Annotated in this window: 97 protein-coding genes and 2 pseudogenes (1 of these 99 running past the window's edge); 50 read left to right on the top strand and 49 right to left on the bottom strand. The window is 59.0% G+C overall.

What is annotated here, in order from left to right; genetic code table 11:
* The 3 genes from ACVWYZ_RS00495 to ACVWYZ_RS00485 all read right to left on the bottom strand — a co-directional run.
* Positions 1 to 359: the 5' portion of a metallophosphoesterase family protein gene (locus ACVWYZ_RS00495; RefSeq protein WP_414417917.1), read on the bottom strand. It extends 946 nt beyond the left edge of the window; only the first 359 of its 1305 coding nucleotides appear in the window; the start codon lies at positions 357 to 359; its stop codon lies off the left edge, out of view.
* Between the two features lie 123 nt (positions 360 to 482).
* Positions 483 to 734, bottom strand: a complete 252-nt coding sequence (locus tag ACVWYZ_RS00490; protein WP_011434316.1) for an RNA recognition motif domain-containing protein — start codon at positions 732 to 734, stop codon at positions 483 to 485.
* Between the two features lie 69 nt (positions 735 to 803).
* Entirely contained in the window at positions 804 to 992 is a 189-nt protein-coding gene (locus ACVWYZ_RS00485; RefSeq protein WP_414350215.1) for a hypothetical protein, read from the bottom strand.
* 119 nt (positions 993 to 1111) lie between these two features.
* Here ACVWYZ_RS00485 and ACVWYZ_RS00480 point away from each other — a divergent pair, with 119 nt between their 5' ends.
* The 4 genes from ACVWYZ_RS00480 (at position 1112) to def (ending at position 2665) form a co-directional block, all read left to right on the top strand.
* Positions 1112 to 1288 carry an NblA/ycf18 family protein gene (locus tag ACVWYZ_RS00480; protein WP_041437678.1) on the top strand — a complete coding sequence of 59 codons (177 nt, stop codon included), beginning with the start codon at positions 1112 to 1114 and terminating at the stop codon, positions 1286 to 1288.
* Positions 1288 to 1614 carry a DUF2499 domain-containing protein gene (locus tag ACVWYZ_RS00475; protein ID WP_457465452.1) on the top strand — a complete coding sequence of 109 codons (327 nt, stop codon included), beginning with the start codon at positions 1288 to 1290 and terminating at the stop codon, positions 1612 to 1614. Before ACVWYZ_RS00480 ends, ACVWYZ_RS00475 begins: the two co-directional genes overlap by 1 nt.
* Positions 1615 to 1617: 3 nt before the next feature.
* Positions 1618 to 1932: a DUF3593 domain-containing protein gene (locus ACVWYZ_RS00470; RefSeq protein WP_011434312.1), complete on the top strand. Its 315-nt coding sequence runs from the start codon at positions 1618 to 1620 to the stop codon at positions 1930 to 1932.
* A 142-nt stretch (positions 1933 to 2074) separates the two neighbouring features.
* Positions 2075 to 2665 (top strand): peptide deformylase, encoded by a 591-nt coding sequence (gene def, locus ACVWYZ_RS00465; protein WP_414350211.1) that lies wholly within the window; start codon positions 2075 to 2077, stop codon positions 2663 to 2665.
* Between the two features lie 38 nt (positions 2666 to 2703).
* Here the strand turns inward: def and ACVWYZ_RS00460 are convergent, their stop codons facing one another.
* Positions 2704 to 3057: a hypothetical protein gene (locus tag ACVWYZ_RS00460; RefSeq protein ID WP_414350209.1), complete on the bottom strand. Its 354-nt coding sequence runs from the start codon at positions 3055 to 3057 to the stop codon at positions 2704 to 2706.
* A 199-nt stretch (positions 3058 to 3256) separates the two neighbouring features.
* Here ACVWYZ_RS00460 and cbiD point away from each other — a divergent pair, with 199 nt between their 5' ends.
* Complete coding sequence (cbiD, locus tag ACVWYZ_RS00455) at positions 3257 to 4363, top strand: cobalt-precorrin-5B (C(1))-methyltransferase CbiD (RefSeq protein WP_457465451.1); 1107 nt, start codon at positions 3257 to 3259, stop codon at positions 4361 to 4363.
* 277 nt (positions 4364 to 4640) lie between these two features.
* Here the strand turns inward: cbiD and ACVWYZ_RS00450 are convergent, their stop codons facing one another.
* The 3 genes from ACVWYZ_RS00450 to ACVWYZ_RS00440 all read right to left on the bottom strand — a co-directional run bounded on the left by ACVWYZ_RS00450 (position 4641) and on the right by ACVWYZ_RS00440 (position 9258).
* Entirely contained in the window at positions 4641 to 7103 is a 2463-nt protein-coding gene (locus ACVWYZ_RS00450; RefSeq protein ID WP_457465449.1) for an ExeM/NucH family extracellular endonuclease, read from the bottom strand.
* 297 nt (positions 7104 to 7400) lie between these two features.
* A complete protein-coding gene (locus ACVWYZ_RS00445; RefSeq protein WP_011434306.1) occupies positions 7401 to 8867 on the bottom strand; it encodes a hypothetical protein in 1467 nt (488 codons plus the stop codon).
* A 241-nt stretch (positions 8868 to 9108) separates the two neighbouring features.
* Entirely contained in the window at positions 9109 to 9258 is a 150-nt protein-coding gene (locus ACVWYZ_RS00440) for a hypothetical protein (protein ID WP_414388664.1), read from the bottom strand.
* Between ACVWYZ_RS00440 and ACVWYZ_RS00435 the strand changes: the two genes are divergently transcribed.
* Entirely contained in the window at positions 9250 to 9552 is a 303-nt protein-coding gene (locus tag ACVWYZ_RS00435; RefSeq protein ID WP_457465448.1) for a hypothetical protein, read from the top strand. The genes ACVWYZ_RS00440 and ACVWYZ_RS00435 overlap by 9 nt on opposite strands.
* Positions 9553 to 9667: 115 nt before the next feature.
* On the opposite strand, the gene ACVWYZ_RS00430 is transcribed toward ACVWYZ_RS00435, so the two are convergent.
* A complete protein-coding gene (locus tag ACVWYZ_RS00430) occupies positions 9668 to 10738 on the bottom strand; it encodes a hypothetical protein (protein WP_457465447.1) in 1071 nt (356 codons plus the stop codon).
* 169 nt (positions 10739 to 10907) lie between these two features.
* Here ACVWYZ_RS00430 and ACVWYZ_RS00425 point away from each other — a divergent pair, with 169 nt between their 5' ends.
* Positions 10908 to 12359 carry a BCD family MFS transporter gene (locus ACVWYZ_RS00425; protein WP_457465446.1) on the top strand — a complete coding sequence of 484 codons (1452 nt, stop codon included), beginning with the start codon at positions 10908 to 10910 and terminating at the stop codon, positions 12357 to 12359.
* On the opposite strand, the gene ACVWYZ_RS00420 is transcribed toward ACVWYZ_RS00425, so the two are convergent.
* From ACVWYZ_RS00420 to ACVWYZ_RS00405, 4 genes are all read right to left on the bottom strand, one after another.
* Positions 12356 to 12709, bottom strand: coding sequence for a DUF6464 family protein (locus ACVWYZ_RS00420; protein ID WP_414349734.1), 354 nt, complete (start codon positions 12707 to 12709; stop codon positions 12356 to 12358). The genes ACVWYZ_RS00425 and ACVWYZ_RS00420 overlap by 4 nt on opposite strands.
* A gap of 296 nt (positions 12710 to 13005) precedes the next feature.
* Positions 13006 to 14508, bottom strand: a complete 1503-nt coding sequence (locus ACVWYZ_RS00415) for a DUF697 domain-containing protein (RefSeq protein WP_457465445.1) — start codon at positions 14506 to 14508, stop codon at positions 13006 to 13008.
* 190 nt (positions 14509 to 14698) lie between these two features.
* Entirely contained in the window at positions 14699 to 14896 is a 198-nt protein-coding gene (locus tag ACVWYZ_RS00410; protein ID WP_457465444.1) for a hypothetical protein, read from the bottom strand.
* Positions 14897 to 14963: 67 nt separating this feature from the next.
* Entirely contained in the window at positions 14964 to 15050 is an 87-nt protein-coding gene (locus ACVWYZ_RS00405) for a fasciclin domain-containing protein (protein ID WP_414400693.1), read from the bottom strand.
* A gap of 305 nt (positions 15051 to 15355) precedes the next feature.
* Here ACVWYZ_RS00405 and ACVWYZ_RS00400 point away from each other — a divergent pair, with 305 nt between their 5' ends.
* Entirely contained in the window at positions 15356 to 16387 is a 1032-nt protein-coding gene (locus tag ACVWYZ_RS00400; RefSeq protein ID WP_414341962.1) for an RRXRR domain-containing protein, read from the top strand.
* A 28-nt stretch (positions 16388 to 16415) separates the two neighbouring features.
* Here the strand turns inward: ACVWYZ_RS00400 and ACVWYZ_RS00395 are convergent.
* Positions 16416 to 16973: pseudogene (locus tag ACVWYZ_RS00395) on the bottom strand (transposase).
* Positions 16974 to 17074: 101 nt separating this feature from the next.
* Between ACVWYZ_RS00395 and ACVWYZ_RS00390 the strand changes: the two are divergent.
* Positions 17075 to 18850 carry a phospholipase D-like domain-containing protein gene (locus ACVWYZ_RS00390; RefSeq protein ID WP_457465443.1) on the top strand — a complete coding sequence of 592 codons (1776 nt, stop codon included), beginning with the start codon at positions 17075 to 17077 and terminating at the stop codon, positions 18848 to 18850.
* 295 nt (positions 18851 to 19145) lie between these two features.
* Here the strand turns inward: ACVWYZ_RS00390 and ACVWYZ_RS00385 are convergent, their stop codons facing one another.
* Positions 19146 to 20123: an acetyl-CoA carboxylase carboxyltransferase subunit alpha gene (locus tag ACVWYZ_RS00385; protein ID WP_414349729.1), complete on the bottom strand. Its 978-nt coding sequence runs from the start codon at positions 20121 to 20123 to the stop codon at positions 19146 to 19148.
* Positions 20124 to 20259: 136 nt separating this feature from the next.
* On the opposite strand from ACVWYZ_RS00385, the gene ACVWYZ_RS00380 reads away from it, so the two are divergent.
* Entirely contained in the window at positions 20260 to 20811 is a 552-nt protein-coding gene (locus ACVWYZ_RS00380) for a hypothetical protein (RefSeq protein WP_457465442.1), read from the top strand.
* Here ACVWYZ_RS00380 and ACVWYZ_RS00375 read toward each other — a convergent pair.
* The 13 genes from ACVWYZ_RS00375 to ACVWYZ_RS00315 form a co-directional block, all read right to left on the bottom strand.
* On the bottom strand, positions 20787 to 21269 hold the full coding sequence (locus ACVWYZ_RS00375) for a hypothetical protein (RefSeq protein ID WP_414329976.1): 483 nt from the start codon (positions 21267 to 21269) through the stop codon (positions 20787 to 20789). The genes ACVWYZ_RS00380 and ACVWYZ_RS00375 overlap by 25 nt on opposite strands.
* 3 nt (positions 21270 to 21272) lie before the next feature.
* Positions 21273 to 24044, bottom strand: coding sequence for a hybrid sensor histidine kinase/response regulator (locus ACVWYZ_RS00370; RefSeq protein WP_011434294.1), 2772 nt, complete (start codon positions 24042 to 24044; stop codon positions 21273 to 21275).
* A gap of 1 nt (position 24045) precedes the next feature.
* On the bottom strand, positions 24046 to 26283 hold the full coding sequence (locus tag ACVWYZ_RS00365; RefSeq protein ID WP_457465439.1) for a methyl-accepting chemotaxis protein: 2238 nt from the start codon (positions 26281 to 26283) through the stop codon (positions 24046 to 24048).
* Positions 26284 to 26331: 48 nt separating this feature from the next.
* The gene (locus tag ACVWYZ_RS00360; protein ID WP_011430974.1) at positions 26332 to 26880 is read right to left on the bottom strand and encodes a chemotaxis protein CheW; all 549 of its coding nucleotides are present in this window, start codon (positions 26878 to 26880) and stop codon (positions 26332 to 26334) included.
* A gap of 107 nt (positions 26881 to 26987) precedes the next feature.
* Positions 26988 to 27362, bottom strand: a complete 375-nt coding sequence (locus ACVWYZ_RS00355) for a response regulator (protein ID WP_011434291.1) — start codon at positions 27360 to 27362, stop codon at positions 26988 to 26990.
* 47 nt (positions 27363 to 27409) lie between these two features.
* Complete coding sequence (locus ACVWYZ_RS00350; RefSeq protein WP_011434290.1) at positions 27410 to 28654, bottom strand: response regulator; 1245 nt, start codon at positions 28652 to 28654, stop codon at positions 27410 to 27412.
* Positions 28655 to 29039: 385 nt separating this feature from the next.
* The gene (locus ACVWYZ_RS00345) at positions 29040 to 29537 is read right to left on the bottom strand and encodes a bis(5'-nucleosyl)-tetraphosphatase (protein ID WP_457465437.1); all 498 of its coding nucleotides are present in this window, start codon (positions 29535 to 29537) and stop codon (positions 29040 to 29042) included.
* A gap of 7 nt (positions 29538 to 29544) precedes the next feature.
* Complete coding sequence (locus ACVWYZ_RS00340; RefSeq protein WP_457465436.1) at positions 29545 to 30852, bottom strand: hypothetical protein; 1308 nt, start codon at positions 30850 to 30852, stop codon at positions 29545 to 29547.
* 57 nt (positions 30853 to 30909) lie between these two features.
* Positions 30910 to 31122, bottom strand: coding sequence for a hypothetical protein (locus tag ACVWYZ_RS00335; protein WP_238376814.1), 213 nt, complete (start codon positions 31120 to 31122; stop codon positions 30910 to 30912).
* A gap of 46 nt (positions 31123 to 31168) precedes the next feature.
* Positions 31169 to 33343, bottom strand: a complete 2175-nt coding sequence (locus ACVWYZ_RS00330; protein WP_457465434.1) for an argonaute PAZ domain-containing protein — start codon at positions 33341 to 33343, stop codon at positions 31169 to 31171.
* A gap of 64 nt (positions 33344 to 33407) precedes the next feature.
* Positions 33408 to 33884, bottom strand: coding sequence for a hypothetical protein (locus ACVWYZ_RS00325; RefSeq protein WP_457465433.1), 477 nt, complete (start codon positions 33882 to 33884; stop codon positions 33408 to 33410).
* Positions 33885 to 33948: 64 nt separating this feature from the next.
* On the bottom strand, positions 33949 to 34926 hold the full coding sequence (locus ACVWYZ_RS00320) for a hypothetical protein (protein WP_457465431.1): 978 nt from the start codon (positions 34924 to 34926) through the stop codon (positions 33949 to 33951).
* Between the two features lie 310 nt (positions 34927 to 35236).
* Complete coding sequence (locus ACVWYZ_RS00315; RefSeq protein ID WP_457465430.1) at positions 35237 to 35848, bottom strand: CpcT/CpeT family chromophore lyase; 612 nt, start codon at positions 35846 to 35848, stop codon at positions 35237 to 35239.
* A 294-nt stretch (positions 35849 to 36142) separates the two neighbouring features.
* Between ACVWYZ_RS00315 and ACVWYZ_RS00310 the strand changes: the two genes are divergently transcribed.
* The 7 genes from ACVWYZ_RS00310 to murJ all read left to right on the top strand — a co-directional run bounded on the left by ACVWYZ_RS00310 (position 36143) and on the right by murJ (position 43103).
* Entirely contained in the window at positions 36143 to 36304 is a 162-nt protein-coding gene (locus tag ACVWYZ_RS00310) for a hypothetical protein (protein WP_414349720.1), read from the top strand.
* Between the two features lie 236 nt (positions 36305 to 36540).
* Positions 36541 to 37059 (top strand): globin family protein, encoded by a 519-nt coding sequence (locus ACVWYZ_RS00305; RefSeq protein ID WP_011434282.1) that lies wholly within the window; start codon positions 36541 to 36543, stop codon positions 37057 to 37059.
* A gap of 193 nt (positions 37060 to 37252) precedes the next feature.
* A complete protein-coding gene (locus tag ACVWYZ_RS00300; protein WP_011434281.1) occupies positions 37253 to 37735 on the top strand; it encodes a globin family protein in 483 nt (160 codons plus the stop codon).
* A gap of 469 nt (positions 37736 to 38204) precedes the next feature.
* A complete protein-coding gene (locus ACVWYZ_RS00295) occupies positions 38205 to 39062 on the top strand; it encodes a phycobilisome rod-core linker polypeptide (protein ID WP_414332161.1) in 858 nt (285 codons plus the stop codon).
* Positions 39063 to 39095: 33 nt separating this feature from the next.
* On the top strand, positions 39096 to 39923 hold the full coding sequence (locus ACVWYZ_RS00290) for a HEAT repeat domain-containing protein (protein WP_457465429.1): 828 nt from the start codon (positions 39096 to 39098) through the stop codon (positions 39921 to 39923).
* A gap of 252 nt (positions 39924 to 40175) precedes the next feature.
* The gene (locus tag ACVWYZ_RS00285) at positions 40176 to 41393 is read left to right on the top strand and encodes an RNA-guided endonuclease InsQ/TnpB family protein (RefSeq protein ID WP_457465428.1); all 1218 of its coding nucleotides are present in this window, start codon (positions 40176 to 40178) and stop codon (positions 41391 to 41393) included.
* Positions 41394 to 41456: 63 nt separating this feature from the next.
* A complete protein-coding gene (gene murJ / locus ACVWYZ_RS00280) occupies positions 41457 to 43103 on the top strand; it encodes a murein biosynthesis integral membrane protein MurJ (protein ID WP_457465426.1) in 1647 nt (548 codons plus the stop codon).
* Here murJ and sigC read toward each other — a convergent pair.
* Positions 43100 to 44200, bottom strand: coding sequence for an RNA polymerase sigma factor SigC (sigC, locus tag ACVWYZ_RS00275; RefSeq protein ID WP_414408483.1), 1101 nt, complete (start codon positions 44198 to 44200; stop codon positions 43100 to 43102). The two genes, murJ and sigC, sit on opposite strands and share 4 nt — an antisense overlap.
* A gap of 613 nt (positions 44201 to 44813) precedes the next feature.
* Between sigC and ACVWYZ_RS00270 the strand changes: the two genes are divergently transcribed.
* Positions 44814 to 45353: a cofactor assembly of complex C subunit B gene (locus tag ACVWYZ_RS00270; protein WP_414417356.1), complete on the top strand. Its 540-nt coding sequence runs from the start codon at positions 44814 to 44816 to the stop codon at positions 45351 to 45353.
* Between the two features lie 12 nt (positions 45354 to 45365).
* Here ACVWYZ_RS00270 and mutS read toward each other — a convergent pair whose 3' ends face one another.
* Positions 45366 to 48065, bottom strand: coding sequence for a DNA mismatch repair protein MutS (gene mutS / locus ACVWYZ_RS00265; RefSeq protein WP_457465425.1), 2700 nt, complete (start codon positions 48063 to 48065; stop codon positions 45366 to 45368).
* A 466-nt stretch (positions 48066 to 48531) separates the two neighbouring features.
* Between mutS and ACVWYZ_RS00260 the strand changes: the two genes are divergently transcribed.
* From ACVWYZ_RS00260 to ACVWYZ_RS00240, 5 genes are all read left to right on the top strand, one after another.
* The gene (locus tag ACVWYZ_RS00260; RefSeq protein WP_414424714.1) at positions 48532 to 49575 is read left to right on the top strand and encodes a FecCD family ABC transporter permease; all 1044 of its coding nucleotides are present in this window, start codon (positions 48532 to 48534) and stop codon (positions 49573 to 49575) included.
* Positions 49572 to 50405 carry an ABC transporter ATP-binding protein gene (locus ACVWYZ_RS00255; protein ID WP_414408480.1) on the top strand — a complete coding sequence of 278 codons (834 nt, stop codon included), beginning with the start codon at positions 49572 to 49574 and terminating at the stop codon, positions 50403 to 50405. The genes ACVWYZ_RS00260 and ACVWYZ_RS00255 overlap by 4 nt, the downstream gene beginning before the upstream one ends.
* A 65-nt stretch (positions 50406 to 50470) precedes the next feature.
* Positions 50471 to 52900, top strand: coding sequence for a TonB-dependent hemoglobin/transferrin/lactoferrin family receptor (locus ACVWYZ_RS00250; protein WP_457465423.1), 2430 nt, complete (start codon positions 50471 to 50473; stop codon positions 52898 to 52900).
* A 46-nt stretch (positions 52901 to 52946) separates the two neighbouring features.
* A complete protein-coding gene (locus tag ACVWYZ_RS00245) occupies positions 52947 to 54212 on the top strand; it encodes an energy transducer TonB (protein ID WP_457465421.1) in 1266 nt (421 codons plus the stop codon).
* A gap of 335 nt (positions 54213 to 54547) precedes the next feature.
* Positions 54548 to 55435 carry an ABC transporter substrate-binding protein gene (locus ACVWYZ_RS00240; RefSeq protein ID WP_457465419.1) on the top strand — a complete coding sequence of 296 codons (888 nt, stop codon included), beginning with the start codon at positions 54548 to 54550 and terminating at the stop codon, positions 55433 to 55435.
* Between the two features lie 57 nt (positions 55436 to 55492).
* On the opposite strand, the pseudogene ACVWYZ_RS00235 reads toward ACVWYZ_RS00240, so the two are convergent.
* Together ACVWYZ_RS00235 and ACVWYZ_RS00230 are read right to left on the bottom strand one after the other, a co-directional pair.
* Positions 55493 to 55676, bottom strand: a pseudogene (locus tag ACVWYZ_RS00235) (hypothetical protein); the annotation flags it as partial.
* 55 nt (positions 55677 to 55731) lie between these two features.
* On the bottom strand, positions 55732 to 56115 hold the full coding sequence (locus ACVWYZ_RS00230) for a hypothetical protein (RefSeq protein WP_011434266.1): 384 nt from the start codon (positions 56113 to 56115) through the stop codon (positions 55732 to 55734).
* A gap of 92 nt (positions 56116 to 56207) precedes the next feature.
* On the opposite strand from ACVWYZ_RS00230, the gene rppA reads away from it, so the two are divergent.
* The 4 genes from rppA (at position 56208) to recF (ending at position 60463) form a co-directional block, all read left to right on the top strand.
* A complete protein-coding gene (gene rppA / locus ACVWYZ_RS00225; protein ID WP_414355523.1) occupies positions 56208 to 56897 on the top strand; it encodes a two-component system response regulator RppA in 690 nt (229 codons plus the stop codon).
* Between the two features lie 22 nt (positions 56898 to 56919).
* The gene (locus ACVWYZ_RS00220; RefSeq protein WP_414355524.1) at positions 56920 to 58386 is read left to right on the top strand and encodes a sensor histidine kinase; all 1467 of its coding nucleotides are present in this window, start codon (positions 56920 to 56922) and stop codon (positions 58384 to 58386) included.
* 49 nt (positions 58387 to 58435) lie between these two features.
* Complete coding sequence (locus tag ACVWYZ_RS00215) at positions 58436 to 59128, top strand: DNA-binding protein (RefSeq protein WP_457465417.1); 693 nt, start codon at positions 58436 to 58438, stop codon at positions 59126 to 59128.
* Positions 59129 to 59296: 168 nt separating this feature from the next.
* On the top strand, positions 59297 to 60463 hold the full coding sequence (recF, locus tag ACVWYZ_RS00210; RefSeq protein WP_457465574.1) for a DNA replication/repair protein RecF: 1167 nt from the start codon (positions 59297 to 59299) through the stop codon (positions 60461 to 60463).
* Positions 60464 to 60550: 87 nt separating this feature from the next.
* Here the strand turns inward: recF and ACVWYZ_RS00205 are convergent, their stop codons facing one another.
* On the bottom strand, positions 60551 to 62101 hold the full coding sequence (locus ACVWYZ_RS00205) for a YifB family Mg chelatase-like AAA ATPase (RefSeq protein ID WP_457465572.1): 1551 nt from the start codon (positions 62099 to 62101) through the stop codon (positions 60551 to 60553).
* Between the two features lie 370 nt (positions 62102 to 62471).
* Here ACVWYZ_RS00205 and ACVWYZ_RS00200 point away from each other — a divergent pair, with 370 nt between their 5' ends.
* Genes ACVWYZ_RS00200 through ACVWYZ_RS00185 form a run of 4 tightly spaced genes read left to right on the top strand, consistent with a single transcriptional unit; the run spans position 62472 to position 66261 of the window.
* Positions 62472 to 62921 (top strand): response regulator, encoded by a 450-nt coding sequence (locus ACVWYZ_RS00200; protein WP_414355528.1) that lies wholly within the window; start codon positions 62472 to 62474, stop codon positions 62919 to 62921.
* A complete protein-coding gene (locus ACVWYZ_RS00195) occupies positions 62902 to 64932 on the top strand; it encodes a peptidase M3 (RefSeq protein ID WP_457465416.1) in 2031 nt (676 codons plus the stop codon). Before ACVWYZ_RS00200 ends, ACVWYZ_RS00195 begins: the two co-directional genes overlap by 20 nt.
* 32 nt (positions 64933 to 64964) lie before the next feature.
* Positions 64965 to 65900 carry a DNA adenine methylase gene (locus ACVWYZ_RS00190; RefSeq protein ID WP_457465570.1) on the top strand — a complete coding sequence of 312 codons (936 nt, stop codon included), beginning with the start codon at positions 64965 to 64967 and terminating at the stop codon, positions 65898 to 65900.
* Positions 65901 to 65928: 28 nt separating this feature from the next.
* Positions 65929 to 66261, top strand: a complete 333-nt coding sequence (locus tag ACVWYZ_RS00185; RefSeq protein ID WP_414330062.1) for a BolA family protein — start codon at positions 65929 to 65931, stop codon at positions 66259 to 66261.
* A 171-nt stretch (positions 66262 to 66432) separates the two neighbouring features.
* On the opposite strand, the gene ACVWYZ_RS00180 is transcribed toward ACVWYZ_RS00185, so the two are convergent.
* A complete protein-coding gene (locus ACVWYZ_RS00180; RefSeq protein WP_457465414.1) occupies positions 66433 to 67554 on the bottom strand; it encodes a PP2C family protein-serine/threonine phosphatase in 1122 nt (373 codons plus the stop codon).
* Between the two features lie 493 nt (positions 67555 to 68047).
* Between ACVWYZ_RS00180 and ACVWYZ_RS00175 the strand changes: the two genes are divergently transcribed.
* The 11 genes from ACVWYZ_RS00175 (at position 68048) to rsgA (ending at position 82384) form a co-directional block, all read left to right on the top strand.
* Positions 68048 to 69751, top strand: coding sequence for a hypothetical protein (locus tag ACVWYZ_RS00175; RefSeq protein WP_457465412.1), 1704 nt, complete (start codon positions 68048 to 68050; stop codon positions 69749 to 69751).
* An 84-nt stretch (positions 69752 to 69835) separates the two neighbouring features.
* The gene (locus ACVWYZ_RS00170; RefSeq protein WP_414374974.1) at positions 69836 to 70876 is read left to right on the top strand and encodes an NADP(H)-dependent aldo-keto reductase; all 1041 of its coding nucleotides are present in this window, start codon (positions 69836 to 69838) and stop codon (positions 70874 to 70876) included.
* Between the two features lie 173 nt (positions 70877 to 71049).
* A complete protein-coding gene (locus tag ACVWYZ_RS00165) occupies positions 71050 to 72819 on the top strand; it encodes an S-layer homology domain-containing protein (protein ID WP_457465410.1) in 1770 nt (589 codons plus the stop codon).
* Positions 72820 to 72953: 134 nt separating this feature from the next.
* On the top strand, positions 72954 to 73886 hold the full coding sequence (locus tag ACVWYZ_RS00160; protein ID WP_457465408.1) for a hypothetical protein: 933 nt from the start codon (positions 72954 to 72956) through the stop codon (positions 73884 to 73886).
* Positions 73887 to 73973: 87 nt separating this feature from the next.
* On the top strand, positions 73974 to 75194 hold the full coding sequence (locus ACVWYZ_RS00155) for a DUF445 domain-containing protein (RefSeq protein WP_414355535.1): 1221 nt from the start codon (positions 73974 to 73976) through the stop codon (positions 75192 to 75194).
* Between the two features lie 40 nt (positions 75195 to 75234).
* Complete coding sequence (locus ACVWYZ_RS00150; RefSeq protein ID WP_457465406.1) at positions 75235 to 76896, top strand: bifunctional metallophosphatase/5'-nucleotidase; 1662 nt, start codon at positions 75235 to 75237, stop codon at positions 76894 to 76896.
* A gap of 156 nt (positions 76897 to 77052) precedes the next feature.
* The gene (gene grpE / locus ACVWYZ_RS00145; RefSeq protein ID WP_457403966.1) at positions 77053 to 77790 is read left to right on the top strand and encodes a nucleotide exchange factor GrpE; all 738 of its coding nucleotides are present in this window, start codon (positions 77053 to 77055) and stop codon (positions 77788 to 77790) included.
* A 179-nt stretch (positions 77791 to 77969) separates the two neighbouring features.
* Entirely contained in the window at positions 77970 to 79778 is a 1809-nt protein-coding gene (gene dnaK / locus ACVWYZ_RS00140; RefSeq protein WP_457465404.1) for a molecular chaperone DnaK, read from the top strand.
* Positions 79779 to 79908: 130 nt separating this feature from the next.
* Entirely contained in the window at positions 79909 to 81093 is a 1185-nt protein-coding gene (gene dnaJ, locus ACVWYZ_RS00135; RefSeq protein WP_011434470.1) for a molecular chaperone DnaJ, read from the top strand.
* Positions 81090 to 81359 (top strand): sulfurtransferase TusA family protein, encoded by a 270-nt coding sequence (locus ACVWYZ_RS00130; protein ID WP_414329168.1) that lies wholly within the window; start codon positions 81090 to 81092, stop codon positions 81357 to 81359. The genes dnaJ and ACVWYZ_RS00130 overlap by 4 nt, the downstream gene beginning before the upstream one ends.
* Complete coding sequence (gene rsgA, locus ACVWYZ_RS00125; RefSeq protein ID WP_457465402.1) at positions 81356 to 82384, top strand: ribosome small subunit-dependent GTPase A; 1029 nt, start codon at positions 81356 to 81358, stop codon at positions 82382 to 82384. The genes ACVWYZ_RS00130 and rsgA overlap by 4 nt, the downstream gene beginning before the upstream one ends.
* A gap of 170 nt (positions 82385 to 82554) precedes the next feature.
* On the opposite strand, the gene ACVWYZ_RS00120 is transcribed toward rsgA, so the two are convergent.
* From ACVWYZ_RS00120 to rpmH, 5 genes are all read right to left on the bottom strand, one after another.
* Entirely contained in the window at positions 82555 to 83136 is a 582-nt protein-coding gene (locus ACVWYZ_RS00120; protein ID WP_457465401.1) for a Uma2 family endonuclease, read from the bottom strand.
* 185 nt (positions 83137 to 83321) lie between these two features.
* Positions 83322 to 83903, bottom strand: coding sequence for a Uma2 family endonuclease (locus tag ACVWYZ_RS00115; RefSeq protein WP_011434474.1), 582 nt, complete (start codon positions 83901 to 83903; stop codon positions 83322 to 83324).
* 88 nt (positions 83904 to 83991) lie between these two features.
* A complete protein-coding gene (smc, locus tag ACVWYZ_RS00110) occupies positions 83992 to 87552 on the bottom strand; it encodes a chromosome segregation protein SMC (protein WP_457465400.1) in 3561 nt (1186 codons plus the stop codon).
* Positions 87553 to 87635: 83 nt separating this feature from the next.
* A complete protein-coding gene (rnpA, locus tag ACVWYZ_RS00105) occupies positions 87636 to 88037 on the bottom strand; it encodes a ribonuclease P protein component (RefSeq protein WP_414355543.1) in 402 nt (133 codons plus the stop codon).
* Positions 88038 to 88132: 95 nt separating this feature from the next.
* Entirely contained in the window at positions 88133 to 88273 is a 141-nt protein-coding gene (gene rpmH, locus ACVWYZ_RS00100) for a 50S ribosomal protein L34 (protein ID WP_011434477.1), read from the bottom strand.
* 226 nt (positions 88274 to 88499) lie between these two features.
* Here rpmH and dnaA point away from each other — a divergent pair, with 226 nt between their 5' ends.
* Both dnaA and ACVWYZ_RS00090 read left to right on the top strand, forming a co-directional pair.
* On the top strand, positions 88500 to 89903 hold the full coding sequence (dnaA, locus tag ACVWYZ_RS00095; protein ID WP_457465398.1) for a chromosomal replication initiator protein DnaA: 1404 nt from the start codon (positions 88500 to 88502) through the stop codon (positions 89901 to 89903).
* Positions 89904 to 90033: 130 nt separating this feature from the next.
* Positions 90034 to 90753, top strand: coding sequence for a hypothetical protein (locus ACVWYZ_RS00090; RefSeq protein ID WP_457465396.1), 720 nt, complete (start codon positions 90034 to 90036; stop codon positions 90751 to 90753).
* Positions 90754 to 90878: 125 nt separating this feature from the next.
* Here ACVWYZ_RS00090 and ACVWYZ_RS00085 read toward each other — a convergent pair whose 3' ends face one another.
* From ACVWYZ_RS00085 to ACVWYZ_RS00075, 3 genes are all read right to left on the bottom strand, one after another.
* Entirely contained in the window at positions 90879 to 91700 is an 822-nt protein-coding gene (locus tag ACVWYZ_RS00085) for a class I SAM-dependent methyltransferase (protein ID WP_457465394.1), read from the bottom strand.
* Between the two features lie 109 nt (positions 91701 to 91809).
* Positions 91810 to 93720: an ATP-dependent zinc metalloprotease FtsH gene (ftsH, locus tag ACVWYZ_RS00080; RefSeq protein WP_457465392.1), complete on the bottom strand. Its 1911-nt coding sequence runs from the start codon at positions 93718 to 93720 to the stop codon at positions 91810 to 91812.
* A 136-nt stretch (positions 93721 to 93856) separates the two neighbouring features.
* Positions 93857 to 94732, bottom strand: a complete 876-nt coding sequence (locus tag ACVWYZ_RS00075; protein WP_457465390.1) for an SDR family NAD(P)-dependent oxidoreductase — start codon at positions 94730 to 94732, stop codon at positions 93857 to 93859.
* A 252-nt stretch (positions 94733 to 94984) separates the two neighbouring features.
* Here ACVWYZ_RS00075 and ACVWYZ_RS00070 point away from each other — a divergent pair, with 252 nt between their 5' ends.
* The gene (locus ACVWYZ_RS00070; RefSeq protein WP_414374067.1) at positions 94985 to 95572 is read left to right on the top strand and encodes a hypothetical protein; all 588 of its coding nucleotides are present in this window, start codon (positions 94985 to 94987) and stop codon (positions 95570 to 95572) included.
* Between the two features lie 22 nt (positions 95573 to 95594).
* Here ACVWYZ_RS00070 and ACVWYZ_RS00065 read toward each other — a convergent pair whose 3' ends face one another.
* The gene (locus ACVWYZ_RS00065; RefSeq protein ID WP_457465388.1) at positions 95595 to 98120 is read right to left on the bottom strand and encodes a DNA gyrase/topoisomerase IV subunit A; all 2526 of its coding nucleotides are present in this window, start codon (positions 98118 to 98120) and stop codon (positions 95595 to 95597) included.
* Between the two features lie 205 nt (positions 98121 to 98325).
* Between ACVWYZ_RS00065 and ACVWYZ_RS00060 the strand changes: the two genes are divergently transcribed.
* Positions 98326 to 99729 (top strand): phosphoglucomutase/phosphomannomutase family protein, encoded by a 1404-nt coding sequence (locus ACVWYZ_RS00060; protein WP_457465387.1) that lies wholly within the window; start codon positions 98326 to 98328, stop codon positions 99727 to 99729.
* A 183-nt stretch (positions 99730 to 99912) separates the two neighbouring features.
* On the opposite strand, the gene ACVWYZ_RS00055 is transcribed toward ACVWYZ_RS00060, so the two are convergent.
* Complete coding sequence (locus ACVWYZ_RS00055; protein ID WP_457465386.1) at positions 99913 to 101010, bottom strand: DUF7933 domain-containing protein; 1098 nt, start codon at positions 101008 to 101010, stop codon at positions 99913 to 99915.
* 66 nt (positions 101011 to 101076) lie between these two features.
* Complete coding sequence (locus ACVWYZ_RS00050; protein WP_457465385.1) at positions 101077 to 101712, bottom strand: hypothetical protein; 636 nt, start codon at positions 101710 to 101712, stop codon at positions 101077 to 101079.
* Between the two features lie 320 nt (positions 101713 to 102032).
* On the opposite strand from ACVWYZ_RS00050, the gene ACVWYZ_RS00045 reads away from it, so the two are divergent.
* The gene (locus ACVWYZ_RS00045; protein WP_457465384.1) at positions 102033 to 103532 is read left to right on the top strand and encodes a hypothetical protein; all 1500 of its coding nucleotides are present in this window, start codon (positions 102033 to 102035) and stop codon (positions 103530 to 103532) included.
* A 59-nt stretch (positions 103533 to 103591) separates the two neighbouring features.
* Here ACVWYZ_RS00045 and ACVWYZ_RS00040 read toward each other — a convergent pair whose 3' ends face one another.
* The 5 genes from ACVWYZ_RS00040 to psaA form a co-directional block, all read right to left on the bottom strand.
* Positions 103592 to 105148: a phytoene desaturase family protein gene (locus ACVWYZ_RS00040; protein ID WP_099812798.1), complete on the bottom strand. Its 1557-nt coding sequence runs from the start codon at positions 105146 to 105148 to the stop codon at positions 103592 to 103594.
* 104 nt (positions 105149 to 105252) lie between these two features.
* Positions 105253 to 106446 carry an RNA-guided endonuclease InsQ/TnpB family protein gene (locus ACVWYZ_RS00035; protein WP_457465382.1) on the bottom strand — a complete coding sequence of 398 codons (1194 nt, stop codon included), beginning with the start codon at positions 106444 to 106446 and terminating at the stop codon, positions 105253 to 105255.
* A complete protein-coding gene (locus tag ACVWYZ_RS00030; protein WP_457465380.1) occupies positions 106443 to 107084 on the bottom strand; it encodes a Uma2 family endonuclease in 642 nt (213 codons plus the stop codon). The genes ACVWYZ_RS00035 and ACVWYZ_RS00030 overlap by 4 nt, the downstream gene beginning before the upstream one ends.
* 118 nt (positions 107085 to 107202) lie before the next feature.
* A complete protein-coding gene (gene psaB / locus ACVWYZ_RS00025; protein ID WP_457465379.1) occupies positions 107203 to 109437 on the bottom strand; it encodes a photosystem I core protein PsaB in 2235 nt (744 codons plus the stop codon).
* A 21-nt stretch (positions 109438 to 109458) separates the two neighbouring features.
* The gene (gene psaA, locus ACVWYZ_RS00020; protein WP_457465377.1) at positions 109459 to 111726 is read right to left on the bottom strand and encodes a photosystem I core protein PsaA; all 2268 of its coding nucleotides are present in this window, start codon (positions 111724 to 111726) and stop codon (positions 109459 to 109461) included.
* A gap of 327 nt (positions 111727 to 112053) precedes the next feature.
* Here psaA and ureC point away from each other — a divergent pair, with 327 nt between their 5' ends.
* From ureC to ACVWYZ_RS00005, 3 genes are all read left to right on the top strand, one after another.
* The gene (gene ureC, locus ACVWYZ_RS00015; RefSeq protein WP_457465375.1) at positions 112054 to 113772 is read left to right on the top strand and encodes an urease subunit alpha; all 1719 of its coding nucleotides are present in this window, start codon (positions 112054 to 112056) and stop codon (positions 113770 to 113772) included.
* A 50-nt stretch (positions 113773 to 113822) separates the two neighbouring features.
* On the top strand, positions 113823 to 114929 hold the full coding sequence (locus ACVWYZ_RS00010; RefSeq protein ID WP_457465372.1) for an ABC transporter ATP-binding protein: 1107 nt from the start codon (positions 113823 to 113825) through the stop codon (positions 114927 to 114929).
* 67 nt (positions 114930 to 114996) lie between these two features.
* On the top strand, positions 114997 to 115343 hold a 347-nt coding region (locus tag ACVWYZ_RS00005), incomplete at its 3' end, for an IS607 family transposase (RefSeq protein WP_457465370.1).

Raw genomic sequence — 115343 nt, 5'->3', positions numbered from 1 at the left:
CCCACAATAAAGCCTGAGACCCCCAAAGCGCGGTAGATAGCCAGGCTGTTGCCTCCCTGTCCCTGCCCGTACTGATCGTGGTTGCCCACCAACAGGACGGTTGGGATCCCTGCATCGGCCAGGCGGCGAAACTGTTGGGCAAAAAGCTCTTGATGGAGAGGGGGGGGTGTCGCATCGGGGAAAGCATCGCCCCCAAACAACACCAGATCCACCGCTTGGTTGAGAGCATGGTCAATGCACAAGCGCAAAGAAGCTACAAAATCTTCCAAACGGGTATTCAGGCCGGTAGCTGGGTTAATGTGGCCGTAGGCAAGACCACTGCCCAGATGAATGTCGGAAAGATGTAGCAACCTTACCATCTTGGGCGCTCTTGGAGACTTTGCAGCTCTCCCATCTGTTGGGATAAACCTTGCCGTTCGCGTTAGCGGGACGGAGTCCTTTGGTTGTCCAGAATGGCAAACCCAGGGTTGAACAATCTTTGCTTAGGCTTGGCGGCGGGGCCTGGCTCGATCCAAACGCAGAGGCCGGCCCATGAATTCCTGCCCGTTCGCGCTCTCGATGGCTTCGTCCTCCTCAGCTTCGGTTGCCAGATCCACAAACGCGAAGCCTCGTGTCTGACCTGTCTCTCGGTCTATCGGGATTGTAACCGACTTAACGTTCCACCTCTGCTGGAAGAAAGCTTTCAGTTCTTCTGTTGAGGCTTTATAGTTTAGGTTCCCCACAAAAATGGTCATGGCAATTCAAGCAAAGTAAGTCACCAATCAGCAAGGGTGGCAACAAAGCTCCAGAGTACTTCACTTCTATCATGGAGCCTTGCTAAGTCGCACAACGTGAAAGGATGTAAAGGGATCCCTGCCGGAAAATCTTCCCCCTTCCCCATCCAAAATGCACCTTTGTCCAACTTGACGGGCCTGTACTTTTTCTGCCACTGGGTTGAGGTTCTCTGCCCTCGCCTCGGCCAAGCTCCCTTCCGGCACGTCGAGATCCGGCATCTTGTCACGTTGTTGCGATTTGTTAAGATATGTATTATCCTGCTTGCACTACCTGGCCAGATCTGCGCTGTTGGAACTCTTTGCAGACCTCTCTACCTGAGCACCCTGAGGTGATAATGATGGATGAAACGCTAGAGCTCTCTTTGGAGCAGCAATTTCGCCAGCGGGCTTTCGAGACCTTGGTTTCTCGCATGAGCCCCGAGCAGGCCAAAGACATTTTGGTCAAACTGCACAAGCAAATGCTGTTGCAGGAGGCCACTTACCGCCAACTGCTGCGTCATTCCCTCAGCGCCTGATGCACGCCCTTTCGCTTCCCACCTGGTGGATTCACATTGCCAGCGTCTTGGAGTGGATCGCTGCTATTGTGCTCGTGTGGCAATTTGGGGAGCGGGTGGGCCAGCCCGAATGGCGAAGTTTGAGCTGGGCGATGCTGCCCGCTTTGTCGGGGGCGATGTGCGCGATCACCTGGCACTGGTTTGACAACGACCCCAAGTTAGATTGGGTGGTGACTGCACAGGCCAGCTTGACCTTGCTGGGCAACTGCACCTTGGCTTGGGCTGCTTACCGCATTTGGCGGGCTGAAAGGGTGGATGAGCCTGCACAGGAGGGGGATCCCGACTAGGCGATGAACAGTTTATTTGCCCTTTCTTTGTTCCCCTACCTGGTCTTTTTATTCTTTCTGTCGCGGCTGCGCCGGATCCCACGTTTGGCTTTGGTTGGATTTTGGCTGTTGTTGCTTTTTGTGGCCGTCAGCATCCCGGCAGGGCTGTACGCTCAGATGCACTACGGCACTTCCCTGGCCAACGTGGATCCCTTGCATGGAGGGGCAGAGGCTTTTCTCACCCTCTCCAATATTTTAGTGGCCTTGGGCTTTAAGCAGGGAATTGACCAACAGGCCCAACGACTTCCAGAGGCTGGCGACGGCAACCCTGAGCCATGATCATCCCAAACAAGCCTCTACCCCCTCTTCAAAATCAAAAAGGAGAAGAGAGTTAGGCAACAGTGGTTTCGGCGCAACTGGGACTGAATGTAGAATGGGGATCCAGGCCTGATACCTGCTGTTATTCTGTGAGATCTGCCGGATGGTGGCTACCCTTTCTGTTGCCGTTCCCAAAGTGAAGCTGAAGCATCCGCCCCTGCACATTTATCGCATGGGGGACAAGGTGCTGCGGCAGCCGGCCAAGCGCATCAGCCAGGTCAACGACGAGATCCGCCAGCTTGCCCGGGACATGCTGCAGACCATGTACAGCTTTGATGGGATTGGTCTGGCGGCTCCGCAGGTTGGCATTCCCAAGCGCATGATTGTGGTGGATCTTTATCCCGATAAGCCGGAGGTGCCACCGCTGGTGCTGATCAACCCGGAGATCCGGGAGTACATTGGCGAGGCCGTTGCCGGGCAGGAGGGTTGTCTAAGCATTCCGGGGGTGTTTTGCGAGGTCGTGCGCCCAGAAGGGATTGTGGTTTCGTTTAAGGATGAAACGGGGCGGCCCCGCACCCTTCGAGCGGACGATTTGCTGGCGCGGGTGATCCAGCACGAAATCGACCACCTCAACGGCGTGTTGTTTGTGGATCACGTGGAAAACGAGCTGGTGCTGGATCAAGAGCTGCGCAAACACGGCTTCCAGATGCAGGATGTGCAACGCAAAGGCAAGCCCTCTGCTGTTCCCCGTTGAAGCCTTTCCAGACCGGTCCGGACGACTGTCGGTTTGGTTTAGTGTTGCAAGCGCTGGGCCAAGAGCTGCTCTTCCAGAGCGGCAATGCGGTTGTAGGCAGCGGTTAACTGGGCACTCAGGCGCTGTATTTGGGCTTCGGGGGCCAGCTCATGCCCCATGCTGCGGTTGCTCACCACGGTGGGTTCATCATCCAGCAGGAAGTTGTGGCTGCCATCTTCCACCAAGTCTGAGATTAGAACGCTGTAACGGGAGGGGGCGGGGGTGTTTTTTTTGGCTTCCTGGGTAGCCAGGAGAACAGCCACCACCTGCTCGGGCATCCGCTCGATGGCAGCTTTTAGCTCCTGTATTTGCGACTCCAGACGCTCAAGGTAGTGCTGCACTGCTTCGCTCATAGCTGCCCCAGTTTTCGACTACCTTCATTGAAAAAGGCAAATTTCGGATCCCCTCTTCTTCCCCCAGATCATTTAACGATTGCTTCCGGGAGGTGTTCCCCGAAACTCCTGGGTTCTCTCACAAGCCACAATTGAGGTGTGCATTTTCCGGAGATTTTGGTTTTCCGGTCATCCATTTCCGAAGCAAAAAGCTGTGCAGATGCAGGATGCTGTTCAGGGATCCCGACCGCGGGGCTATACCTTGCCCGTTTTCGCCGTTGCCTCGGCCAGGGCTGCTCTTCACCACCTTCTGGGGATCCCTTTGGAGAAGGAAGGGGGGCGCTTGGTTGTTGCGGTGCAGGCTGAGCCCCGGTCCCTTGAGGCTCGGATCCACATCCCGGTGGAGCAGGTAGCTGCCTTGGAGAAGACAACAGCTCTGGCCATTACCCGCTCGGATCCCGGCCCCCACCTGGATCTCACCCGCGACACACCGGTCTGGGCTTGGGTGAGGTTGGAGGAGAGGGATCCCGAGGATCCCCCCTTGATCTTGGAAGCCGGGGAAGGGCTGGGGCGACGCACCGATGGCAGCCCGGCCATTTATGCCTATGCCCGCCGTTTGTTTGAGATCAATCTTTTGCCCGGGATCCTCCCCGATTGCCGGTTGCGGGTTCGCATTATCTTGCCTGAAGGAAAGCTGCTGGCGGAGCGCACCTCCAATGCCGCTTTTGGGGTGCTGGAAGGGCTGGCCCTGTTGGGAACGCGGGCGGAGGTGGAGCCTTCCTCAAGTGTTGAGAGCTTAGAGCAAGCCCGCCAAGAGCTGCAACAAAAGTTGGAGCGGCACAAGCATTTGATCTTTTGCGTGGGCAGCCATGGGCAGCAAGTGGCGCTGCGGCAAGGGATCCCGGAAGACCAGATCCTGCGAGTAGCCAATTGGATAGGGCCGTTGCTGGTGGAAGCGGCGCTGCGGGGGGCGGAGTCCATTCATTTGATCGGCTACCACGGCAAGCTGATCAAGCTGGCAGGGGGGATCTTCACCACTTCCAGCCACGTGGCCGATGCCCGCTTGGAAATTCTGGCGGCAGCCCTGATCCGGCGTGGGGGAACGGCAGAACAGGCACGGCAAGTGCTGGAGTTGCGGACAGTAGAGGCAGCGGTGCACCATCTGGATGGCCTTGGCTGGGCAGCACCCGTGATGCAGGAGTTGGCTCGCCAAATCCTGGAGCGAGCCACAGGCTATGTGCAAAAGTATGCCGGTCGATCCCTGCTGTTGGCGGTGACGTTGTTCGACCGACAGGGGCAAATCTGCGCCCAGGTGGGGATCCCATAATGAGGTCATTTCGATTGAGACGAGGACATTGCAATCCCCCCGGATCCTCAACCATTTTTCTCCCGAAGTGTCTTAAGCGCTCCGTGCCGCCAAAGGCAACCACCCCCGGCTCCTCTCCCTTTAGTCCGTGCTCCAAAAGTCAATCCCTCTGCTCGAAACCCGCTGAGCAACGGTGGATCCCGGCCAAGACCACATAGGAGAGCGTTACGGCTGAGGAAGCAGATCCACTTTCCCAGCCACTGCCAATCAGACTCAGGTTGGCACTAGGATCCCACACCTAGTTCCCGGAGATGTTGACACTATCCACCCGCCAGCGAGTGGCCGAGCCGGAAGCTGTACCAGAAGAGCGATAGCGGAAGGCAATGTAAACACGGTTGGAAGGCTGGATCCCAGCCAGAGAAATCGGGCCGGAGTCGACGAAGCTGCCCGTAGAGAGAGTGGGAATCGTCAGAGCAGTCCAAGTGGCTGCATTCACTGCCGCTGGAGTGCCTGCACCGCTGTAGTTGGTGGAGTAAAGAACGCTTAGTTGTTGCGAAGGAGGAAGGCCGTTATCGCTAAAAGAACTCTGATTGCGGAAGGTCAGAACTGGGTTGCTGACGGAAGCCAGGTTCAGAGGAGGAGTGATCAGCCAGTCATTACCCGGTTGCTGACCGTTGAAAGCGTTGGCCTCGGCAAGGGAGTTGACACAACGCCAGGAACGACTGGTGTCGCCGTCCACATCCACAATCTGCCAGCCGGCTGGAGCAGGGTTGCAGTTATCAAAGCCTTCGGTCAAAAGCAGGTTAACGGAAGGAGGAGTTGGTGTCGGTGTGGGCGTCGGTGTCGGTGTGGGCGTCGGCGTCGGTGTTGGGGCCGGAGTCAGGTTCAAGCCAACGAGCACCGGATCGTGGTCGGAAGAGCGGAAGGGATCGCTGGCGTAGAAGAGGCTCTGCTGAGAGGGACTCTTGAAGCTCAGGGTGTAGTCCAAGCTCACGGGCTCATCAGCGTTGATGTGCCACTTAGCTGAGCCTGTAACTTGGGGTCTCAGACTGCTGTTGGCCAGGGCATGATCCAGAGATCCCCACTGTCCTTGGAAGCTAAAGGAGTAGCTGTTGGAGCCATTGAGGTTGATGAACCCGCCCGCCTCCAGAGTTTTGATCGGATCCTCCATAGCGTAGGAGTTGAGATCCCCCATAATCAACACATCCGGATCGGTGGAGCCAGTTGGATTGGTGGCGAGCCAGCTCAAGAGTTGCTGAGCGGCCCGGGTGCGGTTGCCGTTGCAATTGCCTTGGAAGGGATCGTTGTCAATAGGATCGCAGGGAGAAACCTTGGACTTGAAGTGGTTGACCACAACAGTGAAGGTGGCGTTGTTGCTCCGCTGCCGGAAGGTTACAGCCAGAGGAGGACGATGGAAGCGTCCGGGGCCTTGGGTGAATTCCCCTGTGTCCAGGAAGGCCGGGTTAGTGCCGGGGGCAATTTCAACCGTAGCTGGCTTGTAGATAAAGCCGTTGGTGATGGCATCGCCGCCCAGGTTGGGCACTCCAACATTCACAAAGGCGTAGGTTCCTGCCCCCATGACCTGGTTGAGCCCGTTCACCAAATCCTGAATGGAACTATTCGAACCGTATCCATCGTTTTCTAACTCGTTGAGGCCTACGATATCGGCATCCATGCGGCGAATAGCCTCGATGAGCTTATCCCGCTGGCGGGTGAACTCGGTGGCGTTGCTGGCTCCCTGACAGGAGGAGTTATTGGGGAAGCAGGCGTTGCCGAAGGTGTTGAAGTAGTTGAACAGGTTAAAGCTAGCTACCCTCAGGGAGCCCCCTACTGAGGGTGGGTTTTGCGGGCGAGGGTTGGTGGCTGTAAACCTGGGCAAGTTGTTGGGATCATTGGGGTGGATACGGTAGTCGATGGTCGCATCCACATCGCCACTGACATTCCGGCCTCGCAACTGGGTCATGATCCCGGTAATGTTGCTGACGCGATCGCCGCCGCGCACAGTGTTAGCCGCGCTCAGGCCACCCGGAGTGGGGTAGATAACCGGATCTGGGTTTTGGGTGAGCAGCCGGTCATCAATGCGAATCCGCTTTCGGTCGTTTTCCGCTTGAATGGCAGCTGCCTGGCTGGGAGCCGCAATTTGCGTAGGAGTGAACAACCGCTCTGTGGCCACACTCAGCTCCCCGTGGCGTCCCAGCAAGAAGGAGTCGGTTACAAACAGGGGCTGATTTCCAAATGTGACCAGCATTCCTTCCAGAGCTTCCCTTTGCTCCGCAGTCAGCGGTAGAGAGATCTGCACTGGGGCCGGCAACGGATTGTCAGAGCTACAGACAGTAAAGCTGGTGACGTTGGAGAGCTGGGTTTGCTGGCGGAACTCAGCAACCGTTCCGGTCACCTGAACCCTATCCCCAAGCCTGACGTTATTAGCTGTGCCACTGAAAACGAAGATGCCATCTGATGTGGCGGGATTCCCGTCACCATCATCTTGTAGGTAGTAGCCCTGGAGATAGGTTTGGCCAGCCACCCCCTCATTTTCAAAGTCTCCTACTACGATTCCAGAAACCGTGACTGTTTGGTTCACCAGGGGGGAAGTGAAGCCAGTGCCCTGGACAGTGCCAACTGGGATCAGGTTGGCGTTGGGATCACAGCCTCCCGGCGTGGGCGTCGGTGTTGGCGTGGCTGTGGGTGTTGAAGTCGGGGTCGGCGTGGGCGTCGGTGTTGGCGTGGCTGTGGGTGTTGAAGTCGGGGTCGGTGTGGGCACAGGTGTAAGTATTGGCAAAAGAGTTCTTCTGGAGCCGAACCCTTGCAGAGAAACCAAAAGCACCAAACCAAAAACTAGCACCGCAATTGATTGGGCAACACGACGCGAAGTAACCCTAGACCACATCTGCTTCACTCCTCCCGAAACTTCAAAGGATCCCGTATTTTTACCGTCTGTATGGATACCATCTTCAGGAAGGAATCTGAGTAAAGGGGCAGCTAAGGTACGCTTAAGAAGACAAGAAGTTACCCCCGCCTGAGTCAAAACTCAGGGGAGAACATGGGCAGGCTTTTTCCCCTAATCCCCCAATTCGGGATCCGGTCGTACCCGCACCCCCATCTGGCGCAGCAGGCGTAAAGAGTTTTCTGGCCCATCGATCATCTGCTGCTCGTTGATCCAGTAGGTGGCAATGCCCAGGTCTTCTAGAAATCGCACATAGGGATCCGGCGGCGGTCCATCGAAAACGGCGGCCTTCTGGACGGAAAAGCCCTGCTCGATCCAGGGGCCGAGGGCAAAGCGCTCATAGTAGAGCAACTGTCCCACCACTTCCTGCAAAGCCTCTGCCGCATCCTTGTGGTGCAGGAGCTTTACTTCGGCCAAAAGCAGATGCCCGTCCGCCACGGCCAAAAAGTCAAAGGTATGCTGATCCTCCCGGACTTCCAATCCTGCCAGGCGGAACCAGCGGCGAAACTGGTGCAAGATCTCGTTGTGGCGCTCGCTGCGCTCCAACTGACGGCGACGGCGGCGTTCTGCCATCAGCGGGTCTGTCCCGGCGCTGTGAGGGATCCCACTGCTGCGGAACTGGGGCGGCTCATCGGGATCCAAAACCACCTTGCCCCCAGCAGGTTGATGCAGGAGGGGCGGCATCTGGGGCAAGAGTTCTGTGGATCCCCACTCCACCTCTGGCTGCTGAGCCCAGGTAAGCAGGTGTCGATTCAAGGGGTGCTCAGGGTGGGTGTCGAACAACAGGCGCAGTTGAGACTGGCTGAACTGAAAATCCAGACGAAATTGCTCGATGGAGAGGCTGCTCCGCCCCTTTTGCAAAGTTTCTTGGCCAAAGTAAAGCATCACCAAGAGCGGGTAAATCGGCAGCGGACGATGGGAGGGAATGAGCATCGCCCACATGTCATCCGTCCAGTGGGGGAGCAGGATCTCGGCCTGTTTGCCTTTGCCCACCACCTGCAACATTTTGGGGTGTCCCGGCTGCCAGCCACAGGGGTGATCGTCAAAGCCGCAAGTCTGTCGCCCTTGATCCACGCTCAAGGGGTAGCGCCCATCATAAAGGCGGAAAGGACAGAGATCCCGGTCTTCGGCCAAAAAGCGCTCGTCCTGCCACAGGTGGGCCGCCAAGGCATGACAGCCGATCCCTTCCTGGCTGTTGCAGGCTTTGAGCCAGCGCCGTTCCGCCAGTTTCCCGCCCACTTTGCTCGGGGCCAGGGGCCGGATCAAGCCGTTTTCCCCTTGGTTGAACAGAGGCCACACCAAAGGCTCGCCGGTTTCGGGCAAGGTCGGTAAAAGAGGGTGGGTTTTGCTGTAAAACGGGTCGCAAATGCGCTGGGCCACTTGCTGCAAGGGCAGTCCGCGGGGGGATCCCACCCAAGGCAGCAGGGATCCCGATCCGGCCTGAGCGCGGTGATACTGGATGGCCAGGGCCACCTCCAGCCCTATCGGACGGAGTTCCGGCGTGAGCTGCCGGTAGCGCTGCAGCAGCCGGGAAGCCTGCACAAACAGGTCGTAGCGCCGAACGGGAACTGCGTCAGCCATAGTGTTGCAGGAAAAACTCCCCACTGCCTTGGGCAAGAGCTGGTACAGGCAAGCACCTCCGCCTCAAAAGAGGATACTTTGGCAACCGCCTCTACAGACCCAGACCTTGCCGAGGATATCGGGCCGACACCCCCTCCTCTTGGCACCAGGTCAGTTGTCAGTGTAGTAGAGAAACTCTAGGGCGAGAAGATGCTGCCCCTCGCTTGCAGGTTGTGGGAAGAATGCGCAGTAGGCCCTGATACTAGGGCCACCCAGGAAAGGGAAAGGGGCGCTCTGTCTCTGCATCACGGTCGTACTCCGTAGGTCGGCCTGTGTCCCGCTGAAGCACCAAGCTGCCCACATAGTCGGCCTCTCGATAGACGCGGGCAATTTGATGGTGGATTTGGGCCATGTCCTCGGCGGAGACCACGCCATTGTCGGTGGCTTTGTAGAACTGGACCGTGACCCGAATGGGAAAGCGGGGATCCCGCTCGATGTCCAGGTTGTTGATCTCGGTGAAGGGGCCCTCTACCTCTCCATGTCCAATGACAGCGGCTTCTACATTGCTGAGGCCGGCCAGGTCGGCTGCGAGTCCGAAAAACTTGACAGAGATATCCTCAACTTCCCTTCGCGGCGGCTGCCGCTGCTGGAGAGCATGCCTCTAACCCCCAAAACCCTGAACTTTGCTGAATTTACTGAGCTTTAGGCGGTTTGGCAAAAGTCATTGAGAGGGATATAGTAGACCAAGTTTCCCCCTGATCCTTGAGTCCACCGCAACGGTTGCCGGGAAGTGAAGGGGGAAAGCGCTCGGGGGGTATTCCTCAGGGCTTTGCGGGATACCGCCTTCCTGTTTGGACTCCGTCCCGCTGACGCGAACAGAGATAGGCAGGATGCGATCGCTTCTTTCCTGAACTATGTTCAGGAGAGTTCAGCGTGAATGTATCAGGTACTTGGATCACCATCACCAGGTTCAGGGCTTCTTCTGCTACTTCCGCCGAATGGGGATCTCTGGGGGTTGGGTTGGCGGCTTGCTCGGCCCGAAAATCGCTGAGGCGCTGCCCGGTGAGGCTGGCCCGTTCACCGTTTTGATTGAAGAAAAGGCGCTGGCCCCAAATAGCCCCGCCCACCCTATCTTCGGTGCGGTTCTCGATCACCGTAATGCTGGTGCCCTCGCGGGTGGCCAAGATTGCCAGCACGGCTGGGTTACCGGGATAGGATTGGTAGTTGAACAACACCGGGTTGAATTGAGCGGATCCCCCGGCAGGGATAGGCAAAAAGGCAGCTTGGGCGCTCACCAACACATGGCTATCCCGTGGAGCCAGCAGGGAGTTCCGGTTGCCGGCCCAAGAGCCGGGATCATGTAAGTAGCGGCGCAGATTCCCCAGCAGCTCTCGCAGCGACACGGGTTGCAGGGGTTTTCCTTTTTCGTTGCCCACCAGCACCTGTAGGCTATCGAGGGGCAGGTCGGCAGACAGATCGGCAAAGTTGTGGTAGCGGATCACCGGCATCAAGCTCAGCTCGTAGTGACCCGTTCTGGGGTTGAGCTGTTGTACCTGGATGGTCATGTCGCTGATGTTGGGGCCAAGGGCAGATCCCTTGTGGCGTCCGGTATCTTCCCAGGTGATGTTGACGATATCCAGCCCATACTGCTTTGCCAAGGCTCGCGCTTGCGGATCCCAGGTCATGGAGATCGTCCGGTCGATGACCTGCCTGTAGGCCAAGTATTCCGCCCACTCTGAAGGAGTGGGGGAAGAAAGGGACTGGTGGAGCGGAAAATCCATAGGGGTTGCCTGCGAGGTGGACACCATCAGTGTAGGGACGAGGGCTGCTCCGGCCAGGGAAATGCCCACCCAGCTCAGTGAACTCAGCAGCCAGGGGATGGGGGCGCGCATAGCAATATTCCTGAGGATTGGAAATTGGGGGACTATACCCTGACAATAGCTCCCAAAAGGGGAGAGGACGTGGCGGTTTCACTTTTGGCAACCCCATGCTTTTGCCGGGATCCCAGGCTGCCTGGGCTACGATAAAAGGCTGTAGCACCCTTTCGAATCATTCCAGATCATGGCCAGTATTCGCCGGGATCCCGAGGTCAACGCTTCTGTAACTTCAACTTCTCCAGAGCCTCAGGCGCAGGTTCAGCCCTTGCCGCTGCATGTTATGTTCCGCCTGGGCCTGTTTCAGATGGGCTTGGGAATGATGTCGCTGCTCACTCTGGGAGTGCTGAACCGCGTCATGATCGACACGGATCTGCTGGCCATCCCGGCCACAGTGGTGGGGGGATCCCTGGCCATGCACCAGTTGGTCTCCCCGGCTCGGGTTTGGTTTGGGCAGCTCTCGGATGCCAAGCCCCTGTTTGGCCTGCATCGCACCGGCTATGTGCGTCTGGGATCGGTGCTGTTTGCGGTCTGCATCTTCCTGGGGGTGCAGGTGGTGTGGGGTTTGGGGGATAGCTTTGCGGCTACGGGCTGGTCTGGAGCCACCTATGGCTGGATAGGCTTGGCCTGTTTGATGTTTGCCCTTTATGGTCTCTGCCTCAGCGCCTGCTCCACGCCTTTTGCGGCTTTGCTGGTGGATGTGTCAGACGAGGACAACCGCTCTAAGTTGGTGGGGATCGTCTGGTCCATGTTGATGGTGGGGATTGCCGGCGGGGCGATTGGCTCGGCGGTGCTGCTGCGGGGCTTGGATCCGGACAACCTGCAGAGCACCATTAATCGCCTCTTCATCATCATTCCAGCCGTGGTGATCCTGCTGGGGGTGGTTGCCACCTGGGGGGTGGAAAAGCGCTATTCCCGCTACGGATCCCGTTCCACCCTGGCCGGACGAGAAGACCAAATCACCCTGGGTACGGCCATCAAGGTGCTGACCGCCAGCCGCCAAACCCTGATCTTTTTCGGCTTCTTGGTGTTGATGACCATGGGCCTGTTTATCCAACAGCCGATCCTAGAACCCTATGGCGGCGAGGTGTTTGGCATGACGGTGGCCCAGAGCACCCAACTCAATGCCTTTTGGAGCCTGGGTATTTTGGCAGGGATTGTGCTGACCGGATTTTTCATCGTGCCCAAGCTGGGCAAGCAGACAACGGCTCGTCTGGGCTGCCTGCTGGTGGCCATCTCTTTTGGGCTGACCATTGCCTCAGGGTTTACAGGCAATTCACGGCTGTTGCAACTGTGCATGATCCTGTTTGGTTTGGCTTCTGGGATCACCACCAATGGCGCCATTAGCCTCATGTTGGACTTGACGGCAGCGGAGACGGCAGGCACCTTTATCGGGGCTTGGGGTCTGGCCCAGGCCATGTCCCAGGCGGTTTCCACCTTGCTCGGCGGGGCTTTGCTCGATCTGGGGCGCATTCTCTTCCCCACTTCTTCAGTGCTTGCCTATGCCACCGTCTTTGGGGTGGAGGCAGCGGTGATGTTGCTGGCCGTGTATTTGCTGGGACGGGTGAGCGTGGCCGAGTTTCGCGAAAAGACCAACCGTGCGCTGACCCAGGTGTTGGCTCTGGAGCTGGAGGGCTAGCAACGCGGGGCCGACTCGTAGTGGGGGCAGCCCTGACAGGGCCCGCTGGGGTTGACGGCACAACGCAGCAAGGGCGAGTGAGCATTAAACCGACAGGAGGGATCCCCCAGGAACCTTCCCACTTCCTGAGGTGGGGTGACCGAACGCACCAGGGCGCGGATCCCACACAGGTGGTATTTGCCTTGCCGGAGCCGGTAGGAATGACGCTTTTCCAGAACCAGGTAGTGCTGCTCTGCCAGTTGGACGTAGGTGCCCGGATGGGGACTGCTCTCCCAAGGGCATTCTTCCACCACCTCTCCCGAATCCGCGTCGATCCACTGAATGGGCAAGGTCGGGTTGATGGAAGACATAAGGCGCAAACGGAGCCAGTTTAGGGCAGCAGACTACAGGATGATGGGCTTGGTTTGACCCATGATAAGACCTGGGCAGCTTTTTCCGGCAACACTGACTAATGTTCCTAATGTTCTCTCTTCTGTGACTTGGATCCCGCTGATTTACAGAACTTCTACAAAGTCAAGCCCAGAAAAAGCTGTATCAGAAAAATATTTAGAAAGCTGTATTCAGTGTAATGGAGTAATGGATTTTCCGCAGCGGGCGGAGAACGGGATAGGTTGGGCCTGTGGCGGCGAAAAGACGGATGCTTGGACTAGCTGCTGGAATGGGCTTGGCGGGCCAGTTGGGTGAGAAAGGCCAGAGGATGACGGTTTTGGAGCTGCTGCCTAATCCGCTCTTGCAGGATTTCCTCTTGCCAGGGATCCCCAGAGGACAGCCACTCTAGGTAACTGAGCCCCGCCACCCGTGTCAGATAGGCCCCTGTCACCGCCTGCAGGGGGATCCCCATCACCATCAAGGGGCTGGCCTTGAGCAGAGAGCCCAAAGCCTGAGTGGCCAGCTCCAGCCCCCCCAGTTGCACCACCATTTGCGCCAAACTCTGGGCGATTTGCTGGGCCCGGCGTAAGGTAATGCGTCGGTCAAACACCTGGTGCAGTTCCCCGATCATGCGTGCCTGAATGGCCACTCCTGCCAGCACATCCAAAGCAGGAAGAGGGGTTGCCGCCAGGGCAGCAGCGGTGGCCCACTGCATCCGTTCCACGATCTGGCGACCCTGCTGGCAGCGCTCCTCCTGTAGGGCCTGTTGGGCAGCTTCGGTCAAGGTTCGGGTTTGCAACAGAGCATTGGCCAAGCGCAGGTGGGATCCCTTCTGCTGCAGCAGTTGAGCCATCTGTTGGATGAGGGCCTCTGTCTCGGGGGGCTGCGGCTCCCAAGTTTCCCGCACAGAGCCATCTTCGGAGTAGTAGCGAACCTTCAGGGGTTCTGGATCGGCGGCGATGGCCACCACCTGTTCGGCGGGGATCACACCGGCAGTGCGCCGGCGCAAATGGGTCAAGATGGTCTCCACATCCTCCGGCAGCATCTGATCGGTTTTGTTGAGGGCCAGGATGGTGGATTTGCCCAGCCGGGCCAGCTCCAGCATTTCGGCATATTCCGAAGCCAGCAGATCCCCGGCCACCACCAAGATCAGCAGATCGGCTTTCTGGGCTAAGGCGCGGGCTTCCGCTTCCCCTGCCCCTCCAATCGTCAGCAGCCCAGGTGTGTCGGTAAGGGAAATGGGGCTGTTCAAGCCCTCCAATTGGTAGGTGTGAATGGATCCCTGACGGGTGGTGCCCAGGGTGGGGGCTGTTTCGCCCACCGGTCGGCCCATCAAGGCATTGATCAACGAGGTCTTGCCGGCAGAACTGGTGCCGAACACCACCAGATGCAATTCCTCCTGGCTGAGCCGCTGATCGATCTCTTGTAGCTTGGCGCGCAGGGCACGGCGACTGATGTCATTCTGCAACTTCTGGATCAGGCGATCGGCATCTTCCAGATCGGCTTGCACCTGATTCCGCGTTAACTTAACCCGCCGCAGCGGTTGTGTCCGCTGACTTGGAGCACTTTGCCGTCGGCGAGCCTGCTGCCACCAATGGCGCGCTGCCAGACCTGCTGCTGCTGTCCCCCCAAGGATGGCGCCCACCACCAGATCCGCAAGAGGCTCGGAGTGGGGAGCCACGAAGCTGTAGATCCCGCCAACCCACTGCAGATATTGGCTCAGGGCCGCCAAACCCAGCCCTGCCCATAACCACACCCAAGTGGAGCGCGACAACACCATCCCAACCCACAGCCTGCCCGAATCTTCAGATCAAGAAACCCAAAATTGCTGGGCCATCCAAGCTGCTTCTCCAGCATAGGGCTTGCTGTAGCTGAGCATACAATTTTGTCGAGAGCTTTTTTGTCAAGAACCTGGCTAGGGCGCAGTCGAGCAGGAGACCAAAGGAGAGAGCGGGGCGTCGAAAACGCCCTCAGCTCAACCCGCCAAATGAGGCAGGGATCCCCGACAAAAGCCTAAGTCCCTCTCCCAAAATCCCTGGCGGCTCCAGCGGTGCCGGCAAAAACTCGCCCCCGCGATAATCCAAGAGCTGCGCCAGCAGCAAATAGCCCACCCCCAAGGCAATGGCCAGGATCCCTGTAACAATTGCTACCCACTTAGGCCGCTCCACGCTGGGTCTCCTCAATAAAGCGCCAGATCTCGCTGCCTCTATGATGCTCGAGGTGGTGACCCAATGCCTAACGCGGTGGGATCAAGACGGCGTCGATGACGTGGATGATGCCGTTGGCAGCTCGAATATCGGCGGTCAAAAGCCTTTCTCTCACGGGTGGCCCTAGAGTAGAGCAGAGAGCACCTTGGCGCAGAAACAGCTGCCGTAAAGTTCGGTATCCTGGGGCTGTGATTGCTGGAGAGGAGAAAGGCCGTCAAGTACCCCCATTCTTAGCTGGGGGCTTGTGGGAGTAGGGCCTAGCCAGCCTGAAACCCCAAGGGCAAGGAAAGACTAGCCTGCCCAAGCAACCCAGTCATGGGGGGCGTTTGAAGGAGACTGAGCCGACTGGGCGTGGCAGCCCAAAGTACGTAGCGAATGCTTCCCTAGTTTGCTACCTCTACGTCGGCCAGGGGCGAAGGGATGTACATACTCCGCAAGGAGACTTACCGCATGTTCGTGCCCGTCGTAGACCACAACCAAAACCCCCTCATGCCGACCACTCCCAGCCGGGCGAGGCGGTGGGTTAAATCCGGCAAGGCTACTCCCTTTTGGAAGAGAGGGGTGTTTTGTGTTCGTCTCAACGGGGAACCTTCTGACCGGCAAACCCAACCCATAGCCGTCGGTATTGACCCAGGAAGCAAGAAAGAAGGGTGGTCGGTCAAATCAGCCGCACACACCTACCTCAACATCCAAGCGGACGCGGTTAATTGGGTGAAGGAGCATGTTGAGCAGCGTCGAAACATGCGTCGGTTGAGGCGGTATCGCCAAACGCCCTGTCGGCAACCGAGAGCGAACCGGGCTAGAGGCGGATTGCCCCCTTCCACCAAGGCTCGGTGGCAGTGGAAGCTCTGTCTTGCCAGGTGGCTGAGCAAGTTGTTTCCCATATCCGTATTTGTGGTGGAGGACATTAAGGCGAAGACCTCAGGCCAGCGTCGCTGGGACGTGTCTTTCTCCCCCCTAGAGGTGGGTAAGCAGTGGTTTTATCAACAACTAGCGGGCTTGGGGCAAGTGTTGATCCGCTCAGGGTGGGAAACCCAGCAGATGCGGGACGCCCTTGGGCTGAAGAAAACCAACAAAAAGACAGCCGAGGTCTTTGAGGCTCACTGCGTGGATGCGTGGGTGTTGGCTAACTCCGTAACCGGTGGGCACCTGCAACCTGACAACCGGCAGATGCTCATAGTAGTTCCTCTACGGTTTCATCGTCGTCAACTGCATCGTTTGCAACCGGCCAAAGGTGGGAAAAGACTGCCCTACGGGGGGACTATCAGTCTGGGTTTGAAGCGCGGCAGTTTGGTGCGTCATCCCAGGTGGGGGCTCACTTTTGTGGGTGGCAGTTCTGGGGGGAGGTTAAGTTTGCATTGCTTACGGAGCGGGAAGAGGTTGACGCAGAGCGCCAAAAGAGAGGATGTGCGGTACTTATGCTTTTGTTCCTGGAGGTTTTATGGAGAGTAAAGCCGCCCTCAAGAGCGGGGTTTCAGACCTAGGTTGTGTTGATCTTTAGCCAGAAGAGAGCACCTGCGAAGTAGAGAAAGCTCAAGAAGTTCCTGGCCAACTTGTCAAAACGAGAAAACAAATGCCGATACTGCTTTAGCTTCTGAAAAAAGCACTCTACTAGGTGCCTCTCTCTGTAAACATGCCGGTCGTAATCTCGCACCACCCTCCTCTTCTTCCTAGAAGGAATCACCACCCGACTCTCCCTTATCACTTTCGTGCGTTCTTTTTGCCAGCTGTATCCACCTCGACTCCTGCCCAAGGCTTGCTCCCCTCTGGCTGCACAGGGGTGAGCACGAACGATAGTTGAGTCCAGGATAAGATGCTCTCAATCGGGTTCTGTGATGAAGAACTGAAACATTCTTTCCCAGACTCCCAAGCGACTCCAGTGATGGAATCTTGGGTAAACGGTGTACCACTTTCCACATCTTTCCGGGAGGTAGCGCCAGGGGGAGCCAGAACGAGCCATCCACAGCACGCCCTCGATAAACCGCTTGCATCCTGCCTCTTTGCCAATGTGGGGTTCTGTTCGCAGAAAAGCCAGAATCTTTTGCTATTTATTGTCATCTATGACAAGGCAACTCATCAGACCTTGCCCAAAAACTATCCTCACCTCATACTAAAAGTAAACACAGCCTAGTTTTTTCGATGAACGGGATCCAGTCGTGGTTGCGGCAACTCCGCCGCTGGCTGCCCTGGGCTGCTCTGCTTCTCATTCTGGTCTTGATCGGCTACTGGGTGGGTCCTCGGGCCAGACCCTACCCCCAAGAGCCGGAGCTGCCCACCCTGGCCCCTCTGCCGCAGCACCCCCGCATCCGGGTGGTGTTCAACCAAAGCCGCGAGAGCACCTATCGGGATCCCTATCGCCAGATCCGCCGCTATGGCTACAACCTGGAAGAGTTGATCATTTCCCAGATTCGCTCCGCTCGGCAGTCGGTGGATATTGCCGTGCAGGAGCTGAACCTACCCCTGATTGCCCAGGCTCTGGTGGAGCGGCGGCAGGCGGGGATCCCGGTGCGCTTCATTACCGAAAACACCTACGTGCGGGCCTGGCACCAGCTCACCCCTGCCGAAGTGCGGGCGCTGGACGAGCGCAGCCGTCGCAAGTTCGAGGAGTACCGCAACCTGGTGGATGTGAACCGCGATGGACGGTTTTCTCCCGAGGAGATTGCCAGCCGAGATGTGTACGCCTTGCTGGATGGGGGGCGGGTGCCCTGGCTGGATGATACCGCCGATGGCTCCAAGGGCAGCGGCCTGATGCACCACAAATTTGTGGTGATCGACGGGCAGAAAGTCTTGACCGGCTCGGCCAATTTCACCCTCTCTGATATTCACGGGGACTTTGATGCGCCTGGCAGTGTCGGCAATGCCAACCATCTGCTGCTGCTGGACAGCCCGGAGCTGGCCCGCCTCTACACCGAGGAATTTGATCTCATGTGGGGCGATGGTCCTGGCGGCCTGCCCGATAGCCGCTTCGGCGTGCAAAAGCTCAAGCGTCCCCTGGAAACGGTGTACCTTGGCGATGCCATTGTGGGGGTTCACTTTTCTCCTGCCAGCCGCTCCCTGCCCTATGAAGCCACCTCCAACGGCATTATTGCCGCCGCCCTGGCCCAAGCCCGGCGACAGGTGGATCTGGCTCTGTTCGTCTTTACGGATCCGGGCATTGCCAACCAGCTCAGGCAACTGCGCCAGGAGCGTAACGTGGAGATCCGCGGGGTGTTCGATCCCGGCTTTGCCTTCCGCGACTACAGCCGCACCCTGGAGATGTGGGGGCTGTTGCTCCCCGACGAAAAGTGCCAGGTGGAGGCGGCGCGCCTGCCCTGGACGCTGCCGGCCCAGTCTGTAGGCATACCCAACCTCGCCCCCGGCGATAAGCTGCACCATAGGTTTGCCATCATCGATCCCGGCACTCCTCAGGCCACGGTGATCACCGGATCCCACAACTGGTCGGTCTCGGCCAACCACCTCAACGACGAAAACTTCCTGATCATCCGCAATGGCCGAGTGGTGGATCACTTTGTGCGGGAGTTCGACCGGCTGATGGCCGAGGCCCGTTTTGGCCCCAGCCGCCGCTTGCAACAGCAGGCAGAAGAGGCGTCCCGTCGCTGCCCCAACCCCGTCCCCGTTGCCGCTTCCTTGCCTGAACCGGAGCCGGAGCTGCTGGAAGTCGAGGTCGTTCTTCCTCCTGAGGCGGGATCCCCTTCCCCGTCGGTTGCTTTTCCGGTGGCGTCTCCTGGGGGATCCCCTCGCGTTAACCTGAATACGGCCACGGCGGCGGAGCTGGAACAGTTGCCCGGCATTGGCCCCGCCCTGGCGCAGCGCATTATCGAGGCCCGCCCCTTCTCCTCTTTGGAGGATCTGCAACGGGTCAATGGCATTGGCCCAGCCCGGATTGAGCAGCTGCGGGATCGGGTAACCTGGTAGGAGTTAGCCCCCTCTTGGTCAGGTTGAGGGCGCGGAGTGCTTTCGGAAGTTCATCCCAGAGCAGCTCCTAAAGGGCCTCTCCCCTCGAATAAACCCCAAATTAAACCCCAAATATAGTCGTTTCAGTTCAAACCAGGACACTGCACCCACGCCTAAAATGTTGGTCGCATCGGCGTTGCAGAGCAATAATGCAGGGGGCCAAAAGGCTTTTCAAGGACTCCGTCCCGCTGGCGCGATCAATGGCCCAGGTGTCTCACCCTAATCTGAAACGACTATAAATCAGGGATGCATAAGTCTATTCAGAAAGCTCCAGAAATGCTCCCATGCGGCGAAACTTTTGGTAGCGCTCCTCGCGCAATTCTCGCCCGCTCAGGCTAGAAAGTTCCTTGAGATGCCTGAGAAGAGCCTCTTTGAGGGTTTGAGCAGCTTCCAAGGGCGCGCGGTGGGCGCCGCCAACCGGCTCTGGCAGGATCTCGTCGATCACCTCCAGTTGCAGCAGGTCTTGGGCGGTAATGCGCAGGGCTGCCGCCGCTTGGGGAGCTTTTTTGGCGTCTTTCCAGAGAATAGCCGCGCAGCCTTCCGGCGAGATCACGGAGTAGACGGCGTGCTCGAACATCAGGATGCGGTTGCCCACCCCAATGGCCAAGGCTCCGCCCGATCCCCCTTCGCCGATGACGGTGCAGATGATGGGGATCTCCAGCCGAAAGAGGGTTTGTAAGTTGGTGGCAATGGCCTCTCCTTGGCCCTCAGCTTCCGCCTTGACGCCTGGGTAAGCCCCCGGCGTGTCGATGAAGGTGAGCAGGGGCAGGCCGAAGCGGTGGGCATGTTCCATCAGCCGCAGGGCTTTGCGGTAGCCGGCGGGATTGGGCATCCCAAAGTTGCGGTGGATGTTGTCTTTGGTGTCGCGACCCTTTTGGTGGCCGAGGATCATCACCGGCTGCTCCCCCAGCTTGGCCAACCCGCCCACAATGGCTGGATCGTCCTGGCCGTGGCGATCCCCGTGCAGCTCAAACCAGTCGTCACAGATGGTCTGTACGTAATCCAGGGTGGTGGGGCGGCGGGGGTGACGGGCCACCTGGAGCCGTTCTACTGGCGTGAGCTGGCTGAAGATCTCACGGCGCAGCTCTTCGGCTTTGGCTTCCAATTGGCGAATTTGCTCAGAGGCATCGATGTCGTTTTCTTCTGCCAAGGCCCGAATTTCCTGAATCCGTTGTTCTAGGGCGGCGACAGGCTGCTCAAACTCCAGCAGTAGGCGGTCGTTGGACTTGGTCATGACCGGTTGGCTAAATTTCGGGAGCGTGCTGTGACCGGCAGAGGCTGCACAGATTTCGGGGTCAGGCTTTGATCTTCTCACATGTAGATCCCGTAGGCTAGAGGGAGCAATCCCCCTACTGCCCAAGAGGGATCCCTTGTCTGCTTCTGTCTCTTCTCCCCCTTCACCCCTTCCCCCCTGGCTGCGCTGGGGGGTGGTGGGATCCGTCGTCTTGGCTATCGGGGTGGGAGCCTTTTGGCAATACGGGCGGCCTGAGCGGCAAATCCGGGCCCACACCCAGAGATTGCTGCGGGCGGTGGAGCAGCGCAACTGGGATCAGGTGGAGATGTTGGTCTCTGAGGCCTATAGCGATGGTTGGGGCCTGAACAAGCAGCGGGCGCTGGCCTACAGCCGCGAGATCTTCGGCCAATTTTTTCGCTTGCGCCTCCAACCCCAAGCGCTGCAGGTGCAGCTCGACCCAGGGGATCCCAGTCGCCAAGGACGGGCCACCCTCTGGTTTGTTATCGAGGGATCCGGCGGCCCCTTGGCCAACCTGACGCGGGATCAGGTGAATGCGCTGGAGCAACCCTTCCGATTGAATTGGCAGCGACGGGGTGGGGAGCCCTTTCGCTGGGAGCTAACCCGCGTGGAGAATCCAGAGCTGCAACTGCCCCTTCTCCCCGCTCAAGAACAGGCAGGCCAGAGATGAGGGTCGAACACCAACAGGGGGAGCTGGCCTTCGGCTGGCGGGATCCACTGCACAATACCCCGTTGGCGGGCCTGAGCTGCATAGCGGCTGGGGAGAGGCTGCAACTGGGAAGAGGGCAGACGGCGCAGGAGGGGCTGAGTGGGAATGGGCAGAGCCCCTGTTTCTGGGTTGTCGATCTGGTCGGACAATCCGTCCTCAGAACTGCCTGGCTGCAACAGAATAACCCCTTCCGGTTGAAAAGGGATCCCTCGGCCCAGCAACAAACGACCGGTATCCAAAAGCTGGGGGCCGCCCTCCTGAGCAAGCTGAAACTCTGCCCAGCTAAAAACTCGCCGCGCCCGATCAACAGGGAGGCCGAAGCAGTAGGAGCCCAGTTGGAAAGTAATCAAGGTCTGCCGGTTTCTCAGTTGTTCTTGCCGAGCCAGACGACGCAGGCGCAGAGGGGAAAGCAGGGGCATGGACTACCTCGCCATCAAAACGCCGGTGGAAGGTGCCGAAGAGGCTGGTTGCAGCAGTTGCCGCAGCTTTTGGATCAGCTCCTGTTCCTGGAAGGGCTTGGAGAGGTAGGCGCTGGCTCCCAGCCGCTGGGCCAGTTGGCGGTGTTTCTCGCCACTGCGGGAGGTGAGCATGACCACGGGAAGCTGGTCATACAGGGGGTGGGCACGAATCTGGGCCAGCAAGCCAAAGCCATCCAGCCGCGGCATTTCAATGTCGGTAATCACCGCTCGGATGGGAATTCCTCTCTGCAAGTGCTCGAGGGCCTCTTGTCCGTCGCGAGCCTGTTCAACCCGGAACCCTGCTCTTTCTAGGGTCATGGCCAAGAAGCGGCGCACGTTGACCGAATCTTCCACCACCAGCAGGGTGGGCTGGGCGGCAAACCTGGGCTGGGGAAGGGGATCCCTTGCCGACTGACAGGGCTGATCCCGCTGGGCGAGCAGCCAGCTCAAGAGGGCAGGCGGATCCACGAAAAGAGCGATTCGCCCATCGGCCAAAACCGTACAGCCGGAGAATCCCGACGGCAGAGGCAGACCTCCCTCCACCGGGCGCAGAGTTACCTCTTGCTCCCGCCAAAAGCGATCCACCAACAGGCCATAGGGCCGGTTGTCTTCTACCACCAGCAGCACCACAGGTCGGTCGAGAAGGGGGGTCTCGTCAATTTCCCGGCGAGGCTGCCAGCGCGCGAAGCGAAACCAGTGGCCCACAGGAATTAAAGGGATCTGCTCCCCTTCCCAGAGAAAGGAATCGGCAGGCAACTGCGGGGGGATAAGCAATTCTTCCACTGCGTTGGCCGGAAAAGCCAACATCAACCCCTGGCATTCTGTCAGCAGCACGCGGGTGACGCTCAAAGAAACGGGCAGAGTGAGGGTAAACAGCGTGCCCCGTCCCGGCCAAGATTCCACCTGCACCTGGCCGCCAATTCGTTGCAGGTTGGTGCGTACCACGTCTAGACCCACTCCCCGTCCAGATAGCTCGCTGACTCGCTCGGCGGTGCTGAAGCCCGGCTGGAAGATCAACTCCAGCAGCTCCTGGGAGCTGGCCTCAGCCAGGTCGGCAGCGGAAAACCCTATCTGCAAGGCGCGGGCCCGGATTTTATCCAGACAGATTCCTGCCCCATCGTCTCGCACCGTGATCAGAGTGCGGTTGCCCCGTTGGCTGGCGGCAATTTCGATGAGGCCCTTGGCCGGCTTGCCCTGGGCCAGGCGGGTGTCTGGAGCCTCGATGCCGTGGTCAAAGGCGTTGCGCACCAAGTGCAACAAGGGATCCGCCAAGGCCTCCAAAATCGAGCGCTCGATTAGGGTGGATCCCCCCAAGACCCGCAGCTCCACGGGCTTGCCATGGGCTAAGCTCAGCTCCCGCAGCGCTCTGGGGAAGCGATCCGTCAAATCCGATAGAGGCTGCATGCGCACCTGGTCGAGACGGGTTTGCATTTGCCTGGAGAGGCGGCTGAGCTGGCGGGCGCTGCCTTCGGTCTCCTGCAGGGTGGTGTCGATATCGTGGGTTACCTCATCAATTTGCACAACGGTTTCCATCACCTCTTGGGTCAGCAGGTGCATCTCTCCATAGCGATCCATCTCCAAGAGGTCAAAGGTATCGGCCAAGGTCAGGCCGGGATCCCCTTCTTTTTTCAAGAGCACAGAAGCAGGCACGGTGGCAGCGACGCGGTCGTAGCTGCTGCGCAGGCGGCTGTTGGTTTCTTCTAGAGTGCGAACCCGCCGTTTGAACAAGCTGACCAGCTCCCGCAGCCGTTGCAGGCGACTGTTTAAGCGGTTGCGCTCCCCTATGAGCTCTCCCAACAGCTCCCCCAACTGTTCCAGAGGGCGAGCCGGCACCCGTAGCATCTCGGCAGCGCTTTTGGCCCCGGCTGGAATCGAATCCGGCAGCTCGGTGGCTCCTGCCATTGCAGGGGGAGGGGCTTCTGGCGGGGGGGAAACTGGAGGCTCTGCCGGATCCCAGGAGCTGGGGAGAAGAGCGACCTGACCGACCAGCACCAGGGCCTGCGAGCGTCGCCAAGCTTGTAAAGCCGCCTGAGCAACGGGCAACACCTGCTCCTTGGCATTTGGCGGCAGCGTCTCCAGAGCTTGGACTACTGAGCCGCACAGGGTGGCAAAGGCAGGCAGATCCAACATTTCCCCCAGCGCCCCCAGCTCTTGGGCAGCAATGAGAAACTCCTCCCGCAAACAGGGCTGCTCGGGGTGGGCCAGCACACCTTCCAACCGCTGCAGACAGGCCTCCACCTCGGTTGCAAACAGCAGCACCCGCATATCGCCCCCGGCCTCTGCTGCCAGGACTTGGACGTTGTCCTCAGGCTGCAACTCTCCCAACTGCTCTCGCAATTGATCGAAAAGAGGCTGCACCCGCTCTGCCAGCCAAGATTCGTCCAAAAGCCGCTGCTGGCGGTGCTGCTGGGCTATTTGGCGCATGCAATCCAACGCCGCCAAGAGGTTGCGCTCCACTGCGGGGTCGGCTTTTTGGGGATCCACCTGCAAGATCTTGAAACCATCTTCCAGGCGATGGGCCAAGTCGCTAAGCACCGGAAAGCCCATCATGGCCGCCCCGCCCTTGATGGAATGAGCAGCCCGCAGCAAGCGATCCAAACGGGGGCGATCCAAACTCTGGGATCCCAGGCCCAACACCCCTGCCTCCAGGGTGTCGAGGTAAGCCTGGGCTTCGTCCAAAAACTGCAGCCTAACCTGCCACTCGCGTGGGTCGAGGGAAGTGGGATTCGGCCCCATGCTAAACCGCCTCCCCCACCTTGAAGGTGGACACAGAAGTCTGCAACTGACGGGCAACCGCCACCGTAGCCTGGAGAGAGTTGGCCACCTGCTGCGAGGCTGCCGCCGTCTGGGCGGCAATGTTGGCGATTTGCTGCATCAACTGGCGCACCGTTTGAGATGCATCTGCCTGGGCATCGGTGGAGCGGGCAATGGCCTGAAAGAGCTGGTTCACCTGCCGCGAGACTTCCACAATTTGTCCCAGGCTCTGCTTGGCTGCTTCCACCAAGCGGGTTCCCTCCACCACCTGGCCGGTGCTGGTTTCCATCGCCTGTACCACCTCGCCGGTTTCCCGTTGGATCCCTTCCACAATGCGCTCGATCTCGCGGGTGGCTTCTGCCGACTGGGCCGCCAGTGCCCCGACTTCCTCGGCGACCACCGCAAAACCTCGCCCTTCTTCGCCGGCACGGGCTGCCTCGATACTGGCGTTCACCGCCAAGAGGTTGGTTTTCAGCGCAATCTGGTTGATCAAGGACACCACCTTGGAAATCTGCTGGGAAGATTCCCCCAGCCGCTTCACCTTCTTGGCCGTTTCGGCCACCGTTTCCCGCAGTTGCAGGATGTTTTGCACTGTGCGATCCATAGTCAAGCTGCTGTTGATGGCCGTGGCGGCGGCAGATTCGGCAACGGTGGCGGCCTGTTGGGCTTTATCGGCTACCTCCTCGATTGAGAGCGTCATTTGCTCGACAGAGCGCAAGGTCTCTTCGATTTGGGTGGCCTGTCGGAGAGCGGCTTCGGCCAACTCGCGAATGGCTGCCTCGTCACGACCAATGGATTGGTTGACTTGACCGGCGGCCTGCTGCACTTGAATCACGATGTCGCGCAAGCTCTCGATAATGACGTTGAAAAAGTCCGCCATGATGCCAACTTGTCCGGCTGTTAGCTGCGCCCGCACCGTGAGATCCCCCCGCGAGGCTTCTGTGACCTCGCTGATAAGCTGCAGCAGCTCTCTTTGCAGCGCTTCCGACCGCTCCCGTTCCTGGGCGGCCACGGCTTTTTGCTCCAGCGCCCCCAGGTTACCCAAAGCTTGACCCAGGCGGTTGGCCAGCTCTGCCAAGGTTTTCTGTTCTTCGTCAGACCAGCTCTGGCTTTGGGCGCGGCCTATTGCCAAAAAACCGTAAAGCTCATCGCCACGCACCACCGGCGCTATCATCTCGGCTTTCAGTTGGGCTGTGGCCAGCCTCTGCAGGTAGTCGGCGCCCAGATCTGGCCTAGGCACCGGGCCAAAAGCGTAAACTTGCCCGCCGTGGAGAGCCTGCTGGATCGGAGCCGGGATCCTGCGGAGGAGGGTGCCCAAGGTGTCGGGCAGGCGGCTGTCGTGAGATTCAGCGATAACCTGCGCCTCTTCGGGAGCGGTCAAGCGATAGAAGGCCACTCGTTCGGCACCGAAGCGCTGGCGCATCTCGCCCAACAAGTCAGTTAGGGGATCGATCAGCTCTTGCTCTTGGCGAATCCGGGCAATATCGGCAAACCGCTGGGCCAGTCGGGTGTCGGAAACTTGTCGCTCGTAGGTGGCGTTGCGTTCCCGCACAAAGTTGCGCACCAGGATCAAAATGATCCCCCAGCTCAGCAGTAGAATCGGGAAGCTGATGCCGGAAAAGATCAAAGCCTGCAGCAGCTCTTGCTCGTAAAGCTGGACCCTGGCCTGAATGTTGCTGCGAATGGCCTCCAGGGTTTGGTTGATCCCTTCGGCGTAGATGCGCTTTTGCTCTTCGTACTCAGGGCTGTGCAGCAAGTTGAAAGCCCGTTCCTGCTCGCCGGCCCGAATCAGATCAAAAGCCTGCACTTCCCACTCCACCAGCTTGATGTTGGCTGCTGTGGTTTTGGCTGCATAGGCTTCGTAAGAGGCGGGATCCAATTGCTGAATCTCCGCCAGCACCTCATCCAACTGAGGGACATGGATGTTGTAGCGCTCTTCCCAGGACAGATCCCCGCTGGCAGCGGCCATGCGGGCAGACATGGTCAAGACTTCATCCAAATAGATCACCTGATCGCTCAGGTTTTGCAGGGTGAACTGCCGCGAGATCGCCGGCTCGAACTCGAAATAGGTGCGGGCTACGTTGCCGGCAGAGACGGCAAACAGCAGGGAGCTGATGCCCAGAGGAAAACTGATTGCCAGGGCCAGGCGGGATCCCGCGACTTTGCGTTGGGGCCGGGAAGATGGAGCAGGCCTGAGAAAGAGGGGACGGAAGGAAACCATAGAATTTTGCCTTTAAGTGAGGGTAAGTCGGGGAAAAGGTCGCCAAGATCAAGGGTTTGCCGAGGAATCAACTGAGTTGAGCTTTTGGACAATGGCAAGAGGGTCGAGCACCCAGAGAGGCTCATCCCCTTCCAACACCAGCCCTTTGCAAGAGTCGTAGAAGTTCTCCAGTCGAAAGTTGTTTTGTGCTGCCTGGGCTTTTGTTAAGGGTTGGATCTCCTCGGCGGGCACTCGAGCTACTCCTTTCACGTGTTGGGTTGCCAGGCCCAAGCCTGTTCGCACTGGCGATGCAGAGCCCCCAAATTCTGGGCGCATCACCACCAAGTGGTGTTCGGGCTGCCCAAAGTCCAAGGGCTCTAGGCCGAGAAATTGCGGCAGATCCAGTCCCCAGAGAATGCGATTGCGATAGTTGAACAAGCCCAGCACCCATGCGGGCTGGTTGGGGAGAAGGGTAAAGTGGTGCGGGCCAACAATTAGAGCTTCCTGGGCAAATGCCATGGGCAAAAGGGCCCGACAGTCTACCCCCAACTGTAGATGTAAGTACAGCTCGCCGGTACGGGTAGAAGTAGGGCTGTGTGGGGAGAAAGCTACCGCCATTGCCGTTCTCGCTCTGCCAATTCTAAGACATCTCCTAAGAACAATTCGTGATAATCACAGGGATCCTAACTGGAGGCGCAGCTCAGCAAGGACAGGAGTGGCAAAAATCATGAGCTCGGGCTGAGCACTACTGATTTCACGGCCCGCAAAATGTCTTCGCGGGTAAAAGGCTTGGTCAGATAAAGATCGATCCCTTGCTTCATGCCCCAGAGTTTGTCCAGCTCTTGATTTTTAGAAGTACAGGCCACAACGGGCAACTTTTGGGTTTCCGGGTTTTTCTTGATTTGGCGGCACAATTCCAGCCCGCTCATGCCTTCCATGACCAAGTCCGTCAGCACCACATCGGGTTTGTCGTTGCGGATCTGCTGCAATGCCTCTTGGGCGTTGGCCACCGCTACCACCTGATAGCCTTCTGAGCGGAGGTAATCGCTGATGAGCTGTCGCTCCGAGGCCACATCTTCCACCACAAGAACTTTCACCATGATCGACATCTCCTTATCTCTTTTTCGACGAACCTTTAGAGGGATCCCTAGCTGAGATAGCGAAACACCATCTGCAGCAATTCTTCCTGCCGAAAGGGCTTGGTCAGGTAATCGGTGGCACCGGCCAGGCGCGCCTTCACCCGATCGATCAGACCTTTGTGGCCTGTGACCATCACCACCGGCACATCCTTTAACACGGAGGATTTGCGGATGAGGCTGCACAATTGGTAGCCATCCACGTTGGGCATACCCACGTCCAGCAGGATCAAATCTGGCTTGAGGGTGGTCAGCTTCATCAGGGCTTTCAAAGAGTCGCTGATGGTGTGAATGACCAGGTTGTGCCCTTCCAACAACCGCTGCAACTCGCTGAGCATGGCTTCGCTGTCGTCAATACAGGCCACAATCCAGGTTTTCGAGGCTTGGGGAGATGGGCCTAGATCTGCAAGCCCGTTGGCCAGGTGAAGAGGGACGGTGGGAGTTTCTGAGGGCTGTGATTCTGTCTCAAGCTTGGCCGAGTAGGTTTTGGGCAGCCGATCAAAGGGGGGCTGGGGATCCCGCAGGACAAGGATACCGGCTTTGACCAGAGGATGTAGGCGGCGAGCGATCTGGAGGTCGTCTTGATCGAGAAGGGCGCTCAACTGGCGGAAGCTAAACCCCTTCAGTAACCGGCCTAGCCGTTCCTGTTGCTCGGCGGGAAGGCGTTCTGCCTGGGCCCGGCTGGCAAAGTAGGGCCGTTGGTAGGGGGAGGTGATCTCAGGCCCCAAAGATTGCCATGCCCGTAGCCGCTTTTGGATCAGGTCGAGCAGGGATCCCCCATCCCACTGGCCCAGGGTGGGCACGTTGTCCAGTGGGATGATCTCCTGCTGAAAGCCCCCTGGAACCAGCAACAGATTTTGCAGCACCTCCTCGCCGATCCAAGCATTCAACCTGCGCGCAGCTTCCCAAGGCAGCAGTTGCTCCGTTACCATCCAACTCAGCCCCAGAAGGTCTGCAGGTAGAGGCCCAGTCTCCTGAGCCAATAGCGCCTCCACCTGCCGATGGATGCGTAGGCAATTTTGGCGAGTCAGAGAAAAGACTTGATGGCTGAGCCGACGCAGGTGGCGATCCAAGCGCTCCAAGGGCTCCAAGCTGTGGTGAGCAAACCCCAGGCGACCTTGGTGAAACACCAATGACCAAGTGCCCAGCCCCTCCCCTTTGTCCAAGGCACTGAAATACCGAACAACTCCTGTGAAGCTGACCTCTGCGTTCAGCAGATGGGCCGAGACTTCTGTACAGACGGGGGGACGGTTCATGGGTCGAGAGGACGTGCTCGGACAATTTCCTGCGCTGAGGTTGATGACACGACTGAAGTCTTAGCTACCCCACAAGCCGGTGAAAAAATGCTTTCCAGAATACAGTTCAAGCCCAGCCCTGACCCAGACGAGATCTTTAGATGAGCCAAGCCCAACAAGACGGCCAAGGCTGCACGAACTCAAAGGCAGTTTCAGCGTTCAATTCGTATTCAGAAAAACTCTCCTCCTGGGGAGATCGATGACTATTGCTCATCAGCCAATCTCTAAAGGTGAAGGCTAGCCCTCAGATTGTCTGCTGGCTTTCTTACTCGGGAACTTCCCACGGAAAGCCTGCAAGACAAGATAAAGGTAACCCCGATAAACCTCTTCCGTAAAAATACGGAATTTAGGTCTTCTCCAATTTCCAAAGCTGCTCCAGGTGGGCTTGGCAGCGGCGCAGCAGTTGCCGACTTTCTTCAAAGCTGATCTGCTCCAAGGCTTCGGGGTAGGAGCACCAGCGGTAGGCGGCCACCTCCTCCGGTTGCACCTGCAGGGCCGGAGGAGGAAATTGGGGCGGCAACAAGGCCACGTAGTAGGTAACGGTTTTGGCCACTCGGTTCCCCTCGGGATCCGTAAAGGTGTAGGCTTCCTGCAGCGTCAGAGGGTCAGGCTGGCCGGGCAGGGTTAGGAGCTGGTAGTCGGTCAAGCCGGTTTCCTCACGCAATTCTCGCTGTGCCGCCTCCAGGTCGCTTTCGGAGCCATCCTTGTGCCCTTTTGGGAAAGCCCAATGCCCCTTCTGGTGCTGGATGAGCAGATACAAATGAGAAGAGCCCAGTCTGGGAGCTTCCTGGGCGGGTGGGTGGGGCAGGATGGGGATCACCCCATAGGCAGCATCTATCAGCATTGGGGAACTAATCTCCGAAGAGTCTGATGGCAGGCGGCCTGGGAGCGAAGACCTCATTGGGATCCACCCGCGGGCGCTCCACCCCTTGCAGGGGCGAGAGGGGACGGCCTGTGTCGAATTGGAAGAGATAGATGGGCAACTGGTCGCCGCCCAAAGGCAAGAAGGCCAAGGTATCGATCTGGGTTAATGCGTTGCGGCTGGCCGGTCGGGTTAGGTTAAAGGCAGCGATGCGGTCTGCCAAGGGGGTATCTGCAGCCGTGCGTCTGCCCAAGCCCAGTCTGAACTGTTGGTTACCTTGCTCGTCCACCCCCAAGGGTTGCACGTCCCCTAACTCAATCGGGGATGGACTCCCTGGCAGGCCGGCTACCACCGGCGGGGCATCTACAGGGGGCTGCGAAGGCAAAAAGCGCAACTCCCCACCTTCCGGTAGGATTTGGTAGTCCTGATAGTCGTGCTGGATGGAAAGAGATCCCCTGAACACGCGGCGGTTCAGGCCCTCCAGGGTCCAAAAGCCATAGCCCAAATTGATGCGGGTGCTCTCCGGCAGCCAGTAGCGCTCCCCTCCCTCTGGAGCTGGCACCGCCGTAAACCCCATCAGGACATAGGCCTGCCCCCACACCCCCGACAAAAACAACAACACCTGCCGCGGCAGCCCCGACTGCGGATCCAGCCACAGCTCCCGCAACTGGCCTTCCTGAATGGGCTCTAGGCGCAAGTGCTGGACAGGGGATCCAGCCAAATCCACCCGTTCTGAGGAGAGGACGCGGTAGCGGCTGGGATCCGCCTTCAAGTAAAAGCTCACCGAGGGCAAGAGGGCTTCCGGTCGGCTCACATACACCGAGTACAGCTGCAGCAGATCCGACTGGTTCACCACTTCCAATTGGCGCGAATCCAAGAGGCGGATGCGATCCCCTTCGGCGACCCAAGCCTGCCAACTGCCGTCGCGGCGGTAGAGCACATCCAACGTGGCTGTGAAGGTTTGGGATCTTTCTACCCGCACCTGCTGGCGATATTGCAAGTTGGGCAAAGGGGGCAATTGCTCTAGAGCGGCGTTGTAGCGCTCCAGCCAAGCTTGGGGATCCTGCTTAGGGCTGGCAAGAGAAGAGGGAGCCGATTGGGCCACGGCTGGATCCCCTGACGGCAGACCGACCAGTCCCGTTGCCAGGAACACCACCCCGCCGAGATAGCCCCAGCCTCGAAGGGATCCCTGCCGCTTCCTAAATTGGGAGGGTTCAGGGAACATCAGCTCACCTCGCAACACCGCTCTTGCTGCCCTTCTTGCCACTGCTTCTGCCGGGATCGGAGCGCTTCCCACGACCGTGAGTAACCCTTTGGAAGGGATCCCTACTCTCTGCCCGCCGATTGAGTACGCCTATTCAATGGAAATGGATTGGGGGCCGTCGGAGCGACCGGAAGGCGGGGGCTCCTCCACCCTCAGCCCCTGGGACTCCAGCCAACTGCGCAGCGGATCTTGCTTCACATCTAAACGCAGCAGGCCGCTGAGAAAACCGCCACAGAACGGAACAGGATTGCTCAGAAAGGTCTTCCAGACCTCATTCATCTCCATAGCCGCAACACCAACCACCCCCCCAATCCTAGCAAGGCCGGCAGGTGGGGATCCCCTCCCTTGGCTAGACGGCAATCAACTTCTCTCGGTTTATGTTCTGCAGCACACTAAAAATGCTGTTGCCAATGCGCTGGAACTCTTTACTGCTTTTGTCGGCAAAGTGCAACACCCAAGGGAGCCTGCAAGGCTGAAACCCACTAGCAGGATGAAGCTGGGAGAGATGGTAAGTTTGTATAGCCAGAACTTCCAAAGGAGTGTTGCCGTGTTCATGGACAACTCGCAGCGGTCTTGCGCTGCCAATTGGCACCGAGGACTTCTTAATGGGCTGGCTTGTTACGAGCATAAATGACCTTCGTTCATGGTCAAAAATGACAGTGCCCATTGCAGCATCTTTATATCTGCCTTCTTCTTGAATCCCCATTCTTCCCGCGCCACTTTTGCGCACCCCAACAATATCCACAGCAATCTTTTCTTTTCTTAGTTCCTCAATTGTTTTATCAAATTCGCCTCTTTGAACTAAGCCATCCCTCATCAAAAGAATCTTTCTAGGGTATCGATGAAATTTTTTGTAGAATCTATTGACGAGCTTGGACACGGTTTGATAAATTGCCTCGCCGGAAAAAGTTTCTCCTCTTTGTATATCGGGCAACTCCCAGCCTAAGCTTTGACCATTGGCCAGTACCGCGAAGGCAGAGGTTCCGTAGTAAAGCTCTCGATTCGTCCCCACATCAAAACCAATGGTAAGCTCGGAGCACTCAGGATGATCGAGGGGTTCAAGCAACACGGGTTGCCACGCAGCTTTACACAGAAGTCCTAGTACGACATTTAGAGCTTTGTAGGGGTCAGCTCCAGGAATCATAAACTGAGTTGCTATTCCTGCTCGAAGTGCTTGCAAGCGGATCTTTTGCTTGTGCTCATTAGGCGACAAGGGCATGACAACCAGAACGGTTTTGATCCCTTTGTCGGCCCAGCTTTGCCAAAACCTCTGTTGAGCAAGGTCGCCTTCAGGCAAATCTTGACGGGTTGCGTAAAAGTCTATTTTAACTCTTGCTCCGCTCTTTTTAGCTACTTCAAGTAGGCACTTGCGAACCTCAGTAGGATACTCACGTTTATTATCGTCAAGATTTAGAAGTCCAAACTTTGTCTCGCCAACTCTTGCACATCCTTGGTACCTAACTCTGGCTGGGTTCTCGATTGCTTGATTGTTGCGACCCAGTAGTCTTGGCCTTGGCAGGATATAGCCCTCTATTTTCAGAGGCTGAATTCTCTCTTGAGCAATGGGAGATTTGTAGATTCTTCTTATGATAGTCTCTGCAACTTTTTTAGACTCTTGAAGTCTATATTCTAAACTTTTTCTAAAATGCTCGATGACCGAAGCACTGACTTTTTTACCAGGATTTCTAGCATCTTCTATGCTGGCCAGCATCTCCAAAGTTAAGACAGGCGATAGCCTTCGAGACAGATGGGGAAAACACCCTCGACCTGAAGATACTTCGACTACCCAGGAGCTTTCCACTTCCTCTCTAGGTGCACTGTGCTTCTGCAAATGATACTCCGCTAGACTCATGTTCAGCTCTGGCAATTGAATCTCCCACGGCGACTGTTTGGAAAGGATACCCAGATATTCCCAAGTCTGGCGTTTATCGTATGTGTTCTGGACCCGATGGATCGGGACATCTGGATAGTTCTTAAGCCACTCATGCAAGGTCCATGGCGTGTAGAAATGGTACTGAACATCTATCTCTATGTACAGCTCACTGTCCTGGTTGACAACAACATCTATTCTTCTTCCTTCGTGGATTTTCCAACCCTCTCCACAATCAACTTCTTCCTTGTTCCACCAAAGTAAGCTGCCTCCTGATGTTTCAACTTCGGTTTTCCCAGAGTACAAAGATTTGAGACACAGCCGTAGCCTCCTACGCTCAAAGCTTTCGAGGGCATCTTTTTCTTGGACATTGGTGCAGTTTAGAACTCTCTGTCCAATTTCCTCTAGTTCCCCGTCCTTTGTCTTAAGTTTATCGGGGTCAACCTTTTCCCGAGCTATAATGCAGCCCTCTAGAGGAACAGCCACTACACCTAGCTGATTACAAATCTTGGAGAGAGCCCTCTGCTCCTCTCCTAGATCTGGAAGAGGGTTTGGCCTGCAACTATACTCATAGAAGGTGAGCTCTTCTTGAGTTAGCTCCTTGACGAAGAAGCGATTAAGAGTAACCTCAACTTTCTTCTGGAGTAAATTCATTGGCAGACTCTAGTTTCAAGTTTCTCTCTAGGATCTCTAGGATAAGCTCTAATTCTCCTGCTCTTCACGAGGGATCTCCAAACAACCCTGGCGGGGCCAAATCTTCGCTGATCGCCTCTGCCTGAAACCGACCGCTCATGCCCACCACCTGCCACTCAGCACTGCGATCCCCCTGACGGAAGCGCAGCCGTCGGGCTCGCAAGGGCACCACTTCTACGACTTCTACCGGAAAGTGTTGGTATTCGCCCAAGTACTCCCGGTAATCCGGGGGTAAGTTTGAATGACTGTGGATTTGAATCCAAAACACCCGTCCCGCTTCGTTGCCATAGGCGCGGATCTGCTCTTGACCTCGGTATTGCTCCACCCCGCGCAGCCGCTGTCGTCCCACCTGCACAGACTCAGCCCACTCCGGCAAGGGATCCCCTAAGCTGATCGACCAAGCCGGCCCGCTCAGCCCTAGCCAACAGAGCAGCAGTAGCCCCCAAACCCAAGGCCATCTGTGCGGCGTGCTGTTCCCGGTTTTCAAGGCTCGACCGAACATGGCAAGTTTTTCTCCGCAATTGAACCCAACGTTAACGTTTGGGATGGTTCAAAACAACTTTGTCTCAACGCACGCGAAAGCCGATCCGCCCGCCCTCAACATCGAAGGCAACGTCGATATTGAAAAACAGCGGCATGCCCAACAGTTGCACCCCCTGGTTGCCGTTGACGAAAATCCGATCCCGGCTGGGCGTAATGGGAAAGCCAACCCGAATGCGGTAGTCAAAAGCCCCCTCCAGCACAGCTCGCCATTCAGCGCCGGGGGGCAAGGTCGAGGTGGAGAAAGGAGCTGCCCCCAACAGCCTGACATTGAGAAAAATGTCGGAAGAACCACTGTCAAAAACGGTGGGGCTGAGGGCATTTTGAATGGAAGTGTTGCTAATGCTGTAGGCCACTTGCAAAGCCTCATCCCGCCAGATGGGTGTGCCATCGGGAAAGCTTCCCACCTGGGGAAACTGCCGGAAATTGAAGCCGACGGTGTTGGCAGCCGTTAGGCCAACCGTGAACAGGCCCTGGGTGGAGTTGAAGCCCCCCGTTTGAATAATGTACCCAGAGCGGAAATTGCCCGGAAGGCGGGTGAGCGGACTAAACAGCTCGCGGTCGGGGCTGCGCTCATCCAAGGACGTGCCTAGGATCCCGGCGAAGGGCCGCCCTTCTCCAAACAAGTTCTCTGAACAACTGGCCACCAGGGCGTCCACACAGGTGATCCGGTCGATCAACTGAATTGTTACCGGCTCTCGACTGGGGATCCCGCCTATGCTGAAGGGGGCGCGGGCCAACACGCCGATAAATTGCGTGCCATCTCCAAACGTCACAGTGGAAGGGATCCCCGTCCGCTCCAGGCCAAAGCGACCTGCTGCTGTCGCTATGATGCGCAAACCTGCCGAGCCGGTATCCAGTAACACCTCAGCTCCGCTCCCGGCCACCCCCACTGTCAGGCCCAGGAGCTTGAAGCGGCTGTTGCCCAGGGTACGCACCGGCATGGGAATCGACTCGGTTCCCGGTTGAGGTGGGAGAGGGATCAACGCAGGGGGGGAAGCCACAGATTCCCCCTGGCCAGAACATCCGGCACCGAGCAGCAGCAAGGCCAAGATCCCAACTAGGGCGATTGCCATTCCCCAAGGGCTGTGCCAAGCCCGCCCAGACCGTGGCTCATTCTTTGGGCTTGACCTCGCCTGCATTGAATACCCACACTGAATTAAAAGGAGCCTAGCCCGGTTGCAACCGGTAAACAGCACGCTCAAACCTGGGGGATTTGGATCCCGGCCAAGGACAGTGTACACAAAGCTGGCTGAGGGAGAGTGCGCAATAGCGCTGTCAACTGTGGGGTTGCAGGGCTGGCTGGGCCGAAGCCTACAGCAGCAGCTCTGCCTGCCAATCGACTACCTTTTGGAAGCGAAAAGCGCCCGCCAGGGCCCCCCAAACCTGTCGGTGGGTGATGGGATCCATCCCTCGGTCATGGCTGCAAAACTCGCTCTCGCTCAGGTGCAAGGTGGTCTGCAAATAGGTGGCTTGGCCGTTGCGCACCACGCAACACCGGCACCCCGGCTCCGTCGCGCCGATGAAGAGGGATCCCTGCCTCTTCACCTGCACATCACACCCCTCTAGATAGGCCAAATCGGCAGCCCTCAGTTGACTCAGTTGGTCTGCCCTCTCCCGAGCACAGCCCCGCCACCGCTGCGGCTCCAGAGGGCGGTAGTTGCGAATCAGGATCCCATCGCCCGCCTGAGTCAACTCCACCACCGCCTGCCGATAGGGATCCTCCAAATGGCCGCTGTAGGCTTGCTCCACATAAAAGCCGATCCCGCCCAAAACTTGGGCCGGCAAGGGGCGATAGGCCACTCGGATTTGGGCAAAAAACGGTGGATTCTCCCAGGCTTGCTCTTGGTTGCTGAAGTCTCCTGCCAGCCAACGCGCCATCTGCAGCAGCTCTGGGGAAGGAGTGCGATCCAACCCAATAGGCATAAGCGGGCATCCAGAACTTCTGTAGAAGGTGTGTACCGAAAATCTTAGGGAATCGAAGAGAACCTTCTCAGATTTTGCCCCAACCTCAGGCCCGACCGAGGATTGCAGCAAGTGTTAAATTATGTATCCTTTATGAGAATGTTCGCTCCGATACTGAAAATGGATCCCTTGCAAGCTGCAAAGCCGCGATCGGGGCTGACATCTTTGTTCATGTTGTAAAGCTAGGTCAAGAAACGTTCTCTTTTGTAAAAAACTGCCGCTACGAAAGATAGGGAGCATTGGCCGGGATCCCAGATGGGAAACAGATTGAAAACCGATCTAAGCCTTTTTGCGCGAGGTAAAGCCGATTTACATTTTTTGATTTCATCGCTTCTTGCCTTCGCGGTAGAAAAAGACTGGAAACAAGGCGAGCCAGCTTCTTCTCGTCTGCCAGTTGAGGTTGCCAGCAGCGGCTGAGGCTTCTTGTCCAAGTCCGATCCCGTAGATGGTGGCCTGGATCTGGGAGCGAGCTTCGCTTACTCATCTTGGTTCTATCGGCTTTGATCCCGTCGGCGGTTCTGTGAGTTAAACAGCACCTCTCGGCACTGGGGATCCAAGCGGTGTTGCATTCCTGGCCGGCAGGTGCTCTCTTGTCCGCTGCAGGGAATGTGGATTCATAACCTCTTTTACTTTCGCTAGGGAGATTCAAAACCATGAACGATGTATTTGGCAAAGTGGTTGCCCAAGCTGACTCCAAAGGCGCTTTTTTGGGAGAGAACGAGTTTGCCGCTCTCCAGCAGGTAATTGCTGAGGGGAACAAGCGTTTGGATGCTGTGAACCGCCTCACCAGCAATGCCTCCAAGATCGTGACCGATGCCATCCGTCAGTTGTTTGCCGAGGAGCCCAATTTGAACGCTCCCGGTGGGCCTGCCTACCCCAGCCGCAATGTGGCTGCCTGTATGCGGGACATGGACATTATTCTCCGCTACATCACCTACGCCGTGGCAGCCGGAGATGCCAGTGTGCTGAACGAGCGCTGCTTGAACGGCCTGCGGGAAACCTATCAAGCCTTGGGCACCCCCGGTAGCTCGGTGGCCAACGGCATCCAAAAGATGAAAAAGGCTGCGGTGGCTGTGGTAAACGACCCCAACGGCATCACCCGGGGGGACTGCAGCGCTCTGATTGCCGAAATCGAATCCTACTTCGATCGCGCTGCTGCCGCTGTGGTTTGATCCCTTGTGGACTGAAGTTTCTGTTGTGTCCGGATCCAGTTGTGAAGACCTCTCTGGGATCTAAGACAACTCGGGTTGGCAGGGGATCCCTAGAAAAGCAACTTTTTTTGCAGCGATTTTGCAGTTGAGACTTTGCAGCTTTGGCCTTGTTCTTTGCATTGAGCTTGAGTTAAGTAAAGGAGCGTTTTGAATCATGCAAACCCCAATTGTTGACGCCATCGCCACTGCCGACAGCCAAGGGCGCTACCTGAGCAACAGCGAATTGCAGGCCATCAATGGCCGTTTTCAGCGGGCTGCCGCCAGCATGGAAGCCGCCCGAGTTCTGAGCAGCCGTGCCGACGAGCTGGTGCGCGGTGCCACCGAAGCCGTTTACGCCAAGTTCCCCTACACCACCCAACCCGGTGGGCAGTGCCACACCCAAGCCGGCAAAGACAAGTGCGCCCGCGACGTGCGCCACTACCTGCGCTACATCACCTACTGCTTGGTAGCCGGTGGCACCGGTCCTCTGGACGAGTATCAGTTGGCCGGGATCCGCGAAATCAACGCCGCTTTTGAGCTCTCCCCCAGTTGGTTCATCGAAGCCCTGCGCTACATCAAAGCCAACCACGGCCTGACCGGGCAAGCGGCCACCGAGGCCAACACCTACATCGACTACGCCATCAACGCGCTCAGCTAAACCCTTGGCTTGGGATCCCTCTAAAAGGGTGACGCCGGCTAGCCAGTTGGCTCATCCCACAAGCCGAGGGGGATGGCGAGGGAAAGTTGTTGAGGGCAACGGTGGTGAGCCTGCTACGTTGCGGAGAGATACGTTTGACCACGTGGGTTTGCGGATCAGTCTCCCCAATAGGAAGGCGCCACTGTTGCTCTTCTGCAGCTTGGGGCTGCCGATTTTTGATTTCTAATTTTAGTTTTCGATTTCTACAGTCGTTTCAGGCTAGGGTGAGACGCCTGGGCTATTGATCGCGCCAGCGGGACGGAGTCCTTGAAAAGCCTTTTGGCCCCCTGCATTATTGCTCCGCAACGCCGACGCGACGACGCAACCAACACTTTAGGTGTGGGTGCAATGTCCTAGCTTGAATCGAAATGACCCTAAACGCAAGCTTGTTCTCAATCTGTGTCCATTCAGTTCAATCGGGGGAATTAGCATGAGTGCAATTACAGCGGCAAGCCGGATGGGGATCCGGGGCATTACGGAGACCACCCCACTGGAGTTGCGCCCCAACGCCAGCCAGGATCAGCTCAATGCGGTGCTGCGGGCCATCTACCGTCAGGTGCTGGGCAACGACCATTTGTTTGGGGCCGATAGGAAGGAGCTAGCCAGTGCGGAATCGCTGCTACGCCAGGGCAGCCTGACGGTGCGGGAGTTTGTGCGATGGATCGCCAAGTCCGAAGCCTACAAAAAGCGGTTTTTCTACCCCAACTCGCAAACCCGGGCCATCGAGCTCAATTTCAAGCATCTGCTGGGACGCGCTCCCACCAGCCCCAAAGACATCGCCCGCCATTTGGACATCTACCAATCCGGCGGCCACAGCGCGGAGATCGATTCCTACATCGACAGCCCAGAATACCTAGAAGCTTTTGGAGACAACATCGTCCCCTACCCGCGTGGGTTTGAATACCGCAAGGCCCATTCCACCCGCGACTTTACCAATCTCTTCGCCCTCTACGGGGGCTACGCCAACAACGACCGCTCCCAAGGGCCCAGACCCCGTTTGATGATGCCTTTGGCCACCGGGTTTACCCCGGCCATTCGCCGCATTGGGGTGCGGGGCCTGCTGCCGCCCAGCCCCATTTCCAAACACCTGGGGCCGCCAACGGGCCAGTCGGATCGCATGTTCTGTGTGGAAGTGACCCGACTGCTGAATCCGCCTTCGGCGCTGGCCACTTCCAGCCGAGTGCGCAAATCCAACCAGCAGATTTTCGTCTCTGCCGATCAACTGTCGGCAACAATGCAGCGGTTGCTCAAATCGGGCGCCAAGATCGTCAGTGTCCGCAGCGCTTGATCCCTTCTCGGTGTCTTCTCCGTTGTCGATTCCATGACCACTGCTGTTCCTCTGGATCCCAATCCGTCAGTGGATCTCACCCCGGCTGGACAAATCGCCAAGCTGCGCCACGGGGATCCAGGGGAACGCTACTATGCGGCTTGGTGGCTGGGGCGCATGCGCATTGCCGAAGGGATCCCTGCCCTGATCGAGGCCCTGGCCGATGAAACGGATCGCACCGCTCAAGGGGGATATCCGCTGCGGCGCAACGCTGCTCGTGCTTTGGGTAAACTGGGATCCCTCGCCGGGATCCCTCCCCTGAAGGCGGCTTTGTCTTGCTCTGATGGCCAAGTGGTGGCAGCGGCTGCCCAGGCGCTGGTTGAGATTGCCCTTGCCAACAACCTCCATAGGGATCCCGACGAAGTGGAAAAGCTGGGATCCGCTTTGCTAGAAGGGCTGCGCTTTGTGGAGCAAGGACTGCAGACGGAAGCCCAAGCCGCCCTAGAAGCCATTGTCGAGGCTCTTGGACAACTGCAAGTGACCGCTGCTCTGGAGCCAATCTGTCCCTACCTAGAGCACACTTCCATCCGTTTGCAATGTGCGGCGGCACGGGCCTGCTATCGTCTCACTGGGGATCCGACTTTTGCTCAGCGCCTGCTGTCGGTGTTGAATCACCACAACATCCATCTGCGGCGGGCTGCCCTTTTGGATTTGGGGGCCAGCGGCTATTTGCCGGCAGCACAGGCCATTGCGGCGGCGGCGGTGGAGGCCAACCTGAAGCTCCTCGCCCTCAAACAGTTGGTGGAGATCAACCTAGAACATCAAAAGATCCCCGGTGCTGAGCTGCAGCAGGTGCTGCGGCTGATCGACGAGCTGCTGTGAGCGGTGGTGCTTCTGGGCCCTTGCTGTTCACATTAGCGGGACGGAGTCCTTTGCAACTGACCTATCAAGGCATTGCCCATGAGTTTGTGCATCCCTCTGCAGCGATTCAAAGCCGTCAGAATCTGTCCGCTCGGCACCAGGGTTGGGCTCCGTGGCTGTAGCACTGCCTCAGCTAGAAATCGCAGGAGCCCCGCACTGTACCCGTAGGGTCAGTGTCGGGAGGAATGCGCTTTGATGAAGTACAATGAACTTATGAGCCAAGTCCTGACCATATCCTGCAAGCTCAAGGTGTCCCCGTCGCAAGCCGCCAAATTGGACGAGACATTGGATGCTTTCGGCCAAGCCTTGAATTGGGTCAACCAAAACACGCCAGAGAAAGTCGTCAACGCCGTTAAGCTCCAGTCTCTGTGCTACCGCGAAATCCGTGCCCGGTTCGGCTTATCCAGTAACTTGGCAAGGACTACGTCCCGCTTACGCGACCAGCAGGTCTGCAGACGGCTGGCCGGTGCCCGTAAAGTTGCCCAACAGAAAAACCGTCCGGTCAAAGCGTTCAAGAGAGGCTTTGCGACCTACGATGCCCGTGTCTTTTCGTTTCGCGAGAAAGACTGGACGGTGTCGCTGACCACGGTGGAGGGTCGGGAGCGCTTTGGGCTGGCGATTGGCCGCTACCAGAGAGAACGGCTGGCGGGCTCCAATCCCAAATCTGCCACTCTGGTCAAGCGTAAAGACGGCTCCTACTCCATTCAAATCTGTGTGGAAACGGAGCCATCCCCACCGCAACGCACGGGTAGAGTGCTGGGGGTGGACTTGGGAAGGACAGATATTGCCCATACGTCAGAAGGGGATAACTGGAATGGACAGCAGTTGAACAAAGTCCGAGACCACTACTCTCGATTGAGGGCGGCACTCCAACGCAAAGCCAGTAAGGGCACACGCAGTTCGCGGCGCAGATGCCGTCAACTGTTGCAACGGCTGTCTGGCAAGGAGAGACGCTTTCAAGCGTGGGTTAATCATCGCATCTCCAAAGCTATTGTCTCCAGGGCAAAAGCTACCAACAGTGCTATCGCTCTGGAAGACCTGACAGGGATCCGGGAAAGGGTTAATCAACAGCCGCGCAGCAAAGCCGAGCGACGAAGGGCCAACAGTTGGGCGTTCTACCAACTACGTCAGTTTCTGGAATACAAGGCGAGGGTTGCAGGGGTTTCTCTGGTTCTTGTGCCGCCTGCTTACACGTCGCAGACCTGCCACCGGTGCTTACACATCCATCCTGAGCAGGGCAAGTCCTACCGCAGTGGCAAGTCGTTCAAGTGTGGGCACTGTGGATGGGAAGGGGATGCGGATTTGAATGGTGCGAATGTGATTGCGCTCTTGGGGGCTGCCGTAAACCAGCCTGGAGGTCCGGGCTTGTTTTGTTCTCTGGTAGAGCAGAGCAGGCTCAGGGCTACTGAAAGCCCGCTCCGTACCGCTTAGCGGTCGGAGTCGGGTAGTTTACTTTGTTGTTGAGGCAGTGGTTGGGGTGCAGGACACAAGGTAATGGAGGAGTCTGCCACTCAGGAAGAGATCCCTGGGGGATCTCCTTCAGCAGGGCCATCCCGTTCGTTGATGTCGGTGGCGGGCTTGGTGGCCGGGGCGACCTTGCTCAGTAAGGGCATAGGCTTTATTCGCCAAGCTTTGATTGCAGCAGTGTATGGCTCGGGGCCGGAGTACAGCGCCTTCGGGGTAGCCTACATCCTGCCCGGTTTTCTGTTGATTCTGCTGGGAGGGATCAACGGCCCTTTTCACAGCGCCATCGTCAGTGTCCTCAAAAAGCAGCGGGATCGGGACAGGGAGGATGCGGCTGCCTGGCTGGAATCCATTTCCACCTTGGTAGGCTGCCTGCTCCTGCTGGTCAGCTTGGGCCTTTGGTGGGGAGCGGACTGGGTGGTGCGCCTGAATGCGCCGGGAGCCAGCCCCGAAGTCCATGCTCTGGCCGCTGCGCAACTGCGGATCATGGCCCCTTTGGCCTTGCTCTCCGGGTGGATTGGCATCGGCTTTGGAGCGCTGAATGCTGCCGAACACTACGCCTTGCCTGCCCTTAGCCCGCTGATCTCCAGCTTGGCGGTGATCGGGATCCTGGTCACGCTGGGATGGACGGGGATCCCAACTTTGCTGGCCTGGGGCGTGCTCATCGGGGCCATTGCCCAATGGTTGGCCCAAGTTCCGCTCCAGATGCGGTTAGGGCTGGGGCGACTGCGCCTGCGCTTTGAGTGGGGATCCCCGCAGGTACGGGCGGTGGGCTTGCTGATGTTGCCGGCGGTGATCTCCTCCGGGATGATCCACATCAATGTTTATGTGGATCTGTTTTTTGCCTCTTTCGTACCTGGGGATCGCACCATCGGCAACTTGGGATATGCCCAGCTTCTGGTACAAACGCCGCTGGGGATCCTCTCCAACATGGTGCTGGTGCCCTTGATGCCTCTCTATGCCCAGTTGGCAGGGGATGGATCCCGTTGGCCGGAGCTGCGCCAGCGTATCCGCCAAGGGCTGATGCTTACGGCAATTGTGACCCTGCCCCTGTCGATGCTGTTGGTGGCTTTGGCCGAGCCCATTGTCCAAGTGGCCTACCAGCGGGGGCGCTTTACGCCGGAGGTGACACAAGAGGTGGCAGCCCTGCTCATGGCCTATGGTCTGGGGATGACCGGTTACCTGCTGCGGGATGTGCTGGTGCGGATCTTCTATGCCCTGGAGGATGGGGCTACGCCTCTGCGCATCAGCAGCATGGCCATTGGCCTGAATGCCCTACTGGACTTTCTATTTTTGCAGGCTTTTGGAGCGCCGGGCATTGCCTTGGCCACGGCGGGGGTTAATCTGGTGGCGCTGATCGGTTTGGGAATCCGGCTGCACCGGCACCTGCCGGGGATCCCTTGGCAGGAGATGGGACAAGCCCTGCTGCCGTTGCTGGGGATCACCGTCTTGGCCGGGGGGCTCAGCCATTGGCTGTGGAGGCAAATGCGCCCGCTGGAGCTGTTGGGATCCCCGCTCCTCACCGCCGTCATTGGGGCCGGGTTGGCCGCAGGGTTGGGCGTGAGCCTGTTTGCCGCCGGAGCTCTCTACCTGCGGATCCCAGAAGTGGAGTGGGTAGCAGCCCGACTGCGGAAACGGGTAGGACGCTGGGGGAGCCAGTGGGCAAGCCGGAACTAGCTGATAGCTTCCAGGTAATCTCGCACGCGGTTGCGCCGCTTCGGCTGACGCAGCTTCTGCAGGGCTTTGGCCTCAATTTGCCGCACCCGCTCCCGCGACAGATCCAAGGCGCGACCGATTTCCGCCAGCGAATAGGTGCGCCCATCCCCCAAGCCGAAACGCATGCGGATCACATCCCGCTCGCGGCTGGTGAGATCCGAGAGCAACTGCTGTAGATCGCGATGCAGGGCTTCCCGCATCATGGTCTCTTCTGGAGAAATGTCGTCAGTTTCCAGCAAATCCCCCAGTTCGGTGTCCTTGTCTTTGCCCACCTTGGTTTCCAGAGAAACCGAGCGGGGCACCCGTACCAACAGCTCGCGTACTTGAGGCGGCGTCATCTCCAACTCGGAGGCGATGTCTTCGATGGTGGGGGTGCGGCCCTTTTCCTGGGAGAGCTTGCGCTGCGCTTTTTTGATCTTGTTCAGCTTCTCGGTGATGTGAACGGGCAGGCGGATGGTGCGGCTTTGGGTGGCAATGGCACGGGTAATGCCCTGCCGGATCCACCAGTAGGCGTAGGTGCTGAAGCGGTATCCCTTTTTCGGGTCAAACTTTTCCACCGCTCGCTCCAGGCCCAGCGTACCCTCTTGGATCAGATCCAGCAGCTCCAAGCCGCGGTTTTGGTATTTTTTCGCCACCGACACCACCAGGCGCAGGTTGGCCTTGATCATGTGCTCTTTGGCACGCTTGCCAATTCGCTGAACCTGCTGCAGCTTTTCAGGGGTCAGTTGCGCCCACTCGGGGTACTGGTTGGCCTTGGCCACCCATTCCGCAAGAGTGGGATCCCGTCCCAACTCTTTCTGCAAACGCAGACGCAAATCCAAGAGCTTCATGTAGTCTTGGACTTTTTGGGCCAGGGCCACCTCTTCATCGCGCCCCAACAGAGGAACACGACCAATCTCCTGTAAATAGAGGCGCACCAGATCGGTGGAGCGGCGGGTCGGCTCCTCTTCCAGTAGCTCGCCATCGGCCAGATCCACCTCTGCTTCTTCGGCGGCCTCGAGGAGATCGGCGGAGCTATCCAACAAAATGTCGTTGAGTTCAGGTTCGTAGTTAGACATGTAGGGTGTTGCTGATGTAGCGACAGAGGTAGCAGTTCAGTGGGCTGAGAGAGGAATGGTCAGTGATGTGGAGCAAGTTAAGCTTAAGTGTTCCCCAACGGTAACTTCGCGCCTGCTCAACGCCTTACAGCAGTCAGAGGAAATCATACATTGACCTCTTCCTCAACCGGACCTCCTGCCCATGCCCCATAGGGAAAGGCTGAAGTAGCAGCGGAGGGGTCACACGGAGAGCGTGAGCCCCTTATCATAACTTAATTATAGTTGCATTTCTCAGCCCAGAGACATGAGAGCCAGCGTAGGATCCCCCCAGTTCAACCGTCACCGCCACTGCGAAAAAGCGTATTGCCCTCAGGGTGAACCCAGCAGCTCGTCCTTGGGGGAAGTAACCCATCCATCCTAGAGGGTCTAAACTTCAAAGGTAGCGTGTAAATTGCTTTGCCTATTCCAATCTATTCGATTCTATTCGATGAACTGTTCCCATTCACCTATCCCACCCAGCTGTGGGGGAGCCAGACTCCCCGAACAGGTCAACCCCCTTCCTCTGGGCGGACTGGGCTCTGCTCAGGCACTTGGGTTGGCCATAGCGCCGCTGACGGGGGAAAAGGTTTCAACCTTGGCGTTGACGACTCTATTGGCCATCGGTCTATTCTTTTTTCTGCGAGCTGCGGGCAAGGATCGCGTGGAGAGTCGCCTCTACTTTAGCAGTCGCAGCCTGGAAGAAATGGGATCCGCTCTACGGGAGCACTTGGAAAGGCGTGGCTATCGTCTCCAGTCCGCCGATGCCGAGGGGATCGCCACCTTTGCAGGGCAGGGTCAGGCTAGCGTGGGGCTGGCCCTTTTTTTGACGGGGCTGGCGGGGACGGGACTGGCCTGTTTGGCCTTGGTGCTGCAGACCCTTGAGCCGGGGTGGGGAGCTTGGCCCTGGATGGTGGTGCTGGCTTCTCCTTGGGCGGGTTGGTACTACCGGCAGCGCAACCAACGCCCGGAGCAAATCCGCCTGAAACTGCAGGAAGCCGACGAGGACTCTGTCCCGCTCTCGTCCTGGGAACGAACGCCAACGGCTTCTGGATCCCATCTGTGGGTGGAGGGGCATCGGGATGAGCTGGATGGGCTGGCTGCAGCCCTGGGGTTGCAAGAACGGGATCTGGATTAGGGGTAGGGGAGTCTAAGGCCAATCGGGAGAGAGAGGTGCTGGGATCAAAGACAGTTGATCCCCAACGGCGGAATCGGGGCTGCGATTGGGAGCGGGCTCTTTTTTGCAGTTCTTCTGGGCAGGTTGGCTTTTTCCTTGGTTGCGCAGGCCCAGGCCGATGCGGCTGTGTTTTTCCACCAAGGCCAGCACCTGTTCGGCCCGCTGGATTACCGGCTGGGGCAGGCCAGCCATGCGCCCCACCTCAATGCCATAGGAGCGATCTGCCCCCCCAGGCTGTACCTGGTGCAAGAAGATGATGCGATCTTGCAATTCCTTGACCACCACCTGGAAGTTGGCCACGTTGGGCAGCAAGGTCTCCAGTTGGTTGAGCTCGTGGTAGTGGGTGGCAAAGACCGTACGGGCGCGCACCTGAGTGGCCAGGTATTCCGCCACCGCCCAGGCAATGGAAAGGCCATCAAAGGTAGCGGTGCCTCGGCCAATCTCGTCCAGCAGCACCAAGGAGCGCTCGCCGGCGTGGTTGAGGATGTTGGCGGTCTCGTTCATTTCCACCATGAAGGTGGACTGGCCGGTAGCCAGATCGTCCACAGCGCCAATGCGGGTAAATACGCGGTCGCAGAGGCCCAACTCTGCCCGCCGCGCGGGGACAAAGCTGCCCATCTGGGCCAGGATTTGGATGAGCCCAATTTGCCGCAGGTAAGTGGACTTGCCGGACATGTTGGGGCCAGTGAGGACAATCAGATCCGGGCCGTGGGGGGATCCCAGTTGCACCGAATTGGGCACGAAGAGGCCCTGGGGCAGGGATTTTTCCACCACCGGGTGGCGACCCTCCTCGATGATCAGCCGGCGGTCTGTTGTGAGGAGGGGACGGGTGTATCCCTGCTGCACTGCCACTTCCGCCAGGCCAAACAGAGCATCGACGGCAGCCAGGGTCTGGGCCACTTGGCGGATGGCTTCGGTCTGGGATCCTGCCTCTTGGCGCAACTGCACAAACAGCTCGTATTCCCGCTGGTTGATGTCGGTTTGGGCTGTGAGGATGCGGGCCTCTTTTTCTTTGAGCTCGGGGGTAATGAACCGCTCTTCGTTGGTCAGGGTTTGCTTGCGGATGTACTCTTTGGGGACTTGGTGGGCCTTGGCGCGGCTGATGCTGAGGTAGTAGCCGAAGGCCTTGTTGAAGCCCACCTTGAGAGTGGGGATCCCAGTGCGGTCGCGCTCGCTTTTTTCCAACTGGGCAACCCACTGGCGGTCTTGCTCCACCTGCTGCCGCAGCCTGTCCAGCTCGGGATCCACGCCGGCTCGGATGAGGCCCCCCTCGGTGAGCACAGGGGGAGGGGAGGGCAGGAGGGTGTGCTCGATGCGTTGGCCCAGCTCAACCAGGGCGGGATCCACCTGTTGCAGGCTTTGCAAGAGGGGAGTCTTGGCTTCCCCCACCAGCTCGGCCAACTGGGGCAGTTTGCCCAAGGAGGATCCCAAGGCCACCAGCTCGCGCGGGTTGGCGGTGCCCGATCCGACGCGGTTGGCCAGCCGCTCCAGGTCGTACAGAGAGTCCAGGAGGGATCCCAGGCGGGCCCGCAGAGAAGGGTTTTCCAAAAGCTCTTGGATGGTGTCTTGGCGAAGGCGGATTTGCTCCGAATCCCGCAAAGGCTGCATTAGCCAGCGCCGCAAAGTGCGCCCCCCCATGGCTGTACGGCTGTGATCCAGCACCCAGAGCAGGGATCCGACAAAGGATCCCTCGCGGATGGTCTGGGTGAGCTCCAAGTTACGCCGGGTTTGGGCATCCAAGATGAGGTAGTCCGTGAGCTGGTAGGTGCGCGGGGGAGGCAGGAGCGGGTGGCCTCCCTGGGGAGAAGGCTGCAGCAGGGTCTTTGGTGCTACGCACCGCTGAGGCGAATGGGTTTCTTCTAAGTAGTGCAAAAGCCCTCCCGCTGCTCGCACCGCCAGAGGCAATCCCTCACAGCCCAATCCTTCCAGAGAGCGCAGGCCGTAGGTCTGCATGAGGTTCTCCCGCGCCACCGCCAGTTCAAAAGGTTCGGCTGGGCGCAGGGTATAGGCGTATTGGTTGGGGAGACCCAGGGGCTTCTGGGGATCCCCTGGACGGATGAGGCCTAGTCCCAGCCCCTCCTCGGTGGGCAGCAAAACCTCTGCCGGCTGCAGCCGGGCCAGTTCCTGCTCCAGTTGCTCTTGCCCCTCGCTCTGACACACCCAGAACTCGCCGGTGGAGATATCCGCATAGGCTAGGCCCCAGCGGCAGGGAGCCTGCTTCGATCCTTTGAACCGCACGACGGCTGCCAGGTAGTTGTTTTGCCGCGCCTGCAGCAGCTCCTCTTCGAGGACGGTGCCAGGGGTGATCACCCGCGTCACTTCCCGCCGCACCAAGCCCTTGGCCTGATCTGCCGGCTCCATCTGGTCGCAGACGGCCAGGGCATAGCCTTTGGCCACCAACTGGGCAGCGTAGCGGTCGAAAGCATGGTAAGGGATCCCGCACATGGGCACCCGCCCTATGGCCCCTGCTTCCCGCCCGGTGAGCACCAGCTCCAGCTCCCGCGACACCCGCTGGGCGTCCTGGAAGAACATCTCGTAGAAATCCCCCAGGCGGTAGAGCAAGATGGCGTGGGGATACTGCCGCTTCAGCTCCACATAGTGCTGCATCATGGGGGTGAGCAGGGTGGGATCCACCTCCAGGGCATCCCAAGTAGGCTCGGCGGAAGAACTCATGGCATCAAAACGTGGGCAAGCAATGGGCTGAAGGTTCGGAGTCTAGCCAACTCGGGCCGACCAGCTTGGGCCATTCTAGATCCAGGTCTAGATGAAGTTTGAGACGTTTCCCCAGCCCTTCTCCCCTGATTCCCATTTCGCGGTTGGTTGCCATGACCTCGCTCAGGGTAGTTGGATCCCCCCTGAGGTAAGTCTGAATGGCTGGGCAGAGGCGCTGCCCGGTCTTGTCCAAAAGCCCTGAAGCGCAAGAGGGAGAAATTTAGGCACAAGCTATTGAAACTGACTTGCAACATCCAAGAAGCCTTGCTATTCTAGCGACTACGTTTTGTTGAGTTTGACTTTCAATAAAGCTCGGGAGGGAGGCCTGGCCAACTTGGCTGAGTTTTCCATCCCGACCTTGCGGGCGGAGGGGGTTTCTTGGCCTCAGAAGGCTCTCTTCCTGGGCAAAGCTCGAGAGGTTTTCCCGGTGCTGGTCGATCGCGAGTGTCCGTATACAGAGGTTGAGGGGGGCAGAGGCTGGGGGCAAAGAAAGCGGCTGCTCTCGCCAATCGGTTTGACCTGTTTGCTATTGAGTTTCATTTTCCTAGTACTTTTGGTCTCGATTGCTTTGGGATCCGTTCCCATGACTTTCCCAGAACTCTGGCAAGCCCTGTGGGGGCAGGGGGATCCCATTCGGCAGACGATTGTTTGGCAGTTGCGGCTGCCGCGGGCGCTCTTGGCCCAGTTGCTGGGGGCGGCTCTGGGGATGGCAGGGGCCCTGTTGCAGGGGATGCTGGGCAATGGGCTGGCGGATCCCTACCTGCTGGGCATTTCGGCGGGGGCGGGCCTGGCGGCGGTGGGGTTGCTCACCTTGGGAGAGTGGACGGCTTGGGTGCCCCTGGCCGCTTGGGTGGGCGGGGTGCTGACTACCGTGTTGGTGTACGGGTTGGCGCGTACTCCCTCGGGACTGGCGGTGGAGCGGCTGATCTTGGCGGGGGTGGCCGTCAGCGCCCTGTTTGGGGCCATTAGCTCCACCTTGTTGTTGATGGCAGATGACCGGGTGCAGGTGGCTCTCACCTGGTTGATCGGCAGCTTGAGCGGGCGGGGCTGGCCAGAGGTGCAGGTGGCCGGGGCGTATATCCTGGTCGGCTTGGGATTGGGATGGGGGCAGGCGCGGGCTTTAAACCTGCTGAGCTTGGGGGAAGAGATGGCGGTGAGCTTGGGGATCCCTCTGGCGCGGACGCGGGTGGTGATTGGTCTGGTGGCGGCTTGGCTGGCGGCAACCGCTGTCAGTGTGGGGGGGGTGATCGGCTTTGTCGGTTTGGTGGTGCCCCACATGGTGCGGCAGGGGGTGGGATCCGATTACCGCTGGCTGTTGCCCCTTTCTGCCTTGGCAGGGGCGACCCTGCTGAGCGGTGCCGACATCCTGAGCCGTTTGGGCCCGATAGAGCTGCCGGTGGGGATTGTCACCGCTGTGATGGGGGCTCCCTTTTTCGGCTGGCTGCTGCGGCAGCAGGGGGCGGGGCGATGAGAGAGCCCATCCTGCAGGTCGAGGACTTGAGCGGGGGCTACGGATCCCGGACGGTGGTGCGACAGGTGAGCTTCAGCGTGCAACAGGGGGAATGGCTGAGCATTGTCGGCCCCAATGGTTCCGGCAAATCGACGGTGCTGCGGCTGTTGAGTCGGGTTCTGATTCCCCAAGCTGGGCGCGTGTACCTGGACGGTCGGGATCTGCACACTCAACTCACTCCCCAGCAGGTGGCCCGGCAGTTGGCTCTTTTGCCCCAGCAGCCGAGGATCCCGGCAGGGCTGACGGTGCGGCAATTGGTGAGTCTGGGGCGTTCTCCCCACCAGCCCTGGTGGGCGTGGCAGTTGACGCCGGCGGATCGGCAGCGGGTGGAGTGGGCTCTGGAGCAAGCAGGACTGGGATCCCTGGCGCTGCGGCGGGTGGAAACCCTTTCGGGGGGCGAGCGGCAACGGGCTTTTCTGGCGTTGGCTTTGGTGCAGGAGCCGCAGGTGTTGCTGTTGGATGAGCCCACCACCTTTTTGGATCTGCGCCACCAACTGGAGCTGCTGGAGCTGTTGCAACGGCTGAAGCAGGAGCAGGGCCTGACGGTAGTTACGGTGCTGCACGACCTGAATTTGGCCATTCGCTACAGCGAGCAGATTGCCTTGCTGGGATCCGGCCAGATGCAGGCCCTGGGGTCTCCCTTGGCGGTGTTGACCCCCAGCCGGGTGCGACAGGTGTTTGGCCTGGAGGTGGAGTGGATCTCGACTCCGGTAGGGCCACAGCTTTGCCCCCTGCGCAGCACAGCTCCAGCGGCAGCAAGGCTCCTCTCCCTGCCGGTGTCAGGGTGCTGAGGGAGGGTTTGTCCGGTTTTGCAGTGAATTTTCCCTGTTGTGGATTTCGAGGAGCATGAGAGGTTATGCGCGTGAACGGTCGTTGGTGGCGGGTGGTGAGTTTGGGGTTGAGTTTGGGAGTGGGCTGGGGATCCCTGTCCCAGGCTCAGCCCAATGCCCGGATCCCTGATTCGACAACTCCGCCGCTGTTGGCCCAGGCCACCCCTGCACCGACCACCCTGCCAGAGCAGATTAGGGAGCTGGAGGCGCAAATCGAAGCTGCCCGCCAGCGGGGGGATCAGGCAGAGGTGGAGCGGCTACAGGCCGAACTTCGGGCTCTCCAGCAGGAAGGCACGCCGATCTTTAACCTGCAACAGGTCACCGTAACCGGTACTCGCACCGAGCGCACCTTGGCCGACTCGCCCGCCAGCATTACCGTCATCGACCGGGAGCGGTTGCGGCGGGAGCTGGTTCAAAACATTCAGGATCTGGTGCGCTACGAGCCGGGGGTGAGCGTGCGGCGCAGCGTTCGCTACGGCCTGCAGGACTTCAACATCCGCGGCCTCGACGCCAACCGGGTGCTGATCCAGGTGGATGGGATCCGCCAGCCGGAGCGATTTTCCTTCGGCCCCTTCACCATTGGCCGGGATACCTTTGAGCTGGAGACCCTGAAAACTGTAGAAATTATCCGCGGCCCCGCCTCCACCCTCTACGGCAGCGACGCGCTGGGGGGTGTGGTGACCTATACCACCCTGGATCCAGCCGATCTGCTGGGGGAACGGGACAGCCATGTGGGCCTGTCCAGCCAGTACGACAGCAAAAACCAAGGGTACGTCAACACCCTCAGCTTGGCGGGTCGGCAGGATAACTTAGAGGCCCTGCTCATCTACACTCGCCGCGACGCCAGAGAGCCGGATATCCAGGCGGATCCCAGTTTCAAGGATCGGCAGACGGTGGAGGGAGACAATGTTCTGGCCAAGCTGGTCTATCGCTTCAGTCCCTTTGACAGCCTCACCCTGACGGCGGAATACTTCCACAACCGCACCACCACCACCTTTTCGCCCCGCAACCTGGATCCCGGCATCCGCTTTTTCAGGGAGACCATTGAGACCGAGCGCAGCCGCCTCAGTTTGGAATATCGCTACGCCAACCCCGATACCCCCGCTTTTGAGCTGGCCACCGTCCAGATCTACTACCAGCCGGCCCGCACCCAGGAGCCCAGCGTGGAAGAACGCACCCTCACGGTACAAGGTCGGCCCGTGCCTGTGCGTCGGGATACCTTCAACGAGCTGGTCAGCAACATTCTGGGAGCCAGCGTACAGGCCCAGAGCCGCTTCCAAACCGGGGATCTCTCCCACCGCTTGGTGTATGGAATGGAGATCTCCACCACCCGCAACGAACGTCCCCGCAACCGCTTCCAAACCAACCTGCTGACCGGGGCAGTCACCCAAAACATCCCCCCGGACACTTTTCCCACCAAAGATTTTCCCGACTCCGATACCGTGCGCTTTGGGCTGTATTTGCAAGATGAGATCGACTTTGGGGGCGGCAACTTTACCCTCATCCCCGGCATCCGCTACGACACCTACCGCCTCACCCCCAGCCCTGACGAAGCCTTCTTGAAAAGTGGGGCAGAAGCCGCCAGCCTGTTTGCCGATGCCATTTCTCCCAAGGTGGGCCTGGTGTGGAGGATTAATCCCAACCTCACCTTTACGGCCCAGTACAACACCGGTTTTCGGGCCCCTCAGTACAACGAAATCAACAGCGGCTTCACCAACCTGGTCAGCCCCTTCTTCCGCTACCGCACCCTTTCCAATCCCAACTTGCGACCGGAAACCAGCCAAGGCTTTGAAGTGGGGTTGCGGGGGATCTACCCCCAGGCCAGCTTTAGCTTGGCCGCCTACTACAACACCTACAACGACTTTATCGAGGCTTTCCGGGAGGTGGGATCCGAGCCTTCACCCCCCGGCCCGCCAGGGAGCCCGCCACCTCCACCGGTGACTCTCTTTCAGAGCCAGAACGTCAGTCGGGCCCGCATCTATGGTGTAGAAGCCACCGGGCAGTACTTCTTCAGCCCCGATTTGACCGGCTGGAGCCTCAATGGCAGCTTTGCCTGGGCGGTGGGGGATAACCTCACCGAAAACAAACCCCTTCTTTCCATTGAGCCACTGACGGCAGTACTGGGACTGCACTACGACGATCCCAGCCAGATCTGGGGAGCCAGGTTGGTGGCCACGCTGGTGGCGGATCCCCGCGACCCGCAACGGGAGGTAGTGCAACCGAACCCCAACGCTCCACCTCAAATTCCGTTTGTGCCCAAGGGCTACACCGTGGTGGATCTGCTGGGCTACTACAACCTGGACGACAACTGGCAATTGAATTTCGGGGTGTTCAATCTCTTTGATGAAAAGTATTTTCTCTACTCCGAAACCCGCTCTCTCTTTGTCGGCCCTGAAGTGGAACGGCGGGCCCAGCCGGGACGGCATGCTGCGCTCAGTTTTTCCACCCGGTTTTAGGGGCCAAGACCTGAGGCCGTGTTTACTCTGGATCCTGCTCTAACCGATGCTTGCCGAGCCACCTGCCCGCACCCCCAAGGGATCCCTCTCTCTTCTTCGGAAGTCCTGTCCCCAGCTTTTGTGGCGACTGCAGGGGTGGTATTGGCAGCAGGCGGGCATGGCCTGGGAGGCGGGGCTGGCTTGGTTGGCGTTGTGGCTTTGGGCTGGCGCAAGAGAGAGCGGCTGGCTGGAGTGTGCCGAGGAGCTGCTGCAAGAGGCTTGGGTGGCCGGCTATAGCTGGGCTGCCCTCTGGACAGCTTGCCAGGAGGGGGAAGATCCGCCGGGGACCGTCCTCCACCTGCGAGCCAGGGATCCCCGACCGCTGCGCCGGGAGGGGTTGATTTCCCTCCTCTTGCACCTGATGGCGCTGCTGGGGCTGGCTTGGTGGGGATCCCGGCCTTTATCAGACGCAGAACTCCGGATCCCAGTCACGCTTTTGCTGGAGGATCCCGAGCCACAGTTGCTCGAACCGGATTCAGAATCCATAGAATCTCTCCCACCAGAGCCAACAGCAGAGCCGCCCGGCCCGGCCCCGGAATCGCCCCCTGCAGACGATCTATCCCCACCGGAGCCTGTGCCCCAAGAGATCGAGATGCCAGCCATCCCGGAGGCTGAATCTTTGCTGGCCCTGCAAACTCCGACCCCTACGCCTCCACTGACCCCATTACCGACAGCCACCCCGCAACCCACTCCTCCGCCACAACAGCCCACCCCAACTCCGGCGGTTACCCCCACCTCTACAGCGACTCCACTCACCTCCGCCCCGGTTACCTCAAGCACCCCTCTGCCCCGCTTTACCCCCTTGATCCAAGGGATCCGTTCCAGCGTAAAGACTGCCGCCGCTCCGCCTTCCCCCGGCAGCGAGAGCAGATTGGGGCCAAGGGATCCTGAAACTGGGACACCTGGCGGTATAGGTGCAGCCCAACCCCATTCCTCTGCCCCAACACCTGCCACCCCCAGTTCCTCCCCACCGACAGTGGCTGCCAACCCCCAGCCGGACATCCTGGCCCGCCCGATCCCCGGTCGCAATCCTCCGCCCCCCTACCCTCCTCAAGCTCGCCGTCTCGGCCAACAGGGGCAGGTGCTGCTGCGGGCCAAGGTCAATGCCCAGGGGCAGGTGCAGCAGGTGGAGATCGCCTCTTCCAGTGGGTTTCCCGCCCTGGATAGGGCAGCGCAGGAGGCGGTGCAGCGGTGGGAATTCAGCCCGGCCTTGAGAAACAACGCCCCCATCGAGTCTTGGGTGGTGGTGCCCATCCAGTTCACCCTCAATTGATTGCTGTTTGGGAATTGTTTTGGAGCATGACTCTAGTCAATAATAAGCTCAACTATACTGAAAATAATGTATAATATGTTCAGTACGGATTACTACCAGTTGATCTTTCTGTTTACTTTCGAGTCTGCCAACATGGTAGCCAAAGCAAAGCAGAAAATTGGTAGTAAGACGACACGGAAACTGCGCTTTGGGTATTCTACTCAAAGCTTTGCGGGATACCGCCATTCTGTTTGGACTCCGTCCCGCTAACGCGAATGGAAACAAACAGAATGCTATCGCTGCATAGTTGAACAGTGATGTTCAGCAGTGTTCAGCGTAAATGTATCAGATTGTCTATGCTGTCTCGTCTTTCTCGCCGTCAACTGTTCGCCTTTGGTCTGGCCAGCGTGGGGGCCTGGGGAATGGGGCGTTTGGCCCAAGCCCAAGGTCGGATCCCTCAGGAGCCACTCCTGTCAGCGAGACAGAGTCCTTTTCGTCGGGTAGCCAGCCTCACCACCTTGACTGCCGATATCCTCTATCGCTTGGCCCCCGATAGGTTGGTGGGGATCCCTGCCGGTCGTTTGTTGGAGGAGGATCCCCGCTTCCAAGGCTTGACCCGCCTGGGGCTGGGCAACCAACCCAACCTGGAGCAGCTTGTGGCCCTACAACCGGACTGGGTGGTGGGGGCCAGTGGCTTTCACGAGGCTCTGGCAGAACGGCTGCAGGAGCTGGGGATCCCCACCTACCTCACCCGCGTGGACAGTTGGGCTGCTTTGGAAGAGACGATTGCCACCCTGGCTGCTGCTTTGGGGGCGGATCCCGATCCCTTGCTGCGGCAGTATGGATCCCTTTTGCCCCAGGAACTGCCCCGCGTTCGACCCAAAACCTTGCTCTTGGTGGGCACCCAGCCGATTCTTTCTCCCAACCGGCAAAGCTGGGCCGGGGATCTGCTGGAACGCTTTGGCGCGGACAATCTCACCGCTACCTTGCAAAGCCAAGGGCCTTTTCGGGGCTACGTCACCCTTTCGGCAGAGCGCATCCTGGAAGCCAACCCAGAAGTTCTGCTGGTGGTCAACCCGGAGGCGGCGGATCCCTTGGCGTTTTTCCGTTCCCGCCCCTTTTGGAATCGGTTGCAAGCCGTCCAAACTGGGAAAGTTTATGGATTTGACTACTACGGCTTGGTCAATCCCGGTAGCTTGGAGAAAATTAGAGCTGCCTGCGAGCAGTTAGCCCGCATTTTTTGAACGGACTTGGAGTGTCTGATACATTTACGCTGAACACTGCTGAACATCACTGTTCAACTATGCAGCGATAGCATTCTGTTTGTTTCCAACCAGAATGGCGGTATCCCGCAAAGCTTTGAGTAGAATACCCAAAGCGCAGTTTCCGTGTCGTCTTACTACCAATTTTCTGCTTTGCTTTGGCTACCATGTTGGCAGACTCGAAAGTAAACAGAAAGATCAACTGGTAGTAATCCGTACTGAACATATTATACATTATTTTCAGTATAGTTGAGCTTATTATTGACTAGAGTCATGCTCTAGTCCAAGCTATAGCGGGTCAGGCGCTGCACTTGCTCGGGAGCAAGGCCAAGCTCTTGGGCAATCTGAGCCGACACCTGGTCTGGATCCAGTTGTGGAAATTCAAATTCCAGCTTGCGCAGGTGGGGATTGGTGGTAGTCACCTCCACCTTGGTGTAGCCACGGGAGCGGCGGATCTCCGCCTGAATGGAAAGAATATCCAGAGCCAAGGTGGCTTGTTGCTGGCTGCGAATCGCCAAAGGTTGCTCTAGCCGGCGAGGACGGCTCAGCGCTTGGCCCGTCACCCACTCTCCCCCCGCCACAAAAAGAAGCCCTGCCAAGGGCAGCACCAGCCAAAAATCAAACCCTAGATCTTGCCACCGATGGATTTTGGGCCACCCCACCGTTGTTCTCTCCCTTGCAGAGGGCTATTTCCGTGATCCATCCTAGCCTGGGCAGTGGGAACTGGCCGTCTTGGTCAACGGCGCACAGGACGATGCGAATTTTGCTGGTGGAGGACGACCCGGAACAGTTGGAGCCTTTACAGGCTGCCCTGTCCAAGTGCGGCCACGTGGTTGACTGTGCCAAGGAAGGGGAGATGGCTGCCTGGCTGATGGAGGAGAAAGCCTATGATCTCCTGATTTTGGATTGGATGCTGCCGGGGCCAAGCGGGATCCAGCTCTGTCGGCAATACCGCCAATCGGGGGGATGTGCGCCGGTGCTGATGTTAACTGCCAAAGACGCAACATCGGATGTGGTGCAGGGGTTGGATGCGGGGGCGGACGACTATTTGGTCAAGCCGGTGGATCTGGTGGAGCTGCTGGCACGGGTGCGGGCTTTGGGACGCCGTTCCCCCCAATGGCAAGGAGACAGCCTCAGCCTGGGATCCCTGCACTTGCACTTGGCCAGCCTGACCCTAGAGCGGCAGGGGAGGCAGGTACAGCTTTCGGGCAAGGAGTTTCAATTGATGGAATACCTGATGCGCCATCCCAACCAGGTGCTCAGTCGGGGCCAGATCGAGCAGGCGGTGTGGGAATGGGGCTGTGAGCCGGAGAGCAATGCCGTGGCTGCGTTGGTGCGGCGGTTGCGGCTACGGTTAAAAGAGGTGGAGGCCCAAGATTGGCTGGAATCGGTGTATGGCCAGGGGTACCGGCTGCGCATAGCCTCTCCAGAAGAGAACCCATGAAAGCAGTTTCTAGGGGGTGGCGATGGAGGTGAAAAGAGCTGAACACAAGCATTCTCTCCCATGGCTGGGCTGGAACTGGGTTTCCCTGGCACACCCCCTTCAGCCGCACCTGGGGCAGAAGGCTGCGACAAGAGGGACGGGATCCCTGGTGTTTCACCACAGCCGCCGTCGCTTGGCCCGCAGCTTTGCCGGGGTCATGGGGGGGATCCTGCTGGTGTTTGCCGCCGTCTTCTACCGCTTGGAAGTGGAGAACCAGTTGCAGGCTTTTGACGAGGAGCTGCAGGTTCAGGCCAGGATCATGGCGGCAGCCATTAAGTACGAGCTGCGCCAGGGGCAGTGGCGGTTGGTGTTGAACGAGGTGCCCTTTTTGGGGGGGAAAACCCAACCCCTCGACCATCACTTGGCCTATGTGCGCTGGTTCGATCCTGCTCCCGGCACCGGAAGGGAAAGCTTGGGATCCCTGCGCCAGTACACGGGATCCCGGCCTCCTCTGGAGCTGTTTGACTTGGATGGCCCGCCTCACCATCTCCAACTGGGTTTCCAAACGGTGGAAGGAGAGAGCGGCTTACTGTTGCGCCAGCTCACGCTGCCGGTGCAGCAGGAGGAAAAGCTACTGGGCTACTTGCAACTGGCGGTGCCCCTGGAACCGCTGCAACTTACCCTGGGTCGCTTGCGCTGGGGGTTGGGGATCGGGATCCCGCTGACGCTGGCGTTGATCGGCGGGGCCGGCTGGATCTTGGGGGGGCTGGCGATGCAGCCGATTCGTCGCTCCTACGAGCAGTTGCAACGCTTCACTGCCGATGCTTCCCACGAGTTGCGCGCCCCCCTGGCCGCCCTGATGAGCAATGCTCAAATGGCTCTGCTGGCCCCGGAACAAGCTCAACCTCGCCTGGAAAAGGTGGTGAGCGGTGCCCGCCGCCTCAGCGTGCTGATCGATACCTTGCTGCAGTTGGCCCGCCAGCAGGGATCCCTGCCCCTGGAGGATCTGCCGCTTCTGAATTTGCGAGCGCTGTTGCAGGAGCTGAGCGAGCAATACCGCCCCCAAGCTGAGGCCCTTGGCCTTCACTGGCAATGCCACCTGCCTGAGACGGATCTTTCTGGGGGTTGGCTTGTGCGGGGGAACGCTGCCCTGCTGCGGCAAGCCATCGAGAACCTACTGCGCAATGCCCTGCAGTACACCCCTGCAGGCGGCACAGTGCAGGTGAGCCTGGAAAGCCAGCGCCAGCGCGCTTACCTCCACGTCAAGGATACAGGCATTGGCATTCCCCCCGAGCATCTGCCCCATCTGTTTGAGCGGTTTTACCGGGTGGATGAAACCCGTGCTCGCCATACGGGTGGGTTCGGTCTGGGCCTGGCCTTGGCCCAGCAGATCGTCACCGCCCATCGGGGATCCCTGCGAGTGGCCAGCCAAGTGGGAGAGGGATCGATATTTACGGTAGAGCTGCCCTTGTCATCTTCACGTCATTTTTCTCCGCCATTCTCAAGATGAGCCGCGATAACCCAAACCGGCTTGTCCTGTCGATTGGAGTCTATGACCAATGACGATTCGTTCCTCTTTTGCTCGCGCTCTGGGTTGTTCTCTGCCGATTTTGGTTCTGCTCACCCCCCTGGTGCTGGGATCCCCGGCGCAAGCCCAGCGGGGCAGACGCTCTGCTCCTGAAGCCACAGCTCCCCTTCAGGTACAGCCAACTTGGCAGCGCCCGCGGGATCTTGAGCGAGCCAGCCGCGATCTGGCTAAGGCGCAGCGACACCTGGCCGAAGCCAGCTTCCTCTCTCAGCGGGGGTCTTCCCCAGAGGCTGCCCGCCTTTTGGAACACGGCCAGGAGAGTTTCACCAACGCCCAAGCCTCACTTGAGGCGGGGAACTTCTTCGCCGCCCGCGAGCAGGCCAAAGCAGCGGAAAACTTAGCCAAAGCAGCCAAAGTTCTCTATGAGGCGGAGCTGGGTTTTATGGGCCGCCCTGGCCGTTCCTTCTTCGAGGCCCCTTTCCGGGCTCAGGAGTACCTCAGCCGGCTGCAAGCGGAGATGGCCTTCGCCAACATCAACTCCGGCAGCGTCTCTGACCTGCAGAATCAAGCGCAGGAGCTGTTGAGCAACGTGAATACGGATCCCGGCAGCTACACCTTCGCCGACTACAGCCGTAGCAAAGCTGCCCTCTACTCCGCCCGCGCTGCCCTACACCTGTTGGCGGCTGAGCGCCTCGGGGGGATGACTACCCTGACCAGGCGCTGATCTGGCCTACCCGGAACTGGGGATAGAAGGGATCCCTGCTGGCTGAGTTTCCGGGGTTAACCCCTCTATCTTCTCTGGCCCCTGCTGGAGTTGGGTTAAAGTGAAAGCCCCCAGAGCGGGGGCTGTTCTTCTCGAATACTGACTGATCGCGTCTTTACATCTCCCTTGGTGTACCTGCGTTTCCTGCACCTGCGCCACTTTCGCAACTACCGGGAGCAAGAGATCACCTTTGACGCGCCCAAAACCATCCTGGTGGGGGAGAACGCCCAGGGCAAGACCAACCTGCTGGAAGCGGTGGAGCTGTTGGCCACCTTGCGCTCGCGGCGGGCCAGCCGGGATCGGGAGCTGGTATACCAAGAGGAGCGACAAGCCCAGATTGCCGCCACGGTTGAACGGCTGGGTGTGGCCCATGAGCTGGTGATGGAGCTGCGCAGCAGCGGCAGGCGATCCCTGAAGGTGGACGGGCAGGTGCTGCGCCGCCAGGCGGACTTTTTGGGACAGGTGAATGCCGTGGTGTTCTCCAGCCTGGATCTGGAGCTGGTGCGGGGCGCTCCGGAGACGCGGCGCCATTGGTTGGACGGGGTGTTGCTGCAACTGGAGCCGGTTTATCTCGGCCTGGTGGAGCAATATCGCCAGATCCTCAGGCAGCGCAACGCCCTTTTGAAGCAGGATCCCAAGGACTCTGTCCCGCTAACGCAAGCGGCTGCTGGCGTTCAGTTCTCGCAGATGGCCTTCTGGGATGCCCAACTGGCCACCACCGGTAGCCGAATTATGCGCCGCCGCGCCCGGCTGCTGCAACGGCTGGAGCCTTTGGCTGCTCACTGGCACCGGGTCATTAGCGGTGGACGGGAAACCCTGACCCTTACCTATCGACCCCAAGTGCCCCTGCCGGATCCCCAGGCCAGCCCCGAAGTGATCCAAGCCCAGTTTTTGGCCGAGATCCGCGCCAAAGCCGCCGCCGAACACTCCCTGGGCAGCTCTCTGGTGGGCCCCCATCGGGATGAAGTGGAGCTGTGCATTAACGGAGTTGCCGCCCGCGCCTATGGATCCCAAGGCCAGCAGCGCACTCTGGTTTTGGCTCTGAAATTGGCGGAGCTGGAGCTGATCGAGCAGGTGGTCAGGGATCCGCCCTTGCTGCTGTTGGACGATGTGCTGGCAGAGCTGGATCTGCACCGGCAAAACCAACTCTTGGAAGCCATTCAGGAGCGCGTGCAAACCTTGGTTACCACCACCCACCTGGGATCCTTTGACGCCGGCTGGCTCAAAGCCGCCCAAATCCTTCAGGTGCAGGGGGGACAGCTTTTTCCCGACAAAACAGGGGGTGGGATCCCGTAGGACAGACCGGAGCTCTGGCGGTAAGGGAAACTCCCTCTGGGAGAGGGGCTGGGGGTGGTCGCGTCAGCGGCGCGGAGCGCTTGAGCTCTACAGCCGAGCGCGATCCAGGCTGCGGTATTGAATCGCTTCGGCAATGTGGGTGGGGGCAATGGCCTCCGCGCCCTCGAGATCGGCGATGGTGCGGGCCACCTTGAGGATGCGGTCGCTCCCCCGCGCAGACAGGGCCAACTTTTGGATGGCGCTTTCCAAGAGCTTGCGACAGGGATCCGAAAGGGAGCACCACTGCCGCAGGTGGCGGGATTGCATCTGGGCGTTGCAGTGGATCCCGGGCTCCTGTTGGAAGCGCTGCCGTTGCCGTTGCCGGGCTTGTTCCACCCGTTGCCGCACCGCTTGGGAGGGCTCGCCGCTCTGGGCGCGAACAATTTCTTCCGGCTTGAGGCGACTCACCCGCACCTGCAAGTCAATCCGATCCAACAGGGGCCCCGAAAGTTTGGACCAGTAGCGCTCCCGCTGTTGCGGCGTGCAGGTGCAGGGGTGAACCGGATCCCCGTAGAAGCCGCAGGGACAGGGGTTGGTGGAGGCCACCAGGGTGGTTTGGGCGGGAAACTCCAGGGAAACGCGGGCGCGGGAGATGGTAACCTTGCCGTCTTCCAGGGGTTGGCGCAGCACCTCTAACACCTCCCGCCGGAACTCCGTCAGCTCATCCAGGTAGAGGATGCCATGGTGGGCCAGCGAGATCTCGCCGGGTTTGGGGTAGGGGCCGCCACCCACCAGCGCCACTGCCGAAGCCGAATGGTGGGGAGCGCGAAAGGGCCGCTGGGCGATCAGGGGGGTCTGGCGTCCCAGGTGCAGGTTTTGCCGCAACAGGCCGGCTGCCGAGTAGATGCGGGTGATCTCCAACATCTCTTCCCACTGCAGCTGGGGCAGAATGCCGGGCAGTCGCCGCGCCAGCATGGTCTTGCCCGCTCCCGGGCTGCCCACCAGCAACAGGTTGTGCCCGCCGGCTGCCGCGATCTCCAGAGCCCGCCGGGCATGTTCTTGCCCCTTCACATCGGCCAAATCCAGCAGGGGTTCCGTTTCGGTTGGCAACATCTGTTCTGGCTGGATCCGCACCGGCTCAACTCCCTCTGGGTTTTGCAGCCAGCCCACCACCGCCGCCAAGGAGGGCAGCCCATACACTTGGATCCCTTGCACCACTGCTCCTTCCGGCCCATTTTCCTGGGGCACCACCAGGCGGCGGATCCCCATCTCAGCAGCACTGGCGGCAATGGGCAGAACCCCGGCCACCGGGCGCAGGGCGCCGTCTAGGGCCAATTCCCCCACCATCAGGGTGTTGGCCAGCGCTTCCCCCTCGATCACCCCGGAGGCCGCCAAGATCCCGATGGCAATGGGCAGATCGAAGCTGGGGCCCTCTTTGCGCAGATCGGCAGGGGCCAAGTTGACGATGATCCGCCGCTGGGGTAAAGCAAAGCCGGAGTTCTTGATCGCCGCCCGCACCCGCTCTTTGGCTTCCTGAACGGCGGCATCGGGCAGTCCCACCAAGGTGATCTGGGGCAAGCCACCGCCCACATCCACCTCCACCGTGACCCGCACGGCCTTGAGTCCCAGCAGAGCGGCAGCCGTGACTTGGGCAAACAAAGAGAGCGCCTCCGCCAAAGATAAGTAAAGATCTCAACTCATCCTGGCAGAAGTTTTGGCCGACGCATCCCCCCTCCCCCTTAGCTGCATTTCCAAGAGGAGAATGTTACAAACTGCTACGCGACGCTTCCGTGAACGTTGAGAAGCCTTCCCGCCCAAAGTGCTCCCTGCTGTCTTCGATAAGGATAGGATAGGATCGCGTGGAAATTACGCATGGATTGGCGGGATCCCTCTCCGAGCCAAAGCTGTTCTATGTGCTGGGGGGGATAGGCGTCTGGCAAGGATTGGGAAGGCTGCCTGCGTCAACTTATTCGAGGGTTCAAGATATCCACAAACGCAAGCGGGCGGAGGAGGATCCCAATATCTTGAGGTGGTGGCTCAGATCTTGCAGGATATGGCTCAGGTTTTCCCTGCCCCCACCGTGGAGGAGGCGCGCCAGCCCTTGCAAACCCAGACCTTTCAACTGGTGATCCTGGATCTGAACTGGCCAGATGGCTTGGGTTCAGATCTGTTGCCACTGCTGCATAAGGTCTCCGGCCTGCTGACGCGAACGGTGAGCAGCACGCCGGTCATGGTGTTTTCTGCCCAAGATAGGGGCTCAGAGGTGTGTACAGCAGGGATCCAGGCCACTCTGGTCAAGGCCCACACCTCCAATCCAGATTTTCTCAACACCATTCGCGCTTTGGTGGGGGAGAAAAGCAGGTGTGTCCTTCTGCAGAGGGGCAACCCCCATCTTTGTTGCTATGCCTACGGCACCTTGGCGGGAACCGCAACGCTGACGCGACAGGAGGCTGATCCCGGTGGTCTTTCCTGCTTCTGAACCTTCTTTTGGTCTTCCTTATCGCTACGCGACGCTTCTGCCAACGGGCTCTAATCACGTTAGCGAGACGGAGTCCTTGCGCAGCCCTGAGTTCGACAATCTGGACGATCTTGGGAAGCAGGTGCAGCAGTTTGCCCAACGCTACCGGGGGCAGGTGGCGCAACTCAGCCCGCCGGAGCTGGCGGTGGCACTGCAGGAGTTGGCCGAGCTGACGCAAAGGATGCAAGGGATCCCAACTGCCGACTCGGCAGAGGCAGCTTGGCAGAGGCTGGAGCGGATCATCGCCTTACAAAGCCAACTGCTGTTTTTCCTCCTGGAGTTGCAATCCCTGCCTGCCGTTGCTGCTGGTGGCCCGGAGGAAGGTGTTCCCCACGAGGGTCAGGATGGTGCTATGCCTACGGCACCCTGTCGGGAACTGCACCGCTGGCACGAACGCCTAGTCGATGCCCACGTCGAGCCTGAGCTGCAACCCTTTCGCCAATTCCTGTGTCGCCTTCTTCAAAGGACTCCGTCCCCCTGGCACGAACAGCAGAGTCACCAACAGCTTGAGCCTCTGGAGCGCCTGCTCCACCAACAGTACTTAACAGGAAGGTTGGCTTGGCGGCAGTTGTGGCAAGTGACCCTGAACTCGCCTGCCGCGCTCCCAGATCACACCCTTGTCCAGCTAGGAACTCCGTCCCACTGGCGCGAACAGAGCTTACCAACCCACGCCAGCGCCGAAATCCGTTGGGCTGCCTATCAGCGGCTGGGCCAACACCTGGAGGCCCATGCAGATCTGGGTGGGTTTATCCTCAGCACCCTGATCCGCGACCACCTGTGGGAGGCCCAATGGCGGGGCTATGACTCTGCTGCCGACCTGTATCTGGCCCGCCACGGCCTGACTCAAACTTTTTTGGAGAACCTCCTGGAAGGGATCCGCGATCGGTTGGATCTGTTCCAGCACTATTACCGCCTCAAAAGCAGAACAATGGGACGTTCCATTCGCATCTGCGATCTGCATGCGCCCTGGGGGGATCCCGTGCCGCCCCTGACCTCTGCTGAGGCCACCTCTCTAATCTGGGCTGCTTTGCAGGACTTTTGCCCTGAGTGTGCTGCCCAGGCCAAACCCTGGCTGCTGGAAGTCGGCGCTATCGCAACCGAGGCAGACAAGCCCACTCGCGTCAGCGAAACAGAGTCCTCGTCTAGACCAGGAGAAACGGGATCCGGCGGGAGCGAGCTCTTGTTGAAGACCCTTGCCACCCTCAGCCGGCGGCTCCGGCCTGAGGATCCCCAAGTTTGGCTGGATCTAGAGGAGATGCAAGGGGCTACTCAGCCGTGGTGCTCTCTACCTCCAGCGCGAACGTGGGGAGTGCAGGCCCACACCATCTTTTTGCAGCAGATACTCCTGGATCACCTGGTTGCATTGGCAGTGGGATCCCCCCGCGTGGGCAGGCCCGCTCTTTACGACCCGGAGGGGCAAGCTGTTCCGCACCGCTGGCGGGAACGCTCCGGCAGCCTCAAGTTGGCCCAGGCCCTGTTGATACATCATCTGGAAGCCCAGTTGCAGGCGGTGTTTTACCAGGGTTTGATCGGTCGGCTGGAGCTGCTCCTCTATCGGTCGGGGATCCCCGAATGGGAAAACGGTGTAACCTACTCCTCCTGGGTGAGCGAAGAGTGGTTGAAGCTGTGTCAGGAGCTGTGCGGAGATGCGGTGGAACTGTTGCCGGAACACCAGTTCTACTGGGTGGGGATGCCGGAGCTGTTTCTCCGCCCCTTCAGTGCCTATCAGGCCAGCCTTGCCAGCCTGGTGGCCTTGGCCTGTCACCGCCGCTATCATGATTCTCCGCGCAACTTTCTGCCCCACTACCTTCGTTGGTTGGCCAGCCCGCCCGGATCCCTGACTTTGGCAGAAACCACCCAGATGCTGCAGGCGGATCTGAGCGACCCAGAGGGAGTGTTGCAGGCGCTGGAGGAGCTGGAGCATTGGATCGAGACGCTAGAAAAGCTGCTGGAAGAGGATCCGGATCGCTGACCCACCCTTGTTCTCTTGGACGTAGGCATGCCCTGCGGCGGGAAGATCCTGCGCCCGACTCCTGCGAACCCACTCCGGCAGCACCAGCCATTAAAGCGCGTCCCTTCCTAAAATGGGCAGGGGGGAAAGGGCAACTGCTCAGCCAATACGAACCCTTTTTCCCTCGCACCTGGAACACCTATCACGAGCCCTTTTTGGGGGGTGGAGCGGTCTTTTTTCATCTGGCCCAAGGGATCCCATCGGGTTCTCGACACTTTGTTTTGTCGGATATCAACCCTGAGCTGGTGAATGTGTATCGCTGCGTGCGGGATCACGTGGAGGAGCTTATCGCCCTGCTCAGCCACCACCAAGCCCACCACAGCCGGGATTATTACTACACCATCCGCGCGGCTCGATTTGAAGATCCGGCGCAACGGGCTGCCCGCCTGCTGTATCTGAACAAGACCTGTTTTAATGGCCTCTACCGGGAAAACTCGCGGGGAGAGTTCAATGTCCCTTTGGGCCGTTACCGTAATCCCCGCATTTGCGACGCGGAGAACCTACGGGCCGTGGCACGAGTTTTGCAAGGCGTGGAGATCACAGTGCAGCCGTTTTGGCAGGTGCTAGAACGGGCCGAACCCGGAGATTTCGTCTATTTGGATCCCCCTTACCATCCCCTTTCTGCCAGCAGCAGCTTCACCGCCTACAGCCGGTTTGCCTTCGGCGAAGCGGAACAGATCCGCCTGCGAGAAGTGTTTGGAACCTTGGCCGACCGAGGCGTGCAGGTGCTGCTCTCCAATTCCGATTGCCCCTTCGTGCGGGAACTGTACCGGGATTACCCCATCCAGACCATCTCCGCCAGCCGTGCCATCAACGCCCAGGGCCACAAACGCGGCCCCATCACCGAGGTCTTGGTGCTGAGCCATCCCAGCCTGGCCTCTGCCCGTAGTGGGCCGGAAGGGATCCCGTTTTGCCCCAGAACCGTCTAAGGTGGACGCGATAGCGGTGCGGAGCACAATGGATGAGCAGGTCGAGATCCGAGGCGGGATCTTGAGCTTGGACACAGTGAGACCACGGGGACAACAGCGCATGGATCCACGAGAAATTGAGGCGTTGGTACGGGCCGCCCTGCCCGGTGCGAGAGTACAGGTGGAAGACACGGTCGGCGATGGCCACCATTTCCAGGCCATTGTGGTGGCGGAACAATTCCAGGGCTTGCCCCTGATCAAACAGCACCGGCTGGTGAATGAGGCCCTGAAAGCCTACCTGCAGGATGGCCGCCTACATGCTTTGGCCCTGCGCACCTTTACCCCCGCTCAGTGGGAGCAACTCCAGGGGCCGGATGGCTGATCGCGACAGCAGGACAGAGTCCCCTTGAGCCAAGAGGGTCATTTCCGGTCGCGCTGGGCATCGCCTCGATTCCCGGCTCCTCTCTTCCTTTGGGAAAGGGGCTGGAGCTGTCGCAAACGGGAATCCTCAAGGGATCGCCTCAAAGCGGCTTGAAACAGCCACAACCCACCTCTAACCAAAGCTGACGCGGAGCAGGGAAAAATCATCTTCAAAGTCCGTCCGCCCCTGAAAGGATTGGGCCTGATGGATCACCTGATCCAAACTATTGCCAGCGCCCTTGCTCAGCAGGGCTATCAAATTGTCCAGCCCCCAGATTTCTCTCTGGGGGTTTATGACTTCGTAAACTCCATCACTGAACAGGTAGAGATGGCTGTTCTCCGGGATCCGCACCTGATCCCTTTGAAAAGTGAGGTCGGGCAAAATGCCAATGGGCAAGTTGGCAGTCTTCAGCAGGAGCGAATCCTGACCCTGGATGAGCAGAGCAGGTGGGTGGCCGGCACTGGCAAAAGAGAGCAGACGGGATCCCGGCTGATAAACCCCATACCAAAGGGTGAAGTACATCTCATGGTGGGATCCCATTTGAAAAGAGTGGTTGAGGGCGCGCAAGACCGCGTCCGGCTGGCGGGGATCGGCATCGGCCAAGCCTTGAGTGCGCAACTGGTTCATCACCGACACCGACAACAAAGCGGATCCCACCCCATGCCCCGACACATCCAGCAGATAGATGGCCAGGTGTTCCTCATCCAGCCAATGATAGTTAAACGAATCTCCCCCCAATTCCTGGGAGGGCAAAAAGCGCCACTCGAGGGTCACTTTGCAGTCGGGAAAATAGGCCGGCTCCGGCAGGAGGGAACGCACATAGCTGGCCGCCTCTGCCAATTCTGCCCGTAACCTGGCCGTTTGCTGCTGCAGGTCATAGCTGAGCTGGTGCAAGCGCAGCCCGGCCCGCACACGTGCCCGCAACTCATTGGGGTCGATGGGTTTGCTTAGAAATTCATCTGCTCCGGCATCCAGGCCCTGGATGCGGTCTTCGACCTCGGTGCGAGCGGTGAGCAAAATAAAAAACGTCGTGGAAAACTTGGGATCGGCTTTGATGCGTCGGCAAACCTCTAGTCCATCCATGTCCGGCATCATCCAATCGCAGATGATCAGCCCCGGCACCAGCAGGTGGGCTTGCTCCAGTCCCTCGGAACCGTTGCTGGCCATCTCCACGGTGTAGCCCTGTCGCTCCAGGGATCGCTTCAACACCAGCCGAATTGTGGGATCGTCGTCAACAATCAAAATGGTCGTCATGACCGCTGCACCCCAATCCCAAAGTCAAAACGCATTCAAACCCAACTCCAGCCCAATACCCCATACTGGTAGGCAGACCTTTCATCCTAGCTTAGGGGTTGCAGCAGGAAAACCGGCTCGGCAAGCAGTTCACGACAACGGGGAAGGCCTCAACAGCTTCATCCATCGGAGCTGAAGGTGCGTATCACTTCGGGGATCCCCAAAACCGTGGTTGCACGCTACCCAAAAGCTAACCGTTTCTAGATACTGGTGGCGGGAGACAATTCGAGGCAGGTTTTGGGCAGATTCTTCTTGAGAGACTTCCATTGGATACAGAGATACAGATCACACTCATCCATCCTTCGCCCGTTTAGAGTGAACTTTAAGATTCAACGGCCTTTGCCGCATGAGCACATCTCCCCTATCCTTATCCCCTCCCTCCGTTCAGGATTCACAGGCAACTTCGCCCCCGGCACCCAGCGAAGTTCCCAGGGGAGAAATCCGGCTGGAGGACTTGGATGAGAAGCAATTGTTGGCCGGCCTATCGTCGGTGGTGTTGAACCCAGCAGCTTGGAGTTGCTTCAGCGTCAGCGAAACCAGCCGCCTGCTACGCCCCCTGCAAATCTGCCCCGACTTGACAGGAACTCCCGTTCTCTCCCCAGGGGCCACTGCCGAAGTGGTCTATAAGTTCCTGCTGAGCGACGGTCGGATCGGGACTATGAAGGGGCTGATCTCCATCGAAGACTTCCGCAGCGAGCGGCTGCGCTCTGTTTACGATCAGCTTCACATCGAAAAGGTTATCCCGGCCTTCACCGAGTCGGTTGTGGTGCAGATTATCGATCATTTAAAACCGATTTTTGCCCGCGACTTGGATGAGCTGCTTTGGCAAGAAAGCTTTTACTTCACCCCTCAGGATCTGCGCCAGCAGGAGTTTCTGTTGCGTGGCCTGCGGCCCGAGGCGATCCCACGCAGCTTTCGGCCTCACCTGCAGAGGGTCTACACCCAGATTATGAGGGTGTGCCGCAGCTTGCCCAACATCGCCTTCCAACTGTGTCTGCGAGCCTACCTGGAGTACAACGAGGTCAAGAACAGGCATCTGCTGGCGCTTCTGCTCAGCAAGTATTTTTACACGCTCTACCGCATCGGCGGGCTGGACGGTTGGGAAAGTGGGGATCCGGTGGAGCTGGGATCCCTGCGCTCTGCCAGTGGGCGAGTTCGTCTCCAGGCTCTTTCTCGCCTCTTAACCCTGAACAATGACAGCGACGCTCCCCTGGTGGGGATTGGGGGCAGCGGGCCGGGGGGCAGCTATTTCAGCGGGGAACGGGAGCCTGCCGGCGTTGAGATGGTGAGCTCAGAAGAGATTGAAAAGCTGCGGCAAGATGTGGAGGTGGCCCGCGGCCAGATCACCGAGGCCCAGCAATTGGTGGCCCAATATCAGGAGGAGAAAAAACAGGAACTGCTCACCCGCCTTCAGGATCCGGGAAAGTTTCTCCTCTTCAGCATTCATCAGTTTTTTGACACCCTCTTCGGATCCCTGCCCGGAGAGGTGAAAAGCGAGTACGGGGCAGTTTGGGTGCCGCGCACCTCCTACTTGGATGAGAAGGAGCGAGACAAGCTGACAGAGCATTTGCGCCACATCACCAGCGAGGCCTATTTGGTCAGCGTTCCCTCTGCCGAGGCCACCCTCATCGGCTATTGGCGAGTTTTGGCCGATTCCTTCTACAACCAATGGGTTTTGAATCAGTATAAGCAATTGCAGAGCTATGGGGTGGATTTGGAGCAACAGGGCATCCAGATTCTGGAACGAGAACGATTTCTGGATGAGGTTCAGTTGCGCTTTGCCGCCCGCCACCGAGAAATTGTGACTCAAAATGTAGAGAAAATCACCCGAATTGTGGTGGATAGCCTGGCCAAACGGGTGGCCCTCAATACCAGCCAGCAAAGTTTTCAGGCCATGCGGGCCAAGTTGACCACTGTTTTGGATATGGACATTTCCCGCAAGGACGTGGGAGAAGTCAAGCGGCTGATCGACTACTTTACGGATGTGTTTTTGGGCAAGCGGGAGGAGCTGCGCTCCCCCTATCCGGTGGGCACGATTTTGCAAGTCAAGGCGGCCATTGAGGCTCGCCCCCCCGATAACCGCACCCGCATCGGTCTGGAAATTTTGGGTCAGCTCTACCGCGAGTACGTTCCTCTGCTGGGATCCGCACCGAGGTAGGAGGGGGGCAGAGCGGCGGATCCCGTAGGCCGACAGGTTTTGGGCACAATGGGGACTGGCGTGCTGTCTAGATGGAGATTCCCCATGCGCTACCGCCAGCTTGGCCACAGCCCTTTGCAAGTTTCGGAGATCTGCCTGGGCACCATGACCTTTGGGCAGCAGAATACTTTGTCTGAGGCTTTCGAACAGCTCGACTACGCGGTGGAGCACGGGATCAACTTCATCGATACCGCCGAGATGTACCCGGTGCCGGCGCGGGCGGAAACCCAGGGATCCACCGAGCGCTACATCGGCGAGTGGCTGCAACACCAACCGCGGCATCGCCTGATCCTGGCCACCAAGATCACCGGCCCTGGTCGGCCCTGGCATTGGATTCGCGGCGGATCCCTGTCCATTACCCGCGACAACCTCAAGCAGGCGGTGGCCGATAGCCTCAAACGCCTGAAGACCGACTACATCGACCTCTACCAGATCCACTGGCCGGATCGCTACGTGCCCCTGTTTGGGGGCGTTGCCTACGATCCCAGCCAGGAGCGGCCCACCGTTCCCATTGCCGAGCAGTTGCAGGCTCTGGCGGAATTGGTGCAAGAGGGTCTCATTCGCTACATCGGCCTGAGCAACGAAACCCCTTGGGGGGTGAGCAAGTTCTGCCAGGTGGCCGAGCAACTGGGGTTGCCCAAGGTGGTCTCGATTCAGAATGCCTACAGCCTCATCAACCGCACGTTTGAAATGGGCCTGGCGGAAGTCTGCCGCCACGAGCAGGTGGGCTTGCTGGCCTACAGCCCGCTCGGATTTGGGCTGCTGACGGGCAAATATCTGGGGGGGGTGAAGCCGCCGGGATCCCGTTTGGCCTTGTTTGAAGGCTTTGGCCAGCGGTACCGCAAGCCGAATGTGGAAGAAGCGGTGGCCGCCTATGTGCAAATTGCCCGCCGGCACGGTCTGACACCGGCCCAGTTGGCTTTGGCCTTTGTGCGCAGCCGCTGGTTTGTTACCAGCACCATCATTGGGGCCACCAGCCTGACCCAACTCAAAGAGAACCTCAGTTGCCTGGATGTGGAGCTGTCCCCGCAGCTCCTGGCGGAGATCGAGGCGGTGCACCAGCGCTACCCCAATCCTGCCCCCTGAAAGGTTGGCGAAACCGGTGGCCAGACAGAACTTTTCAGAAGGTTTCCTCGTCTGGGTGTGCGGTTTGGATCATCCTCTCCTACACTTCTGTCCGGCCAGTTTCTATGGCCTCTCCCAGCCAAGAGTGGGGATCCGAGACCTGAATCCTGTACCAAGAACCTGAGGTGTGAACGATGCGTAAGCTTTCCCTTTGGCAGGGTTGGAAGACTGCGGCTTTGGTGATCAGTTGCAGCAGCTTGGCCTGGCTTGGGGATCCCGCTTGGGCCCAACTGTCCGATATCAGCACCTATTGGGGTGCCCAGTACATTGCCGGGTTGAATGAACGACAGATCATCGGTGGCTTCCCGGATGGCACCTTTCGTCCCAACGAGTCCATCACCCGTGCCCAATTTGCCGTCATTGTCACCAAAGCTTTTGGCCTAGATACCAACGTTCCTGTGCGCTCCTTTGCCGATCCCATTCCCAGTTGGGCGGCTCCCTCCATCGGCGCGGCGGCAGCGGCAGGGTTTGTTTCCGGCTTTCCGGACGGCACCTTTCGCCCCAACGATGTGCTCACCCGTGCGCAGGCCATCACCGTCCTAACCCGTGCAGCCACCAACGGCAGGCTCATCGAAGATGCCGGCCAAATTGACGCGATCCTATCCGCGTTCGGCGATGCCAATTTGGTTCCCAACTTTGCCCGCGCCCCCATCGCGACAGCAGTTCAGGAAGGGCTGTTGGTGCTCTACCCCAACCCCACCCAATTGAATGCCCAGGCGGTGGCCACGCGGGGGGAAGTGGCTGCTCTTACCTACCAAGCGCTGGCCAAGGTGGGCCGGGTGCCCAATTTGGATCCGCCGGTGGGGGCTGCCATTCCCGGCCCTGGGATCCGCACCGAGCTCCTTGCCCAGGTCACTCCTACGCCCGAACCCCTGACCACGCCGGACATTCCCATTGAGCCTCTGGTAGAAACGCTGCCCGCCGCTCCAGAGGTGAGAACCTTCTTTGCCCGCGAAGAGCTGGGATCCGTAAACCCAGGAGATACGATTACCGTGTTTTTGCTGGGATCCCCAGGGGCGCAGGGATCGTTTTCCATCCCCGGCATTGCCTACAACCTGCCACTGCAGGAAACCCGCCCAGGGCAATACGAGGGCAGCTACACCTTCCGCAGCCAAGACCGGGCCTCAGAAGCGCCTGTTTTTGCCCGCCTGGAGCGCGATGGACTGGTGACCCTGGTGCAGTTGCCGGACAAAACCATTACCATCGGGCGGGTTACCGACACCACCTTCCCCACCATCAGCGAACTGGCCCCTCCCAATGGATCCCTAACCGACAACTCTCGCCCCTCCATCTCAGCCCGTTTCCAAGATGACCAAGGAATTGACCTGAATAGCTTTACCTTGCTGGTGAACAATGTGGATGTCACCGCCCAAGCCCAGCTCACCCGTACCGGCTTTACCTACACCCCAGCCGAGCCGCTGCCCACCGATCGACCGACCTTGATCGCCGTCCAAATTGCCGATACCAGCGGCAACACTGCCATCCAGCAGTGGTCTTTCCAGGTGCAGGCCGCTCAGCCCACTGCCACACCGACCCCAACACCCACGCCAACTCCCACACCAACTCCAACACCCGCACCAACCCCAACCCCAACACCGACAGCAACACCCACTCCCACGCTGACTTCAACACCAACCCCGACACCTACGCCCGCCCCAACACTCACCCCCACGCCACCCACACCGACCCCCACGCCGGAAGCTACACCCACTCCCACTCCACAGCCTGGCGGAGAGCCTTCACCTTCTCCTTCTCCAGAAGGACGGTCTCCTGCAGAACCCAAGCCGGAGTCCAGCCCCGAGGCTCAGGAGAGTGAGGCTACAGAGTCTCCTAAGCCAGAATCCCCAGCCCCCCAGCCAGGGGATCCCGGCGGACCGACTCCTTCTCCTTCCCCCAGCCCCTAGGGAAAACTCGATCCAGATCCCGAACAGGCTCAATAGTGTTTTAAGAGCTTCCGATCCCTTAATACCTACTAAATCTAGTGGGCACAAGCGGGGCAGGATGTTAAGCTACTGCCAGTTGCGACCGGATGGGATCCATGAGCTCAACCTTGCAGCCGTTCCTGCATTTGTTGCAGAGGAGTTCCTTTTGGGGGGTGTTGGGTGGGATGTTGATGGCCGCTGCTGTTGCCCCGGTTGCTGCTCAGCAGTTCGAGTTCACCCCTCAGCCGGTGCCCCCCAGGGGGGATCCCGTCCCTACCCTGCCCTTGCTGAGCCCTCCGCCCTCCCCCGGCTCTGCCACGGCCCTGCCACCGGTACCTCAGGTGCCGCAAATGCCGCTGGATCCCACGGCTCCGGTTTTGGATCCGATCCCGGTGGTGCCCGTTCCAGTGGCCCCAGGTGGACACCCCCCCCAAGGCGAAGCCTATTCCTATCAACGTCGGCCCGACCTCAGTCCAGGTGGGGATCTCTCCGGAGCCACGCGGGGCGAGCTGCCTGCCGGCACCCGTATTCTCCTCACGGTCTACCGCCCCATCACTTTCCAGCCCTACCAGGCCATTAACGGCCACCTGGAAGTCTCCGAGCCGGTGGTGGATCGCTTTGGCCAGGTGGTGATCCCGGCAGGGAGTGTGGTGTGGGGCACTTTTGAGCCGGTTTACCGAGAACTGAAGTTGTCTGGCCGGGAGGCGGAGAGCGCCGATCCCCAAGAGCGGGTCGTCGGCAGCCGCTTTGTGGCCAACCGCCTCACCATCGGCTCTTCCACCTACTTGGTGAGAGGCCAATCTGCGCCGCTACCAGTCGGGTTGGATCGCAACGCCGATGTCGGCACAACTGTAGCCCGCGGGGCAGGCTATGGGGCAGCAGGTGGGTTGGCCTTGGGAATTCTCACAGGGGGATGGGGCTTTTTGCCGATCTTGGCCGGCAGCTTGGCCGGCGCTGCGGCAGGCAGTACCAATATTGACCGAGTGGTGACGCTACAGCCCAATACGCTGGTGGAGCTGGAGCTGACCGATAGCCTGATCATCCAATGAACTGGCCAACCCTCTTTTGCCCTGTGGCTGGCTGAAGTGACTCGGGGCAGCTCGGTAGAGTAGAAGAGAGCCCCCTCCATTGCTTCCATGGCCTTCTGGATCTACGTTGTGCCCCCGCTGGCCGGGCTGGTGATCGGCTATTTCACCAACGACATTGCCATCAAAATGCTGTTCCGGCCCTACCGCCCCTATCGGGTTTTCGGCTGGCGCATCCCCTTCACCCCCGGTTTGATCCCGCAGAACCAACCCCGTCTGGCCAAGCAGATCGCCAAGACCATCATGGGATCCCTGCTCACGCCGGAGGAACTGCACAATCTGGCCCGCAAGCTGCTGCAAACCGAGCGCATGCAAGCTGGGATCCGCTGGCTGCTGGGGGTAGCTCTGGATCGGCTGCAAAACCCTGAGCAACAGCAGCAAACTGCTCAGGTGTTGGCGCGCATTTTGGCCGATCTGTTTAACGAGTCGTTGCCCCGCCTGGTGAAGGTGCTGGCCCGTCAAGAAACCTTTTTGGAAGGGCCGATTAACCAACTGTTCGACCAGGTGTTGCTGGAGCTGCGTCTCAGTGCCGAGCAGGCCAAGCAGCTCTCAGAGTGGATCTTGAAGCAGGCGCTGCCCCCAAAGGTGTTGCGGCAGAACTTGGTGGACTTTCTCACCGATCGCAACATCGAATCCCTGGATGAGGAGTTTCGTGAACGGGCCACCGGCTCCTACTGGGTGGTGGCCAACCTGTTCGGCCTGAAAAATGCCCTGCTGCGCCTGCGCACCTATTGTCTGGAAGAGCCGGAAGGGGCAGAGGCCATCTTGGAAGATCTGCTCAAAGACATCAACGCCCCCCGCCGCCTGACCGAGATCCTGCAGAACCTCTCTCTGCAAAACCTGCCGGTTTCCGCCGTGCGTCAGTTGCGCCGTGCCCTCCGCGACGGGATCCAAGATTACCTGCGCAGCCAAGGGCCAGAGGTTATCAAAGGGCTGGGGGAGACCATCGATTGGGAAAAAGTGGCCAGCCTGGTGTTGGGACGCCTGCGCAACTCCAAGGCGTTGATCACCTCCATCGACCAGATCAGCGCCGACCTGGCTCTGGTCTTGGAGCGCTACCTAGAACGAGATCTCGAATCCCTGATGATGCAGGTGATCCCGGTGTTGAACCTGGATCAGGTCATTGCCGATAAAGTCAACGCCACCTCCCCTGCCGACCTGGAGCAGGCCATCCAGCAGATTGTGCGCCAAGAACTCCAGGCCATCGTCAACTTAGGCGGCCTCCTCGGCTTTTTGGTGGGCTGTGTGCAGGTGCTGTTCTTGCTGGGCTGACGAGTTTGGGTTGGGCTTTGACTTTGGCTATGATATGAGAATGCGATTAACAATTCTCCACACTTCGGATCTCCATGCCAATCTACATCCCTGGAACTACTTCACCGGGATCCCTGCGGAGCACGGTTTAGCCAAGCTGGCCACCCTCATCAAGCGCGTGCGAGCAGCCAGTGAGGATCCCGTCTTACTCATCGACAGCGGCGATACCATTCAGGGATCCCCCTTGGGCACCTACTATGCGCAGGTGGAGCCCGTCTCCCCTCACCCCTTGGCTCATGCTCTCAACGCCCTAGGCTACGACGCCTTTACCCCTGGCAACCACGACTTTAACTTTGGGCTGCAGGTTCTCCGGGATTTTGTCGGCGATCTCCGCTGTCCGGTGCTCTGTGCCAACATCCTCCGCCAGAATGGGGATCCCCTCTTCCAGCCCTACCTGATCCGGGAATTGGCCGGGGTTCGCGTTGGCTTGCTAGGGCTGACCACCCCCCGCATCGACACCTGGGAGCGACCCGACTACATTGCGGGGCTGCGCTTTGCCCCCTTGTTGGAGACCGCCCGACACTACCTATCGCTGCTGCGACCTCAGGTGGATGTTTTGATCTTGATCCTGCACAGCGGCCCCAACCAATTGCCCCCCCTGCGCACCCCTGAGCATTGGCACAACCCAGATCGCTCCGGCTGGTGCAGCAACAAAAGCCTGGCAGGGGAAAACGAACTGTTGGCCCTGGCCGAGCTGGACGGCATTGACGTCATCCTCTCCGGCCATACCCACCAGACCATCGCCGGTCTGGGGGGATCCCCAGCTCTAGTGGTGCAGCCCGGCTATTGGGGCAGCCACCTCTCCCAGGTATCCCTGGAGCTGGAGCGCCAGGGCAGCCGCTGGCAAATCATCAGCAAAAGCGCACAGCTCCTCTCCGCCGAAGGGATCCCTCCCGATCCCGAACTCTTGGCCTTGACAGAGCCCTATCATCAAGCCACCCTGCGCTACATCCGTCAGCCCATTGGCCAAGCCCGTTCTGCCTATAGCGGCGGTCTGGCAGCCCGTCTGGGGGCCAACCCTCTGGCAGAGCTGCTCCACCAGGCCCAATTGCAAGCAGTGCGGGAGGCAGGATTCCCCGCAGAGCTCTCCCTGGTCAACATCTGCAGCAGCGCCGGCCTGTCAGCAGGCCCCATCTCCCTGCAAGATGCCTACAGCCTCACCGTCTACGACAACACCCTCTGCGTTTTGGAGATCACCGGAGATATTCTGCGGCGCGCCCTAGAACAGACCGCCGGCTATTTTCGCCAGTTGGATCCCAATCACCTTCCCGCCGATCCTGCTGCCGTCGTGGCCCCCGAAGCCCGCGGCTACACCTTCGACCTCTACCACGGCATCGACTACTGCTTCGATCTCACCCGCCCCGTAGGAAAGCGCCTGGTGACCTTACAATTCCGCGGACAGCCGGTGGAACCAGCACAGACCTTTCGCCTGGCCATTAACCACTACCGAGCCGGCGGCGGCGGCGGTTACAGCATGTTCCAAGAAGCCCAAACCCTGTGGATCTCAGCCGATAGCATCCGCGACTTTCTGGTCTACTATATTCACACCCACTCCCCCATTCAACCCATCTACAGCCCCAACTGGCGCCTAATCCCCGACTTGGCCAAGATCTACTTCCCCGATTGCCTGGGCCGGCCACGGGAACATCTGCTGGTCGGCTAGGAAAGAAAAGATATTGACTTCAACTGGCTGAAAGAGAACCCGGTAGAATACGATCAACACAGAGCCTGGTTTGGCTGAGTGCAGCGGCGGTTTTGAAACTGCCAAGCTGGGCATATCCGAGTCACTGCTCATTGCTAACACTTGCCGACATCGCCCATGACTGCCGAAGAGAAGCAACCGATGGCCCCAGAAGATACCTATCCTGAACTACAGGAAGAAGAGATCGACGTAGAGGCAGAGCTGGAGAAGCTGATTTTGGAAGATAGCGAAGCAGAAGCCGGTACCTCCTCCGGAGAAACCGCAGCTGAGCCTTCTCCAGATCCCGGTGAAGCTCTCAAGCAGCTCCAGCACGAGTTGGAAGTTGTCCGCCAGCAACTCAAAGAGAAAGAAGACGCCTACCTGCGCCTCTACGCCGATTTTGAAAACTACCGGCGGCGTACCCAGCGGGAAAAAGAAGAGTTCAGCCAAAAAGAACGGCAGAAATTTGTGCTGGAGATCTTGCCTGTTGTGGACAGCTTTGAGCGGGCTCAGCAGCAGCTGAAGCTGGAAACCGACCGCGAGCGGGAGTTGCACAACAGCTACCAGAGCGTCTACCGCCTGCTGGTGGAATGCCTGAAGAAGATGGGCGTCTCCCGCATGAAATCGGTGGGCCAGCCCTTCGACCCCAACCTGCACGAAGCCATAGCCCGTCAGCCCAGCCCAGACTATCCCGAGGATGTGGTAGCCATCGAATATCAGCCAGGTTACAAGCTGGGGGACTTGGTGATCCGTCATGCCATGGTGGCCGTCTCGGCGGGCAGCCCCAGCTCTGAACCATCCCCCCCAGCCCAAGCCACCAGCGAACCCGGCCCGGAGAGCACTCCTGCCTCTCCCCAAAACCCCCAACCTTCCTAGCCAAACTTGCTCACTTGAACCTTGACAAACAGAGCCAGAGCAGTCTCAGAAACGCTACAGTAAAGCTACGGAGACGAAAGCAACGTCTGAAGGTTTCTGCGGGATTCTGGGCAGAATGCTTTTAAGATCCGTGGAATTGCGTTCTTGGGTTGAGACTTGGCGCACGGGGAGAGGGGGCTATGGGTAAAGTCATCGGGATTGACCTGGGAACCACCAACAGTTGCGTGGCGGTTTTGGAAGGTGGTCAGCCCGTTGTGATCACCAACGCCGAGGGAGGGCGCACCACCCCCAGCATTGTCGGCTTCGCCAAGAACAACACCCGCTTGGTGGGCCAACTGGCCAAGCGCCAGGCGGTTACCAATGCCGAAAACACCATCTTCAGCATCAAACGCTTCATTGGCCGCACCTTTGCCGAGACCGAAGATGAGCGGAGGCGGGTTCCCTACAAAGTCATCCCCGGTCGAGACAACATGGTGGAAGTGGCGGTGCAAGATCGCGCCTACACTCCGCAGGAGATCTCCGCCATGATCCTGCAAAAGCTGAAGGCCGATGCGGAGGCCTATCTGGGGGAGCCGGTGACCCAAGCCGTGATCACCGTTCCCGCCTATTTTACCGATGCCCAGCGGCAAGCCACCAAAGATGCGGGCACCATTGCCGGGCTGGAGGTGCTGCGCATCATCAACGAGCCGACAGCAGCCGCCCTGGCCTATGGCCTAGACAAACAAGATCAAGACCTACGCATTCTGGTTTTCGATTTGGGTGGCGGCACCTTCGATGTCTCGGTGCTGCAACTGGGCAGCGGCGTGTTTGAGGTGCAAGCGACTGCCGGCAACAACCACCTGGGGGGGGATGATTTCGACCAAAGAATTGTCGATTGGCTCATCCGTCAGTTTTTGGAGACGGAAGGGATCGACCTCTCGCGGGATCGCATGGCCCTGCAGCGGATGCGGGAGGCTGCTGAGAAGGCCAAAATTGAGCTGTCCAGCACCCAGGTTACACTCATTAACCTGCCTTTTATCACCGCCGACGATTCGGGGCCCAAGCACCTGGAAGTGGAGCTGACCCGCGGCAAGTTTGAGGAGTTGGTGCGGGATCTGGTGGAGGCCACCGTGGAGCCTACAGGACAGGCGCTGCGGGATGCTGGCCTCTCCCCTGCAGACATCGACCGCGTGCTGCTGGTGGGCGGCTCTACTCGTATTCCCGCTGTCCAGGAGAAAATTCGGCAAATCTTCAAAAAAAACCCAGATCGCTCCGTCAATCCCGACGAGGCGGTGGCCCTTGGCGCTGCCATCCAGGCAGGCGTGGTGGGTGGAGAAGTGAAAGATCTACTGCTGCTGGACGTGATCCCTCTCTCGATTGGGGTGGAAACGCTGGGGGGAGTCTTCACCCGCATCATCGAGCGCAACACCACCATTCCCACCAGTAAAACCCAGATTTTCTCCACTGCCACCGATGGCCAGAGTGTGGTGGAGATTCACGTCCTGCAGGGAGAGCGGGCCATGGCCAAAGACAACAAGACCTTGGGCCGCTTTCAACTGACCGGGATCCCGCCGGCTCCCCGTGGGGTGCCCCAGATCGAGGTTTCTTTTGACATCGATGCCAACGGGATCTTGAAAGTCTCGGCTCGGGAAAAGGGGACGGGGATCGAGCAGAGCGTCAAGATCACCAATAACGGTGGCCTGAGCAGCAGCGAGATCGAGCGAATGCGTCGGGAAGCGGAGGCCTATGCCGAAGAAGATCAGCGCCGGCGGCAGTTGGTGGAAGCCCGCAACCAGTCGGACAGCCTGCTCTACAACTACGACAAAACCCTGCAGGAGCATGGCAATCGCCTCAGCGAAGCTCGAATCCAGCGGGGGGCTCAAGTGGCGGGCACATTGAGGGCATTGCTGGCAAATGATAACGTAGACTTAGCAACTTTACGGAACGCAATGGAAGAACTGCGGGCTGTCCTGCTGGAGATGGGTAGCGAGATCTATGGAGCTCGCTGAGGATTCTAGGCAACTGCTTGCTCTCCCCCAGCTCCGGTGCCTTGTAGGTCTGCTTCGGTTGTGCTGCCTGACAAGTTGCATCTCAAGTGTGTCTGATGTTTTGATCTTTAACCTCTTCTGAAGCGCTTCTATGGCTCGCGACTACTATGAAATCTTGGGGGTTAGCCGCGATAGCTCCAAAGAGGAGATCAAGCGCGCCTATCGACGGTTGGCTCGTAAGTACCACCCGGATGTCAACAAGGAGCCAGGCGCCGAGGAGCGCTTCAAAGAGATCAACCGTGCCTATGAGGTGCTCTCTGATAATGAGCTAAAAGCTCGCTACGATCGCTTTGGAGAAGCGGGTTTGAGTGGAGCTGCTGCGGCAGCAAGTGGATTCCAGGATTTTGCGGGGATGGGTGGCTTTGCCGACATTTTCGAGAGCTTTTTCACCAACTTTGCAGGGGCAGGAGCCAGCTATGCCCGCAGTCGCCAGGGGCCGGTACGGGGCGATGATCTGCGCTTTGACCTAAAACTGGAGTTTCTGGAAGCCATCTTCGGCGGCGAAAAGCAAATTCGCATCAGCCACCTGGAGGTCTGCAATGTCTGTGGGGGCAGCGGGGCCAAGCCCGGTACGGAGGTGAAAACTTGCCCCACCTGCGGAGGCAGCGGTCAGGTGCGACGGGCAACCCGCACGCCGTTCGGCAACTTCACTCAGGTCTCGGTTTGTCCCACCTGTGGTGGCAGCGGTCAGGTGTTGGAGGAGCCCTGCTACAACTGCAACGGCGAGGGCTTGGCCCAAACCACGAAGAAACTGCGCATCAACATCCCAGCCGGTGTAGACAGTGGCACCCGTTTGCGGGTTTCCGGAGAAGGCGATGCCGGTCGGCGCGGTGGCCCCCCTGGGGATCTCTACGTCTACCTGTTTGTGGAACCGGATCCCGACTTCCAGCGAGATGGCCTGACCATTCTCTCGGAGGTGCGGGTGAGCTATTTGCAGGCCATCTTGGGGGCCAAGGTCTCTGTGCCCACCGTGGACTCGAAAGCCGGCCTGGAGGAGGAGGTGGAGCTGACCATCCCAGCCGGATCCCAGCCGGGTACAGTGCTGACCCTGGAGGGCAAGGGGGTACCTCGCATTGGCAACCCGATGTCTCGGGGCGACCACCAAATCACCTTGGTGGTGGAGATCCCCACCCGCATCAGCTCAGAAGAGCGGGAATTGCTCATGCGCCTGGCTGAGCTGCACGGAGAACGCATCAACAAGCGGGATGGTTTCTTGGGCGGGTTGTTGCGGGGGCTGGCCCAGATGCCTGGCAACCGGGAGCGTGAGGAAGAATGACTGCAGAGGCTGTTTCGTCGGAAGAGGTCAAGTTTATCCTTGACCAGCGCGGGATCCCTTGCCCACTTAACTACGTGCGGGCGAAGCTGCGCCTGGAGCGCATGGCTCCTGGAGAACTGCTGGAGCTATGGCTGGATGCGGGAGAACCTCTGGAGCAGGTGCCCAACAGTCTAGCCATGGCCGGGCATCGGATTGAGGGACAGGCAGCTTCCCCCGAAGGCCATTACATTCTCTGGGTGCGTCGCGGCACACCTGCGTCGCCATGAACCCGGTGAAACCGGAAGGAAAAGATTGTACCGGCTGGGTGCGCGCAGCGCAGGCCAACTTTTATCGCGTGCGGATCGATCCGAGTTTGGCCGCCCTTTTTCCCGAGATCCCGGCTCAGTTTCCGGCTCAAAAGCCCACCCCGGCAGAGATTCTCTGTACCTGTCGGGCCAAGCTGAAAAAAACGGGCCAGCAGGTGATGGTGGGGGACTGGGTGGAGGTGCACTTGCCGCCTGCTGCCGCCGACCTCTGGCCGGAGCGGGGGGTGATCGAGGCGATCCTGCCGCGGCGCACTCAACTGCCTCGACCTGCTATTGCCAACGCGACCCAAGTTCTGGTGGTGGTGGCCCTGGCCGAGCCCGACCCTGAGCCCAACGCCCTCAGTCGTCTGCTGGTGCAAGCCGAGGCCAGCCAACTGCGGGTTCAGGTGGTGTTGAACAAATGCGACTGCGTGGATCCAGAAGTGGCGACAACTTGGGTGGAGCGTCTGCAGAGGTGGGGATATGAGCCTCTGTTGGTCAGTGCCCACACCCAAGCTGGGATCCCCCAGTTGCAACAGTGCTGTCGAGATCAGATCTCGGTGGTGACAGGCCCTTCTGGGGTGGGCAAATCCAGCTTGCTCAATCGGCTGCTGCCGGAAGTTCGGCTGGCCACTCAGGCCGTCTCCAGACGTTTGGGCCATGGTCGGCACACCACCCGCCATGTGGAGCTGTTTCCTTTGCCGGAAGGCGGTTGGATCGCCGATTCGCCGGGATTCAATGCTGGCGAAGGAATCCCGCCGGTGCATCCTTTGCAGTTGATACGGTGCTTCCCCGAAGTAAGGGATCGCTTGGGCGCCTGTCAGTTTCGCGATTGCCTGCACCATCGAGAGCCGGGCTGTGGGCTCCGAGATCTGGATTGGGAACGACGGACTTTTTACTTGCAGCTTTTGCAAGAAGTCCAGCAGGTGCAAAAGGCAGCGGTGGGCCTTATCCAGCCTGGCCAAGATCCCAGTCTCGCCAGAATTGCGCGAAAGACCCCAATCTGAGGACTATAGTCATTCCAAACTAGATTGAGACACTCCTCAAGCATTCCGTGCAGCTTCTGCGACCACTCCCAGCCCCTCTTCCTTTGGGAGAGGGGAGTTAGGAACCAATACACAATACAACAGAAATGTTTCATTCCTGTCTAAAATGACTATAAAACGACCGTAGAATGTCAGGTGGACCAGATCTTGCGGATGGGCAAGGTGAAGCCCGGCAGCACGTCCTCTCCCGATAAGGTTTCCGGATCTTCGACCAATTGCGGCGCTTGCCCTTGTCGGTAGATCATCACCCGCTTGGCCTTGGGATCCAGCAGCCACCCCAGCCGGCAGCCGTTGTCCATGTATTCTTGCATCTTGGCCTGAGTTTGAATCCAAGAGTCGGTGGGCGAGAGGATCTCCACCACAAAATCGGGGCACAGGGGCAAAAATCCTTGACGGACTGAGGGATCCAAAGCTTCCCACTTTTCAATCGGGATCCAGGCCAAATCAGGGGAGCGGTCGCTGCCTGAAGGCAAGGAAAATCCGGTGGAAGAATCAAAGCTTTTCCCTCGGCCCGATTGCCGGTTCCAAACATAAACTTCCCCGGCAATTTCAAAGTTAAGATTGCCCGTTTCCCCACCGGTTGGAGACATGATGACCAATTCTCCTTGGGCAGTACGCTCCAGCTTCAGCTCAGGATTGGCGGCACAAAGCCGGATAAAATCTGCTCGGCTGAGGGTTATCAGGGGAGATAGATTCAGAGTCAGAGCAGCCATGGTAGTGTGACTCCGCCTGTTTTTGGCCTATCGCTCAACATTTTTACTGCAGCTGTTTCCAAGGTTGGGAGAGTTCTGCAATTGCGTGGGATCCCTGTCATGCAAGAGATCCATCAGAGTTGGCTGGGTTAAGGGTGTGGAAAAAAGCTGTATCAGGGATCGTAAATCCGTGAAAGCTACTCATATCAAGCCGACCAGATCTTGCGAATGGGCAAGGTGAAGCCCGGCAGCACGTCCTCTCCTGATAGGGTTTCCGGATCTTCGACCAATTCCGGCGCTTGCCCTTGTCGGTAGATCATCACCCGCTTGGCCTTGGGATCCAGCAGCCACCCCAGCCGGCAGCCGTTGTCCATGTATTCTTGCATCTTGGCCTGAGTTTGGATCCAAGAATCGGTGGGCGAGAGGATCTCCACCACAAAATCGGGGCACAAGGGCAAAAATCCTTGACGGACTGAGGGATCCAAAGCTTCCCACTTTTCAATCGGGATCCAGGCCAAATCAGGGGAGCGGTCGCTGCCTGAAGGCAAGGAAAATCCGGTGGAAGAATCGAAACTTTTCCCTCTGCCCGATTGCCGGTTCCAAAGAGTTAAGTCTGTGGTGATTTCGGCATTCCAGTGGCCGGTTTCCCCGCCGGTTGGAGACATGATAACCAATTCTCCTTGGGCAGTGCGCTCCAGCTTCAGGTCAGGATTGGCGGCACAAAGCCGAATAAAATCTGCTCGGCTCAGGGTTGTCAGGGGGGATAGATTCAGAGTCAGAGCAACCATGGCAGGCGTTTGGACACTCCTAAACCATTCTTAGAATGAGTCTAATGGGACCTCAGGATTTGCCCTCTGCTCTTAACCAAGCCACATCTTAACTGGGGTGAGGGGCGGGTTTGGTCAGGCCGATCACCTGAGTGTATGCACCGCGGGCCTGGGTTACACCAATGGTGTGCTCAGCTTTTTCGATCATGGGGCGGCGTAAACTGACCACCAAAAACTGCGCCTGACGAGATTGCTGCCAGATCATATTGGCCAATTTTTCCACATTGGCCCCGTCCAAAAACATATCTACTTCATCAAAGGCGTAAAAGCTGGAAGGGCGGAATCGCTGCAGAGCAAAAATAAAGCTGAGGGCTGTCAAGGATTTTTCTCCTCCCGACATGGCGCTGAGACGGCGCACCGGCTTACCTTTGGGGTGGGCCACCAAGGTTAGACCGCCCGCAAAGGGATCCTCTGGGTTTTCCAATTCCAAATGGCCATCCCCATCGGAAAGTTGGGCAAAGATGGTCTGAAAATGGCCGTTGACGGCATGAAAGGCATCCAAGAAGGCTTGCCGACGCAGGGTGGAAAAGTTCTCGATGCGCAGCAACAACTCGGTGCGCTCTTGGTGCAGGGTTTCCAGTTTGGCGCTGAGATCCCGCAGGCGAGCTTGGGTCTGTTCGTATTCGGCAATGGCCAGCATGTTTACCGGCTCCAGGGATCGCAATTGCTCTTCGATTTTGCGTTTTTGCCGCTGCAGCTCGTCTAAGGTCAGGGTGGCGGGCAAGTCGGGCAGCGGATCCGGCAGCTCTTGAACCACCGCTTGCAGTTGGGTTTGCAGTTGGGCCAGCAGAGCCTCTTTTTCCTGTTGTTGGGTGAGGGCGTTGTAGCGTTCCCACTCCAGGCGTTGGATTTGCTGTTGTTGAGCCCGCAATTGGAATTCTTGCCGATCCCGCTCTTGGCGCAGGTGGGCGAGGCGGGCCTCGATCTGGCTTATCTGTTGCCGTTGCTCGGCAAGGTGCTGCTGGATGTGACCAAGGGTGGCTTGGGCTTGGACGATCTGCTCCTGCAGATGGGCTTGGCGCTGTTCGCTCTCTTGCAGGCGCTCCTGGTGGTGCTGGATTTGGGCCTGTTTCAGGTGTTGTTGGCCGGAGTTCTCCTGCTGTTGCCGCTCCAGTTGGGCCAGTTGCTGCTGCAGCTCTGCCAAGCGACTTTCCTGCTGCTGCACCGTCTGCTGCAGTTGCTGCCAATGTTGGTTCACCGGGGATCCCTCCAGTTGGCTGAGCTTGAGGGTGAGATCGGCCAGGCGCTGTTGCAAGGGATCCCAACGCAGTTGAATCTGCTGGAGCCGCTGCTGGATCTGGTGGCTTTCGCTTTGCCTTTGCGCCAGGGATCCCTGCAGGTGTTGCAGGCGGGCCTGTTGCTTTTGGCAGTCGGCTTGGTGCCGCTCCAGATATTGCTGGGCTTGCAGGGCGTCTTGGCGAGCCAGGAGCAGGGCTTGGGCAAGTTGTTTTTCGCGGGCTTGGGCTGCTTGTAGGCGCAGGGTGAGGGCGGCCAGCAGTTCCTCCAGCTCGGCCAAGCGGGAGCGCAAGGCGGCCTCCTCGGAAGGTTCGCCGGCAGAAAAGTGGATCCCAGCTCGCTGGGGGGCGCTGCCGCCGGTCATGGCGCCCGAAGTTTCCAACAGCTCCCCTTCCAGAGTAACCATGCGGTGCTTGCCGATGTGGGGCTGGGCCAGCTCTAGGCTTTGGAAAACCAGGGTGGAGCCGAACACAAAGCCGAAAACATCCCGGTAGCGCTCTTCAAAACGCACCAAACGAATGGCGTAGTCGATCAGGCCGTCCAATTTCAGGGGGCTGGGGGGGCGGGTGGGCTGGAGCTTATTCAAGGGCAAAAAGGTGGCGCGTCCGGCTTTTTCCCGTTTCAAAAAGTTGACAGCGCTCACGGCCACGGTGTCATCCTCCACCACCACAAAGTGCAGCCGGTTGCCTGCTGCAACCTCCAGGGCCAGTTGATACTGGGGATCCACCTGCCCCAACTGGGCCACCAACCCCAAAACCCCCGGCAGACGGGCACTCAGGATGGCTTGGGTCGCCCGGGATCCCTGGGATTCTTGCAACACTTGGCGGCGGGTTTCCCATTTGTCCAGTTGCCGCTGCTTGGCGTGCAGCTCGACGGTGAGGCGCTCGTGGGTGGCGCGATCCAGCTCCAGGCCGGCCTGCAGTTGCGCCAGCTCTTGGGCCAAAGTTTGAACCTGAGCTTCCGACTGTCGGCAAGTGTGTTCCAGCTCGGCGGTGAGGGCCAGGTGGGATCCCAGCCACGCCTCGATCTGGGCAATCTCCGCCTGGATCTCTTGGCTTTGCCGTTCCAGTTGCCGTTGTCGCTCTTGCAGGCGAATTTGCTCCTGTTGGAGAGGCTCCTGTTCGGCGCGAAGTTCCTCAATGTGGCGGGTGAGGTAGCGCTGCTGTTTCACCCAGGCATCAGCGGATTGGGCTAGGGCGCGCAGCTGTTCGCGGCTCTGTTCCAAGCTAATTTGGGCTTTCTGAACCTGGGCCTGCAGGGATCCCTGGGCTTGGGCCAGTTGCTCCTGTTGGCTGTGCAGGTGTTCCAGCTCCGCCTGCAGATGCTGCTGTTGGGTTTGCCGCTCCTGATGTAGGCGCTGCGCTTGCTCGATCTCCTGCTGCCAGGCTGCGATCTGTTGGCTGACCTGTTGCCGCTGTGCTTCGGCGGCGGCAATCTGGGCTTGCAGGTGCAGGTATTCCTCCTCTCCAAGGGCGTGGATGCGGCTTTGCAACTCGGTCAGGGCGGCTTCGGCTTGCTGCAAATGCTCGCTCAAGGTCTGCACCTGAGCGGTGGCCTGCTCCTGAGCCTCCAGAAGCTGCTGAATGGCCGCCTGGGTTTCTTCCACTTGGGCCTGCAAATGCCGCCAAAGCAACACCTGTTGCTGCTGCTCCAGCGTTTGCAACTGCAGCCGCAGTTGCTGATAGTGTTGGGCCTTTTCGCTCTCTCTGAGCAGCCGCTCTCCTTGAGCTTGCCATTCTTGTTCGATGAGCCGAAAGCGCTCAATTTGTTCCCGTACCGCCTCCAGCTTGCTGTTGGCCTGGGCGATCTTGCGGTCGAAGGTGGCCACCCCCGCCAATTCGTCGATGATCTGCCGCCGTTCCTTGGGGTGCATGGAAATGATGCTGGTGACATCCCCCTGTAAAACGACGTTGTAGCCGTTGGGGTAGATGTGCATCGCCTCCAGTTGTTCGTGCAGCTCGCTCAGGGTACAGGGCACATCGTTGATGTAGAAAGTGCTGGTGTAGGGGAGAGAATCCGTCCCGCTATCGCGAGTGGGATCCTCAGCCTTTCCGGGCTTGACCCGCAGCCGGCGACTGACTTTCCATTCCCTGGGCTGACCATCTTCTCCCGGCCCCAGCTCAAAGGTGACAGAAACATGGGTTTCCACCTGCCGATTGCCGTTGAGGCTGCCGGAATGCACCAAATCCAAAAGCCTCTCTGCCCGCATCCCCCGCGAGGACGATAACCCCAGCGCAAACAGGATCCCATCCAGGATGTTAGACTTACCGGAGCCATTGGGGCCAGAAATAACCGTGAACCCCGGCAACAGAGGTATCGAGGTTGTGCTGCCAAACGACTTAAATCGGGTCAGCTCAATCCGCTTGACGTACATGACACCCCATATCTAGCGTGACCACCGGCAGATGATGGCAACAGGCTAGCATGGGTAGCAAAAACCTGTGCAGCTCAAGTTTCTTAGGACGGCTTGGCATCTGAGTCTGCACCTGTTGAGTCTACATCTGTGCCGACGAGCAGATCGGCCTTTTGTAAAAGACGATGCACCTCTGCCCTCAGCTCCGGCCATCGGTAGGTCAGCAGGTTTGCCTTGGAGATGAACAGCAGCCGGTAGCCGGGTTTCAGGTTTGGGCACAGGGGGCGCAAGATTTCTCGCAACTGGCGGCGCAGCCGATTCCGCTTTACGGCAGATTTGCTCACCTTTCTGCCGATCACCAGTCCCACCTGGCTGGGGATCCCTTCGCACCCTGCGGGCATCGGCTGAAACAGCAGGGTCAAGCCTGCACCGGAACGACGTTGGCCTCCCTGGTAGAGCGCCTGAAAAGCTCGTCGATCCCGCAATCGATGAGGAGCCGGCAACATTGGGCACCGAGGAGAGTCTGCCCCAGAAGTCAGCGAGTTTTGGGCTGCAACGCTCCAAAAATCCCAGATTAGGATCCAATATCCAACCAAAGGGCTTAGGAAACCGCCAGGCGATAACGCCCCTTGGCCCGCCGTCGCCGCAAGACCTGCCGCCCGGTTGCAGTTCGCATTCTGGCCCGAAACCCAGAGACGCGAATGCGTCTGCGATTGGTGCCACGAAGGGTACGCTGAGTCATGGTGAGAAGCCAACCAATGAAGCCAAGATCATCTGCCAGAGCTGACCAGACTGCCATTCAGCCTGCTGGCAACTGATCACAGGTGGTTAATCTTAGCAGACTCAATGGAAAATTGCTAGATTGGCCACCCCGCGCCGAGCAGTTAAATTGGGAATCCCGAAGCTCCTGTCGAGGAAGCCGCCGCTGTTTCCTCTGGGCTTCTGCTGTGTCGCTCTGAGTGTGTGGTGTGGATATTTCCCTGGATCAGCTCTGGGATGAAGCCCTGTGTCATCTGCAGGTGCAGCTCAGCCGTCCAACCTTCGAGGCTTGGATCAAAACGGCGCGGGCTGAATCGTTGGTGGACAACCGCCTCACCATCTGTACCCCCAGCGAATGGGCACGGGGCTGGCTGCAAAAGCACTACGCTTCCACCATCACCGAGGTGGTGCAGCGGGTAGCCGGGATCCCTTTGCAGGTGGAGTTTTCCGTTTCCCCCCACGCTTCTGTCGAGGCAGAACCCCCTTCAAGGGCGATTTCCCCAACATCGGGCAGAGCCGGCAGCTTACCTGCCTCCACCACCCTAGGACTGGAAGTCGGCGGCAGCCTGCCCATGCGGGCGCCGGATCTCAACCCCAAGTATTCCTTCTCGCGGTTTGTGGTTGGCCCCAACAACCGCATGGCTCACGCTGCAGCTCTGGCTGTGGCCGACAAGCCTGGGCGCGCCTACAACCCCCTGTTTCTCTGCGGTGGGGTGGGTCTGGGCAAAACCCACCTGATGCAGGCCATTGGCCACTACCAACTGGAGGCCAATTCACGCGCCAAGGTCTTCTACGTGTCCACCGAACGGTTTACCAACGATTTAATCGATGCCATCCGGCGAGACAGCATGCAGTCTTTCCGGGAGCACTATCGGGATGTGGATATTTTATTGGTGGATGACGTTCAATTTATCGAAGGCAAAGAGTACACCCAAGAGGAGTTTTTTCACACCTTTAATACGCTGCACGAGTCCGGCAAACAGATCGTACTGGCCGCCGACCGCTCTCCTCATCTGATCCCGCGTCTGCAGGAGCGGCTTTGTTCTCGTTTCTCCATGGGTTTGATTGCGGAAATTCAATCGCCGGATATCGAAACCCGCATGGCCATTCTCAAGAAGAAAGCCGAGTACGAGGGAATGAACTTGCCCGCCGACGTGATCGAGTACATTGCCACCACCTACACCAGCAACATCCGCGAGCTGGAAGGCGCCCTGATCCGCGCCGTCGCCTATGTTTCCATTTCCGGCTTGCCGATGAGCGTGGAGACGATTCAGCCCATCCTCAATCCCCCCAGCGAGCCGAAAGAGATCACCGCCGACATGATTACCGATGTGGTCTGTGAAGAATTCGGCATCGACCGAGAAAGTTTACTGGGATCCTCCCGCAAGCGTGACATCAGCCAAGCACGGCAAATTGCCATGTTTTTGATGCGCCACTACACCAACCTCAGCTTGCCCAAAATTGGCGATTACTTTGGGGGAAAAGATCACACCACCGTTCTCTATAGCTGTGAGAAAGTCAGTCAGCTACAGCGGGAAAGTCTGCAGTTTGAACGGCAACTGCAAAAATTGGTCGAGCGCTTGCGGGTGGTTGCCAACAGCCGGAACAGCTAGGCTTTCTGTTGTCGCTGGGCCGTCTTTGAGGTGTTGTTGCCGCGCTGTGGAGCACCTCCAGCCTTGCCCGTCTGCGTGGAGAATCCCTCGGAAAGCAGCTACAGTAGGGACGCGATGCATGGGGTTGCAGGTGGTGAGACAGTCTGGCAAAGGGCTTCGCCTGGGTATGCTGCTCCTCTGGGCTGGACTGGTGCCTGGGTGGCCAGTTTGGGCCAATTCCACGCAAGCCAGCATTCAGGATCCGGCGCCAGCCACGCTCTCAGCCGCTTTGGATTTGGGCTTGGATAGCCAACTTTTGGAAGGCAGCCCCGTGTTGCGCCGCTGGCTGCAAAACCCGCCCCATCTCCTGGAAGAAATCCGCAACACCCCTGTCTTGCCCACGCGCTTGCAGGCCGGTTTCGAGTCCTCTTCTCACTGGCGAATCAGCCTACAAGACTTGCGTCTGGGAGATCGCCTCACCCTCAGCGGTGACTATCGCCAATCTTCCGAACATCCCGAAGTGCGCCAGTACGGGTCGGAAATGCGTTACTTTCTGGCCCCCCTGGGATCCCCTTTTAATCTGGCGCCACAACTGGGGTATCGGGCTTTGGAACAAAAAAACCGCAGCCTCAGCGGAGTTAGCTATGGGGCTTTTGCCGTTTTGGCCTTGGCTCCCGGAGCTGCAGATTTGACCGGTAGCTACAGTTGGGTTGCCCCCCAGGAGCCGGAAGAAGGACAGGCCACCCTGGCGGAGATCACCGCTGCCTATGCCATTAGCCCTTCTTTTCGTCTTTCTGCTCGCTATAGCCTGCGCAACTCGACCTTGGATCGGGAGTTTAGCTTTGGCGTTGGGCTGGAGTGGATCCCATAGAGTGCGCCCTCACTCCTAGTCTCTCTCTTGGTGGAAGAGGGGAGCCAGGGATCGGCATGACTTGGATTGGGGTAATGGCTCCGACATCGACTCGATGGCCACTGCACAACTTAACCCGGCCAAGATCAGAGGCGCACCGCCCGCACAAAGGCCACCCAACCCAAGCTGAGATAACGCTCCAACTGCAGCCCCACCTGTTGAAGGTGCTCGCGCAACTGGGTTTCTGAGAAAAAATGAAGGCCGGTGGCTTCCAGCCATTGCTGCACCATCTGCCCCCATCCCTGGACCTGCTGGCTGTGCATCGAGACAAAGGCTCCTCCCGGTCTCAACACACGGGCAATTTCCCGCAAACAGGGATCCAAAGGCAATTCGTTCAAGGTGGCCCCGCTGATCACCGCCCCAAAAGTTCCAGAGGCGAGGGGAAGCTGTTCAGCCCGAGCCCGCATCAGGCTGTAGTGCTGCCAGTGGGGCTGCGCTTGTTGAGCGGCTTCCGCCAATACCTCTGCTGCATTGTCCAGGCCGATCACCGTCCGTTGTGGATCCTTGGCCAGGAGCAAGCGGCTCCAGTACCCCCCGGCAGTGCCCAAATCCAAGATGGGATCCCCCTCCCCCACCAACTCGGCCAGCAGTTGACTCTCCCGCTCGCTCCCAAAGCTCTCTCCCGTCAGCAGCGACAGGGCCCAGGGCCGCCAGAGGCGATCGTAGCCCCAGGCGAACCCAGGCAGATGGGCAATGGCTTGGGCCGGGGTGAGATGCAAGTCCGATGAGCTGCCGATAAAATCCACAGCCCCAGAAGCGGTGATGGGGTAAATTTGGCCACAACTGGGACAATAAACCCGATCTGCCACGGATCCCTGCTCCCGCCCTGGTGCTTGGGTCAGCCCTTCCCGACCGCAGCTCAGGCAGCGATAGAGGTGAACCGGCAAAGCAGAGAGCGAAGAGAGCATGAGATAACCCGACGCAATAGAAAACCCGCTAAAAAAAGGGCAGTTGCCGGGATCCAGCCCCAACAACCACCCTCCCAAGTCGTCTATCCGGCGATGGAGATGGGATCCCTTAGACCAACTTTGGACTCCGTCCCGCTTCCGCAAGTGGACTGGGCAGGCCGACCTTCTCCGGGATGGGCACATACTCCGAGACAATCGCCCGGAATTCGTCGCCATCCAGGGTTTCCCGTTCCACCAAGGTATCGGCCAATCGATCCAGCAGAGGGCGGTGCTCCAGCAAAATCTGCTTGGCCTTCTGGTAGCAGCTCTCCAGGATCTGCCGCACCTGGCGGTCGATCTTGGCGGCCACATCCTCCGAGTACTCGACGCGGTTCATCCAGCCGCCGCCCAAGAATACCTCGTTGTTGGGGGGATCCAACATCAAGGGCCCCAGCTCGGACATGCCAAAGCGGGTCACCATCTGCCGCACCAGATTCGTGTTCTGCTGCAGGTCGTTGCTGGCTCCGGTGGTCACTTCGGAGTAGCCGAAGACGATCTCTTCAGCCGCCCGACCGCCAAAGCCCACCACCACCCGATCCAGCAGCCAAGCGCGGCTATACATACCCGAGTCGATCTGCTCCTCGTTGGGCAGTTGCTGGGCAAAGCCACCTGCGCCGCCGGAGCGGGGAATGATGGTCACCTTGTTCAAGGGATCTGCATGGGGCAGCAGCGTCATCAGCAGGGCATGGCCGCACTCGTGGTAGGCGATCAGGCGCTTGCTCTTGCCGTCCAGAAGCGGCGGCTTGGTCAGGCCAATGGTGATGCGGTCAATGGCGTCCTCAATGTCTTGGTTGGTGATGGCCATGCGCTGACGGCGGGCCGCCAAAATGGCCGCTTCATTGAGCAGGTTGGCCAGATCCGCGCCGGCAAAGCCGGGGGTACGGCGGGCAATCGCCTCCAGGCTGACCTCTTCCGCCAGCTTCTTGTTGCGGGCATGCACCCGCAAGATCTCGTAGCGCCCCTTAAAGCTAGGCCGATCCACCGTAACCTGGCGGTCGAAGCGCCCCGGACGCAAGAGAGCGGCATCCAACACATCAGGGCGGTTGGTGGCGGCAATCACGATAATGCCGGTGTTGCCCTCAAAGCCGTCCATCTCGGTGAGCAACTGGTTCAGGGTTTGCTCGCGTTCGTCGTTGCCCCCGCCAATGCCGGCCCCCCGCTGCCGGCCCACCGCGTCAATCTCGTCGATGAAGACGATGCAGGGCGCATTCTCCTTGGCCTTCTTGAAGAGATCCCGTACGCGAGAGGCACCCACCCCGACAAACATTTCCACAAACTCAGAGCCGGACAGGCTAAAGAAAGGCACTCCTGCCTCGCCGGCAATGGCCTTGGCCAGAAGGGTTTTGCCCGTCCCCGGCGGCCCCACCAACAACACACCCTTGGGGATCTTGGCCCCCACCGCTGTGAAGCGCTCCGGCTTCTTCAGGAAGGTGACCACCTCTTGCAATTCTTCTTTGGCCTCTTCGATGCCGGCGACATCGTCGAACTTAACGCCGGTTTTGGCTTCCATCTGAAAGCGGGCCCGCGATTTGCCGAAGTTCATCGCCTGCCCAGGGCCGCCCGCTCCAGCACCGGCACGCCGCAGGAAAAAGAACAACCCTCCCAACAGCAACAGCGGGATCACCAGGTTGCCCAGAAGCGCCCAAAAGGCGCTGCCATTGCGGGTGGGTACCACTGCCACTTCGATCCCCTGCTCGGTGAGGCGATCCACCAGTTGCGGTACGGTGTTGGGCAGCAGGTTCACTCGGTAGCGGGTGGAATGCTGGGTCTGGGGATCCACAGCCGTAACTTCAGCTACCAGATTGTTGTCCGTGAGGCGCACATCCGTAACCCGCCCCTCCTCGACGTAGCGCAAAAAGCGATCGTAGGTGAGGGCCGAGGCCAAGGCTGCATGGGCAGGTACCAGGCCGGATCCCTGCCAGAGACAAAAGCCCAGCAGGAGGGCGATCAGCCAGCGCTGGGGAGATAGAGGCTTGTTCATAGGGAAGAGAACGCTCGGTTATTAAAAGTCCTTTAACAAACTTAACCTGTCCCTCCTGGAAGGCACAACCCTACCCCCGCAAGGATGAGCTCCTGAGGGATCCCTGCCCCATCCGATGCCCGCCACCAGCCTGCAGTTAGGCCGAGCCGGGGGATCCCAGACCATCCAGCCCATAGACGCGCCGCCACATGGAGTCAGCCAGAGCAGCGGGCATGAGCCGCATCAGCCCCAACGCCACCTTGCCCCCCGTGAAAGCGGTGTAGCGGTCGGAAGGGTGAGGATCGGTCATCGCCCTCAAGATCGGCTCCACCACCTTCTCCACCGGCCAGGCCATTTTGCTGAACGAGCTGGCCAGCTCGGCGGTCTTGTCCAAAATCGCCTTGTAGGGGCCGTTGGGGTTGACAACGGCAGCAAAGGTTTCTTCCGCCACGCGGCCAAACTCGGTGGCTACCGGCCCCGGCTCGATCAAGATGACCTTGATGCCGAAGGGGGCCACCTCCACCCGCAGGGCATCGCTGAGGGCTTCGACAGCAAACTTGGTGGCGCTGTAAACGCCGCTGAAAGGCATGGACAGCTGGCCGGCCACCGAGCTGAGGTTGAGGATGCGGCCACTGCCCCGTTCCCGCATTTGGGGCAAGAGGGCACGGGTGAGGGCGTGCAAGCCAAATACATTCACCTCAAACTGGCGCCGCATGGCCGCCACATCCACCTCTTCCACCGGCCCCATCTGGCCATAGCCGGCGTTGTTCACCAGGATATCCACCCGGCCAAAATGATCCAGAGCCTTTTGGGCCAGTGCCTCCACCTGGGCCGTATCGGCCATGTCGGTGGGCACCACCAGCGCCTCCGCCCCCCGACTTTCCACCAAGTCCTTGACGTTTCGCAGCAGCCCCTCCCGACGGGCCGCCAGCACCAAGCGAGCCCCGCGTTTGGCCGCCTCCAGAGCGACGGCTTCCCCAATTCCAGCAGAGGCGCCGGTAATCAGCACCACCTGATTTGCAAGTGAAGGCATGGTTTCTTTTATCCAAACTCTCCACCATCCTAGAAGAACGACCGGGATCCCTGGAGAGGGGCAGCCTCGCCTTCCGAACTTCTGGATTCGGCATCCGGCTGGATTCGGCATCCGGTATTATGGCTATGATGGGGTGAGCCCAAAAAACAGCCGGGACAAAGCCCGATGGACAAGCTTCCTCTTAGGCTGAGGTCTTGCGGCGCTTTGACCAAAGTCTAAAGTGTAGAGAATGGGGTATAGGGTGCAGCGACTGTGAAGTACTTCTGCAGACGAATTGGCCGAGGTCGATCTCTGTCGCCGGAAGAGCGTTGGGTTGTTACTGAGGTTCGATTGGCTCAATTGCTCAGGGCAGCGGAAGCCAACTTGCGGGCCAATTCTGAGTTGCGCCAACAGCAGCAGGAGCAGCAAAAGCAACTGGAAGCCGAGCGCCGCCACAGCGAAGCCCTGAGAGACTCGACCGCCGATTTGCGCACCAGCGTGATGGAGCTGCGGGAAGGACAGGCCCTTTGGCAGAGCCATGTGGAAGAGCTGCGCTCCTGTCTGCGGGAGCTGCTCAAGGAACAAAGTGAACTGGTGCAGATTGTTGCCCAGCAGCAGCACATCCTGAAGGATTGTCAGGAAGTCATCCGCGCCATGCTGGAGCAAATGCGAGATGACCACCGAGACTTCCGCTCTGCCATCAGCATTTTGCTGGAGGAGCTGCACCAAACCGTGCGCTGTTTGGTTATCAGGTCAGGTGGCACCCTACCCAAGCCCGTTCGCCATCCCGAAGTGCCGGAGACGGATCCCGGCTCCCCGCCGACCGATTCGGCCTCGCCTGGGGAAGGCTCTTCGTCCTAGGGATCTTCTGCTCCCCCAAGAGCTATCCCACATCGCCTTCCGGCAGCCACTGTGGCCAAAACAGGCGCAACTCCCTGACCCGCTCCCCTTTGACCAGGAGGGATCCGCCCCCGGAGCGGCTTTGCAGCGGGATGTCGGCAGGAGAGAAGGAGTACACCTGTTCAGACTCTGTGATCACATCCAGTTGCAGATGGGAAGGCCTCTCCAGCTCGGGGGGGAGACCCACCAAGCCCACCAGCACATCCCCTCGGTCGGAGAAGTGAAAGGCCGGCACGCCCACTTGACCCCGCTCCAGGATGGGGATCTCCTCCAGAGACAAGCGCTTCAGATAGCCCGACCGGCTGGCCAGAACCAGGATCCCTTGCGGGGGCAGCAGCGCCATACCAACTATTCGCTCGGCGCGCCCCAAACGCAGGGCCGGCGATCCCATAGCCGCTCGACCCATCAAAGGGATCCCTTCGGCAGCCAGCCGCAGCACCCGTCCCCCTGAAGTAGCCAGGACGACGCTGTAGCCTTGGTGGCCGGGATCCCAAAGGGCTGCCCAGCCCAGCTCATCTCCCTCTTTTAGCTTTAGGACAGTGGATCCCCGTTGGGTGAGGCCCATTAGCTCTGCCAGGGCCAGCCGCTTGATCCGCCCCTGCCGGCTGAGCACCACCAAACTTGCCTTGCCCGGATCCGGAGCCAACGTGAAGGTGGCAACCATCGGCTCGGGGTTGGGGAGAAGGGTAACCAGAGGCACCCCCCGTGAAGAGCCAGTGCTGAGGGGGATCCCTGCGATGGGCACGGTAAAAGCCTTGCCGCCAGCGGTGAGCACCAAGATTTCCTGCTCCAGCGTGACGCATTCCAGGCCGACCAGCACATCTTCCCCCAGTTCCCGTTGCGCCGGGTTGCTGCGGGAGCGACGGCTAGGCAGAGGCAGGCGGCGCACATAGCCCTTGCGGGTGAATTGCAGCAAGAAGTGGGTCTCTTCCGTCTCTTCGCCGCTGGGGATTTGGGCCACTTCCGCTTCCAGCTCCGAGGCCGAGAGGATCTGGGTGCGCCGGGGATCCCCGAAGGTCTTTTTCAGGTGTCGCAGCTCTTTTTTCAAATAATTCAAGAGCTTGCGGCGGTCGCTGAGTAGCCCCTGCAGTTCTTCGATGCGGGTCTGCAACTGGGCGTGTTCCTGGTGCAGCCGTTCCCGCTCCAATCCCGTCAGGCGACGCAGAGGCATGGCCAAAATCGTCTCTGCCTGCTGGGGGGTACAGCCCAGGCGAGTTTGCAATTGGGCTTTGGCCGTGGTGCCATCGGGCGCTTGCCGCAGCAGCTCGATCACCCCCTCCAGATCCGCCAACGCCAGCAACATTCCTGCCACCTCTTCCGCCTTGCGCTGCACCTGCTGCAACTCGGCACGGAACATCCGGTTGAGGGTGGCCTCGCGAAATTGCAAAAAGTGCTGCAGGATCTCTTTGAGGCTCAGCTGCCGCGGTTCCCCGTTCACCAAAGCCAGCAGGATGGCCCCGAAGTTGCTTTGCAAAGGGGTGAGCTTATACAACTGCTGCAAAACCGCCTGCGGGTTGGCCTCTCGCTTCAGCTCCACCACCACGCGAATGCCGCTGCGATCCGACTCATCGCGCAGATCGGCGATGCCGCTGATGCGGTCTTGGTTGGCCAGCTCGGCCACTTTTTCGATCCAGGCCGCTTTGTTCACCTGATAGGGAAACTCGCTGATGATCAGGGCGGGTCGGCGGTGGCGTCCTTTGCCCGGCTGGATCTCCTCGAAGCGGGCCACCCCCCGTAGAGTGATGGAGCCGCGCCCGGTGAGGTAGGCCTCGCGGATCCCTTGGCTGTCCAGGATTTGGCCGCCGGTGGGAAAATCCGGCCCTGGGATCCAGCGCAACAGTTCCTCAGGGCTGAGGTCGGGATGGTCGATCAAAGCCAACAGGCCATCCACCACTTCCCCCAGGTTGTGGGGTGGGATATTGGTGGCCATGCCCACAGCAATGCCGGCAGAGCCGTTGAGCAGCAAAATGGGCAAGCGGGCCGGAAGAACGGTGGGCTCCGCCTGGGATCCGTCGAAATTGGGCATGAAATCGACGATCTCTTCCGACACCTGCTCCAGAAGCGCTGTGTGGCTCAGCTCCGCCAGCCGGCACTCCGTGTAGCGCATGGCCGCCGGTGGGTCATCATCCACAGAGCCGAAGTTGCCGTGCCCCGCCACCAGGGGATAGCGGCTGGAAAAGTCTTGCACCATGCGCACCAGCGCGTCATAAACTGCCTGATCCCCATGGGGGTGATATTTCCCCAGCACATCCCCCACCACCCGTGCGCATTTGCGGTAGGGGCGATCCGGCGTCAGGCCCAGCTCATGCATGGCGTAGAGGATGCGGCGGTGTACCGGCTTGAGGCCATCCCGGACATCTGGCAAGGCCCGCCCGACAATCACGCTCATGGCGTATTCCAGGTAGGAGCGCTGCATCTCCCCCTGCAAATCGGTTACAATCACCCGACCCAGACGGGATCCCCCACCCGAGCCAAATCCCAGTCCGTCGAGAGTCAGTTGCTGAGTCATGGCACACAGGAGCGGAACGCTTTCCAGGTTACCGAAAAAACGCCGTAAAGCCCTGCCCTTGAGGGCAGGGGGGTATGTCAATCTAGCCGCTTCTGCGGGCCCCGCGAGAGGGATCCCATCTCGATAGGAGTTGAGAGCAGACCGAACACCGAAACGCCTACCTCGTGCTATGACTTGAAGCGGCAGCACCCACCGCAACACCACTATGGCCGATACCCCGATCCGTTTTGGCACCGACGGCTGGCGAGCCGTGATTGCCGAGGGCTTTACTTTCCAAAACTTGGCCCTTGCCGCCCAGGCCAGCGCCCAAGTGTTGGCCCGCACCTACCCCGGCGAAGGGATCCTGGTCGGCTACGACAACCGCTTTCTCTCGGAACGCTTTGCCGCCCACGTTGCTGAGGTGGTGGCCCGCCTGGGGATCCCAGTTTACCTCTCCACCTGTGTGGCCCCAACGCCGGCCTTTAGCTGGGGTGCCAAGGAGCGGGGCTGCCACGGCGCTTTGGTGATCACCGCCAGCCACAACCCCCCCCACTATTCCGGCCTCAAGGTCAAGGGAGGATTTGGTGGATCCGTGCCGCCGGAAGTTACCGCCGCCATCGAGCAGGAGCTGCAAAGCCTCCAGCCTCTTGGATCCCACAAGGCCCCCATCCACACCTGGGATCCCTGGCCCGGCTACCTGGCTCAGCTCAGCCGCTTTGTGGATCTGGAAAAGCTCAAAGGATCCCCGGCCAAGATTTGGGTGGATGTCATGTTTGGCTCTGGCGCTGGCGGCCTCAAGCGCCTCTTGGGGGAGAAGGTCATTGAGTTGCAGGCGCATCGGGATCCCTTGTTTGGGGGATTTCCCCCCGAGCCCTTGCCCCAAAACCTGCAGGCTTCTGCTCAGATCATCGCGGCGAATCCCGCCCCCTTGAAAATGGGTTTGGTCTTTGATGGGGATGCCGACCGCATTGCGGCTCTCGATGGGCAAGGCCATTTCCTCAGCCCGCAGATCCTGATCCCCATCTTGATCGACCACCTGGCCGGGCGACGCGGCTTGCGGGGCGAGATTGTCAAAACCATCAGCGGCTCCGAACTGTTTGTTAAAGTTGCACAGCGCTATGGCCTACCGGTTACGGAAATGCCGGTGGGCTTTAAGTACATCGCCGAGCGCATGATGAGCACAGAGGTGCTCTTGGGTGGAGAGGAATCGGGCGGCATCGGCTACCTGGGCCACATTCCCGAGCGGGATGCCCTGCTTTCGGCCCTGTATCTCATCGAAGCGGTTACGGAAACCGGCCAAGATCTCAGCACCATCTACCGAGCTTTGCAGGAACGGGAAGGGTTCACCTCTGTTTACCTGCGCCGCGATCTCCACCTCGCCGATCAAAATCAACAAACCCAGCTCTTCCAACGGCTGCAAATGGATCCCCCGCTTGAGATTTTGGGGCAGAAGGTGATCAAACATTTCGACAAAGATGGCCACAAATTCACCCTCGCCGACGGCAGTTGGGTGATGATTCGCGGCAGCGGCACCGAGCCTCTGCTGAGGTTGTACTCAGAAGCGAAAGACCTAGAAGCAGTGAACGCCCTCCTGGATTGGGCAGCCGGCTTGAACAGCACAACAGCTTAATATCCCAGATAATCTTTTGCGCAAAGCTGGATCCCTTTGACTCTTGAGTGCAGAGACTGAGAGGCTGCCAAACTGCGGCAGCCTACAGGGTTGGCCTCTCCCCCCAAGTTCTGCTGAGCAGCATAGGAATGCTCACAGCTTGACCCATCTGCCTCACTTTTACTTGGGTCAAGGGTAAGAACTCTAATTAAAAGTTACCATAGCTGTACCAGAAGTCGCTGGCGGCGCGCCATTGCTCAAGAGAGTAACTGGTGGGTTGGTGTAGGTCACTGGTAGTGATGGTGGTGGTGGTGGTGGTACAGGCGGAGGTTGCCTGACCGATACAGAAACCACGCAGGAGGCGCCTGCGGCTAGGCTTCCGTTCATGAGAGAAATCGTGGTCCCACCACCAGTTACTGCCAGCATGCCACCGCAGGTGTTTGAGGTAACTGGTGGAGTCGTAATTTGTAACCCTAAAGCCGGAGTGCTGGGCAAAATGTCGATGAAACTGAGGCCGGTTATGGGAACAGTTGCAGTGTTCGTAATTGTGAAGACAACAGCCACGACGTTGCCGTTTTGAGTCGAGTTAGGAACAAACTCCTTAGTGAACATTGGAGCAGTAACCGGGTTCACTGACAGATTAACAGGTGTGCTTTGAACAGCAGGAGCCTGGTTACTGGTCAGAGTTACGGCAGGGTTAGTATAGGTACCTGTGCCTGCAGCAACAACCTGAACAGTAACTGTACAAGTTGCATTGGCAGCCAGTGTTCCACCGCTTAGAGTGATTAGGGCCGCGCCTGAAGTCGGAGCAAATGATCCACCACAGGTATTGGTGAAGTTGGGCGGATTGGCAACAAACAACCCTGTAGGCAGGTTGTCTGCAAAGTTGAGGTCAGTCAATTGGATCCCGGAGTTGTTGATGATGGTGAATCTTAGGGTTACGGGAGCGTTTGGTGAGGTTGTGGAAGGATCAAAGCTCTTAGTAAACCTCGGGGCAGCCAAGGGGCCTGGAGGCAGGCCAACGATGCTGGGAGAGGGGTTCGGGCTGGGCAGGGGCGGGATCGTCGGCGCCGACACAGGAGGGGGCACAAGAGGGCTGGGTTGACCTGGGGGAACAGATCCAATCGGAGGAGTGGATGGCAGCCCTACCCCCGTTCCTCCAGGTTCTGTATTCGGGTTTTGCACAGGGATGATTGGCCCTGGCAGCGAGCTGATTGGATTCCCCTCTTTAGTTTGTTGACAAGCTGTTAGCAAGCCCAAGCACAAGCAAGCCAAAACCCCAGCTACTTTTCCCGTTTTCATTCCCTCATCCTCCTGCCATTCAACTCTCTCGTGGCACAAACCCAAACAGCCTTACTCAGCTCCAGCTTAGGTGGCTTGGTTGCTCGCTTCCAGCCTCAGAGCTTGACCAAATGAATCTCGAATGACCACGATTACCAAAACCGTTTCTCCCGCAGCAACGTTGGTGTTGTAGGCGGCTGGATCCGCCGGGAAGGTGAAGTCGTTGGTAAGCGTGATCCCGTTGATTCGGTCGTCGTAGCTATTGCCTCTGCCTATCAGCGTATTTCTAAACTGCTCAATTGCCGTCGGCAAAAAGATGCTGGTAATATCTGTGCCGCGACTGATGTTAAAAAACTGAACCTCTACGCTCCTGATCACTCCTGGAGCAAATAAGCCGCTCAAGGTGATAGTTACAAAGGCGGATCCCACTAGGCTGATCTGAAAAGGGTTTGCCAAGCTAGGCGGATCCGGTAGGTCGGGCTGGATGGGCGGTGGGGTGATGGGGGCAAAGTCCGGCCCTGGGCGGAAGGTGATAGGCGTGAGATTGGGGGCAATCGTGGGGGCAACGGCCACAGGAGGAGGCGTGGCACCGCTAGAAGCCAGTAGAGGCGGCACCCCGCTGGTGGTCTCGCTACTGCAGCCGGTAATTAGCGCAACCGAAGCACAGGTTGCCCAAAGAGAGAGGCCGCCACGGCCAAGGGCTGAGCCAAAACGTCGTCTCATCGAAAAATCTCCACTCACTCACACCACAGCAAACGTCTTAGGCAGCGTCCAGCAGGGATCCACCGAGCTTGCTCAAGTCTTATGCATCTGCACAATTTCAAGGGGGATGCCTGCTGTTAGTTCTACTGCATCCTAGAGCGTTGTCAAGCGAGCGGCAGAGCAAATGCAAGAAATTGTTCTGGAAATGGCCCATCCCCTAGATATGGGGTATCATAGCCTCGAGCAGGGGCGGCCAGCTTACCTGTAGCGTTAGGGGTTGGGTGCCTTCTCCCCATTTTGTGTGGATTTGCCCAGATTTAAGGTGTGTGAGGAAGTGCCGTATGAACTTCAAAGGTCGCTCGTTGGCGGTTTTGTGTGGAGTCTTGCTGCTAGGCGGCTGCGGCGAGGTTAATGAGTCCCCGACCTTGCCTGGGCCCGTCCAGGTGGATCCCACGGCGTTTGTCTCGGCGCAGGAGTACCGCTTTACCCCCGGCTCGGTGCTGGAGACCACCAGCCTCCGGTTGGACTACGTCAATCCGAGGTTTGACAACGGGATCCCTGTGCGTACCAACCCCCTCCAAGGCAGCGGTGAAGCTCGCATCGCCAATGTTGAAGCCCGCATCTTGCCCGTGAACGAGATCCCAGCCAGTGAGCTGACAATCGACTCCACCCTTCGCTCCAGCACGCTGGCCATCCAAATTGGGCGAACCACACCGCTGGTGAATATCACTGCCTTTGGACCCAACGACGGCAGGCTATCTACGCAATTCAATATCGCCGGGCTGGTTGCAATTTCGACCCTCCCCAACGACCAGCGCATTCGGGTGAATACCACCTTCAGGGCTATCCGAGATGACGGCACTGTTTTAACGCTCACCGTGCGCCGCATTTTGGTGAGTAGAAATGGTAATCAAGTCGTCCTGGAGGGAGATTCTTCCCTGATTGTCCCCACTGTGGGTGTATTGTTTGAAAACGGTGGCCCTGGCCCCGGTGGTGAGATTTTGGCGCCTGGCTCCTTTGTCAACCCTCCTCCACCCCAAGGTCCTGTAGTCGCTATTCTCCAAACAGGCAGTTTCTCCGCGAGCTTTGTGGTGCGGCAGCGGGGGGTTGCGGGCGATGGCACTCCTGAGGATGCCTTGGCTCTCTTTGCCCGCCTAAACTTCCGGCCCAACCAGGCGGAGATTGTCTATCGTCCTGCCCAGGTGGGTACGCAGTCAGTGCTGTTTGCTCCAGATCCGACTCGGCCCAACATCTTGCCCAACCAGTTGGTGCGTATCCGGCGCCTGTTGAACGGCCGCGTACAGGCGGAGTTTGATCCGGCCAACGTCAGCACAGTCCTCAACTTTGTGCAGGTCAGCCCGCCGCCACGACCTTTCCCCACACCGATACCGCAATTGCCGGAATTGCCGGTTCCTGATCGTCCGGGTGCCCCAACAGTCTTTGATTACTTTTTCTCATTGCGCACCGAGCGCTCCACAGGTACGTTGCCTGGATCCCCTGTGGAGGGAACTAATCTCAGTCCTGTTATCCTTCAGGGCATTGTCCCCACCACGGGAGATTTTGTCTTCCGCACCTTAGCTGGGGCACAACTGGCCGGGCCGTTTAATAGGGCAGATATTGGCGGTTCTCTGCTGCGAGGCAACTTGAATTTGGTTTTCGATCCAACCACCTCTGGCTCGAATATCTCTGGGCAATTCTTTATTGAGCAAGAGTTCCCCACTGACAACCAAGTTATAGGCCCGAACCCACCAACTGGCGACGGAAATACGGGTACTCCTGATGCAGGGGGAGTTATTCTCATTATTCGTGGATTCTTTGAGGGCACGCAGGTGCGGCTGTAACCCAGGCAACCCGTTTGATCCCAGAGCAGGGATCCGCTCTGGCTTGGCCTTTTCGTCGGTCAGAGCTTGGGTAGATCGCTGAGCACCACCTGTGCGCAGTTGTGGCCAGGGATCCCGGTCACTCCGCCTCCTGGGTGCGCCCCTGAGCCGCAGAGGTAAAGGCCGGGAATGGGGGATCGATAGTCGGCCAGGCCGGAGATGGGCCGTAGGTTGTAGCTTTGATCCGGCGTCATTTCCCCGTGAAAAATGCTGCCCCCCACAAGGCCGAAGCGGGCCTCCAGATCCACGGGCGACAACATCTGCCGTGCGATCACGGCGTTTTTAATGTTGGGGGCAAATTGGGCAATTTTGTCGATTACCCGATCGGCAAATTCCTCCCGTAGGCCATCGTTCCAGTCTCGCCCTTTGGGTTGGTAGGGCACAAACTGACAGAAACAGGAGAGAATGTGCTTGCCTGGGGGAGCCATCGTCGGGTCGGTGGGGGATTGGCTGTAGATCTCGATAAACGGATCCCGGGAAGGGATCCCGTACTTGCAGTCATCCCAAGCCCGCTCCAGATAGGCCACCGAGGGAGCAATGTCTACCGTGGCGGAACTGACCACTTCTGGGGGCACTTCAGCAGGGGCCGCTGTGTAGCGAGGCAATTCTTCCAGGGCCAAATTGAGCTTGTACACCGGGCCTGAGGTGCGGTAGTGCCGTTCTAGCCGGTCACGCAAGTCTGGGGGCAAAGAGGAGCAGAGTCGCAAAAAGGTGATTTGGGGATGGGCATTGGAGAGAACTGCCCGCGCCCGCACGGTTTCCCCCGATTCGAGGATAACCCCAGCGGCCTGCCCACTCTCCATCAAGATCTCCGCCACTGGAGCAGACGTGCGGATCTCCACCCCTAAGTCCAGAGCTGCCTTGGCCATCGCTTGGGTAATGGATCCCATCCCACCGCGCACATAGCCCCAGACCCCACGCGAGCCAATAGCCCGACCTACCGCATGGACCAGCCAGATGTAGGGCGTACCTGGAGTCATCGGCCCGGCTGAGGTGCCAATCAAAGATTGGGGAGCCATCGCCGCCTTGACCTGCTCCGACTCGAAGAACTCATCCAGGAGATCAGTGGTCGAGAGGAGCATGATGCGGCGGAAATCGTCTTCATAGCCAGCAGCTGCAAAGCGATCCGCCAGTTGCCCCAGTGAAATCGGCGGCTGCATTAAGGTTGGCTCCACCACCTCGTTCACCCGATCCCAAAACTCCTCCCAGCGGTCGTAGGCTTCCGCATCTTTGCGAGAAAACTTGGCAATTTCCGCCTTGCTCTTGGCACGGTTATCGGCATACAGGAAGAGGTGCTGCCCATCCGGGAAGGGCATGAAATAGGAAGGTTGCTTGGCATAGACCTCAAAGCCATAGTCCGGCAGGCGCAGATCGCGAATGATCTCCGGGCGCAGCAAACTACAGGAGTAGGAAGCCACCGACACGCGAAAGCCTGGGTGAATTTCTTCCGTAATGGCAGCACCACCAACGGTGTGATAGCGCTCCAGCACCAGCACTTTTTGCCCGGCCTTGGCCAAATAGCAAGCGCTCACCAGCCCGTTATGCCCGGCCCCAATCACCACCGCGTCGTAGCTCATCGACAATCCTTTTGCAAATGCTTCCCCACCCACAATACTCCTGCCAGCCAAGATTCGATCTGCCGGCAAGGGATCCCTGCCTTAACCGATGGAAAAAACGTAAACTACCCGACCCTGACTGCTTCGCAGTACAGGGCGGGCTTTCGGTAGCCCTGCAGTTGGCAAGCCAACCACGGGCCTCTAGGCTGGTTTACGACAGCCCCAAGCTTGGCAATCATGTTGGCCCCATTCCAGTCCGCATCCCCTTCCCATCCACAGTGCCCACACTTGAACTGCTTCCCACTGCGATAGGATTGCGTAGGATCGGGATGGACGTGCAAACACCGGTGGCAGGTCTGCGACGTGTAGGCAGGCGGCACCAGAGTCAAAGCAACCCCTGCACGCAGAGCCTTGTATTCCAGAAACTGCCTCAGCTGGTAGAACGCCCAACTGTTGGCCCTGCGCCGTTCAGCTTTGCTGCGTGGCTGTTGATTGAGCCTTTCCCGGATCTCTGTCAGGTCTTCCAGAGCGATAGCGCTGTTGGTAGCTTTTGCCCCAGAGACAATAGCTTTGGAGATGCGATGATTGACCCACGTTTGAAAGCGTCTTTCCTTGCCAGACAGCCGTTGCAACAGTTCTCTGCATCTGCGCCGCGAACTGCGTGTGCCCTTACTGGCTTTGCGTTGGAGTACCGCCCTCAACCGGGAGTAGCGCTCTCGGACTCTGCTCAACTGCTGTCCATTCCAGTTGTCCCCGTCTGACGTATGGGCAATATCTGTCCTCCCCAAGTCCACCCCGATCACCTTGTCGGTATCTTGTTGCTTGGGTGGTTTTTTCTCTACGCAAATCTGGATGTAGTAGGAGCCGTCTCTGCGCTTGACCAGAGTGGCGGATTTGGGATTGGAGCCTGCCAACTGTTCTCTCTGGTAACGGCCAATCGCCAGCTCAAAGCGCTCTCGACCCTCCACTGTGGTCAGCGACACCGTCCAGTCTTTCTCGCGAAACGAAAAGATACGGGCATCGTAGGTCGCAAAGCCTCTCTTGAACGCTTTGACGGGGCGGTTTTTCTGTCGGGCAACCTTGCGGGCGCCGGCCAGCCGTCTGCAGACCTGCTGAGCCAAGTTACTGGACAAGCCGAACCGGGCACGGATTTCGCGGTAGCACAGAGACTGGAGCTTAACGGCGTTGGCGACTTTCTCCGGCGTGTTCTGGTTGACCCAGTTCAAGGCTTGGCCAAAAGCCTCCAAAGTCGCGTCCAATTTGGCGGCTTGCGACGGGGACACCTTGAGCTTACAGGAGACGGTCAAGACTTGGGTCATGGTTCTATCATAACTTCCGCATTCCTCCCGACACTGACCCTACGGGTACAGTGCGGGGCTCCTGCGATTTCTAGCTGATCCAGACTCAACTCTCCAGCCCGGATCCCTGGGATCCCAACTTTCTCCTTGGGGGTGTAAGCCTCTCTTTTTTGGTAAACTCCCGACTCTATTGGCAAGCTGTACGTCTCTAGGCAGTTCTCTTGCAAGTTCAAGATCCAGTAGTTGGGGATCCCGGCTTTGGCGTAGAGTCCGAGTTTGACTTCCCGATCATAGGTAAGGGAAGAATCAGCCACTTCGATGATGAGATAGATGTCTTCGGGCTGAGGATGCCGAGAGCGGTACTCATCCTGCTGAAAGCGCACAATGGCAAAGTCGGGCTCCGGCTCGTGATTGGGGGGCAGTTGCACCGGATCCTGGGTGCGCACAATAGCTTGCTCCTGCACAAGGCCCACCAACAGTCGGTACAGGCGGCTACAGTAGGCGGCGTGCCTCTCCCCTTTCGTCATCTTTTGAACCAGGAGCCCGTCAATCAGCTCCAACTGATTGGGCTCTTCAATCTGTCCAGACTCAATCAGCCGATGAAACTCCTCAAAGGTATATCGCCTGATATAGGGATCCAATCGGGCGGCTAGAGTCATCGACCAAACTCATCAGACCCTAAACTTCATATCACCACTCTACCAACTCACAAAAAAGGGATCCCCGAACAAGCCGAGGGATCCCTTCTCCAGTTAGTTATTCAACAGATTAAGTTCGCTAGCCAAACTGGGAGGCTGTCGAGGCGATAACAAAGGCCGCGTAGGTCAACACGTAACCCACCGTGAAGTGAGCCAGACCCACCAGACGACCCTGCACAATCGACATGGCCACCGGCTTGTCTTTCCAGCGGATCAGCTTGGCCAAGGGAGTGCGCTCATGCGCCCACACCAAGGTCTCGATCAGCTCTTGCCAGTAGCCGCGCCAGGAGATCAGGAACATGAACCCAGTTGCCCACACCAGGTGGCCGAACAGGAACATCCAGGCCCAAACCGCCAGGTTATTCATCCCGTAGGGGTTGTAGCCGTTGATCAACTGGGCGGAGTTGGCCCAGAGGTAATCCCGCAGCCAGCCCATCAGGTAGGTGGAGTTCTCGTTGAACTGGGCAGTGTTGCCGCTCCAAACCCCAAGCTGCTTCCAGTGCCAGTAGAAGGTAACCCAGCCGATGGTGTTCAGCATCCAGAACATGGCCAGGTAGAAGGCATCCCAGGCGGAGATGTCGCAGGTGCCGCCTCGACCCGGGCCGTCGCAGGGGAAGCTGTAGCCAAAGTCCTTCTTGTCCGGCATCAGCTTAGAGCCGCGGGCATCCAACGCCCCCTTGACCAAGATCAAGGTGGTGGTGTGCAAGCCCAGCGCAATGGCGTGGTGCACCAGGAAGTCACCCGGGCCAATGGGCAGGAACAGGGATCCATTGGGATCGTTGATGGCCTGCAGCCAGCCCGGCAGCCACACGTTGCCGTAGTTGGGCCAAGCGGTAGAAGCAAGGCTGTCGGGGTTGGACAACAACACATCCATGCCGTAGATCATCTTGCCGTGAGAGGCCTGGATGAACTGAGCAAACACCGGCTCGATCAAGATCTGCTTCTCCGGCGTGCCAAAGGCCTGCATGACGTCGTTGTGGACGTAAAGCCCCAGGGTGTGGAAGCCCAGGAACAGCGATACCCAGCTGAGGTGGGAGATAATCGCTTCCTTGTGATCCAGCACCCGCGCCAGCACGTTGTTCTTGTTGGCCTCAGGATCGTAGTCCCGCACCAGGAAGATGGCCCCGTGGGCAAACGCCCCCACCATCAAGAAGCCAGCAATGTACTGGTGATGGGTGTAGAGAGCCGCCTCCGTGGTGTGATCCATGGACATGAACACGTAGGGGTTAAGGGCGTACATGTGCTGCGCCACCAGCGAGGTCACCACCCCCAGACAGGCCAAGGCCAGAGCCAACTGGAAGTGCAGGGAGTTGTTGACCGTGTCGTAGAGACCTTTGTGGCCTTCTCCCAGCAGGCCTCCGAAGGGAGTGCCCTTGGGGGGGTTGTGGGCGCCAAGGATCTCCCGGATGCTATGGCCAATGCCCCAGTTGGTGCGGTACATGTGGCCGGCCACGATGAAGATCACCGCGATGGCCAGGTGGTGGTGGGCCATGTCCGTCAGCCACAGGGACTGGGTGTTGGGGTTAAAGCCACCCAAGAAAGTGAGGATGGCCGTGCCCGCCCCTTCTGCCGTGCCCCAAACATGGTTGGCCGTGTCCGGGTTCTGGGCATACACCCCCCAGTTGAGGGTAAAGAAGGGCTTCAGACCTGCCGGGTGGGGCAGAGTGGTAAGGAAGTTGTCCCAGCCTACGTGCTGCCCGCGGGACTCGGGGATGGCGACGTGTACCAGGTGACCAGTCCAAGCCAGGGAACTGACCCCAAACAAGCCGGCCAGGTGGTGGTTGAGACGGGCTTCAGCGTTCTTAAACCAGCTCAGGCTAGGCCGGAAGCGGGGCTGCAGGTGCAGCCAGCCGGCAAACAGAAACACCGCCGCCAACAACAACAGGCCAATGGCACCGGCGTAGAGATCGCCGTTGGTGCGCAGGCCAATGGTGTTGAACCAGTAGTACAGGCCAGAGTAGGCCGCGTTGACGGGGCCGCCGCCCCCCGGTTGGGTAAAGGCTTCCACCGCTGCCTTGCCAAAGTGGGGATCCCAGATGGCGTGGGCGATGGGGGTGACACCCGTGGGGTTGGCTACCCATTGCTCATAGTTGCCTTGCCAGGCAATGTGGAAGACGTTGCCGGAGGCCCACAGGAAGATGATTGCCAGATGGCCAAAGTGGGTGGCGAACAGCTTTTGGTAAAGCCGCTCCTCCGTCATGCCATCGTGGGTCTCGAAGTCGTGGGCGGTGGCAATGCCATACCACAGCCGACGCGTGGTGGGATCGCTGGCCAGGTCTTGGCTGAATTGGGGAAAACGAGTTGCAGTTGTCATGATTCTCTCTTCCTCCTTGCCTTAGCCGAGTGCGCCGAACCGTGCCAGGAAGAACGCCCAGGTGGTGACGATCCCTCCCAACAGGTAGTGGGCCACACCGACCGCCCGACCCTGAATGATGCTCAGAGCGCGGGGTTGAATGGCCGGAGCGACTTTTAGCTTGTTGTGGGCCCAAACGATCGACTCAATGAGCTCCTGCCAGTAGCCGCGACCGCTGAACAAGAACATCAGGCTGAAGGCCCAGACGAAGTGAGCGCCCAAGAAGAGCAGCCCATAGGCCGACAGCGCCGAGCCGTAGGAGTTGATCACCTGCACCGATTGCGCCCACAGGAAGTCCCGCAACCAGCCGTTGATGTTAATGGCGCTGGCCGCAAAGTTGCCGCCGGTGATGTGCTCAATGGTGCCATCGGCGTTGACCGTGCCCCAGATGTCGCTCTGCATCTTCCAACTGAAGTGGAAGATCACGATGGAGATGCAGTTGTACATCCAGAACAGCCCCAGGAACACGTGATCCCAGCCGGAGACTTGGCAGGTGCCGCCACGGCCTGGGCCATCGCAGGGGAAGCGGAAGCCCAGCTTGGCCTTATCGGGGATCAGGCGAGAAGAGCGGGCAAACAGCACCCCCTTGAGCAGGATCAATACCGTGATGTGAATGGTCATGGCATGAATGTGGTGGACCATGAAGTCCGCCGTGCCCAGCACCATGGGCATCATGGACACCTTGCCACCCACAGCCACCACGTCGCCACCAAAGATGGGGCTAACCGAAGCGCCCACATAGGGAGCCGTGCTGGCAATGGCCGAAGTGTGCAGCGACTGAATCCACTGGGCAAAGATGGGCTGCAGTTGGATCCCGGTGTCCGAGAACATGTCCTGCGGACGGCCCAGGGCTTGCATCGTGTCGTTGTGGACATAGAAGCCGAAGGCGTGGAAGCCTAGGAACAGGCACACCCAGTTCAGGTGGCTGATGATGGCGTCGCGGTGGCGGATCACCCGATCCAACACGTTGTTGCGGTTCACCGCCGGGTCGTAGTCCCGCACCATGTAAATGGCCCCGTGGGCAGCACCCCCCACCACGAAGAAGCCGCCTATCCACATGTGGTGGGTAAACAGGGAGATCTGGGTGGCGTAGTCGATGCCCATGTAGGGGTAGGGGTTCATGGCGTACATGTGCTGGGCCACGATGATGCTCAGGGATCCCACCATGGCCAGGTTGATGGCCAGCTGGGCATGCCAGGAGGTGGTGAGCACTTCGTACAGGCCCCTGTGGCCTTCGCCGGTGAAGGGGCCTTTGTGGGCTTCCAGGATCTCTTTAATGGAGTGGCCGATGCCCCAGTTGGTGCGGTACATGTGCCCGGCCACGATAAAGAGCACGGCAATGGCCAGGTGGTGGTGGGCCTGATCCGTCAGCCAGAGGGCGCCCGTTTGCGGATCCAGGCCACCCTTGAAGGTGAGAAACTCCGCGTACTTGCCCCAATCCAAGGTAAAGAAGGGCACCACCCCGCTGAAGATGCCCCAATCCACGCTGGGGAACATCTCCTTCATCAAGGCGGGCTTGAGGATGAACTCGTGGGGCAAAGGCACCTGGTCAGCCGGCACGCCCGCATCCAACATCTTGTTGATGGGAATGGCCACGTGGATTTGGTGGCCAGCCCAGGCCAAAGAACCCAGCCCCAGCAGGCCCGCCAGGTGGTGGTTGAGCATCGATTCCACATTTTGGAACCACTCCAGCTTGGGAGCCCGCTTGTGGTAGTGGAACCAGCCGGCAAACAGGCACAGCCCGGCCATCACCAAGCCACCGATGGCGGTGCAGAGGAGTTGAAACTCATTGGTGATGCCGGCAGCCCGCCAGAGGTGAAACAGGCCGGAAGTAATGCGGATCCCTTCGAAGCCGCCGCCCACATCCCCATTCAGGATCTCTTGGCCGAAGATGGGCCAGACCACTTGGGCGCTGGGCTTGACGTTGATCGGATCCGCCAGCCAAGCAGAATAGTTGGAGAACTGAGCTCCGTGGTAGTACATGCCGCTCAGCCAGACGAAAACCACCGCCAAGTGGCCGAAGTGAGCGGAAAAGATCTTACGAGAGACGTCTTCTAAGTCGCTGGTGTGACTGTCGAAGTCATGAGCAAGAGCATGGAGGTTCCAGATCCAGGTTGTGGTCTTGGGGCCACGGGATAGGCTGCGATCGAAGTGGCCCGGCTTAGCCCATTTCTCAAATGAGGTGGGAACCGGATCCACATCAACCGACACCTTGACCTTCGGCTCTCGCTCCTTTGGCGTAGTTGTCATCAAGAACTCCTCTCTTGCGACAAGGAACGAAGCATCCCCACCCCTTGGCAGAAGATTCCCTCAGGGCAGGACTTACCTGGCATTATAGGTCAGGGTTTGTGAGCCCTCAGTTGCTTCACAATAATTAAACGAGGGATCCCTTGTCCCATCGAGGCTGGAGTCGATTGGCAATTGTTTTTTCGATCATAGATGTAAATATATGTAACGAATTTTCAGTCGACCCAATGGGTTCTAATGAAGGGTTGAAACCAGACAACAAGCAGCAAGGGATCCCCTGGGTGGGGATGTGTGGTAAAACCCTGGCAGCCCTTTTGCAGATACCACCCTATGACCCTAGAGATTCCCCGTCGCCAATACGTCAGCAACTACGGCCCCACCGTAGGGGATCGGGTGCGCCTGGCGGATACCGAACTGATCATCGAGGTGGAGGAGGATTTCACCACCTACGGCGAGGAGATTAAGTTTGGGGGCGGCAAAACCATCCGCGATGGCATGGGGCAATCGCCGACGGCCACCCGCGCCAACGGGGCCTTGGATCTGGTGATCACCAATGCTCTCATCCTGGACTGGTGGGGCATTGTCAAGGCGGATGTGGGCATTCGCGATGGCTACATTGTCGGCATTGGCAAAGCCGGCAACCCCAACATCCAAGCGGGGGTGACGCCGGGCATGGTGGTTGGCCCCAGCACCGAGGTGATTGCCGGGGAAAACCTGATCCTGACAGCGGGCGGGATCGATGCCCATGTGCATTTCATCTGTCCGCAGCTGTGCGAGTTTGCCATCGCCTCGGGAGTGACCACCCTTTTGGGGGGCGGAACTGGGCCGGCCACAGGCAGCAACGCCACCACCTGCACCCCTGGAGCTTGGAACTTGGGCAAGATGTTGCAGGCGGCGGAGGGGTTCCCCGTCAATTTGGGCTTCTTTGGCAAGGGGAACGCGGCTTTTCCCGCAGCTTTGCGGGAACAGGTGGAAGCGGGGGCCTGCGGCCTCAAGATCCACGAAGATTGGGGATCCACGCCGGCGGTGATCGACAGCTGTTTGCAAGTCTCGGATGAGTACGACATCCAAACCCTCATCCACACCGATACTTTAAATGAATCGGCTTTTGTGGAAGATACCATCGCCGCCATCAATGGCCGCACCATTCACACCTTCCACACCGAAGGGGCCGGGGGTGGGCATGCCCCCGACATCATCCGCATTGCCTCCGAGCCCAACGTGCTGCCCAGCTCCACCAATCCCACCCGCCCCTTTACCCGCAACACCATCGAAGAGCATCTGGACATGCTGATGGTGTGTCACCACCTGAGCAAGAATGTGCCGGAGGATATTGCTTTTGCCGAAAGCCGCATTCGCCCCCAAACCATTGCCGCCGAAGACATCTTGCATGACATGGGGGTGTTCAGCATCATCTCTTCCGACTCGCAGGCCATGGGCCGGGTGGGGGAGGTGATCATCCGCACTTGGCAGACAGCTCACAAGATGAAGGTGCAGCGGGGGCCTTTGCCGCAAGACAGCAGCCGCAACGACAACTTCCGGGCCAAGCGTTACGTAGCCAAGTACACCATCTGCCCTGCCATCGCCCAGGGCCTCAGCCACGTCATCGGGTCGGTGGAGGTGGGAAAACTGGCGGATCTGTGTCTGTGGAAGCCGGCCTTTTTCGGGGTTAAGCCGGAAATCGTCCTGAAGGGGGGCCTGATTGCCTACGCCCAAATGGGGGATCCCAATGCTTCCATTCCAACCCCGCAGCCGGTGTACCCCCGCCCCATGTTCGGCAGCTTTGGCCGCGCCCTGACCGAGACCAGCCTGCTCTTTGTCTCCCAGGCTGCTCTAGACTTGGGGATCCCGGAAAAACTGGGGATCCAGCGCCGGGCCGTAGCGGTCAAAAACTGCCGCGAGATCGGCAAAGCGGATTTGAAACTCAATACCACCACTCCTCACATTGAGGTGAACCCGGAGACCTATGAAGTGCGGGCCGATGGAGAGCTGCTCACCTGCGAGCCGGCAGAGGTGCTGCCCATGGCACAACGGTACTTTCTGTTCTAATTTTGGGAGAGTTTGAGAGCTCTATTGAGCGTTTGATCGGTAACCCAAGCATGGGCCACCTTGTTCTCCGCCACCTCAGCAAGCGCTTCCACAAGCGAGGGATCCCTGTCCTCAGGGATTTGTCTTTGAGCGTGGAGGCAGGGGAGATCTTCGCCCTGCTGGGGCCGTCGGGCTGCGGCAAGTCCACCACCCTCAATCTCATCGCCGGCCTGCTGGAGCCGGATCCCTTGCCCTATCCGGGGGAAATCTGGCTGGATGGGATCCCCCTCAACCCTCTGCCGCCGGAACGGCGCGGCGTGACTTTGCTGTCCCAACACAGCCGCCTGTTTCCCCACCTGAGCGTGGGGGAGAATGTCGCTTTTGGCCTGAAAATGCGGGGCATTCCCCGGACAGAGCGGGAGGCTGCCGCCTTGCGCATGCTGGAGCGGGTACAATTGGCCGGGTTTGCTCAGCGTCGGCCCAGTCAGCTTTCTGGCGGACAAGCGCAGCGGGTGGCCCTGGCGCGGGCTTTGGTGATTCGGCCCAAGGTGCTGCTGTTGGATGAACCTTTATCGGCCCTGGATGCCAACCTGCGCCAAGAGATGCAGGCCCTCATTCTGGAGCTGCAGGCGGAAACAGGGGTGACGACGGTGCTGGTTACCCACGATCAAGCAGAAGCCACAGCCATGGCCCAACGCATCGGCCTGATGTTTGAGGGGCAGCTACACCAGGTGGGATCCCCTGTGGAGTTCTATCAGCAGCCGCGCTCCGAGCGCATTGCCCGCTTTTTTGGCGGGGTCAATTTTTTCGATGCGCAGGCGGAGGGTCACCAGCTTCGCCTCAACAACGGGATCCGCTTGAAAAGCGCCGTGCCACTTCAAGGTCAGGTGCGGCTGACGGTGCGCCCGGAACAGGTGCAGGTGCTTCCCCAGCCGCCCGGCTTGGCCGACAATGTTTTCTCCGCTCAAGTGATGGCGGAACGCTTTGCGGGCACCCAGCGACGGCTGACCTTACAAACCCCTTGGGGCAGTCTGCAGGCTTGGGTGGCTCCCCATCAGGTGTTTGCGCCGGGGCAGGCAGTGTGGATCCATTTGCCGCCAGAGGCTCTGTGGCCTGTGGAGATTGGCGGGGATCCCTCACCCCCGGCCCTTTTCCCAAAGGAAGAGGGGAGAGTATGACTCTAGTCAATGATATGCTGGACTATACTGGAAATAACGTATAGTATGTTCAGCGTGGCTGCTTAGTATGGCTAGGTATGTGAAACCGAGAGAAGCGGCGGACTATTTCGGGGTATGTCTCCACACTTTGAGGCGATGGGAACAGAAAGGTTGGATCAAGGCAATACGCACACCATCCGGTAGGGCGAGAAGGTATGACCTCGACAGCTACATCAAAACGCCAAGAAAAGTCAAACGAGTCGTTTTGTACGCCCGAGTCAGCAGCCGAGGACAGAAACCAGACTTGGAGAGACAGATTGCAAGGCTGGTTAGCCTCTATCCTGGAGCCGAAGTGGTCGGAGAGATTGGCGGCGGTCTCGACTTCAAAAGACCAAAGTTCCTTGCCTTATTGGAGCGAGTTCGTACAGGAGATAT

It is taken from the genome of Thermostichus sp. MS-CIW-37 (assembly GCF_054060065.1).
Note: the sequence above shows the minus strand (reverse complement) of the source record. Positions and strands in the feature narration are given on the sequence as shown.

Coding starts and splice junctions, on each gene's coding strand:
- ACVWYZ_RS00120 (WP_457465401.1), bottom strand. CDS start 83,136: ATGGCTGCTCTGACTCTGAATCTATCTCCCCTGATAACCCTCAGCCGA.
- ACVWYZ_RS00430 (WP_457465447.1), bottom strand. CDS start 10,738: ATGCGCGCCCCCATCCCCTGGCTGCTGAGTTCACTGAGCTGGGTGGGC.
- ACVWYZ_RS00365 (WP_457465439.1), bottom strand. CDS start 26,283: ATGGTTTCCTTCCGTCCCCTCTTTCTCAGGCCTGCTCCATCTTCCCGG.
- cbiD (WP_457465451.1), top strand. CDS start 3,257: ATGCAGGATGCTGTTCAGGGATCCCGACCGCGGGGCTATACCTTGCCC.
- ACVWYZ_RS00415 (WP_457465445.1), bottom strand. CDS start 14,508: ATGGTGTTGTCGCGCTCCACTTGGGTGTGGTTATGGGCAGGGCTGGGT.
- grpE (WP_457403966.1), top strand. CDS start 77,053: ATGACTGCCGAAGAGAAGCAACCGATGGCCCCAGAAGATACCTATCCT.
- ACVWYZ_RS00115 (WP_011434474.1), bottom strand. CDS start 83,903: ATGGTTGCTCTGACTCTGAATCTATCCCCCCTGACAACCCTGAGCCGA.
- ACVWYZ_RS00050 (WP_457465385.1), bottom strand. CDS start 101,712: ATGAGACGACGTTTTGGCTCAGCCCTTGGCCGTGGCGGCCTCTCTCTT.
- ACVWYZ_RS00360 (WP_011430974.1), bottom strand. CDS start 26,880: ATGGCGGTAGCTTTCTCCCCACACAGCCCTACTTCTACCCGTACCGGC.
- ACVWYZ_RS00075 (WP_457465390.1), bottom strand. CDS start 94,732: ATGCCTTCACTTGCAAATCAGGTGGTGCTGATTACCGGCGCCTCTGCT.
- ACVWYZ_RS00350 (WP_011434290.1), bottom strand. CDS start 28,654: ATGAACCGTCCCCCCGTCTGTACAGAAGTCTCGGCCCATCTGCTGAAC.
- ACVWYZ_RS00150 (WP_457465406.1), top strand. CDS start 75,235: ATGCGATTAACAATTCTCCACACTTCGGATCTCCATGCCAATCTACAT.
- sigC (WP_414408483.1), bottom strand. CDS start 44,200: ATGTCTAACTACGAACCTGAACTCAACGACATTTTGTTGGATAGCTCC.
- dnaJ (WP_011434470.1), top strand. CDS start 79,909: ATGGCTCGCGACTACTATGAAATCTTGGGGGTTAGCCGCGATAGCTCC.
- ACVWYZ_RS00130 (WP_414329168.1), top strand. CDS start 81,090: ATGACTGCAGAGGCTGTTTCGTCGGAAGAGGTCAAGTTTATCCTTGAC.
- ACVWYZ_RS00035 (WP_457465382.1), bottom strand. CDS start 106,446: ATGACCCAAGTCTTGACCGTCTCCTGTAAGCTCAAGGTGTCCCCGTCG.
- psaB (WP_457465379.1), bottom strand. CDS start 109,437: ATGACAACTGCAACTCGTTTTCCCCAATTCAGCCAAGACCTGGCCAGC.
- mutS (WP_457465425.1), bottom strand. CDS start 48,065: ATGAGTTCTTCCGCCGAGCCTACTTGGGATGCCCTGGAGGTGGATCCC.
- ACVWYZ_RS00170 (WP_414374974.1), top strand. CDS start 69,836: ATGCGCTACCGCCAGCTTGGCCACAGCCCTTTGCAAGTTTCGGAGATC.
- rsgA (WP_457465402.1), top strand. CDS start 81,356: ATGAACCCGGTGAAACCGGAAGGAAAAGATTGTACCGGCTGGGTGCGC.
- ACVWYZ_RS00310 (WP_414349720.1), top strand. CDS start 36,143: ATGGGAAACAGATTGAAAACCGATCTAAGCCTTTTTGCGCGAGGTAAA.
- ACVWYZ_RS00330 (WP_457465434.1), bottom strand. CDS start 33,343: ATGAATTTACTCCAGAAGAAAGTTGAGGTTACTCTTAATCGCTTCTTC.
- rnpA (WP_414355543.1), bottom strand. CDS start 88,037: ATGTTGCCGGCTCCTCATCGATTGCGGGATCGACGAGCTTTTCAGGCG.
- ACVWYZ_RS00010 (WP_457465372.1), top strand. CDS start 113,823: ATGGGCCACCTTGTTCTCCGCCACCTCAGCAAGCGCTTCCACAAGCGA.
- ACVWYZ_RS00325 (WP_457465433.1), bottom strand. CDS start 33,884: ATGTTCGGTCGAGCCTTGAAAACCGGGAACAGCACGCCGCACAGATGG.
- ACVWYZ_RS00085 (WP_457465394.1), bottom strand. CDS start 91,700: ATGCTCTCTTCGCTCTCTGCTTTGCCGGTTCACCTCTATCGCTGCCTG.
- ACVWYZ_RS00420 (WP_414349734.1), bottom strand. CDS start 12,709: ATGTCTTCCATCAACCCGACCTTGCCCATTCAGTGGATCGACGCGGAT.
- ftsH (WP_457465392.1), bottom strand. CDS start 93,720: ATGAACAAGCCTCTATCTCCCCAGCGCTGGCTGATCGCCCTCCTGCTG.
- ACVWYZ_RS00440 (WP_414388664.1), bottom strand. CDS start 9,258: ATGGCCCAAATCCACCATCAAATTGCCCGCGTCTATCGAGAGGCCGAC.
- ACVWYZ_RS00250 (WP_457465423.1), top strand. CDS start 50,471: ATGCGCGTGAACGGTCGTTGGTGGCGGGTGGTGAGTTTGGGGTTGAGT.
- ACVWYZ_RS00385 (WP_414349729.1), bottom strand. CDS start 20,123: ATGACCAAGTCCAACGACCGCCTACTGCTGGAGTTTGAGCAGCCTGTC.
- ACVWYZ_RS00160 (WP_457465408.1), top strand. CDS start 72,954: ATGAGCTCAACCTTGCAGCCGTTCCTGCATTTGTTGCAGAGGAGTTCC.
- ACVWYZ_RS00245 (WP_457465421.1), top strand. CDS start 52,947: ATGCTTGCCGAGCCACCTGCCCGCACCCCCAAGGGATCCCTCTCTCTT.
- ACVWYZ_RS00390 (WP_457465443.1), top strand. CDS start 17,075: ATGAACGGGATCCAGTCGTGGTTGCGGCAACTCCGCCGCTGGCTGCCC.
- ACVWYZ_RS00485 (WP_414350215.1), bottom strand. CDS start 992: ATGCCGGATCTCGACGTGCCGGAAGGGAGCTTGGCCGAGGCGAGGGCA.
- ACVWYZ_RS00290 (WP_457465429.1), top strand. CDS start 39,096: ATGACCACTGCTGTTCCTCTGGATCCCAATCCGTCAGTGGATCTCACC.
- ACVWYZ_RS00060 (WP_457465387.1), top strand. CDS start 98,326: ATGGCCGATACCCCGATCCGTTTTGGCACCGACGGCTGGCGAGCCGTG.
- ACVWYZ_RS00180 (WP_457465414.1), bottom strand. CDS start 67,554: ATGACGACCATTTTGATTGTTGACGACGATCCCACAATTCGGCTGGTG.
- ACVWYZ_RS00345 (WP_457465437.1), bottom strand. CDS start 29,537: ATGCTGATAGATGCTGCCTATGGGGTGATCCCCATCCTGCCCCACCCA.
- ACVWYZ_RS00065 (WP_457465388.1), bottom strand. CDS start 98,120: ATGACTCAGCAACTGACTCTCGACGGACTGGGATTTGGCTCGGGTGGG.
- ACVWYZ_RS00295 (WP_414332161.1), top strand. CDS start 38,205: ATGAGTGCAATTACAGCGGCAAGCCGGATGGGGATCCGGGGCATTACG.
- ACVWYZ_RS00470 (WP_011434312.1), top strand. CDS start 1,618: ATGAACAGTTTATTTGCCCTTTCTTTGTTCCCCTACCTGGTCTTTTTA.
- ACVWYZ_RS00285 (WP_457465428.1), top strand. CDS start 40,176: ATGAGCCAAGTCCTGACCATATCCTGCAAGCTCAAGGTGTCCCCGTCG.
- ACVWYZ_RS00425 (WP_457465446.1), top strand. CDS start 10,908: ATGGCCAGTATTCGCCGGGATCCCGAGGTCAACGCTTCTGTAACTTCA.
- ureC (WP_457465375.1), top strand. CDS start 112,054: ATGACCCTAGAGATTCCCCGTCGCCAATACGTCAGCAACTACGGCCCC.
- ACVWYZ_RS00040 (WP_099812798.1), bottom strand. CDS start 105,148: ATGAGCTACGACGCGGTGGTGATTGGGGCCGGGCATAACGGGCTGGTG.
- ACVWYZ_RS00475 (WP_457465452.1), top strand. CDS start 1,288: ATGCACGCCCTTTCGCTTCCCACCTGGTGGATTCACATTGCCAGCGTC.
- def (WP_414350211.1), top strand. CDS start 2,075: ATGGTGGCTACCCTTTCTGTTGCCGTTCCCAAAGTGAAGCTGAAGCAT.
- ACVWYZ_RS00215 (WP_457465417.1), top strand. CDS start 58,436: ATGACGATTCGTTCCTCTTTTGCTCGCGCTCTGGGTTGTTCTCTGCCG.
- ACVWYZ_RS00355 (WP_011434291.1), bottom strand. CDS start 27,362: ATGGTGAAAGTTCTTGTGGTGGAAGATGTGGCCTCGGAGCGACAGCTC.
- ACVWYZ_RS00315 (WP_457465430.1), bottom strand. CDS start 35,848: ATGCCTATTGGGTTGGATCGCACTCCTTCCCCAGAGCTGCTGCAGATG.
- ACVWYZ_RS00400 (WP_414341962.1), top strand. CDS start 15,356: ATGTACATACTCCGCAAGGAGACTTACCGCATGTTCGTGCCCGTCGTA.
- ACVWYZ_RS00370 (WP_011434294.1), bottom strand. CDS start 24,044: ATGGGGCCGAATCCCACTTCCCTCGACCCACGCGAGTGGCAGGTTAGG.
- ACVWYZ_RS00155 (WP_414355535.1), top strand. CDS start 73,974: ATGGCCTTCTGGATCTACGTTGTGCCCCCGCTGGCCGGGCTGGTGATC.
- ACVWYZ_RS00255 (WP_414408480.1), top strand. CDS start 49,572: ATGAGAGAGCCCATCCTGCAGGTCGAGGACTTGAGCGGGGGCTACGGA.
- ACVWYZ_RS00490 (WP_011434316.1), bottom strand. CDS start 734: ATGACCATTTTTGTGGGGAACCTAAACTATAAAGCCTCAACAGAAGAA.
- ACVWYZ_RS00305 (WP_011434282.1), top strand. CDS start 36,541: ATGAACGATGTATTTGGCAAAGTGGTTGCCCAAGCTGACTCCAAAGGC.
- ACVWYZ_RS00460 (WP_414350209.1), bottom strand. CDS start 3,057: ATGAGCGAAGCAGTGCAGCACTACCTTGAGCGTCTGGAGTCGCAAATA.
- dnaK (WP_457465404.1), top strand. CDS start 77,970: ATGGGTAAAGTCATCGGGATTGACCTGGGAACCACCAACAGTTGCGTG.
- ACVWYZ_RS00030 (WP_457465380.1), bottom strand. CDS start 107,084: ATGACTCTAGCCGCCCGATTGGATCCCTATATCAGGCGATATACCTTT.
- ACVWYZ_RS00445 (WP_011434306.1), bottom strand. CDS start 8,867: ATGGCTGACGCAGTTCCCGTTCGGCGCTACGACCTGTTTGTGCAGGCT.
- rpmH (WP_011434477.1), bottom strand. CDS start 88,273: ATGACTCAGCGTACCCTTCGTGGCACCAATCGCAGACGCATTCGCGTC.
- ACVWYZ_RS00055 (WP_457465386.1), bottom strand. CDS start 101,010: ATGAAAACGGGAAAAGTAGCTGGGGTTTTGGCTTGCTTGTGCTTGGGC.
- ACVWYZ_RS00185 (WP_414330062.1), top strand. CDS start 65,929: ATGGATGAGCAGGTCGAGATCCGAGGCGGGATCTTGAGCTTGGACACA.
- ACVWYZ_RS00220 (WP_414355524.1), top strand. CDS start 56,920: ATGGAGGTGAAAAGAGCTGAACACAAGCATTCTCTCCCATGGCTGGGC.
- ACVWYZ_RS00165 (WP_457465410.1), top strand. CDS start 71,050: ATGCGTAAGCTTTCCCTTTGGCAGGGTTGGAAGACTGCGGCTTTGGTG.
- ACVWYZ_RS00300 (WP_011434281.1), top strand. CDS start 37,253: ATGCAAACCCCAATTGTTGACGCCATCGCCACTGCCGACAGCCAAGGG.
- smc (WP_457465400.1), bottom strand. CDS start 87,552: ATGTACGTCAAGCGGATTGAGCTGACCCGATTTAAGTCGTTTGGCAGC.
- ACVWYZ_RS00240 (WP_457465419.1), top strand. CDS start 54,548: ATGCTGTCTCGTCTTTCTCGCCGTCAACTGTTCGCCTTTGGTCTGGCC.
- ACVWYZ_RS00480 (WP_041437678.1), top strand. CDS start 1,112: ATGGATGAAACGCTAGAGCTCTCTTTGGAGCAGCAATTTCGCCAGCGG.
- ACVWYZ_RS00375 (WP_414329976.1), bottom strand. CDS start 21,269: ATGCCCCTGCTTTCCCCTCTGCGCCTGCGTCGTCTGGCTCGGCAAGAA.
- psaA (WP_457465377.1), bottom strand. CDS start 111,726: ATGACAACTACGCCAAAGGAGCGAGAGCCGAAGGTCAAGGTGTCGGTT.
- murJ (WP_457465426.1), top strand. CDS start 41,457: ATGGAGGAGTCTGCCACTCAGGAAGAGATCCCTGGGGGATCTCCTTCA.
- ACVWYZ_RS00045 (WP_457465384.1), top strand. CDS start 102,033: ATGAACTTCAAAGGTCGCTCGTTGGCGGTTTTGTGTGGAGTCTTGCTG.
- rppA (WP_414355523.1), top strand. CDS start 56,208: ATGCGAATTTTGCTGGTGGAGGACGACCCGGAACAGTTGGAGCCTTTA.